This is a genomic window from Streptomyces griseus (assembly GCF_900460065.1).
In the GTDB taxonomy this organism is placed as follows: Bacteria; Actinomycetota; Actinomycetes; order Streptomycetales; family Streptomycetaceae; genus Streptomyces; species Streptomyces griseus.
In genome coordinates, this window is record NZ_UAVD01000043.1 from 1 (window position 1) to 83917 (window position 83917).

An 83917-nucleotide genomic window follows, 5' to 3' on the forward strand; every position below is an offset into this window, starting at 1 on the left:
TCCGGAGCAGCGCCGCGTCCAGGCCGAGCAGCTCCAGCAGCTCGGGATCGTAGGCGCCGGTGGCGGTGGAGTACCAGCCGCTGCCCGAGGCGTCCCCGGGGTCGGTGACGGCGACGCCCGCGAGGCGCTCGGTGAGGAAGTCGTGGGGGAGGCGGACGCCCGCCGCGTCCGCCGCGCTCGCCGGGTCGTTCTCGCGCAGCCACTGCCACTTGGAGGCGGTGATCGAGGCGACCGGCACGGACCCGGTCCGCTCCGTCCAGGCCCCGGGCCCGCCGAGCGCGTCGGTGAGAGCGGCGGCCTGCGGCGCGGAGCGGGTGTCGTTCCACAGCAGCGCGGGGCGCAGCGGCCGGCCCGCGCCGTCCAGCACGACGAGCCCGTGCTGCTGCCCGGCGACCGCGATGCCGGTGACCGCGCGAGCGGGGAGGCCGGACGCCTTCAGTCCGTCGGCCACGGCCTCGCACAGGGCCCGCCACCAGATCTCCGGATCGCTCTCCCGGGCCCCGGCCTCGCCGGTGACCACATGGGGCGCGCGGCCCACGGCGAGCTGTTCGCCGGTCGCCGCGTCGATGAAGGCGGCCTTGGTGGACTGCGTCGAGCTGTCCACGCCGATGACGACGGCGGGTGACGGCATGGGGAGCCTCTTTCGCACGGGACGGCCTGATCATTTGGCTGGGGCACGAACAAATTACGGGATGGCCGCCGCCCTGCACAGGGGGCGGGGGAGGCTTCGCGCGTCAGGGGGGTTCCCTGGTCGAGCTGTGGTGTGCTTGATTAGTCATGACACTGAACAAATAGGGGTGCCGGGCCGGCGGCCGGGAGCCCCGACGGTAGGCGAAGGCGGTCGGACGACGATGACGGAACGCTTCACCCCCACTCCCGAGGACAAGTTCAGCTTCGGCCTGTGGACCGTGGGCTGGCAGGGCCGGGATCCCTTCGGGGACGCCACCCGCGCGGCCATCGACCCCGTGGAGTCGGTGCGGCGGCTCGCTGAGCTGGGAGCCTGGGGGGTGACCTTCCACGACGACGACCTGATCCCCTTCGGGGCGCCGGAGGCCGAGCGCGAGAGGATCGTCAAGCGCTTCCGCAAGGCGGTCGACGACAGCGGTCTCGTCGTGCCCATGGTGACGACGAACCTCTTCACCCACCCCGTCTTCAAGGACGGCGGATTCACCGCCAACGACCGGGGGGTGCGCCGGTACGCACTCCGCAAGACCCTGCGCAACATCGACCTCGCCGTCGAGCTGGGGGCGACGACCTTCGTGGCGTGGGGCGGCCGCGAGGGGGCCGAGTCCGGCGGGGCGAAGGACGTCCGCCTCGCCCTCCACCGGATGAAGGAGGCCTTCGACCTGCTGGGCGAGTACGTCGTCGAGCAGGGCTACGACCTCCGTTTCGCCGTCGAGCCCAAGCCGAACGAGCCGCGCGGCGACATCCTGCTGCCGACCATCGGCCACGCCCTGGCCTTCATCGAGCGCCTGGAGCGTCCCGAGCTGGTCGGCGTCAACCCGGAGACCGGCCACGAGCAGATGGCCGGGCTCAACTTCCCGCACGGCATCGCCCAGGCCATGTGGGCGGACAAGCTCTTCCACATCGACCTCAACGGCCAGTCCGGCATCAAGTACGACCAGGACCTGCGCTTCGGCGCGGGCGATCTGCGGCAGGCGTTCTGGCTCGTCGACCTGTTGGAGAGCGGCTACGAAGGCCCCCGCCACTTCGACTTCAAGCCCCCGCGCACCGAGGACCACGACGGTGTCTGGGCCTCGGCGGCGGGCTGCATGCGCAACTACCTCATCCTCAAGGAGCGCGCCGCAGCCTTCCGCGCCGACCCCGAGGTGCGGGCTGCCCTTCGCGCGTCCCGCCTGGACGAACTGGCCCGCCCCACCGCAGGCGACGGGCTGGCGGGCCTGCTCGCCGACCGCAACGCCTACGAGGACTTCGACGTGGACGCCGCCGCGGAACGCGGCATGGCCTTCGAGGCGCTGGACCAGCTCGCCATGGACCACCTGCTCGCCGTGCGCTGACCCGTACCGGGCCGGACCCGCACCGGGTCCGGCCCACCGGCTCCGGGCCGCTCGTTCCGCCGGGCCCCGCCCGCCCAGGTCGTTCCACCGGCTCAGGCCTGCCCGGCTGCCATCGGGCAGGCCCACCGGGCTCGTTCCGATGGTTCGGCCACCGTGCCGGGCCCGCCGGGTCCGGCCGACCCACTCGTTCCGCCCGGTCCGGAGCACCGGGCCCGCCCGCCGGCTGAGCCGACCCCGGCCGGGCGGCCCCGCTCAGCCGCCGGACGGCTCCGCGTACGCCACCGGATCGTCCAGCACGTCCTGCACCACGAGCGCCGCCGCGCCCCGCGCCGCGTCGCCCGCCACCGAGGACGCCCTGAGCCGCCCGCCGCCCGGGGACCAGAGCCCCGACACGACCCGGCCGGTCAGCTCCGCGTCGGCGGGCGGCGCCAGCCACGGCATCAGCCCCCGGTAGATCCCGCCGAGCACCACCGCGTCCGGGTCGATCAGGTTCACCGCGCCCGACAGCACCCGGCCCAGCATCCGGCCCGCCTCACCGACCGCGGCCACCGCGCGCGGGTCCCCGGCGTCCGCGCGCCGCTCCAGCTCCAGCACCCCCGAGGCGCCGCCGATCCCCTCGATCCCGGCCGCCCGCAGCAGCGCCGCCTGGCCGGCGTACTGCTCCAGGCACCCCCGCGAACCGCACCGGCACTCCGGTCCCTCGGGATCCACCACCACATGCCCGATCTCCCCGGCGAAACCGTGCGCACCGCGCAGCAGTTCGCCGCCCAGGACGAGCGCGCCGCCGACCCCGATCTCCCCGGTCAGATAGAGGAAGCTGCGCACATCCCCCAGACCGCCGAACCACAGCTCGGCCAGCGCCGCGAGATTCGCCTCGTTCTCCGAGGCGACCGGCAGCACCGGGTGGCCGGGGCGCAGGGCGGCCAGCGCCTCGGCGAACAGCCGCTGCGCCGGGACCTCGTTCCAGCCGAGGTTGGGGGCCTGCCGCACCGACCCGCCGGAGACGAGACCCGGCAGCGCCAGGGCCGCGCCCACCGGACGCAACTCCTGCTCGTACGCCGACTCCAGGGTCCGCGCGGCGATCCGGGCCGCCCGGGCCAGGGCCTCCCCGGCGGGCGTGCCCCGGTTGTCGAGGTGCTCGGTCTGCCGGACCCGGCCGGTGCCCGCCAGGTCGACCACGCACACCGAGACGTAATCGATGTTGATCTCCACGCCGAGCCCGGCCGGTCCGGTCCTGGCCACCTTGAGCGCGGTGCCGGGGCGGCCGGCCTGACCGCTGAACGTCTTGCCCGACTCGGTGAGGAATCCGCTGTCCATCAGCTGCTCGACGAGCGAGGACACCGCGGCCCGGGTCAGCCCGACCCGGGCGGCGACTCCGGCCCGGGTCGCCTCGCCCCGCTCGCCCTCGTCCCGTACGGCGCGGAGTACCAGGCTCAGATTGTGCCGTCGCACGGTGTCCTTGTCGGCCTTGGGCCCCAGCGGAGTGAGGATGCTCTTCATATCGTCGCCGAGCCTATGCGATGCGGGGCTCCCGGTGGGGCGGCGGGAACGCGTCGTAGCGCGGAAGAGGCGGGGACCGTCACGGAGGGGCGGTCCGGGCCGTCCGGCCCGGACCACCCCCTCGGTCGTGCTCGGCTCAGGGCTTCGCGCCCCGGTCCTTCAGCATGCCGGCCATCAGGCCGATCTCCGACTCCTGGCCGAGGACCATGCCCGCCGCCAGATCCCGGATGGCGTCCGTCTTCGCCGCGCCGGCCGCCGCCTGCGCCATGTCCGCGCCGGCGCGGTGGTGCACGGTCATCAGCCGCAGGAACAGCACCTCGGCCTTCTCGCCCTTCGCGGCCGAGAGGGCCGCCAGCTCCGCGTCGGTGGCCATGCCCGGCATCAGCGAACCGTCGTAGGTCGGGGTGAGGGCGTGCCCCATCCACTCCATCGGCGGTCCGGCGGCGCTCTTGGGCAGCCCCCACAGCTCCAGCCAGCCCAGCATCATGCCGCGCTGGTTGGCCTGGGTGTTGATGATGTCGTACGCGAGGCGGCGCACGTCCTCGTCGTCGGTGCGGTCCCGCACGATGAACGACATCTCGACCGCCTGCTGGTGGTGGATCGCCATGTCCCGGGCGAAGCCCGCGTCCACCGAGTCCTCCGCGGGGGCGGACCGCGCCGCCGCGGACGCCCCGGACGGGGAGGCCGCGGAGGGGCGTACGACCATCAGCGCCACCAGCCCCAGCGCCAGGAGCAGTACGGCGGCCCCCGCGAGGACCATCCGGCGGGTGGAGCCGGAGGACGTCAGGGCGGTCACTTGTCCAGCCCACCGGTGCAGGCGGCCCCCGGCTCAGGGGTCTGCGGGCCCTGCACGTACTTGGTGAAGAACTGGGCCACCCGGTCGTCGGTGGCGCTCTTGACCGTCACCTGCTTGCCCCACGCGCTGAGCACCAACGGGTCCTTCTGGTCCTTGACCGGGCTCATCAGGGAGTACGGAGTCGACTTGACCTTCTTGGTCAGCGCCTCGACGTCGGCGTCCGAGGCCTTGTCGTTGTACGTCACCCAGACCGCGCCGTGCTCCAGCGAGTGCACGGCGTTCTCCTTCGCTATCTCGTCGGTGTAGACGTCCGCGTTGCAGTTCATCCAGACCTGGTTGTGGTCGCCGCCGACGGGCGGGTTCATCGGGTAGTCGACCTTGGTCGTCACGTGCTCCCGCCCCAGGTCGTCCCAACTGCGCTCGCCGGTGACCGGCGAGGTTCGGGCCTGGTTCTCCTTCTCTTCCTTCTCGTTCGCCTGCGACATCAGATAGCCGCCCCCGGCGACCAGGGCGGCGACCACGGCCACCGACGCGCTGATGGTGATGATGCGGACCCGCCGCTCACGGGCGCGCTCCTTGCGGCGCGCCTCCTCGAGCTTGGCGCGACGCGCCGAGGCCGGGTTGTTCTGGTTCTTGGCGGAAGCCATGGGATGTCCTCGTCGTTCAACCGGTGCATTCAGGCGATGCACGGTGGGGGAAGGGGTGCGGGCAGGCGGAAAACCGCTCCCGGTGAACCGGCGCCGGGGCGCGGCGGGAGAGCGGGACCGGCCTCTAGATCCGCTGGACCTGAAGGCGTAGTTGATCGACGGAACGCACCCCGTCGTGCGCGGGACCCCGGATGGCCGCCGCGCCGGTGAGCGGAGCGGCGGGGACGAAGGTCACGGGCGAGGGAACGGCGACGGGGGCGGACGGCGCCGGAAGCACGACGGCCGCCGTGTGCGTCGAGCCGCCGTGGCACGACGTCCCGAGCCCGCGGTCCGCGGGGGAGGCCAGGACGACCGGTTCGAACGCGGCGTCGGGCGTCGGGGTGAAGGCACGGACGGTGCTCCCCCCTGCCGGGCCCACCGGACCCGCCGCGACGGCGGGCGAGGTGGTGACCGAGCAGCAGAAGAGCATGGCGAGGAGGAAGAACACCCAGCCCAGGGCGACGGGCGTGCGGGAGCGGTGCCGCTGCCGGTCCGTCCGCGTGCTCACCCTGGTCATCGCCCGTCATCGTAGTGGGTGCATGAAGATTCAAAGAATATGGGTCGCGCTGTCCGCGGCACAGTGTGCCCGAGTCGCCGCCGCTCGAACAGAGTCCAAATGATTTACAGGTGTAATACCTGTTAACGTATATGGGTGACCGATACACCTATTCGCTCGGGGCGACGCCCGGCCCGGGCCCTCCCGCTGGCCCCGGCCCTCCGGCTCGCACAACCGTCGGACACCTGGTTCAAGCCCGCCCTCAGCGTGGTCGCCGCCTCCGCCGCGCCCCAGCTGACGCTTCTGGCCCTCGGCAGGCTGGACCTCGTGATGTACACGATGGCCGGTTCGCTCTGCGCGCTCTACGGTCACGGTCTCCCGTACGCCCGACGGGCCGGGGCCGTCGCGGGCGTCGTCCTCGGCATGACGGCCTCGCTCGCCGTCTCCCTGGTCGCCGCGTCGCTCACCGCGTCGACCGCCGTGCTCATCGCCGTCGGGGCGCTGCTCGCCGCCGCCCAGAAGGTGCTGTGCGACGCCACCCGGATCGGGCCGCCCGGTCATGTGATCTTCACCTTCGTCAGCTCCGCCGCCCTCTTCGCCCCGCAGCGCCCGGAGCAGATCCCCGGCCACCTCGCGCTGACCCTCTGCGCGGGCGGGTTCGCCTGGCTGGTCGCCGTCGCCCCCGCCCTGGTCCGTCGCGAGGGGCCCGAACGCCGGGCCGTCGCCCGCGCCCTGGAAGCCGCGGCCGCGTGCGCCGCCGACCCCGGCCCCCGGACCCGCAACGCCGCGGCCGCCGCCGTCCACGCCGCCTGGCAGTGCCTGCTCGCCTCCGGCCGCCCCACCCCCGTGCGCCGGGCGTTGGAGCGCCTGGTGGTGCACGCCGAAGCGGCCTTCGCGACTCCGCGCCCCGGGGGCGGAACCGTGGATCCGGACCGGCTGCGCGCCTGGGCCGTCCAGGCCCGGGCCCGGGGGCCCGTGCCCACGCCGCCGCCGGCCCCCGGCACCGCCGACGAGCTCTACGGCATCGACGCGGAACGCGCCGCCCTGCGGGCCCCCGAAGGCCGCCGCGCGGCCCGTCGCGCCCTGCTCCACCGCCTCGGCCCCGGATCCCCGCTGCTGCCGGTCGCCGTCCGCACCCTGATCGGCTGCGCGCTCGCCGGATACCTCTGCGCCGCGCTCGGCGTCGGCCGCCCCTACTGGGCGATCGTCACGGCCGCCTCCCTCTACCAGGCCAACATCACCCTGTCGTGGAACCGCACCCTCCAGCGCACCCTCGGCAACCTCCTGGGCGTACTCGTCTTCGCCGCCGCTCTCCCCGTGTCCCGGATCAGCCCGCTCGCCCTCGTCTGCTGCTGCCTCTTCTTCGGCTTCGCCGCCGAAGCCCTCATCACCCGCAACTACTGGCTCGGCTCCGTCGCGGTGACCCCGATGGCCCTGCTGATCCTGGAGTTCGGCGGCGCCCATCCGGCCGGGGAACTCATCGGCGACCGGGTCCTGGACACCGTCCTCGGGGCGGTCGTCGGCTTCCTGGCCGCGACGCTGGTCACCAACCGGCGGGCGGCGGGGCGCGTCGAGCGGGCGCTCGACGCCCTCGGCCGGGCCGTCGCCGACGCCGAACGGGCCGGGGCCGACCCCGGGGCGGCGCCCGCGGCACGGGACCGGGCGCGCCGGGCCCTCACCGCGAGCCTGGTCGAACTGCGCGAGGCCGGGGACACCGCCGCGGGCGAATGGTGGCAGCGTGCCCTGCCCGAGCAGCGCCTTCTCGCGGCCGAGCAGGCCGGACACCGTACGCTCGCCGCGACAGCAGAACGGCGGGGGCCCGGGCGCGAAGCGCCTCCCGCGGCCCACGCCCCTTCGATCGGAGCGGAGTGACCGACGACATCGTTGCCTCGGTGGTCCGGCAGTGGCAGACCGTCAACCCCGGGCTCGACACCGGACCGATGGAGATCATCGGCCGGATCAACCGCTGCGCCGCCCTGCTCCAGCAGGCGGAGGACGCCCCGTTGCGTTCCGCCGGACTGACCCGCGCGGAATTCGACCTCCTCGGCGCCGTACGCAGGACGGACCGGGAACTGACCCCCGGTGAACTGGCCCGCGAGACCTTCTCCTCCGGGGCCGCCGTCACCAAGCGGCTCCGCTCCCTCCAGGACCGCGCCCTGGTCGAGCGCCGGGGCGACGCCCGGGACCGTCGGGTCGCCCATGTCCGGCTCACCGACGAGGGCCGGGCCCTGGTCGACCGGCTGCTGCCCGAACAGCTCGCCTACGAACGCGCGGTGCTCGCCGGTCTGGACGGCGACGCGCGAGACGAACTGGGCTCCAGACTGGGCGAGTTGCTCGTGCAGCTGGAGGGGCGGCTCGGCGGAGCCCGGCGCTGACCGGGCGGCCCGGCCCGGGCCGCGGCAGTCACGTCAGTGCGGCGTTTTCGCGTGTCACTCGCCCGCCGGTCACGAATCTGCACCTTTCGATCCGGTTCGCTCACCTGTGCCGTTGTCCTGTTGTGCTCGGTGAAGGGCGCCCGTGCGAGGCCGATTTGCCCGCATGAGGGACGTTTGCCGACCTCGACTGCTTCTCCTTTCGGGCCGTGTGGCGCTCCTGGTGAATCAATTTCAGCCATGCTTACTCACCGCGCACGCTCCGCAGCGCAGCGTGCAAAAACTGGCGAGTGTATTCCTCTCGGAGGGCTTCCGCAGGGGGTTGGGTGAATATGCCGAAGCACTGTTCTGATCTGGCTAAGCTCACGCGCAGTGAAGTCGAGTTGAGATGAATTCGAGCACTTGTTCCTGAGTCTCCGCTCACGTGCGCATACATCCCGGAATCAACCGCCAGAGGGTTTTAGATGGTCCGTGCTGAATCACCGCCGACCGACAGAGAAATTCCCGTCGTCCGCGTAGTCCTGCCGCCCGTGGCCCTGCTCCTCGGCGCCACCGGCGCCGGCTCGGCCCTGGTCGCACCGGCCGCGCGGATACCAGTCGCCGTGTGCGGCGCGATCGCCACGCTCGTGGTCGCCGTACTCTCCGTGGCGCTGCACCGCCGTCGGCGCGCCATGCGCGCCCAGCGCGCGGAGTACGAACAGCGCATCGCCTACCTGGAGCACCGGATCCTCTCGCACGACGCCGAGACGGTGCGGCTCACCAAGGAAGTCATGCCCGCCGCCATCCGACGGCTGCGCGTGGGCAATTCGCCCGAAGAGGTGATGCGCGACATCGTCGACGCGGACGCGGCCAACCGCCACCTGCCGAAAGCGCTGCGCGAGCAGATCCACCAGGTCCTCGAAGTCATCGACAACGAGGAGGCGCGGCGTGACTCCGCTCAGCGCGCCTTCGTCAGCGTCGCCCGCCGCGTCCAGGCGATCGTGAACCGCCAGGCCAGCGAACTGCGGGAGATGGAGGACCACTACGGGCGCAACCCCGACGTCTTCGACGACCTGCTGCGCATCGACCACGGCACCGCGCTGATCGGCCGCCTCGCCGACTCCATCGCCGTGCTCGGCGGCGCCCGCCCGAGCCGCCAGTGGCCCAAGCCCGTACCGCTGTTCAGCGTGCTGCGCGGCGCGATGTCCCGCATCCTGGAGTACCAGCGCGTCGATCTGCACTCGATCGCCAAGGTCGCCATCGTCGGCACCTCGGTCGAACCGCTCATCCACGCGTGCGCCGAACTCCTCGACAACGCGACCCGCTACTCACCGCCCCAGACCCGGGTGCACGTCACCGCGGTCGAGGTGCAGACCGGCATCGCCATCGAGATCGAGGACGGCGGCGTCAGCCTCAGCGAGGAGGCCCGCGCCCGCGCCGAGGACATGCTCGCCCAGGCACAGGCCGGCATCAACATGAACGACCTCGGGGAGTCCCCGCGCCTCGGCATGGCCGTCGTCGGCCGGCTCTCCCGGATGTACCAGCTCCAGGTGTCGCTGCGTCAGTCGGCGTACGGCGGCGTTCGCGCCGTCCTCATCGTGCCGCGCGACATGATCACCACCGGGCCCGCCCCGGGCATCGCCCACGGCATCGGCGCCACCTCGCGGCCCACCAGCTCGCTGGACATGTCGCAGCTCCAGCACGTGGTGCCGCCGCCCGGCAAGCGCAAGCCCAAGCCCGCCGCCACCGGCCCCGTGCCGTCCGTGGCCGCACCGGCCGCCACCGGAGCCGCCGCGGCCACCTCGCACGCGGCCCCTTCCGCAGCGGCCATGGAGGACGACCTTCCCGTGGTCACCGAGTGGACCGAGAACGGGCTGCCGCAGCGCCGCAGCCGGGGCCGCGCCCCGCTCGGCTCGCACAACCTCCCGCAGCAGCCCCCACCAACCCCCGCCCCCGCCAACGGGTTCCGGCCCGGCGCGGACGAGGGCGCGGACGACGGACGCGGCGAGGAGAAGCCCCCCGGCCTGTGGCTGGAGGCCTTCACCAAGGCCGTCAACGGCGTACCGCAGGAACGAAAGCACGGCGAAGACTCCGATGACGCGTGGGACAAGGGAGACCTGAAGTGATCCAGCAGCGGGGAAACATGGACTGGATGCTCAAGGAACTGGCCGAGGACGTACCGAGCATTCACCAGATCGTGGTGCTCTCGTCGGACGGCCTGCGCATCGCGATGCACGGCGGCGACCCCGACGTCGCCGACCGGCTCGCGGCCGCCTGCGCCGGACTGCAGAGCCTGGCCGCCGCGGTGGCCACCGAGATCCCGTACAGCGACGGCCTGATGAAACTCGTGGTCATCGAGGTGACGGGCGGGTTCTTCTACCTGATGGCGGCCGGAACGGGCGCCTATCTCGCGGTCCTGGCCGGCGAGACCGTCGACGCCGGACTCGTCGGGGCCCGGATGCGGGACATGGTCGTGCGGATCGGAGCCCATCTGACCAGCCCGCCCCGCCACGGCGGGCAGTCCGGATGAGTGGTCCTCGACGAGAACGCCGCAAGGCCGATCCGGACCTGCACGACCCGGAGCGGCTGTACGTGATCACCGGCGACCTCGACGACAGTGAACGGTCCGCGCTCGACCTGGTCACCATGGTCGTCGCGCAGGCGGAGCCCTCGCCGACCTTCCAGCCCGAGCAGGCGGCCATCCTGCGGCTCTGCCAGGCCCCGTTGTCCGTCGCGGAGATCTCGGCCTACCTCAGCCTGCCGTTCAGCGTGGTCACCTCGCTCCTCAGCGATCTCCTCGCGACCGAACTCATCGAGTCGCGCGCGCCGATCGTCCGCGCCACGCTCCCCGACAGGTCCCTTCTCGAAGCGGTGATGCATGGACTTCAGAAGCTCTGACACGATCACCGGACCCCGCAGCGAGGACGTCCTTCCCACCACGGCCACCGCCGCGGTGAAGGTCGTGATCGTCGGAGGGTTCGGCGTCGGCAAGACCACCATGGTCGGCTCGGTGAGCGAGATCCGGCCGCTGACGACCGAAGAGACCATGACCCAGGCCGGCGTCGGCGTGGACGACAACGCCGGGGTGGAGACGAAGACCGCCACCACCGTCGCCATGGACTTCGGACGGATCAGCCTCAGCGAGGAACTGATCCTCTACCTCTTCGGCACCCCCGGTCAGGAACGCTTCTGGTTCCTGTGGAACGGCCTCTTCGAGGGCGCCCTCGGCGCGGTCGTCCTCATCGACACGAGGCGGCTCGAAGTGAGCTTCGACGTCATCGGCCGTCTGGAGGAGCGCGGAGTGCCCTTCGTGGTGGCCGTGAACACCTTCCCCGACGCTCCGCACCACCCGGTCGAGGCCCTGCGCAGAGCCCTCGACCTGCCGGACGAGGTCCCGATGATCGACTGCGACGCCCGGCTGCGGGCCTCCAGCCGCGATGTGCTGATGACCCTGATGCGCTATCTGCACAGCCTGGCCGTCCCCCTCGCCTGACGGCGAACCTCCTGCGGGCCCGCCCGGTCCGCCCGGATCCGTGACCGGATCCCTGACCGGATCCACGACCGGGGGCGCGCGCCATCCCGCGGCGCCTGCCCCCGGCCCGGCCCGCGGGCCCGTCCCGCCCGCCCGTGCACCAGCCCTGGAATCCTGATCCCTGGAGCCCCTGTGACAACCCCCTTCCACCACGAACCCGGCACCGTGCCCCCGCCCCAGTGCCCGGCCCACAACCTCGACATCGGCCCCGGCGGACTGCGCCGGCTCCACGGTCCCGAGGCGGAGAACAACCCGGCGGGCCTCTACGACAAGCTCCGCGCCGAACACGGCACGGTGGCCCCGATCCTGCTCCACGGCGACGTCCCCGCCTGGCTCGTGCTCGGCCACAGCGAGAACCTCCACGTCACCCGTACGCCCTCCCAGTTCTCCCGGGACTCACGGCGCTGGCGGGCCCTCCAGGACGGCAGCGTCGCCCCGGACCACCCGCTCGCCCCGATCTTCACCTGGCAGCCCATCTGCGTGTTCGCCGACGGCGCCAAGCACGAACGGCAGCGCGGCGCGGTCACCGACAGCATGGAGCGCATCGACACCCGCGGGGTGCGCCGCCACATCAACCGCTTCAGCAACCGGCTCGTCAACGACTTCTGCGAGAAGGGCACCGCCGACCTGGTCGGCCAGTTCGCGGAGCATCTGCCGATGATGGTGGTGTGCGCGATCTTCGGCATGCCGGAGGAGTACGACGAGCGGCTCGTCCAGGCCGCCCGGGACATGACCCGCGGCACCGAGACCGCCGTGGCCAGCAACGCCCACATCGTGTCCGTGCTCACGCGCCTGGTCGAGCGGCGCCGCGCCGAACCCTCGCCGGACCTGGCCTCCTGGCTCGTCGAGCACCCCGCGACGATGACCGACACCGAGGTCATCGAGCATCTGCGCCTGATCATGATCGCCGCCTACGAGTCCACCGCCAACCTCATCGCCAACGTGCTGCGCATGGTCCTGATCGACCCGCGCTTCCGCGCCCGGCTCAGCGGCGGGCACATGACCGTCCCCGAGGCGGTCGAGCAGACCCTGTGGGACGAGCCGCCGTTCACCGCCGTCTTCGGCCGCTGGGCGGTCGGCGACACCGAACTGGGCGGCCAGCAGATCAAGGCGGGCGACGCCCTCCTCGTCGGGATCGCCCCGGCCAACACCGACCCCACCGTCCGCCCGGACCTGGGCGCCGACATGGGCGGCAACCGCGCCCACCTGGCCTTCAGCGGCGGCCCCCACGAGTGCCCGGGACAGGACATCGGCCGGGCCATCGCCGACGTCGGGGTCGACGCCCTCCTGATGCGCCTGCCGGACCTGGAGCTCGGTGTCGGGGAGAGCGAGCTGCACTGGGTCGGCAACATCATGTCCCGCCACTTGGTCGAGCTGCCGGTGAAGTTCGCCCCCGGCCCCCAGCAGAAGCTGGACGCCGACCCGCTCACGGTGATGGCCCGGGCTCCTCGCCCCGCCGACGCCTGGGAGATCTCCTCCCCGGCCAGGCAGGTCCCCGAGCCCCGCCACGAGGCGGTCGTGGCGCAGCCCGCCCATGCCCCCGGCGCCGCACCCACGGCCGAGCCCGACCCCGCCCCGGCGGCGCCCCCCGCGCCGGAACCGGCCGCCGCCCCCGAGCCCGCTCCGGTGGCGACGATCCCGCAGCAGCGCCGGCCGGCCGCCCCCGCCCGGTTCTGGCAGGCGGTCACGCGCTGGTGGAGCGGCTACTGACACGCCGCCGACCCCGTCCGGCCGCGGCGGCCCCGGACCACGCCCACGGGCCCGGGGCCGCCGCGCCCCGACCCGGGGCGGGGCGCGGGCAGCGCCGGACAGCCCGGACCTGCCCGTACCATCGAGCAGCGTGAAGCTCACCATTCTTGGCGGCGGCGGATTCCGGGTGCCCCTCGTGTACGGGGCCCTGCTCGGCGATCACGCCCAGGGCCGCGTCTCCCGGGTCACGCTCTACGACACCGACGCCGACCGGCTCACGGCCGTCGCCCGCGTCCTCGCGGAACAGGGGCGGGACGTCGCCGACGCCCCCGCCGTCGTCGCCACCACGGAGCTCGACGAGGCACTGCGCGGCGCCGACTTCGTGTTCTCCGCCATCCGGGTCGGCGGGCTTGCCGGACGCGCCGCCGACGAACGGGTGGCCCTCGACGAGGGCGTCCTCGGCCAGGAGACCGTGGGCGCCGGCGGCATCGCGTACGGGCTGCGCACCGTTCCCGTCGCCCTCGACCTCGCCCGCCGCATCGCCCGGCTCGCCCCGCACGCCTGGGTCATCAACTTCACCAACCCGGCGGGCCTCGTCACCGAGGCCATGTCCCGGCACCTGGGCGACCGGGTCATCGGGATCTGCGACTCGCCGGTCGGCCTGGGGCGGCGCGTCGCGCGCGTCCTGGGCGCCGATCCGGACCGGGCCTGGATCGACTACGCCGGACTCAACCACCTCGGGTGGGTACGCGGGCTGTACGTGGACGGGCGGGACGAACTGCCGCGGCTGCTCGCCGATCCGCGGCTCCTCGCATCCTTCGAGGAGGGCCGCCTCTTCGGCGCGGACCTGCTCAGGTCGCTGGGCGCGATCCCCAACGAATACCTGCACTACTACTACTTCAACCGGGAAGCGGTGCGCGCCTACCAGGAGGCCGAACGGACCCGGGGCGCCTTCCTCCAGGACCAGCAGGAGGGCTTCTACGCCCGTATGCGGGAGCCCGGCACCCCGCCCCTGGCCACCTGGGAGCGCACCCGCGCCGAACGCGAGGCGACGTACATGGCGGAGAACCGCGACGTCGCCGGGGCGGGGGAGCGGGAGGAGAGCGACCTGGAGTCCGGGGGCTACGAACAGGTCGCGCTCGCCCTGATGCGAGCCGTCGCCCGCAACGAACGCACCTCCCTGATCCTCAACGTCCGCAACCGCACCGCCCTGTCGGCCCTGGACGCGGACGCCGTCGTCGAGGTGCCCTGCCTCGTCGACGCCAACGGGGCCCACCCGGTGGCCGTCTCCCCCCTCCCGGACCACGCGGTCGGCCTCGTCACCGCGGTGAAGGCCGTGGAGCGGGCGGTGCTGGAGGCGGCGGAGAGCGGATCGGGCGCGGCGGCCGTCCAGGCGTTCGCGCTGCACCCGCTGGTCGACTCCGTGGCCGTGGCCCGGCGGCTGCTCGACCGGTACGCCGAGGTCCACCCGGGGCTCGCCTACCTCGGCCGGCCCTGACCCCGTGGGGCCCGCGTCGGAACGATACGGGCCCGACCTGACCGGGCCCGGCTCGTTCCGACGCGGGCCCCGCCCGGTCGCCGGGGGGCTATGGCGCGGACACGACGCTCGCCCTGCCGGTCGTGGCCCAACTGGGCGCCACCCCGGTCACCTGGCAGACCATCAGGAAAAGCGGAATGGGCGGGGTGTACGGGGTGAGACCGTCCGGCGAGTGGATCAGCCGGGGCCGCCCGGCGGGCACCTCCGCGTCACGCGCGTACGTCACCTGCTCGGGCCAGTCGAGATCCAGGTCGGAGCCGGCCGGAACGATCCACCACCAGCGGTCCGCGTCGGCGAAGACGCATCCGGTACGCGGCAGATGGGACATCAGGCGGAAGCCGTGCCGGGCGGGCACCCCGACCGCGTCACAGCCCAGGGTGGCCGACATCGAGGCCGGCAGGACCAGTCGCATCCCGCCGCCGCGGGCCTGCTCGGGCGTCCGGGCCCCCCGCGCCGCGCGCAGCCGGGCCAGCGCGTTCCTCAGCATGGCCGCTCCGCGCCGGGCGGCTGCTCCGCGTCGGCCGCCAGCTCCGCCCAGACGATGCGTCCGGAGGCGTAACCGGCGTCGTGCGAACCCCAGGCGCTGCTCATCGCGTCGACCAGGAGCAGACCGCGGCCGTGCTCGTCGTCGGAGGAGCGGCGCAGCCTTGGGCCGCCGGGCTGGTGTCCCTGGTCCTGCACGGCTATCCGCAACCGTCCGGCGAGCCGGCTCAGCTCGCACACCACCCGGGTGCTCGCGGTGTGCACGACGGCGTTGGTCACCAGCTCGGAGACGATGAGGACGGCCGCGTCACGGGTGTCACGGTCCAGCTTCCAGGCGTCCGTCCGGGCTCGCGTCAGCTCGCGCGCACCGGCCACCGACTCGGGGTGCGCCGGGAGCGCGAAGCAGTAACGGAGCGCCTCCGTCCCGGGGCTGAGGTCCATGAGCCGGGGGATGAGCGCACTGCCAGGTGCCACGACCGATTCCTCACAGTGGGGGCTGCGTCACGCTTCGTTCCCCGGCTGGCCGGGGGCGGGCGCGACTGAGCGAACTGGTTCGGGAGTCAACTCTCCCCCTGACGATGACACTTGGCAAGGGGCACTCTGAAATTTCCAGAGTGACTGTGTCGTTGGGGGCGCACGCATGACACACTGCTCGCAAAACAGCGCATGGGGAGGTCTGAAGTGAGCGAACCGCGGTCCGCCCCGACCGTGGGCCAGGTCGTTCTCGGTAAGCGCCTGCAGGATCTGCGCGAGCGCGTCGGCCTGACCCGTGACCAGGCGGCGAAGGTGCTCCGGGTCGCCCCGGCGACGATACGCAGAATGGAGACGGCCGAGGTCGGGCTGAAGATCCCCTATGTCCAGCTGCTGCTGAAGGCCTACGGCGTCGCCGACCAGGAGGCCGACGCCTTCGTCGACCTGGCCGAGGAGGCGAACAAGCCGGGCTGGTGGCAGCGTTTCCACGACGTCCTGCCCGACTGGTTCAGCATGTACGTCAGCCTCGAGGGCGCGGCGAGCCTGCTGCGCATGTACGAGCCGCACTTCGTGCCCGGACTCCTCCAGACCGAGGACTACGCCCGTTCCGTGATGCGGACCGGCGCGGTCGGCCAGACCCGGCCCGAGGACATCGAGCGCCATGTGGCGCTGCGGATGGAGCGCCAGTCCCTGCTGGCCAGGGACGACGCCCCCAGGCTGTGGGTGATCATGGACGAGACCGTCCTGCGGCGTCCCGTCGGCAGCGCGCAGGCGATGCGCGGCCAGATCGACAAGCTGCTCGAAGCCACGGAGCTTCCCCACGTCACGCTTCAGATCGCGGAGTTCGCCACCGGCCACCACCCGGGAACCTACGGGCCGTTCGTCCTCTTCCGCTTCGCCGTCCCCGAACTCCCCGACATGGTCTACAGCGAGTACCTGACCGGAGCCGTCTACTTCGACGCCCGACCCGAGGTGGCCTCCTATCTCGAAGTCATGGACCGCATGGCGGCTCAGGCCGCGACTGCACAACGCACGAAGGAAATCCTCCGGGACTTCCGCAAGGAGCTGTGATGGACCACATATACAACGGCATGCCCGCCGGTGACCTCGGCTCCGAAGGCTGGTACAAGCCTTGGAGCGGCGGGAACGGCGGCAACTGCGTCGAGGCCATGAAGCTCTCCGACGGGCGGGTCGCCGTACGCCAGTCCGCCGACCCCGACGGCCCCGCGCTCATCTACTCCAACGGCGAGATCGCCGCGTTCATCCAGGGAGCCAAGGCCGGCCAGGCCGACTTCCTCCTCACCTGACCCGCACCCCTCCTCTGCAGGGGCATCCGACCACGGAGCGCGCCATGACCGGGCAAGAACCCCACTCCATCGAGATCGACACCAGCACGCCGCATCCGGCCCGGATGTACGACTGGTTCCTCGGCGGCAAGGACAACTACCCGGTCGACGAGCAGATGGCGCGCCAGCTGCTCTCCCTGGACACGCGGGGCCGCGACATGGCACGAGTCAACCGGGCGTTCATGCACCGGGCCACCCGCTGGCTCGCGGAGAGCGGGGTGCGCCAGTTCCTGGACATCGGCACCGGCATACCCACGGAGCCGAACCTCCACCAGATCGCCCAGCGGGCCGCCCGGGACGCACGCGTCGTCTACTGCGACAACGACCCGATCGTGCTCGCCCACGCGGCGGCGCTGCTCCGCTCGACGCCCGAGGGCGCCACCGAGTACATCCAGGCCGACGCCCGCAGACCGGAGACCATCCTGGCGGAGGCCGGAAAGGTCCTGGACTTCGACGAGCCGATCGCCCTGTCGATGCTGGCCCTGCTGCACTTCATCGACGACGAGGACGGCGCGGGCGAGCTGGTGGGGAAGCTGGTCGAGCAGCTTCCCTCCGGCAGCTACCTGGTGCTCTCGCACACCACCGGCGACTTCAACCCGGAGGGCGCCGCGCAGGCCCGGGCCATGTACAAGGCGCGCGGGATGACCCTGCGGCCCCGCAGCCGCGCCGAGCTCACGGCGTTCTTCGACGGCCTCGAACTGGTCGAGCCGGGTGTCACGCTCTCCGCCGACTGGCATCCGGAGCTCGGGGAGGTCATCGACGTCCCGGGCGACGAGCCGATCCCCGGATACGCGGGAGTGGCCCGCAAACCCTGAGCCCGGTCCCACGCGTCACAATGGAGCCATGTCACGACGCACCTCCCGGCCGCGCGGGCCCGCCGCCGCGCGGATCACCCCCGCCTCCCCGTGCCCCTGCGGCCTGCCCGCCGCCTACGGGGAGTGCTGCGGCCGCTTCCACTCCGGCAGCGCCGCCGCGCCGACCTGCGAGGCCCTGATGCGCTCCCGGTACGCGGCCTTCGCCGCCCGGGACGCGGCGTACCTGCTGCGCACCTGGCACCCCGGGACCCGGCCGCCCGGCGTCGACTTCGACCCCGGGACGCGCTGGACGGGACTGGACATCCTGGACACCACCGAGGGCAGTGCCTTCCACTCCACCGGAACGGTCACCTTCCGCGCCCACTACACCGACGACGGGCGCCCCGACTCCCTCCACGAGCAGAGCCGCTTCGTACGGCACGAGGGCGCCTGGGTCTACACGACGGCGGTCTTCGCCGACTGAGTCCGCCGGTACGGCGGTGGCCGGGGCCACACCCCGGGCCACGGCCACCGCCGGCTGCCTCAGACCGGGGCCCCCACCCGTCTCGACCCCCCGGGACCGGCCGCCGGGGACAGCTCCTGGGCCAGGTCCTCCGCGAGCAGCCGCTTGGCGATCACGTCAACGGTGGCCCGGAGCTGACGGTCGTCGGGACGGGCGCCGTCCTCGGCCAGGCGGTCGTTGAGCCAGCGGCCCCAGGCGTCGGAGATCACCGCCGCCTCGCGCCGGCCCGCCGCCGTGTGCGAGAAGATCCGGCCGTCGCCCGTGAGATAGCCCTCCTCGATCATCCGGTCGAAGACGGGCACCAGCACTTCCGGCGGGATACGGTGCCGGGCCGCGATCAGCCCGAGGCCCGCGTGGCCGACCATCCGGGTGAACAGGTCCACCTGCATCACCGCCCAGGCGCCCGCCATGTCGAGCCGGGTGTCGGACTCGGCGGTGATCCGCCGCGCGGTCTCCGGACCCGCGCCGTGCAGGATCGTGGCGACGGAGTACTCCAGGACCTTCGCCGAGTCCCCGCTGCCCGGCTGGGCGAAGCCCTCGCCCATGTCCGTCGACCCGAGCCGGGCCGAGTCCCGCAGCTTCACCTCCTTCAGGAACAGCGCGACCACGAAGCCGATCAGCGCGACGGGCACCGTCCACAGGAACACGGTGTGCAGGGTGTCCGCATAGGCCTGGGCCAGCGGTTCCGACTGGGCGGCGGGCAGCGCGTGCAACGCCTGCGGGCTCTGCGAGGCGCGGGCCAGGACCGCCGGGTCACCGCCCGCCGCCACCGCCCGCGCGACGCCGTCGCCGAGGTTCGGCTTCAACGCGTTGGCGTAGATCGTGCCGAACACCGCGGTGCCGAAGGCGCTGCCCAGGGTGCGGAAGAACGTCACGCCCGAGGTGGCCGTGCCCAGGTCCTCGTAGTCGACGGTGTTCTGCACGGCGATCGTCAGCACCTGCATGGCCAGGCCGATGCCGATGCCCAGCACCACCATGTACAGCGACTCCAGCCAGACGCCGGTCCCCGGCCCCATCCGGGACAGCAGGAACAGCCCGGCCGCCATGACCAGCGTCCCCACGATCGGGAAGACCCGGTAGCGGCCCGTCTTGCTCACCACGTTGCCGCTGAAGATCGAGGCGGCCAGCAGACCGGCGACCAGGGGCAGCGTCCGCACCCCCGAGAGCGTCGCCGAGTCCCCGTCCACGTACTGGAGGTAGGTCGGCAGGAAGATCATCGAGCCGAGCATCGCGAAGCCCACGATGAAGCTGAGGATCGAGCAGACGGTGAACACCGGATTGCGGAACAGCCGCATCGGCAGCATCGGTTCCTGCGCCCGCGTCTCCACCACGCAGAACAGGGCGAGCGCGATCAGACCGCCGACGAAGAGGCCGATGATCACCGCCGAGCCCCAGGCGTACTCGTTCCCGCCCCAGCTCGTCGCCAGGATCAGCGCGCTCGCCCCGACGGTGACCAGCGCGATGCCCCGGTAGTCGATGACCGGCCGCCCCGCGGCCTTCACCGACGGGATGTTCCGGGCGGCGGCGATGACCACCGCGATCGCGATCGGCACATTGACGTAGAACGCCCAGCGCCAGGTCAGATGGTCGGTGAACAGCCCGCCGAGCAGCGGCCCGATCACGGTGGAGATGCCGAAGACCGCCCCGATCGCGCCCTGGTACTTGCCCCGTTCGCGCAGCGGGATCACATCCGCGATCAGCGCCATCGACGTGACCATGAGACCGCCCGCGCCGATGCCCTGCATACCGCGCCAGATGATCAGCAGCAGCATGTCCGACGCGAGGCCGCACAGGAACGACCCGGTGATGAAGATGATCGCCGAGACCTGGAAGACCAGCTTCCGCCCGAACAGGTCGCCGAACTTGCCGACCAGCACGGTGGCCACCGTCTCGGCCAGCAGATAGGCGGTGACCACCCACGACATGTGCGCGGCCCCGCCCAGATCCGAGACGATCGTCGGCAGTGCCGTGCCCACGATCGTCTGGTCCAGCGCCGCGAGCAGCATGCCCAGCACGATCGTCGCGAAGACGATGTTCCGCCGCCGCCGGTCGAGGACGGGCGGCGGCGCGGCGGCACTCTGCGCGGCGGGAGCTTGCTCGCGGGCAGTGGTCACCCCTGCACCCTCACACCGGCCCCACGCCCCCGCATGCGGGGGCGGGCCGGACGGGGGTCGCACGGAGCCCCGGCACGGTCCGAGGGCGAGGGCCGAGGGCTGTCCCACGATCCGCGGCCCGCGGGGAGCGGCGCGAGGGGCTCAGCGGGGCAGCGAGGCGATCGAGGTCCTCAGCCGCGCCACGAACGCCTCACGGGTGCTGTCGTCGACCCGGTCGAGCGAGAGATACGGATTGAGGTCCTCCAGTTCGACGAGCAGCAGCGCGCCGTCCGCCGTCCGGCAGGCGTCGACCCGCTGGATCCCGTGGTCGAGGGAGTTCCAGGCGATGAAGCGCCGGGCGAACTCCCGGTCCTCGGCGCTCGCCGCGTACGGCTCCAGCTCCCAGCGCCGCTCCGGGTCCGGCGCGTACAGCGCGTACTGGAAGTCGTCGTCGACGAAGTAGAAGGACACCTCGTGGCGGAAGTCGACGCGCGGCTGGACGAGGAGCGACCCCTCGGCAGCCCGCTCCAGCTCGGTGGCCGCCTCCGCCGCCGTGACGAAGCGCAGCCCGACCGAGTCGGCCCCCAGCTTCGGCTTGACCACATAGGCGGAGGCGTCGGGCAGCTCCGGCAGATCCGCCGCCCGGTCCACCGTGGGGATGACCGGCAGACCGGCCCGGCCCATCTCGACCAGGTACTCCTTGCCCGCCATGTCGCCGCGCCCGCCCAGCGGGTTGTAGACCGGCGTCCCCAGCTCCCCGGCCCGGGCGCGGAACGCGTCGTACGCCTCCCGGTAGTGCAGCACCGGCCCGCTGTTGCGTACGAGGGCGAGGTCGAAGCGGTCCAGCAGCGCGGCCGCGTCCCGTGGAGGGCACAGCGCCACGTCGAACGACTCGCGCAGCCGGGAGCCGAGGTAGATGTCCTCGTCGCAGTAGCGGCGGCCACGGGCCTCGTAGGTGAGATCGGTGACGAGCAGGAGGGACGGGCGGCGTGCGCCGGCGGGTGACACGGTGGTCATGGGGTACTCCCGGGGTCGGGGCGCGGACGGACGATCACTATCGCCGACGCCCGGCCGACCCCGCGGAGCGGGTGGCTCTCCCGTGCTCGGAGTCCCTCCGCGCCCGGATCTCGCGCGCCCGGATCCCCCACCGCTCGCGGCGGCGGTCCGCGGCCCCGCGGTCGGTCAGCCGGCTTCCGTGGATCCGCCCCGTACGGCAGCCACCCACTCGACGAGCAGCCGCTCGTACTCCCGGCGGCCCTCGGGCGACACCACACCGCCATCGGCGACCAGGGCGCGGATCTCCGCGTTCAGCTCAACCATCGGGCGGGCAGGCGTCGGCTGGGTCGAAGTGGAGGTCATGTGAAGAGGCTAGTGGCAGGGAGGCCGAAGGGGCACCGGTCAAACATGTGGGGCCCACCACGGGCGGCGTTCGCCGTCGCCCCGGACGCGGCGCCGGCACGCTGTCGTTCCGTGTCGCGACGCTCTCCACGCCGTCGTCACCGATGGTCACGAACGAGCGCTCGGAACCCCGTTGCCGCACGTCGGCGGTGTGGGGCGGGGCCTCGGCGCGGTCGCGTACACGCCCCGACGCGCTCGGTGACGACCTCCGCCCGGCCCGGCCCGACGGACATTTCCGCGGCTCCGTTCCCTGCCGGCCCGTGCGTTCGGGGCGACGAGGATCACACGGATTCGAGGCGGATCAGGGCCGGATCGGGCCAGCGGCGGGGCCGGATCCGGTCGGATGCGGCGGCGTGGGCGGACGCGTCGGCGGGTGGCGGACCGCCCGGTGGGGCGGCCCGGTCCCTCCGCCGACCGGCCGCCGCGACGGCGCCCCCGACCCTCCGCCGCCCACGGCCCGAGGCCCGACCCGCGCAACGTGTCGAGCACGCCGGACACCTGGGCGTCGGGCATCGCGCGGACGGCTCTGGCGGGGGTCCTCTCCCTCGACACCCGGGGTCGTGGCCCGAGCCGCCGCGCCGGCACGGGACGACTCGGAGCCCCGGATCCAGGAACCCGCCGGCACCGCCTCAGCGGATGTGCCGGCCCGAGATGGCCCGCGCGATGACGAGGCGCTGGATCTCGCTGGTGCCCTCGAAGATGGTGTAGATCTTGGCGTCGCGGTACATCCGTTCCACCGGATGCTCCCGGCTGTAGCCCGCGCCGCCGAGGATCTGGACCGCCTTCTCCGTTGCCGCGACCGCGAGTTCACCGGCCCGCAGTTTCGACATGGAGCCCTGGCCCGCGTCGAAGGTCCGGTCGTTCCGGGCCATCCAGGCGGCCTGCCAGATCAGCAGGCGTACGGCTTCGATCTCGGTGCGGATATCGGCCAGGGCGAAGGCGATCGACTGGTTCTCGATGATGGGCCTGCCGAACGCCTCGCGCTCACCGGCGTATTCCAGGGCGTACTCGTAGGCCGCCCGGGCGATGCCGAGCGCCTGCGCCGCCACGGTCGGGCGGCTGACCTCGAACGTGGCCATCGCCGCCTGGCCCTTGGCGGTGGAGCCCTCGCGGGCCCTGGCGAGGCGGGCGTCCAGCTTCTCCTTTCCGCCCAGCAGGCAGTGCCCCGGCACGGTCACCTCGTCGAGGAAGAGGTCCGCGGTGTGCGAGGCTCGCAGCCCCAGTTTCTTGACCGTACGGCCGGCCGTGAGGCCCTTCGTGCCGGGCGGGACGATGAACGCGGCCTGTCCGCGGGCCCCGAGCGCCGGATCGACCGAGGCGACGACGACGTGCACCTCGGCGATGCCGCCGTTGGTGATCCACGCCTTCTGACCGGAGATCACCCAGGAGTCGCTCGCCTCGATGTAGCGGGCCTTGGTCGTCATCGCCGAGACGTCGGAGCCGGCCCCCGGTTCGGACACGCAGAACGCGGCGACCTTCGGGTCGTCCTCGTCCCCGTAGCACTGCGGGACCCACTCGGCGAGTTGGTCCGGGGTGCCGGAGGCGAAGATCCCGGCGACCGCGAGCGAGGTGCCGAACAGAGCCATCCCGATGCCCGCGTCGCCCCAGAACAGCTCCTCGTTGGCGATCTGGAGGGAGAGCCCCGTGGGGTCCCCGTACAGGTCGGCGAGTGACTCGAAGCCGTACAGGCCGATCCGGGCGGCCTCCTGGATGACGGGCCAGGGGGTTTCCTCCCGGGCGTCCCACTCGGCGGCGGCCGGGCGGACCACCCGGGCGGCGAAGCCGTGCACCCAGGTGCGCAGGTCCTGCTGTTCCTCGGTCAGGGCGAGGGAGAAGAAGCTCACGCGCTCACGCCTTCGGGATGTCGAAGTAGCGGGTCAGGCCGGAGGCGAGGCCGACGTCACCGGCGACCTTGAGCTTGCGCGTCATGAACATGGTGACGGGATTGCCGTTGCCGGAGACGAGCTTGAGGAACTCCGCGTCGCCCATCACCAGCGTGGTGCGGGGCTCGGCGTCCGAGCGGCCGGGAGTGACCCGGCAGGCTCCGGCGGCTATCGCCGTCTCGTAGACGGCGTCGCTCTCACCGGTGATCTTCCAGCGGATCAGCGCGGTGAGGCCGCCGGCCGCCTCGGGCCGGAACTGCTGCTTCATCCGGCCGAAGACCTCGCCGAGTATCCGGGTGCGCAGCTCGCCCCGCATGACCTCGGTGAGCTGCTTGGCGGACAGGCTCTTGACGATGCGGGCGAACTCCTCGGGCGCGACCGCCGCGAAGTCGAGCCCGGCCAGGTCGTCGGTGAGGTTGCCGCTGCTGGTTCCGTCCACGCCAGTTCCTTACTCCAAAGTAAACTTACTTTTGAGTAAGGTAAAGGGAGCGGCGACGCCCCGCAAGGCCGGTCCGCGGCCGATGGTGGTGAGGGGGTGCGGGCGCCGGCCGAGGGGTGGGGGCGGTCAGAAGGGCGAGCCGGGCAGCACCGCGAGTCCGGGGTGGTGCGCGGCCAGTGTCTTGTTGGCGCGGGCCAGTTCGGACAGGGCCTGTTCGCGGTCCGCCTGGTCCTCGACGCCGAGCCGGGGGCCGCGGAACCTGCGTACCTCGCGGGCCGCGCAGTCGGCGTCGAACTCCGCCTGGAGGATGTGCGGCGGAATGCACGAGCCGATCAGCGCGGCGACCCGGTCCGGGATCGGCACGGGGACGAGGAGGTGCGAGGCGGTCATGGGGCTTTCCCTCTCGGATGGTTGGCCAGGAGGCGGTGCACGGGGCCTGTCGCCTGATGGGCGGCAGGTTCCTTCCTGTGTACGGGACGCGGTTCCGGGTTTCTCGTCGGATACGTCTCCGTGTCGCAACCGTTTGGGACTGACCGTCTATTTCGCCTTACGCGCCGGTAAGTTGACCCGCCGGGCCGAACGTGATCCGGATCCGGTGGCAGGTGATCCGGATCAGGGGGACGTGCCCGTGGCGCGCGAGCGCAGCCGCAGTGCGCGCAGTACCGCCTCGGTGGCGAAACGGCTCTCGGGGTCGACGAGTTGGTCACCGAAGATGGTCTCCAGGCTCCGCATGCGGTAGCGCACGGTCTGCGGGTGGACGTCCAGCAGCGCGCCCATCTGCGCCGCGGTGCCCCGGGTGTCGAGCCAGATCCGCAGCGTCTCGACCAGCCGGTCGCGGCGGGTGGGGCTGATCCCCGCCACGGCGGCCAGCTCCCGCCGGGCGAGCTGGTCCAGCAGTGCGGGGTCCGACAGCAGCCACAGGGTGGTGAGGTGGTCCTCGCAGCGGATCAGCGGCGCGTCGTCGATCACACCGGAGTCGACGAGCTCCAGGACCCGGCGGGCCCAGCGGATCGACTCGCAGGCCAGCGCGGTGGGCACGGTCAGTCCGATCGCCGCGCGGCCGGCCGGAAGGGCCTGCGCCAGCATGGATCTTCGCGCGTCGTCCAGTGCTCCGGGGATGAGCAGATGGGGCTGCGGGGCGCTGAGGTCGACGAGGAGGTCGCGGTCCGCGCTGAGCCGGTCCAGCTCCGCCGGGGCGCGGACGGCGATCAGCGTGACCTCCTCCGGCAGCGTCCACCCGACCTGCTCGCACAGATCGGCGATGGCGCTGCCGGGGGCCGGGCGCCCGGCGAGGATCAGGTGGAGCAGGCGGCGGCGCAGGGCCTCGTTGTGCTCGCCCGACTGGGACTGCACCTCCTGGAACCCCTCCCGGGAAAGCGATTCCAGTTCGTCGACGTAGGCGAACAGCGCGTCGGCGAAGCTCAGCATCAGGGTGGGGGACAGGTGGTAGCTCTGCCCGACCTTCTTCGCCCGCCGCAGGGCCACCCGTGCGCCCAGTCGATAGGCCCCCTGGAGGGTGTCCATGCTCCGGCCCTCGTACGCCTCGAACCGTCCGAAGCGCCGGCACATGTCGTCGCGGAGCGTGGTGGGCGAGGAGGGCTCGGCCACCAGGTCGACGAAGGAGGCGAGGCTCTGCTCGACGCCCACCCGGATGGCCTGTCCGTTCGGCCCGTCGAGCAGCCGGGCGTATTCCGGATAGGCCCGGGTGACCTCGACACCGATTTCCTTGATGAGGCTGGGCAGTTCGGGCCGCATGATCGCGGCGAATTCCTGGGGGAGCGGCCCCAGCGGGTCTTCCGTATCCAGCGGCTGTATGAGATGTGCCATGACAAGTCCCCTTGCTCTCGGCGCCCGGTGGTGGGGTGAGACGGTGGGGGGAAAGCGCTCCCACGAACCGACAGGTGCGTACCAAGTTCGCGACGAAGATAGACCAACGAACAGGCAGTGCACACCACTTGGACAAGATCGAAGTGCAGGGGGCACACATCCCGGCCGCACTGTGCGACTTCCGTGCAGGTCGGGCGGTACTGCGCGCTTTCGGACAATGAATTTCGGCCGCGTGCTCCGGAGGTGACAACAAAGCCGTTCCGCTCTCCTGGGGCGTTCCCGCGGCGTTGCGCGCGGCCCCGGTCGCCCCTCGGGAGAAACGGGCGCACGGGCGGCTCACCACGGCGAATGCGGAGGGGCGGTCGCTCCCCTCTGGGCATTTTCGGCCGAGTGGCTGATTCTCGCGCTATCGGCGGCGGAGTGGAGGCCCCGCTTCCGCGGCCCCCGCCCCCCCGGGGGCCGTGTACGCACGGCACACGGGGTTCCGGTCGCCGGCGGGCAATTCCCCGCCCCCGGGTGCGCATTCCTTGACAAGGGAGCGGTGCCCCGATGCTCATTTCCGGATCAAAAAGCGTGCGGTGCAAAGAATCTTAGACGGACGGATTGTGTCGCCCGGTTTCCCGCGAGTAACATCACGCCTCGATCAATTCGGTCACGAAATCTGCCCGAAATTTGATGCTCCGATCCTCCGCCCCCGGGCCCCCGAGGCTCCAACACCGCCGAGAAGTCGTCGCGGTGCGGGCTCGCATTGCAGAACCGCTCAACTTCGTGCAGGAGGCCGCGCCACGGCGGCCGACAGAGGGGACGACATGAGATCCGTTTCCAATCGAACCCGCGTAGGTCTGCTCGCGGCGTTCACGGCATTCAGTGCTCTGCTCTCCACCGGCTCGGCCACCGCAGCCACCCAGCTCAACGGCGACTGGGCGCCCTTCGACCGCTGCCCGGTCGACGCGCCCGCCATGCTGGCCGCGGACGGCATCAACACCATCGCGACCTGCATAGCGTCGAGCTCGGCCACCGGAACCATCACGCTGGGCAAGACGAAGGTCTCCACCGGCGACACCGACCTGCAGCTCGGAGTCATCCAGCGCCCCGACGGCACCGCCTCCCTGGTGGCCCCGCCGGAGGGGGCGCTGACCGCGGACCCGGCGGAGATCCCCGGCGGGCTGATCGGGCTCATGTGTCCCAGCGGAATTCCGCTCGTATCAGGAATCTGCCGCCAGTTGACGGACAACAATCTCAACCGGGTGACGGCCACCATCGAACCGGCCGGAGCGCCGCGCGACTTCCATATGAGTGCGGCATTCTCCACCGGTGAGCCCATTCTCACCATTCCGGTCCGCATCCACCTCAAGAATCCGTTCCTCGGTGACAAGTGCTACATCGGGACCACGTCCGACCCGGTGCTCCTGAAGCCGCAGAACGTGACGGCGCCGAGCCTCTCACTGCAAAGGTTCTCGGCCGACGGGACTCCGAACGACGACGAGGGCGAGATGGGGCGCTACACCTTCGACGGCGCCGACCAGGGTGACGCCACCTTCGCCGTTCCCGGGGCCAGCGGCTGCGGTGCCGGGCTCCTGGACTGGGCGGTGAACCTCAAGACCGGTCTCCCGTCCGCCGCCGGAAAGAACAGCGTGACGCTCGACGCCACCACGACGTACTTCGGCAGCCCCTACGACCCCGTCGGCCTCGCGCCGAACGAGGGCAGGAAGCTGTCCGAGTTCTGGCACTCCGCGAAGCGGTAGGCCCCGGTCGGGTCCGCCGGACCCGCCCCTGGCCCCGCAAGCGAGGAGGTGATGCGCGACCCGCCCCCGACCCCCTCGTCCGCACACCTCGATACGAGCCGGTGTCGTGGACCCGCCGAGTGCCGCACCGTCCGGCACGGCGAACAACCGAGCAAGCGCCTCTCCAGTCACGTTCAGCCGAATCCCCAACGGAACGAGAAAAGGGAGTACCCCCATGTTCAAGCGAACCGGTGTCCTGACCGCGATCGGTGCCGCCGCGGCATCCGTCGTCCTGGCCGCCCCGTCGGCCGTCGCCGCGCCGACCAGCTGGACGATCAGCCCCACCGGCGCCTTCAACGGCAGCGCCGGGGTGACCGTCCTCACCGACAACAACGGCAACAAGATCCAGTGCGCCACCTCCGCCGCCTCGGGCTCGGCGCCGACCTCCCCGGTCGCGGGGAGCCCGGCCAAGCTCGCGTCCATCTCGGCGATCTCGTTCAACTCGCCGTGCACCGGGCCGTTCAGCTCGACGTGGACGGTGACCACCACGCCGCCGTGGGAGATCTGGGGCCTGGACTACGCGGCGGGCGCCGGCACCAACTCCACGGGCCAGGTGACCGGTGAGATCAGAGCGATCAAGGCGAAGGTGTCCGGGAGCAGCGTCCTCGGCCCGTGCACCTTCGACGTGACCGGCAAGGTCGCGGCCAAGTACAACAACCCGACCCTGAACGGGAGCAACGGCACGCTGAACACCGCGGGCGGCGGCCTCACCCTCTCCATCGCCAACAAGGTCGGCGGCGGTTGCGGCATCGTCGGCACCACCGCCAGCTTCCAGGGGCTGTACACCATCGTGAACGCGGCGTCGGGCAAGTCCCCGGTCATCAGCGGGTGACCCACCGCCGATGACGTCCCGCACCTGAGCGTCGTGCCCGGCCGTGCGCACCCGGCGGCCGGGCACGACGACGAGCGGGGCGCTCCACCGGCGCCGGCCGGAGCCGCGCGAGCCGCTCCACCGCACCGGCCGGAAGCGCCCCGTTTTCGCGCACCCGCCGACAAGGGCGCGGCAGCGGATTGTCACCGGCTGCCAAAGTCCGGGCACCCGTGATCCGAACGGAAACCCGGCCCTTCCCAGGCCCCGTCGGCGTGCGTACCGTACCCGTCGGTAGGGGCCGTGCTCCCGTCCCGGCCGACCTTCGGCCGAGGCCGGCCGACGTACCGCCGCAGCCCGCCCGACGTCCGTTCGAAGTCCGCTCGACGTCCGCCCGCAGGGGCCGTCGCCGAGAAGTGGACCCGCTTTCCGCAGCCATCCCTGGGCCCACGCGCGCCGGAAGGACCCATCCGTATGACCGTCGATGCACGCGCCGCAGCGAGACGACCGATCCACTGGGCCGTGGGCGGGGCGCTCGTCGTCGCCACCGCGCTCGTCCCCAGCGCCGAGTCGGCCGCCGCCGAGCAGACCTCGGAGGTCGCCCTCCGCTACGCCTGCCCGTTCCCCTCCGGGCCCGAGGAAGTGGACGTCGTCGTCTCGGCGGTCCTCCCCACCTCGGTGCGTACGGGCGAGGAGGTCCGCCCGTCGCAGGTCGCCGTCGAGGTCGACCTGGAGCCCACCGCGCTCGCCCGGTTCGCGGAGCTGGACGCCGCCACCCTGTCGGCCGTCGCCCGGCTCACCGTCCGCAACACCGTCGGCGACAAGTCCGCCGACGCCTCCTGGCAGGACCTGACCGCACCCCCCGTCGCCCTGCCCGGCCCCGAAGGGGGCTCCCTGACCCTGACCGCGACCGGTGACGTGCCGACGGTCTCCTTCGGGAGCCCCGGACGTGCGACGCTGGCCCCCGCCGAGCTCGCCCTCTCGCTGTCCTCGCTCACCGGAGCCGGCGAGCCGACCACGCCCCCCGGGCTCGACGTCGTCTGCGAACCGGCCCCGGGCCAGGAGCCCGAACTCGCCGCGATCACCGTCCGCGGCGACGGCGACCCCACGGCCCCGGCTCCACAACCGTCAACGAGCGACCCGGCACCGGACCCGGCGCCCACCCGCCCGGCCGAGGGCCTGTCGCCCGGCGCCCGGGAGAAGATCGAGGCCCTCACCGACGAGCGGCTCGAAGCCCTCGAAGGCGAGGACCCCGGCAGCTGCCCGATCGAGATCCCGCCCGAGTGGGTGATGACCACCGCCGAGACGTACGCGGCCGGCTACGCCAACGCCGCCAAGCTGGACGGCGCGGCGGCGCTGGGGCCCGCGTTCATGAAGGTGGTGCTCAACAAGCGCTACATCAACGACTCCTGCGCCTCGACCGTCGACGTCAGCTCGGAGGTGAACTTCGACTACCGGGGACGCCGGCAACTCCCCCCGACGAAGGCCACGTTCCTCAGCTACGGATTCATGCCGACGACCGCGACCATGACGCTGGAGCAGGTCGGCCCCCCGGCCGCGATCCACACCCACACGGTCACCAACACGCCCACCTACCCGGAGGAGACGACGGTCACGGCCCAGCTCGTGATGCGGCTCTCCGACGTCGAGGTGAACGGCGTCCCCCTGGACGTGGGCCCCGACTGCCGCACGGAACGCCCCTTCGAGCAGGTGCTGAGGGGGTACGGCCAGAGTTATCCGCCGGCCGGCTACCTCGTGGCGTACGGCGGCACCCTGACCGGCTACGCCCACATCCCGCCGTTCGAGGGCTGCGGTGTGGGGGAGGACCTCGACCCGATCTTCACCTCGGCCATCTCCAGCCCCGGCAAGAAGGCCGACAACTACACCAAGATGACCCAGGCGCCCCTGTGCGTGGCCACGAACCCGGAAGGGCCGGACTGCCCGCCGCGGGTGCCCGACCCCGAGCGCTGACCCGGCCGCCGCCCGAGCACCGACCCGCACGCCTCCGAACTCCGCCCCGGACACTCCCGAGCGGTTCTCCCGTACCTCCCCGAGCGGCCGTCCCGAACGTCCCCGAGCCCTTCCGGTCCCGTACCGGAAGGGCTCTTTCCTGCCCGCCCGCCGTCCTGTGATTCCTCATCATCCGACAGGTTTGGCTCGCGGATTACTCACCCGTGAACAATCCTCCGCCCCGCGTGAATTCTCGCCGAGGAAAGTCTGTACCCAGTATTGCGAAGTCAGGTTACCGGCCCGTAGCGTCCCAGACGTGCCGAGGAAAATCGCCTGCGTGCCTGCTCGGCGGGCACGCCCGGGTCCGGTTCGCTCCGCCCCGGTCCAGCGGCGCCCGGAGAGAACGCCCACTGCTTGCGCAGATTCGGACAAGGACGGGGGCCGGCCTTGTCACCGAATGACAAGTGATCCATTCCCGGTCCCGCGTTCGTCGATCTCCGCTGTTCAACGGCTTGCCCTGGCGGTTTCGGCGGACATAACGTGCGCCCCCTGGTGCATGTGTGACGAGCCGCCATCGCTTTTCTCAGAGCCGGAGCGCCCAACGATGAACACGTTCACCGCCACTTCGAGGGAGGGCCGATGGGAATCGAAGTAGTCGTCGAGGGCCTGACGAAGTCCTTCGGCAAGCAGAACATCTGGCAGGACGTCAGCCTCACCCTGCCCGCCGGTGAAGTGAGCGTCATGCTCGGTCCTTCCGGAACCGGAAAAACCGTTTTCCTCAAGTCCATCATCGGGCTGCTCAAGCCCGAACAGGGGCGCGTCCTCATCAACGGCGTCGACATGGTGAACAGCTCCGAGCGCGACATCATGGAGACCCGGAAGCTTTTCGGCCTCATGTTCCAGGACGGGGCCCTTTTCGGCTCGATGTCACTCTTCGACAACATCGCCTTCCCGCTGCGCGAGCACACCCGCAAGAAGGAATCCGAGATCCGGCGCATCGTCATGGAGCGCATCGACATCGTCGGGCTCCTCGGCTCCGAGGGAAAGCTGCCGGGCGAGATATCCGGCGGCATGCGCAAACGCGCCGGCCTCGCCCGCGCCCTGGTCCTGGACCCGCAGATCATCCTCTGCGACGAACCGGACTCCGGACTCGACCCGGTCCGCACCGCCTATCTGTCGCAGCTCCTCATCGACCTCAACGCGCAGATCGACGCGACGATGCTCATCGTCACCCACAACCTCGACATCGCGGCGACCGTCCCCGACAACATGGGCATGCTGTTCTGCCGCAACCTCGTCACCTTCGGCCCGCGCGAGGTGCTGCTCACCAGCGACACCCCGGTGGTCTCCCAGTTCCTCGCCGGCCGCCGCGAAGGCCCCATCGGCATGTCCGAGGAGAAGGACGCCGCCACCCTCGCCGCCGAGCAGCTGGCCGACACCGTTCCGCCGCGCACCGGACCGCGCACCGTCGTCCCGCAGCTGGAGCCCTCGCCCGGGATGCCCGTACGCCAGGGTGCGCTGCGCCGCCGGGAGCGGGTCATGGCGATGATGGGCCAGCTGCCGGAGGCCGCCCGTACGGCGATCCTGGACAGCTACGCCCCGGCCGCGGGAGGTGCGCGCACGTGACCGCCCCGATGCCGGTGCGGCCGCCCGAGCCGCCCGAGAAGCTCCCGCCGCCCCCCGGGCCCGGGGCGACCACCCCGTCCGCGCCCGAGCAGCGCCGGCCCTCCCGGTTGCTCGCCCCGCTCCGCGAGACCGGGAAGCTGTTCGCGCTCGCCGTCGCGGTGGCCCGGGCGATCTTCCGCAGGCCCTTCCAGGTGCGCGAGTTCATCGAGCAGTTCTGGTTCGTCGCGAGCGTCACGATCCTGCCCGCCGCCCTCGTCTCCATCCCCTTCGGCGCGGTCATCGCCCTCCAGGTCGGCTCCCTCACCCAGCAGCTCGGCGCCCAGTCCTTCACCGGCGGCGCCAGCGTGCTGGCGGTGATCCAGCAGGCCAGCCCGATCATCGTGGCGCTCCTGATCTCCGGAGCCGCCGGATCCGCGATCTGCGCGGACCTCGGCTCCCGCAAGATCCGTGAGGAACTCGACGCGATGGAGGTCATGGGCGTCTCGCCCATCCAGCGCCTCGTCGTCCCCCGAGTGCTCGCCACCATGCTCGTCGCCGTCCTGCTCAACGGCCTGATCTCGGTGGTCGGCACCCTCGGCGGCTACTTCTTCAACGTGATCATGCAGGACGGCACCCCGGGCGCGTACCTCGCGAGCTTCTCCGCCCTCGCCCAGCTGCCCGACCTCTACATCAGCGAGTTCAAGGCCCTGATCTTCGGCTTCATCGCGGGCATCGTCGCCGCCTACCGGGGCCTCAACCCGCGCGGCGGCCCCAAGGGCGTCGGCGACGCGGTCAACCAGTCCGTCGTCATCACCTTCATGCTGCTGTTCTTCGTGAACATGGTCCTCACGGCGATCTACCTCCAGATCGTCCCCGCGAAGGGGAGCTGACCCATGGCGATGCTCAGCTGGCTCGACCGATCGGGCGACCAACTCACCTTCTACGTCAAGGCACTCGTCTGGATCCCGCGCACACTGCGCCGCTATCTGCGCGAGGTGCAACGACTGCTGGCCGAGGTCGCCTTCGGCAGCGGCGGACTCGGCGTCATCGGCGGCACCATCGGCGTGATGGTCGCCATGACCCTGTTCACCGGCACGGTCGTCGGACTCCAGGGGTACGCGGCCCTCAACCAGATCGGCACCTCGGCGTTCACCGGGTTCATCTCCGCCTACTTCAACACCCGGGAGATCGCCCCGCTGGTCGCCGGCCTCGCCCTCTCCGCCACCGTCGGCGCGGGCTTCACCGCCCAGCTCGGCGCGATGCGGATCAACGAGGAGGTCGACGCCCTGGAGGCGATGGGCATCCGCTCCATGCCCTACCTCGTCACCACCAGGATCATCGCCGGAGTCGTCGCGATCATCCCGCTGTACGCGATCGGGCTGCTCTCCTCGTACGTCGCCTCCCGCTGGATCACCATCTTCTTCAACGGGCAGTCGGCGGGCACCTACGACCACTACTTCAACCTCTTCCTCTCCCCGCAGGACGTGCTGCTGTCGGTCCTCAAGGTGCTGATCTTCAGCGTGCTGGTGATCCTCGCCCACTGCTACTACGGCTTCCACGCCACCGGGGGACCGGCCGGCGTGGGCGTGGCGGTCGGCCGCTCGGTGCGCAACGCCATCGTCCTCATCAGCGTCACCGACTTCTTCCTCTCGCTCGCCATCTGGGGCGCCACGACGACGGTGAAGGTGGCCGGCTGATGCGCACCTCCAGCACCCGCACGGTCCGCCGACGGCTGGCCGGAGTCACCTTCCTGGTGGTGCCCGCCGTCCTGGTGTGGGTCTCGGTCTCCGTGTACGAGAAGGACTTCACCGACGACGCCACCGTCACGGTCCGCACCGGAGCGGTCGGCAACGAGATGCACGACAACGCCGACGTGAAGCTGCGCGGCGTCGTCATCGGACAGGTCCGCTCCATCGCCACCGACGGCGACGGAGCCCGCCTCACGCTGGCCATCGACCGGGACAAGCTCGACCAGGTCCCCGCCGACGTCACCGCCCAGATGCTGCCCACCACCCTCTTCGGCGCGAGGTTCGTCGCGCTCGTCCCGCCCCGCATCCCCACGGGCACCACCCTGCGGGCCGGGGCCGTCATCCCGCAGGACCGCTCCAGCAACGCCATCGAGCTGGAACAGGTCCTGGACAACCTCCTGCCGCTGCTGACCGCCGTGAAGCCCGAGAAGCTCTCCGCCACCCTCAACGCCGTCTCCCAGGCGCTGGCAGGACGCGGTGAACGCCTCGGCGAGACGCTGACCACGCTGGACGGCCACCTGAAGAAGTTCAACCCCCAACTTCCCACCCTCAACGCCGACATCAAGGAACTCGTCAAGGTGAGCACGCTGTACGCGGACGCCGCGCCGGACGTCCTCGACGCGCTGACCGACGCCACGGTCACCAGCTCCACCCTCGCCGACCAGGAAGCGCGGCTCGCCGGGCTCTACGGCACCACCACGGCCGCCGCGCAGGACGTCACCTCCTTCCTGCGGGAGAACAAGGACAACCTCATCCGGCTCTCCGCCGCCGGCCGCCCCTCCCTCGAACTCCTCGCCCAATACTCCGATGCGTTCCCGTGCACCCTGCGCACCATGGCCGGCTTCGTACCCGCCATGGACAAGGCGCTGGGCAAGGGAACCGACCAACCGGGGCTGCACGTGTCGGTCACATCCGTTCCCTCCAAGGGCAGATACGTCCCCGGCAAGGACACCCCGGTCTACAGCGCGCGCGGCGGACCCGCCTGCTACTCGGTGCCGTACGTCGGCAAGCACGCCCCGACCGCCGACACCCGCCGGGCCACCGACGTCACCGCGCCCCCGGGCGACGGCGCCGACGGCGGGCTCGGGCTGCCCAACTCGCCGCAGGAGTCCCGGCTCGTCAACGAACTGGTCGCGCCCTCGCTGAAGGCCCGGCCCGGAGACCTCGCCGACTGGAGCAGCGTGCTCATCGGCCCGGCCTTCCGCGGTGCGGAGGTGAAGCTCAAGTGAAACGCCGCTCACTGGCGGGACCGGTCACCAAGTCCCTCGTCTTCATCGTCGTCACCGTGCTGGCCACCACCGTGCTCGGGCTGTCCATCGCCAACACGGGCGTCGGCGACACCACCACGTACAAGGCCCGCTTCACCGACGCCACCGGCCTCATCCCCGGCGACAGCGTCCGGATCGCCGGGGTCAAGGTCGGCCAGGTCGAATCCGTGAAGGTCGCCGACCGGCGGGTCGCCGAGGTCGCCTTCGCCGTACGCAAGGGGCGCAGCCTCCCCGCCTCGGTGACGGCGTCCATCAAGTACCTCAACATGGTCGGTCAGCGGTACGTCGACCTCGACCGGGGCCCCGGACCCGTCGGCCGGGCCTTCGCGCCCGGCGACACCATCCCGCTCTCCCGCACCACCCCGGCACTCGACCTCACCGAGCTGTTCAACGGCTTCCAGCCCCTCTTCGAAGGGTTGTCGCCGCCCGACGTCAACCAGCTCGCCGGCTCCATCGTCCAGGTCCTCCAGGGCGAGGGCGGCACCGTCGACAGCATCCTGCGACACGTCGGCTCGCTCACCACCACCGTCGCCGCGAAGGACAAGGTGATCGGCGAGGTGATCAAGAACCTCAACACGGTCCTCAAGACGGTCAACGACCGGGAGGCCGGCTTCGACGACCTCGTCGTCACCCTGCAGAAGCTCGTCACCGGCTTCTCCGGCGACCGCGAACCGCTCGGCGAGGCCATCACCGCGATGGGCGCGCTCACCACCGTCACCGCCGACCTCTTCCAGGACGGCAGGAAGCCGCTCAAGGACGACATCCGTCAACTCGGACGACTCAGCGGTCAGTTGGAGAAGGGCACCCCGCAGATCGAGAACTTCCTCCAGAAGACCCCGGCCAAGATGTCGGCCATCAGCCGGCTGACGTCGTACGGATCGTGGCTCAACCTCTACCTCTGCGAAGCGAAGGTCAGCGGCGTCACCCACGACGACGGCAGCAAGCCGCCCACCGGCATCGCGATCACCCAACCGAGGTGCCTGGCATGAGAATGACCCCCATCCGGGAACGCAACCCGGTCGCCGTCGCCGTCGTCGGACTCCTCGTCCTGACCCTGCTCGGGCTCGCCGCCTGGCGCGCCGACTCCCTGCCCTTCGTCGGGGGCGGCACCTCCTACAGCGCCGACTTCACGGAATCCGCCGGACTCACCGACGGCGACGAGGTGAGGATCGCCGGAGTGAAGGTCGGCGAGGTCACCGGCGTCTCTCTCGACGGCGCGAAGGTCCGCGTCGACTTCCGGGTCGAGAACGCCTGGATCGGCGACTCCTCCACCGTCGGCATCGCCGTCAAGACCCTGCTCGGCGAGAAGTACCTCGCCGTCGACCCCCTCGGCGACGCCCCGCAGGACCCCGGCTCCCGCATCACCGCGAGCCGCACCACCTCCCCGTACGACGTCACCCAGGCGTTCAACGGCCTCGGCGAGACCATCGGGGAGATCGACACCGCGCAGCTCGCCAAGAGCTTCGAGGCGATCTCCACCACCTTCAAGGACTCCCCGCCGCACGTCCGCAGCGCCGCGGACGGGCTCTCCGCCCTCTCCCGTACGGTCTCCGAACGCGACGCCCAACTCGCCACGCTGCTCCGCGACAGCAAGAAGCTCACCAAGACCCTCGCCGGGAAGAACAGCAGCTTCGAGACGCTCCTGAAGGACGGGAACCTGCTGCTCGGCGAGATCCGGGCCCGCCGCGACTCCATCCACCTGCTGCTCACCGGCACCCGTGACCTCGGCACCCAGCTCACCGGACTCGTCCGGGACAACGACAAGCAGCTCGGGCCGACCCTGGCGTCCCTCGGCCGGGTCACCGCCGTCCTGGTCAAGAACCGCAAGAGCCTCGACAAGGTCCTCGCCATGACCGGCTCCTACAGCAGGCTCGTCGGCAACACCCTCGGCAACGGGCGCTGGTTCGACAACTACGTCTGCGGGGTCGTGCCCAAGAACTACCTCCCCGCCGGCACACCCCCGGCGACCGGCTGCATGCCACCCCGGCAGCAAGGGGGCCGCTGACATGAGACGCACCCGCATCACCGGCATCACCGCCGGACTCGCCCTCGTGGCCGTCGCCGCGGCCACCGGGGTGAGTGCCCTGGAAGAGGACGGGAAGACCACCGTCACCGCCTACTTCGAACGCGCCACCGGCGTCTACGCCGGATCCGACCTGCGGATCCTCGGCGTCAAGGTCGGCACCGTCGCCTCCGTCGAGCCCCGGGGCGAGGAGGTGAAGGTCGTGCTGCGCCTCGACCGCGGCATCGACGTCCCCCGGGACGCCCACGCCGTCGTCGTCGCCCCCAGCCTCGTCGCCGACCGCTACGTCCAACTCGCCCCCGCCTACGACGGCGGCCCCCGGCTCGCCGCCGGCGCCGTCCTGCCCGCCGCCCGCAACGCCACCCCCGTCGAGGTCGACGAGCTGTACGCCTCCATCACCGAACTCTCCACCGCCCTCGGCCCCGACGGCGCCAACGCCGACGGGGCGCTCGCCCGGCTCCTGGACACCGGGGCGAAGAACCTCGACGGCAACGGCAAGGCCATCGGCGACTCCATCGAGCAGTTCGGCAAGGCCACCAAGACGCTCGACGAGTCCAGCGGCGACCTCTTCGACACCCTGGCCCACCTCCAGTCCTTCACCACCATGCTCAAGGAGAACGACGGCGACGTCCGCAGCGCCGAGCAGCAGCTGAACACGGTCACCACCTTCCTCGCCGACGACAAGAAGAACCTCAGCGCCGCCCTCAAGGAACTCGGCACCGCCCTCGGCCAGGTCAAGGCCTTCATCGCCAAGAACCGCGGCGCGCTCAAGAAGAACGTCGAGGCCCTGGTGCCCGTCACCCAGGCGCTCGTCGACCAGCGCGCCTCGCTCGCCGAGGCGATGGACACCCTCCCGCTCGCCGCCGGCAACGTCCTCAACGCCTACGACCCCGCCAACCGCACCCTCAACGGGCGCACCAACCTCAACGAACTGTCCATGGGGGGACCCCTCGTCGATCCCGGGGCCGCCTCCGCCGCCGGCCGGCTCACCGGCCTCGCCCCCGTCGACGCGACCCGCCGCAAGGCCCTGCCCGCCCTGCCGCTCCCGGAGGTCGGCACGGTCTACGGCACCCCCGAGAAACAACCGGGACAACAGCCCGGCAAGCAGAAGGGGGCGCGACGATGAACGACGACGACCGGCGCAGACCCGTCGTACGGGCCGCCGTCGGAGCCGTGGCCCTCCTCGCCACCGGCGCGCTGATCGCCCTGGTCGTGGTCCGCCCCGAGAGCCCCTCCTTCACCGGCATCGAACAGATCCCGCTGCCCGGCGGCGCGGACCTCGGCGACCGGCCGTACGAGGTCACCGCCGAGTTCGGCGACGTCCTCAGCCTCGCGCCGCAGTCCTCGGTCAAGGTCAACGACGTCGCCGTGGGACGCGTCACGAGGATCGCGCTGGCCCCGGACGGCTGGCGGGCCCGGGTCACCATGCGGGTCAACGGGAAGATCAAGCTCCCCGCCAACTCCTACGCCCGCCTCGAACAGTCCAGCCTGCTCGGCGAGAAGTACATCCAGCTCGCCCCGCCCCCCGAGGGAACCGCACGCGGGTCGCTGGCCTCCGGCGGCCGCATCCCGCACTCCCGCACCAACCGGAACCCGGAGGTGGAAGAGGTCTTCGGGGCGCTGTCCCTGCTGCTCAACGGGGGTGGCGTCAACCAGCTCAAGACCATCACCACCGAACTCAACAAGGCGCTCGCCGGGCAGGAACCGCAGATCCGCTCCCTGCTCAACCGGGTCGACACCCTCGTGACCAACCTGGACGAGAACAAGGGCGACATCACCAGGGCCCTGGACGGCGTCAACCGCCTCGCCGCCACCCTCGCCACCCGGAAACAGGACGTCGGCACGGTCCTCACCGGGCTCAGCCCCGGACTCAAGGTCCTGGAGAAGCAGCGCGGTTCACTGCTGACCATGCTGCGCTCCCTCGACACCCTCTCCACCGTGGCCGTCGACACGATCAACCGGAGCAAAGCCGACATGATCGCCGACCTCAAGGCGCTCGCCCCGACCCTCAAGGCGCTCGCCGACTCCGGCCAGGACCTTCCCGACTCCCTCCAGGTGCTGCTGACCTACCCCTTCACGGACGAGGTGCTGCGCGGTGTGAAGGGCGACTACCTCAACGTCTACCTGGACGTGACGGCCGTGCCCGGTACGCAGATCATCCCGGCGCTCACCCCGGATCCCCCCGGAATCCCGCCGCTGCCCCCGGCCGAGGGCGAGGGCGCGGCGGCCCGGGGCGCGCTGCCCCTGCCGCTCCCCGTCGTGTCGGGAACACCGAGGACCGGCGCGTCCGGAACGCCGGAGCCCGGCTCCTCCGGATCCTTCGAACCGGCCGGGCCCGGGGCCTCGAACCCCGCGAAGGGGGCGACCCCGTGATCACCCTCGCCATCCGGCTGAAGAACCTCGCCTTCCTCGTCATCGCCGCGCTGGCCCTCGGCTACCTCGGGGTGCGGTACGCCGATCTCGGCCACTACGTCGGACTGCGCAGCTACTACACCGTCACGGTCCAACTCCCGCAGACGGGCGGTCTGTACACCCACTCCAACGTCTCCTACCGGGGCGTCTCCGTGGGCCGCGTCGGCCCCATCGAGCTGACCGAGAACGGTGTCGAGGCCCAGTTGAGGATCGAGAAGGACGCGCCGCCGATCCCGGACAGCCTCACCGCCGTCGTCGCGAACCTGTCGGCGGTCGGCGAGCAGTACGTCGATCTGCGGCCCACCCGCGAGGAAGGGCCCTTCCTGGGCAACGGCTCCGTCATCGACGAGGCCGACACCACCATCCCCGCGCCCCCCACCTCCGTCCTCACCAGCGTCGACGACCTGGCGAGCTCCGTCGACCTGGAGAGCCTGCGCACCGTCGTCGAGGAGTTCGGGGCCGCCTTCGAGGGGCGCGGCGACGACCTCCAGGTCCTGCTGGACACCAGCGGCGACTTCATCGAGGCCGCCGATCGGTCCCTGCCGGTCACCACCCGGCTGATGACCGACGGCGAGCGCGTCCTGCGCACCCAGGCCGAACAGGGCCGGGCGCTCAAGGGATTCGCCTCGGGGGCCAAGGAACTGGCCGCCGAGCTGAAGGGATCCGACGCGGACCTGCGCCGGCTCATCGCGACCACCCCGGACGCCGCCGTCCAGATCAGCGGCCTGCTGCGCGACCTCGACCCCGCCTTCGGCGTCGTCGTCGCCAACCTGCTCACCACCTCGGAGGTCGCCGTCACCCGCCAACGAGGCCTGGAGGAGCTCCTCGTGAAGCTGCCCGCCGTGGCCGCCGCCGGGGCGAGCGCCGTCGACGACGACGGCGCCCGGTTCGGGATGTCCGTCACCTTCTTCGAGCCGCTGCCCTGCACCGCCGGCTACGGCGGCACGGTCTACCGCAACGGACTCGACACCTCGGACGGGCCCGCCGTGAACACCGCCGCCCGCTGCACGTCCTCACCCGGCACCGGCGTCAACGTCCGGGGCAGCGCCAACGCCCCCCAGGGCGGACCGGTGCCGAAACCGGCGGTTCCGGGCTCGATGAAGCTGCCCGGAACGGCGAAGGGCGGGTCCGCGACCGCACAGCCGCCGGCCGGGGGCATGGCCGGACTGCTGGGTCTGGGAGACGGCTCGTGAGCCCCCGCGCCGGACGTCGGGCCGGCTGGGCCGTCCTGCTCGTCGCCGCCCTGCTCTGCGGACTGGGGGCCTGGTCGTACGGCCAGGCGCGCGGCGACCGCTCCCTGTCCTACGCGAAGGCCCGCGACACGGCCCTGGCCGAGGGCAGACGGCATCTGGCGACGCTGAACAGCCTGGACGGCGGGGACGCGAAGCGGGTCGACGACGGGTTGCGCGCCTGGCTCGACTCCTCCACGGGGCCGCTGCACGACCAGCTGGAACGGACCCGGAAAGCCGACGCGAAGTCCCTGACGGCCGCGGGCGACACCGCCCGGGGCAAGGTCACCTCGGCGGCGCTGACCGCGCTGGACGAGCGGACGGGTACGGCGGAGCTGATCGCCACCGTGGACGTCGACGTCACCCCGCGCTCCGGCGCGGCCGGCACCCAGCGCAAGCGGTTCGGAGCGACCCTCGCCCGGACGGCCGACGGCTGGAAGGTCAAAGCGCTCACGGCGATCGGAACGGGCGGCGGCCGATGAGACCGCGAGGAGGAACGGCCACGGTGAACAGCACGGGCACGGACACGACGGACACGACGGACGCGGAGGACGTGGCGGCCCCGACGGACACACCGACGGACACCACGGCGGTGACGGCCGCGACGGACGGAACGGGTCAGGCGGACAACGCGGGCACGGCGGGCACGGCGGACGGAACCGGCCGGACAGGCACGGTGGACGCGGCGGACGCGGTGGACGCGTCCCGTCGCCGGTGGCCGCGCGTCCTCGGCGCCCTTCTCGCCGTGGCGCTGATCGCCGCGGGCGGCGCCCTGTACGCCGAGGGACGCCAGCTGCGGGACACCCCGGCCACGGCGAACCTCGCGCTCACCGACGCCGAGGCGACCGCCCGCGTCACCGGCGACGTCAGCAGCGCGCTCGGGAAGATCTTCTCGTACGGTCCCGGGTCCACCGCGGCGACCCGGGCGGCGGCGAAAGAGGTCCTGGCGGGCAAGGCGCTCCAGCAGTACGCGGCGCTGTTCGGCCAGGTGGAACGGCAGTCCGCCGACCAGAAGCTGACGCTCACCACCGAGGTCGTCCGGGCCGGGGTCACCCGGCTGACCGGCCGCGGCGCCCACCTCCTGGTCTTCCTCGACCAGGTCTACGAGCGGCGGGGGCGCGCCCCCACCACCGCGTCCGCGCAGCTCACCGTGACCGCGGAACTGCGCGACGGACGCTGGTGGATCGTCGAGATCGGCACCACATGACGGCGGGCCGGAGGCGAGGGCACACCGGTCCGGTTCGGCAGGCAGCGGAGAGGCAGCACATGGCACGGCAGCGGACGGCAGAGCAGGACCCGGCAGAGCAGGACCCGGCGGGGCCGGAAACGGCAGAACGGGAGACGGCAGGGCCGGAAACGGCAGAACGGGAGACGGCGCGGGCGGGCACCGCGCCGGCCGGGACCGTACGGGCGAGGAGGAGGAACCCGCTGGTCATCGCCGCGCTGGCGCTGGCGGTCTGCGCGGCCGGAGCGGCGGGCTGGGGCGGCTGGCTGCGCTACGAGGCCTCCCACGACGACGCGGCGTCCTTCGCGCGGGCGCGGGACGACGCGCTGGCCGCCGGTGAGCAGGCGGTGCAGAACATGAACACCCTGGACCACCGCTCCCTGGAGAAGGGGCTCGACAGCTGGGAGCAGTCCACCACCGGGGAGCTGCACAGCCAACTCGTCGACGGGCGGGACGCGTTCGCCGATCAGATCGCCGCCGCCAAGACGGTGAGCACCGCGAAGGTGCTCTCCGGTGCGGTGACCGAGCTGGACCAACGCGCGGGCCGGGCGGGGGTGATGGTGGCACTGCGGGTCACCGTGACCGCTCCGAAGGGTGAACCTGCGGTGAAGGAGAGCCGGTTGCTCGGGAGCCTCACCCGGACCGCCGAGGGGTGGAAGCTCAGCGCGCTCGGCCAGGCGCCCGTCGGCGGCACGGGCGGCTGACCCCGGTCGCCGCCCCCCGCCCGCCCCCGTCTGCCCAGCACGCCCCGAGAGGACCCCGCCCATGTCGACGACCCGCCACCTCGTGAACCGCCGCCGCCGGCTGGCCACCACGCCACCGCGCACCCCGGGGGCCGAGACCGGTCCGGCCTTCGAGCAGGCCACGGCCCCCGCCACCGACGCCGAACCGCGGTCAGCGGGAGACACCGCGGCCACCGCCGGTCCCGACGCCGCCCCCGACACCCCGGCGGACGCCGCCCCCCGGGCCGGGGCGTCCCGCCCGCGCGTCGGACTCCCCGCCGTGCTGTGCGCCCTCACCGTTCTCCTCGGGGCCTTCGCCGTCTGGGCGTTCGCCTCGGCCGACACCCTCCGCGAGGAGCCGGCCCGGCAGAACACCGCGCTCACCGACATCGGCCGGACCAGCGAGGTGAAGGGCCGGATCAGTGAGGCGGTCGGCGCGGTGTTCAGTTACGACTACGCCTCGCCCGCCCGGTCCGACCGCGCAGCCCGCACCTATCTGACCGGCCGGGCCGTGCGGCAGCACCAGGACATGCTCGCCGACGTACGGGCACAGGCCCCGAAGCAGAAGCTCGTCCTGACCACCACCGTGACCGAGAGCGGCGTCGAGTTCCTCGACGGGGACCGCGCCCGGCTGCTGATCTTCGCCGACCAGAGCAACACCCGTACCGGCAAGGACGAGGAGACGACGTACGCGGCGGCCATGTTCGCCGTGGACGCCGTCCGCCGCGGGGACACCTGGCTGATCGCCGCCATCGACACGTTCACCCGCTGAGCCCCGGAGAGGGGAGAGGAGTCCAGATGAGCTTCAACCGCACGGTGCGCCGCCGACTCGGCACCACGGCCACCGCCGTCGCCGCGATGACCGCCCTCACCGCCTCCCAGGCCCCGGGGATCACGCTGCCCGCTCCCCGGCAGGCGAAGACGGCAGCCTCGGACGACGTGGTGTGGAGCGAGGTGCCGGGGGACGACGTCTACCACACCGAACTGCCTCCGCTGCGGTCCCCGAAGCCGCCCGCACCCCCGAAGCCCGGGGCGAAGGCCGATCCGGTCGCGGCCCGCGCCTGGTCCGAGGCCGGCATCCCGGCGACCGTGCTGGCCGCCTACCGCAAGGCGGAGGGCACGGTGCGCCGGGGCGACCCGGGCTGCGGGCTGCCGTGGCAACTGCTGGCGGCGATCGGCAAGGTGGAGTCGGGCCAGGCCTCCGGCGGGCGGGTCGACGCCCGTGGGACGACGCTCACCCCGATCCTCGGTCCCGCGCTCGACGGCAACGGCTTCGCCCTGATCCGGGACACCGACGGCGGGGCGTACGACGGCGACCGCGCCTACGACCGGGCCGTCGGGCCGATGCAGTTCATCCCCTCGACCTGGGCGGCCTGGGGCGCGGACGGCAACGGCGACGGACGCCGGGACCCGAACAACATCTTTGACGCGGCGCTCGCCGCCGGGCGCTACCTCTGTGCGGGAAGCCGCGATCTGACCCGCCGCGCCGACCTGGACCGGGCGATCCTCAGCTACAACCGGTCCGAGACGTACCTGGCGACCGTGCTGTCCTGGCTGGAGTTCTACCGCAGTGGAAGCCATCCGGTCGCCGACGGCCGGGGAGTCCTGCCGGCCAGCCCCGGCCCGGGAGGGAAGACCCCGCCCAAGGCGCCGGTGGGCGGACCCGGTGCGCCGGGACGTCCCGGCAAGGGCGACGGAGGCGTCGTCGTCGGCCCGCAGCCCACCCGGCCGCCGAGCCCGACGCCCACACCCCGTCCCACGGGCCCCGGCTCACCGAGCCCGAGCCCCGACCCGACGGACCCCGGCCCCACTGACCCGGGCCCGAGCCCCGACCCGACCGGGCCGACCGATCCGGGTCCCACCGATCCGGGCCCGAGCCCCAGCCCCGACCCGACGGACCCCGGCCCCACCCCGTCGCCCGATCCCGGCGAGACCGGCCCGGGCTGCCCCGACCCCGGCGACAGCCCGACCTCCTCGCCGTCGGCGACGGAACCGGCCGAGGCGGCGACGGGCGTCCAGGACGAGCCCGGCGACCCCTGCGTCCCGGGCGAGGGAACCACGGGCTGAGACCGACGCGCCGGCCGCCCCCGGGCGGCCGGTGTCCCCGGTGGGCGGCCGGTCAGAACAGTGCCACGACGACCACGACGCGCTTGCCCTCCCCGTGCGCGGTGACGGACACCTCGGAGGCCAACCGGCGGACGAGCTGCCAGCCGTAGCCGCCCTCGCCGAGCTGGGCCCCGGTCTGTTCCCGCAGCACGGGGAAGTCCGGCACGGAGTCGTCGACCGTGATGCGGAGCCCCTCCTCGGTGATCCGCGCCGAGAAGCCGGCGACACCGCCGCCGTGCCGGATGGCGTTGGTCACCAGCTCCGAGGTGATCAGCAGGGCGTCCGCCACCACCACGTCCGACCGGGACTCCTCGTCGAACGAGCAGAACTCGGTTGCCAGCAGGTGCGCGACGGCGTCTCGTGCCTCGGCCGCGCTGGCGGGCGTCGGCGCTCCCGCACCGGGGGGGACCGACGCGGACGCGGTGCGACGCACGGGAGTCGCGTTGCTCATGCCCGTACCTCCTTTCGCACAGTGATCATTTGTCCGACCCGCCGATCCTGCTGGGAACGCCGTCCGCGCGAAGCGTGCCGCAGGGTCCGACCGCGGGGCTGTCAGCGTGCCCGGAACTCCCGGGTTCATGTCCGGAGAAAACTCCCCGAAGCCGTCGGATCCGTTTCGGCAGCCGCCGAAAAGTAAGTGAGTGATATTCCGCTTTTGCCGGGTAGCCGGGCTCCAGAGGGCCCGGAGAGGGACCTTCTCGTTTCAGGGAGGAAAAGCGATGAAGAAGGTCGTGCTGGTCGCGGTGTCGGTTTCTTTGGGTGCGGTGGCTCTGGCGGGGTGCGGTGGTAATGGGGGCTCCGATGATGCGTTCGATGGAAAGAGTGCGGACACTATTGCGGCGGACGCGGTGAAGGCGACGCGGGACGCCGAGTCCGTGCGGATCGCGGGCACCGCGCGTCAGCCGGGTGGAAATGAGATCGGTCTCGACTTCCATGTCGATGAGCAGGACCGGTGCAAGGGGACGATGACCGGCCAGGGGGCGAAAGCGGATGTCCTCCAGGTCGAACAGAGCGTCTATGTGCGGGGTGACGAGAAGTTCTGGCAGAACAGCCTGAAGGGCAAGCCCGGCACGGATGCCGTGGTCAAGCAGGTGCAGGGCAAGTGGGTGCAGTCCGAGCAGGGGAAGTCGGGGATGGAGGGGATGTGCGACAAGCAGGCCTTCCTGGCCGCGATGGACAGTGACAAGTCCGAGCGAAAGGGAATGAAGAAGGGGGACACGACGGAGGTGGACGGGCAGCCTGCGCTGATTCTTGAGAAGAAGCAGGCCAACGGTGAGAAGATCACCATGTACGTTGCCACCGAGGGCAAGCCCTATGTCCTCAAGACGGTGACGGAGGGCGGGGATGCGCCGGGCGAGGTCGTGCTGAGCGATTTCAACAAGAAGGTCGACGCTCGGAAGCCCGCCGCCGACGAGGTGGTCGACCCGAAGGAGATCACCGTGTGACGCCTGGTCCGCACCGCGGCGCGGGATTTTCTTACGTGCGATTCTTCTTTTCCAGCGGCTCCTGCTTTCTCCGCCTGACCGGTGGAGAAAGCAGGAGCCGTCGCCGGGAAATGCCGCCCTCACGCCTCGTCGGGATGGTTGCCCGGCCCGTGGGCCCGGCCGGTGAGCACAGTGGGTGAGAGATCCGCCTGCTCCTCGCCCGGCTCCAGCAAGGTGTCCGCGGGGCCCACGATCAGCGGATCGGGTCTTCCGACGGCCTTCTCGTCCTTGCTGTCGTAGTCGAAACGCCACAGGAGGCTGCGCATCGCCTCCAGCCGGCCGCGCTTCTTGTCGTTGTTCTTGACCACCGTCCAGGGCGCGTGCTCGGTGTCCGTGGCCCGGAACATCGCGACCTTCGCGGCCGTGTACTCGTCCCACAGGTCCAGCGAGGCCAGGTCGGTCGGCGACAGCTTCCACTGGCGGACCGGGTCGACCTGCCGGATGGCGAACCGGGTCCGCTGCTCGCCGCGCGAGACCGAGAACCACAACTTCACCAGCAGCACACCGTCCTCGACGAGCATCCGCTCGAACTGCGGGGCCTGTCGGAGGAAGTGCTCGTACTGCTCGGTGGTGCAGAAGTCCATCACCCGCTCCACCCCGGCCCGGTTGTACCAGGAGCGGTCGAAGAAGACGATCTCCCCGGCGGTGGGCAGCTCGGCCACGTAGCGCTGGAAGTACCACTGCCCGCTCTCGCGCTCGGTGGGCTTCTCCAGGGCGACCACCCGCGCTCCGCGGGGGTTGAGCCGCTCGGTGAACCGCTGAATCGTTCCGCCCTTGCCCGCCGCGTCACGGCCCTCGCACAGGACCACCAGCCGCTGTCCGCTCTCGCGGACCCACCGCTGGAGCTTCAGCAGCTCTATCTGGAGGAATCGTTTCTCCCGCTCGTACTCCTTACGGCGCACCCGCCGGTCGTACGGATGGTTCTCCCGCCAGGTTTCGAGCGGACGCCCCAGCTCGTCGAGCAGCACGGGCTGCTCAGGACGCCGGCCGTCCACGGTCAGCCCCTTCAGCAGTTTTGCCGGGCCGGTGCTCGGGCCGTCGTCGGTCATGGTCGTGTCCCCGTTCGCTTCGCCTGGTCCTGTGTGCGGCGGGAGAGGACCCACCCGCCGCGGATGAGTCCTCTCCCGCACGACCATGTTCCCCGAGAGCCGCCGGGCATGTCCGGGAGGGGGCGGCGAGCCGGGGTCAGCCGCCCGACAGCACCTCGGACAGGTCGTAGGAGACGACCTCCTCCAGCTGCGCGTACGTACAGCCGGCGGGGGACCGGTCCGGCCGCCACCGACGGAACTGGGTGGTGTGCCGGAACCGGTCGCCCTCCATGTGGTCGTAGGCCACCTCGCACACCCGCTCCGGGCGCAGCGGCACCCACGACTGGTCCTTCTTGCCCGACCAGCGGTTCTGCGTCCCCGGCAGCCGGGACCGCTCGTGCGCCGCCGCCTCGGCCCAGGCGGCCCAGGGGTGCTCGGCGAACTCGATGCGCAGCGGCGCCAGTTCCTCGGCCAGCTCGGCGCGCCGCTTCATCGGGAAGGCCGCGCAGACCCCGACGTGCTGGAGCACGCCGTCGGAGTCGTACAGGCCGAGCAGGAGCGAGCCGACGACCGGGCCGCTCTTGTGCTCGCGGTACCCCGCCACCACGACGTCGGCGGTCCGCTCGTGCTTGATCTTGTACATCGCCCGGGCGTCCGGCCGGTAGGGGAGATCGAGCGGTTTGGCGACGATCCCGTCGAGCCCGGCCCCCTCGTACCGGTCGAACCACTCCCGGGCGACCTCGATGTCCGTGGTGGCCGGGGCGAGGAACACGGGCGCGGACGCGTCCGCGAGCGCGGCCCGCAGCACCTCCCGCCGGTCCGCCTGCCGGGTGGAGAGCAGGGAGGTGTCGTCGACGGCGAGGACGTCGAAGGCGATCAGGCTCGCCGGGGTCTGCTCGGCGAGCAGCCGCACCCGGGAGTCCGCCGGATGGATGCGCTCCCCGAGCCGCTCGAAGTCGAGCCGCCCCTCGTGGGCGATGACGATCTCCCCGTCGATCACACAGCGCGGCGGGAGTCTGTCGCGGACGACGTCGACCAGGTCGGGGAAGTAGCGCGTCAGCGACTTGCCCGTGCGGCTGCCGATCTCCACCTCGTCGCCGTCCCGGTACACGATCGCCCGGAAACCGTCCCACTTCGCCTCGTAGCTCATGCCCGGCGGGATCCTGGACACCGACTTGGCGAGCATCGGCTTCACGGGCGGCATCACCGGCAGGTCCATGGCCCGATTCTGGACCCCGCCCCCACGTATGTCGCCCGATGTGCGGCATATGTGCGACCGGCCTACGGTGGCCGACATGGGAGCAGCGGTGGAGCTGGACGCGGGCGGACGGGCCGTGAGGCTGTCCAACCCGGACAAGGTGTACTTTCCGCAGAAGGGCTACACCAAGAGGGATGTGGCCGAGTACTTCCTGGCGGTGGGGCCGGGGATCACCCGGGCCCTGAACCACCGGCCGACCACGCTCCAGCGCTTCGTGGACGGGGTCGAGGGCGACTTCTTCTACCAGAAGCGCGCTCCGAAGAACCTCCCCGAGTGGATCCCCACCGCCCGGATCGCCTTCCCCAGCGGCCGCCCGGCCGACGAGATCTGCCCGACCGAACTCGCCGCCGTGATCTGGGCCGCCAACCTCGGCACCCTCACGTTCCACCCCTGGCCGGTGCGGGCCGGGGACACCGACCACCCGGACGAACTGCGCATCGACCTGGATCCGCAGCCCGGCACCGACTATGCCGACGCCGTCACCGCCGCCCACGAGCTGCGCTCCGTCCTGGAGGACCACGGCGTACGCGGCTGGCCCAAGACCTCCGGCGGGCGCGGGATGCACGTCTTCGTGCCCATCGAGCCCGCCTGGACCTTCGTCGAGGTGCGGCGCGCGGCCATCGCCGCCGGGCGCGAGCTGGAGCGGCGGATGCCCGAGCGGGTGACGACCGCCTGGTGGAAGGAGGAGCGTGGCGAGCGGATCTTCGTGGACTTCAACCAGACCGCCCGCGACCGCACCATCGCCTCCGCCTACTCCGTACGCCCCTTCCCGCACGCCCCGGTCTCCGCGCCGCTGCGCTGGGAGGAGATCGACGACGCCGAACCGCGCGACTTCGACATCCGGACCCTCCCGGTGCGTTACGCCGAACTCGGCGACGTGCACGCCGACATGGACCAGGAGGCGTTCCGGCTCGACGCCCTGCTGGAGTCGGCCGACCGGGACGAGCGGGAGCGCGGGCTCGGCGACATGCCCTATCCGCCGGAGTATCCGAAGATGCCCGGTGAGCCCAAGCGCGTCCAGCCCAGCCGGGCCCGCCACGACGAGAACGACGACGGTGACGGCGGAGCGGCGTGAGCGGGAGCGGTGAACAGCACGGTGCGCACCGCCGGACCCCTGCCTTCCGCGAGCGCTGGGAGGCGTTCAAGCACAGCCCGTTCCTGCCCGCGACCGTCCTCGTCCTGATCGTCTCCGCGGCGGCCGGCCTCTTCGCCGGCTCCTACACGTACGCGATGGCCGACCCCACTCCGCACCGCATCCCGGCTGCGCTGGTCACCCGGCCGGAGGCGGCGCGGGGCGAGGTGTTCCTCGCCGGCCTGGAGAAGGCGCTCGACGCCTCCCTCGAACTCCACGACTACCCCGACGTCGCCGATGCCCGCCGCGCCCTGGAGGAACAGAAGGTCTTCGCCGTCCTGCGGGCCTCCGGCGGCGGCATGGAACTCGACGTCGCCGCCGCGTCGGGGGCGACGGTCGCCGAACTGCTCGGCGAGGCGGCGCTCAAGGTGGGCGACGCCACCGGGGTCGAGGTCACCGTCCGGGACGTCAAACCGCTCCAGCGGGGCGACCCCCGGGGCCTGGCGCTGTTCTACATCTCCCTGGCCGCCGTGATCATCGGCTTCCTCGGCGCGATCCAGCTCAGCGTGCACGCCGCCGGGCTGAATCCGGCCGAGCGCATCGCCTTCACCGTCGCCTACGCCCTGCTCGGCGGCTTCGCCATCGCGGCGACCGTGGACTGGTGGCTCGGGGCGGTGGACCTGCCGTTCGTCCAGTCCTGGCTGATCCTGGCGTTCACGATGTTCACCTCCGGCATGGTCTTCACCATGTTCAACACGCTGATGGGACGCTGGGCGATGATCCCCACCTGGGGCGTCATGGTGCTGCTCGGCAACCCGTCGTCCGGTGGGGCCGTCTCCTGGCCGCTGCTGCCCTCGGCGCTCGGGCACATCGGCCGCTGGCTGCCGCCCGGCGCGTCCGTCAACGCCCAGCACACCGCCGTGTACTACCAGGGGCACCAGTTCCTCTTCCCGTATCTGGTGCTCGCGGCCTGGGCGCTGGTCTCCTGCACGGTGTTCTGGGTGTGGCGCCACCGGCACCCCGGTGGCCGCGCCCGCACGCCGGAGCATGCGGACGCGGCCACCTGAGACCTTCCCCTCACGGGTCACAGCACGGCTTACAGCTCCTTGATGCGGATGTCGCGGTAGGAGATGACGTCGGTGACGCCGTGCACCTGGAGCCCGATGTGGCCGGAGGCGAACCGCCGGCCGTCGGTGCCCGGGTCGTCGCCCCGGGGCGGCTCGAAGAGCTGACCACCGGTGTTGTCGAACTCGTTGATCAGGACACCGTTGCGGTAGATCTCGTAGTGCTGGTCGACGACCTTGATCTCGTAGTCGTTCCAGGTGCCCTTGGGCGTGACCCCGGCGCCGCCGAGCCCCACCCGGTCGAAGCCGTACACCGAACCGGTCTTGTACATGTCGCCGTCCGGCCGGTCGTTGACCTGGATCTCATGGCCGTACTTGATGGCGACCCACTCCGGACGCGATTCCTCCGGGTGGTCGTGGACCTTCGGGAAGCGGACGAAGACCCCGCCGTTGGCATGGCCCGAGCCCGGGGCGTCGTCCCGCCACTGGAGCTTGAGCGAGTAGTCGCCGAAGGCCCGGTTCGGCAGCCACAGCATGCCCATCCCGTCCACCGTGGTGGAGCTGGTGATGGAGCCCTCCTCCTCGTTCAGCTCGAACTTGCCGCCGCCCACGTGCTCCCACTTGGCGAGCGAGGCCGCCGTGCCGTCGAACAGCTTGGTGTAGCCCTCGGACTGGCCCGGCTTGCCGATGCCGGACTGCTTGGCGGCCTGGTTGATCGCCCTGCGCTCGCGCTGGTCGATGACGCCGTCGGTCTTCAGCCTGTCGAGGACCGCCGTCACGTGCTTGAGGAACAGCGCGTGGGAGGACCAGTCCTTCTCGTCCTCGATCAGCTCGTTGATCGTGCAGCGGTTACGGGTGATCCGGTTCGGGACGCCCGTGTCGACCGTGCCGACGAAGACGGTGTGCCGCTCGTCGAACTCCGCGCAGTTCGGCGCGGGAACGCCGCCGCCCCGGGCGATGGTGAACGACGCCTTCTTCGCCTCGGAGGTGTTGCCCGCCTTGTCCGTCGCCCGGTGGGCGATCGTGTGGTGGCCGACCCGGTCGACGATCACCGGAGCGGTGTACGCGAGGTACGGTCCGCCGTCGAGGCTGTACTCGACCTTGTCCACGCCCGAGTCGTCGTCGGTCGCGGTGACCGTCGCCCTGGCGCTGGTGATGAACGCGCCGTCGCTGTTCTTGTCGCCCTCGACCTTCACCGAGGTCTCCGGAGCCGTCCCGTCCTGCGACGGCGGCTCCACCACGATGAACTCGACGGACTTCGCGTCCGCGACATTCCCCGACCGGTCGGTGGCCCGGTAGCGGACGGTGTGCTCGCCCAGATCGTGGACCATCACCGGTGCGGTGTACGGCTTCCACTCGCCGTCCGCACCGAGCGCGTACTCGATGGTGTTGACGCCGGACCCGGTGTCGGACGCGGTCACGGTGACCGTGGCCATTCCCAGGTACGCGCCCGCTTCGTCCTTCTCGCCCGAGACGGTCGCCGAGGTCTCCGGCGGCGTCTCGTCGTCGGTCGGCGGCGCGGCGACCGAGAAGTCGACGGACTTCTCCGCCGCCACGTTGCCGGCCTTGTCGGTGGCCCGGTAGCGGACCGTGTGGTCGCCGACCTCGTTCACCACGACGGGCGCGGTGTAGGGCTGCCACTCGCCGTCCGCGCCGAGGGCGAACTCGACGGTGTCGACGCCGGAGCCCTCGTCGGTGGCCTCGATGCCGACCGTGGCCTGGCCGATGTACGCGCCGTCGCCGTTCTGGTCGCCGTCGACCTTCGCCGAGGTCGCGGGGGCCTCGGTGTCCTCGCCGCCGCCCTCGGTGACGGTCAGGATGCCCTGCATCATGCCGTGGCCGGGGATCGTGCAGTGGTAGAAGTACCGGCCGGGCGACAGCGTGACCTCCACGCTGTGCTTGCCGCCCTCGGAGTCGCCCGGGTTGGCCAGGATGTTCAGCTGGACGTCGTTGTTGAACTCCGGGTCCGACACGCTGAACGTCAGCGTGTGCGGCATGCTCGTCGTGTTCCCGGTGGCCGCGCTGTTCTCGAAGACGATGGTCGCCTTGCCGGCCACCGCCGTCTTCGGAGCGGACAGATAGCGGTCGATCGGATCGCCCGCGGTCCAGGTCAGCACCTGGTCGGCGGCCCGGGCCCCGGGGGTGTCGCCGCCCTTGCCGTACGCGGCGGTCGAGGTCAGTCCGAGGACCATCAGGAGGGAGGCCAGCAGGGCCACCCAGAAACTCGGCGGACGGTGCCGCCCGCGCGTGGGGAGCGAGTGGTGTCTCACTTCGCCGCCGCCTTTCCGACGAGATCCGCGGCGGCCGGCGTCGCGCCGCCGCCCTTGTACGACACGCGCCACAGCGCCGACTTGGAGTCGGAGGTGAAGAACCCGCGCCCGTAGTCCAGGACGTACAGCGAACCGTCCGGCGCGAACTTCCAGTCCATCAGGTTGCGGATGCCGTCCGCCCCGACCGGGATGATCTTCTTCAACGACTCGGCGTGCGTGGGCAGTCCGCCCTTGCCGACCGTCTTCGGGTCGGTGAGCACGGCGTGCCGGGGCTGGGTGTCGTCGTAGAAGTCACCGACGAACCACTTGCCGTCCCAGTAGGCCGGCCACTTGGCGGTGGACTCGCTCTGCGCGTCGTAACGGTAGACCGGGCCGTTCATCGTGGCCTGTCCGCCGCCCTTGAGCCAGGGGAGCAGCTGCTTGCCCTCCTCCGGCTTGTAGCTCGGTACGCCGTTGGCGTCGCGCGGGTAGTCGACCCCGCCGCCCTGCGGGGAGTACCAGATGGTGTTCGGGGTCACCGGCGGCAGCTTGACCAGGCCGTCGTTGTTCGGCGACTCGTTCTTCGGGGCCTTGCAGTCGTACCAGCCCAGCGGCTTGGTCGGGTCGGGCAGATTGCGGTCCCGGTAGGGCTGGTTGTTGCCCATGCAGTACGGCCAGCCGTGGTTGCCCGCCGTGGTGATCGCGGCGAACGTGTCGTACTTCGCCGGACCCCAGGTGGTCGACGGGGAGCCCGCGTCGGGTCCGACCCAGCCCGCGTACAGGGTGTCCGTCGACGGGTCGATCGAGATGCGCGCCGGGTTGCGCACGCCCATCACGTAGATCTCGCCGCGGGTCTTGCCGCCGCCCTCGTCCGGCTCCTTGCCGGTGAAGAGGTTGCCGGAGGGCAGGGTGTACGTGCCGTCGTCCTCCGGGTGGATCCGCAGGATCTTCCCGTTGAGGTTGTTGGTGTTGCCCGCGGTGCGCCGGGCGTCGGCGAAGGAGACGCCCTTGTAGTTCGGCTGCGGGTTGTTGCCGGAGTAACCGTCGCTGAAACCGGAGGAGTTGTTGTCACCGGTCGCGATGTACAGGTTGTCCTTCGAGTCCCACGCCATGCCGCCGCCCGCGTGGCAGCAGCTGTTGATCTGCACCGGCCAGCCCAGCAGCACCTTCTCCGACGCCGTGTCCAGCTTGTTGGTCGCGGAGTCGAAGGTGAAGCGCGAGACCTGACGGGTCGCCATGCGTTTGTCGCGGTCGATCTTCGCGTGCGGCGTGTAGTGCAGGTAGACCCAGCCGTTGGACGCGAAGTCGGGGTCCAGCTCGATGCCGAGCAACCCCTCCTCGTTCTTGACCAGTTCGTCGCCGCCGCCCTTGTTGCCAAAGACGTCCAGCGCACCCGCGAGGGTGACCTTCTCGGTCTTCGGGTCGTAGACGTGGATCTCGCCCTTGCCCTTGCCGATGTTCGGGTCGTTCCAGTCGATGACGACCGGCCGGGAGCTGTCGGCCCCGCCGCGCCCGATGTAGAAGACCCGCCCGTCCGGCGCGGTCACCATGCCGTGCGGCTCGCCGATCTGGTCGTTCTGGCCCGGCTGGTTGGGCTGGGTGACCCGCTCGGCGGTGTAGTTCGAGGTGATCGTCGCCTTGCAGTCGGCCTGCGAGGTCCGGTTCGTCCAGGCGAGGGCGCCCCGCAGATGGTCGCGGAAGTCGGTCTCCGCGAAGCTGTCCGCCGTACCGCCCATGGCCGTGTAGAAGGACCGGCCGCCGTCGTAGTCGCGGCACCAGGAGACCGGGTGGTCCCAGCCGTTGGCGCTCGCGCCCGGCTTGTACGTCAACTCCCGCACGCGCGCCACCGTGTGCACCTCACCGGACGGGTTCTTCGTCCAGTTCAGCCACTTGTCGGGTCGCTTCCACTCCAACGGCAGGTTCTTGGTGGCCGGGTGGACCCGGTCACCGATCTCCACGGTCGCCCGCTGCGTGGAAGCGGGGCTGTTCGCCGCGGGACGGGCTCCGACCAGCCCGGTGAACCAATCGGAGTACGGCTCGGTGCGCGCCGCGTCATGGATGCCGAGGAATCCGCCGCCCGCCTCCATGTAGGCCTCCAGCCCCGCTTCCTGCTCCGGGTCGAGGACGTCGCCCCCGCCGGTCAGGAAGACGACGGCGTGGAACGAGCCCAGCCGCTTGCCGTTGGTGAAGACCTTCGGGTCGGCCGTGGCCACCGTGGTGAACCGGCCGGCCTCCGGGCCGCTCAGCCCGATCTTCTCGATCGCCGCGATCCCGGCGTCCGTGTACGGCGCCTCGTCGCCGGCCGACGCGTGGAAGACCAGGACCTTGACCTGGTTCCTCGCCCCCGGCGGCGACGGCAGGGACAACGTTGTCGCCATCTTCTCCACCAGAGCCCGGTCCGGCGAAGGATCCGCGCTGGCCGGGCCGCCGCCGCCCAGCAGGGACACGGTCAGTGCGCCGGCCGCCACGGCCGCCGCGAGGCCGCGTCGTGATCTGGACCGGTGATGTGATGCGCGCTGCATGTGGTCACCCACCCCTCTGTGGTCACTGCACCTCTCGGTGACTGTGGCTTGCTCACTCTTCGTCAGTAGCTGTTGATCCACTACCTCTTGGTCCACTGCCTCGTGGTCCGCAGCCTCTTGATTCACTGCGACAGCGCACGAAGCTAGACCTCTTTTCGCGGTCCGCCAATAGGTATGGCAGCAATCGTGTGAACTTTGTCCTGGGTGTGGATAAACGGGGGTGCCCCGGCTACGGTGTGGCCCGTTCCGGGATCCCGTGAGCGCCGTCCCGTCGCGGCGGCATCGTCAGTCTCTGTATCGCAGATGGGAGTTCGACATGGACCGAAGGACCTTCAGCCGGCGGATGCTGGTCGGTGGCGCAGCCGCGGCCGCGACCGGGGTGACATCGTTGTCGCTCGGGGCGGTGGAGGCGAGCTCGGCCGAGAATCCGCCGCGTACGGCCCCGGCCGGCGGGGTGGTGCGCCGACTGAAGATGTACGCCGAGAAGCTGCCGAACGGCGAGCTGGGCTACGGCTTCGAGAAGGGCAAGGCCTCGATCCCCGGCCCCCTCATCGAGCTGAACGAGGGCGACACGGTCCACATCGAGTTCGAGAACCTCACCGACGTCGACGCCAGCCTCCACGTCCACGGGGTCGACTACGACATCGCCAACGACGGCACCCGGATGAACAAGAGCCACGTCGAGCCCGGCGGCACCCGGACGTACACCTGGCGCACCCACGCCCCGGGCCGCCGCAAGGACGGCACCTACGAGCCGGGCAGCGCGGGCTACTGGCACTACCACGACCACGTCGTCGGCACGGACCACGGCACCGGCGGCATCCGCAAGGGGCTGTACGGGCCGGTCGTCGTGCGCCGCAAGGGCGACATCCTGCCCGACCAGACCTGCACGGTCGTCTTCAACGACATGATGATCAACAACAAGACGGCCCACAACAGCGTCAACTTCGAGGCCACGGTGGGTGATCGGCTCGAATTCGTCATGATCACGCACGGTGAGTTCTACCACACCTTCCACATCCACGGTCACCGCTGGGCGGACAACCGGACGGGCATCCTCACCGGCCCCGACGACCCGAGCCGGGTCATCGACAACAAGATCTGCGGCCCCGCGGACTCCTTCGGCCTCCAGATCATCGCGGGCGAACGCGTGGGCGCGGGCGCCTGGATGTACCACTGTCACGTGCAGAGCCACTCCGACATGGGGATGGCCGGGCTGCTGCTGATCAAGAAGGCCGACGGCACCATCCCGGGCTACGAACCGCATCACGCGGCGGGCGGCACGGAGAAGAAGGCCGGGGCGAAGGGCGCCGGCGCGAACGCGGACAAGGCCGCGAAGGGCGCCGCGGAGCACCAGCACTGACCCCGGCCGTGTCCCCGTCCGTCACGGGGCCCGCGGAGGGGGCGGGCCCGGTCACGGGCGAAAGCCCGCCCGGTCGAGGACGTCGCTCGTCACGGGCCACGGGCCACGGGCCACGGACCACGGGCGAAGGGCCACCCGCCCCGGCCACGGGCTTGCCCCGGCCGAGGACGGCCCCGGCCCGGCCCGGCGCGGCCCCGGTCACGGGCGGCCGGCGTCGTCCGCGAGTCGCCGTTGCTCCTCCTCGACGATCGCCCGGGCCAGCTCGGCGTCGGAGACGTCCACCGCGTCCGGGGTGGTCTCCGCGAGATCGCTGCGCCGGGCGTACGCGTCGAACAGCCGGTCCTTGCGGGCCAGCAGTTCCACCAGCCGCTGGTCGACGCTGTCCGTGGCCAGCAGCCGGTGCACCTGGACCGGGCGCACCTGCCCCATCCGGTGCGCCCGGGCGACGGCCTGGTGCTCCAGCGTCGGCTTGATCTGCGGTTCGCACAGGATGACCACGGAGGCGGCCTGCATGTTCAGCCCGGTGCCCCCGGCCTGGATCTGGCTCAGCAGCACCGCGTGCCCGTCCACGGCGGAGAAGGCGTCGACGAGCTCCTGCCGCCGGGCCGGCGCGACGCTCCCGGAGAGCGGTCCGAAGGCGTCCGGGCCCAGGGCTTCGCCGACCGTCGCGAGGACCTCGCGGAAGTAGGAGAAGACGACCACCTTCAGGCCGGACTCGCTCGCCTCGTCGACCAGTTCGCGCAGCCGCCCCAGCTTGGCGGACGCCTCCGGCACGGCGTACGCGGCCCGGCGCATCCGCTGGAACCGCCCCGAGGCGACCGCCTCGCGGTAGGCCTCCCGGTCCTCGGCGCCCAGCTCCTCCCACTCGTCCACCTGTACCAGCGCCGGGAGCTCGGCCAGCACGTCGGCCTGGTTGCGGCGCAGATAGGCCGGGGCGACGGCCCGGCGGAAGGCCCGTGAACCGGCCGCGCCATGGGTGCCGCTGACCGACGGCGCGAGCTCCGGGCGGAGCTGGCGCACCAGGCTGCGGAACTCCTCGACCCGGTTCTCCATCGGGGTGCCCGTGAGGAACAGCACCCGCTCCACCCGCTCGGCCCAGCCGGCCACCGCCCGCGAACGGCGGGCCGCGGGGTTCTTCACGAAGTGGGCCTCGTCCACGACCAGCATCCCGGGCCGCACCGAGTCCGCCGCCCCGGGCAGCAGGTGCAGCGCGTCGAACGTGGTCACCGCGACCCCGCCGTTCTCCCGCCAGTCCGCGAACGCCCCGGTCCGCTCCGCACCGTGCACCGGCACCGCGCGCAGGGTGGAGCGGGCCCGGATCTCGCGGGTCCAGTTGATCAGCACGCTCGCCGGGCAGACCACGAGGAAGTGGCTTTCGCCGTGTGCGGCGAGATGGGCGAGCGCCGCGATGGCCTGCACGGTCTTGCCGAGCCCCATCTCGTCCCCGATGACCACCCGCTTCTGCGCCAGCGCGAAGCGCGCCCCGAACGCCTGGTAGCCGCGCAGGGACACCCGCAGACACGTGTCGTCCAGGCGCAGCGCGCGCACCCGGTCCGCGATCCCGGCGGGCAGGAACCCCTCGGCGGCGTCCCGGTCCGGACCGCTGCCGGACAACTCGGCGAGCAGGCTGTAGTACTCGGCGGACCGCAGCTCGAAGTCCACCCAGGCCTCGGCGGACGACGCCGGCGCCCGCAGCAGGTCTGCCGACACCTGGGCGAAAAGCACCGGCAGCTCCCGTTCCACGGCCTCCGCCACGGCCGCCCGCACCCCGTCGACGGCCTCCCGCGCCCGCGCCCGCGCCTCCCGCCCCGTGAACAGCATCCGCAGCCGGCTCCCGGCCGGTCCGGCCGCCGCCACCAGGGGGTCGAGCCGCTCGCTGAGCCGCCGCGCCGCGTCCACCGCACGCCGCACGTCCGCACCGGCCTCCACCAGCCGGTGCAGCGCGACGACCAGCGCGGTGCTCGTGTCGTCGGGAGCGTCCACGTCGATCCGCACCGATACGGTGTCCCGCACGGCGTGGGCGATCTGCCCGGCTGCCGCCAGCGCCTGATCGGCCGTGTGCGCGCCGACGCCGGGAATCTGCCGGAGTTCGTAACGGCCGGTGCCGTGGACCTGCCCGACGGTGCCGAACCCGGCCTGCTCCAACGCCCCGAGCCGCAGCCGCCCCTCGGTGACGTCCTTGAGCCGGGACACGGGGATGGCGGCCAGCTCCCGGTTCACCAGGGAGTCGAGCACCGGATCGAGCACGGAGCGCACGGCGTCCACGGCGTTCCCCCGGTCCGCCGGCACGGCACGGGCGCTCTCCAGGAGCCGCTCCGCCCGTGCGAGGAGTTCCCGGACCGCGCCGCCCGTCGGGACCCGGCTCGCGGCGGCCCCGTGCGCGCGTGTCCCGACGGCCGTGCTGCCGCCCGCCGCCCCGCTCTGCCTCATGTACGTCCCTCTGTTCCCGGAGCGGGTGTCCCACCGCCCCGGTGCCGGTGTGTCACCGCCCGGGGACCCGCTCCGCCGGCTCTCCCGCCATCGTGCCACGCACCGGCGACAGGCCCGCGCCCCGCGACGCAGCCCCCGGTCCCCGCCGGGCGTCGGGGCGCTACGGTCCCGCGGGCGGGCGGCGTTCGGCGGGGGAGAGCAGCAGCACCTCCAGGGCCCGGGCGCAGGAGCGGGCCTCGGCCAGCAGCCACTCGGTACGTTCCGCAGTGATCACCTCCGGCGTGGCCCGGACCGCGAGGGCGAAGCGGGCGTGCCCCGCGCCGTCGAGCACCGGCACGGCGAGGGTGCGCACCCCGAGCGCCGACTCACCGTCGTTCAGGGCGTACGCGTCGGCGCGCACGCGTGCCAGCTCCCGCTCCAGCGCGACGGGGTCGACGATGGTGCGGTCGGTGAACGCGGGCAGCGGCGGCAGCGAGCCGGGGCCGCCCTCGCCCGGCCGGGCCCAGGCCAGCAGCACCTTGCCCAGCGCGGTGGAGTGCAGCGGCCTGCGCAGCCCCACCTTCGGGGTCACGGAACCGCCGGCCACGATCACCGCGTGCGGCCCGCCGCGCAGCGCGAGGTCGGCCGTCGCGCCGGTCCGCTCCGCCAGGTCGGCCAGCTCGGGCGCGGCCAGATGCAGCCCGCGCTGGTGGTACGACAGCCGGCCCAGCTCGGTCACGGAGGGGCCGAGCCGGTAGCGCGACGTGCGCGGATCCTGCTCCAGGAAGCCGGCGGCGAGCAGCGTGCGGGCGAGCCGGTGGGCGGTGGACACCGGGAGTCCGAGGCGACGGGCCAGGTCCGACGCGCTGAGGTCGGGCCCGTTGTCGTGGAAACAGTGCAGGACGTCGAGGGCCCTCCGGACCGCCTGGGCGCCGCCCGGGGCGCGTACTGCCGCGGTCTCGGTCATCTCGGTTCACTCTCCGCTCGTGACGGGGGAAGGATGCTCCATCGTTGCCACATTGCGGGAGCGGAGGAGGGGCTCATCCCTGATGAGAAACACGCTGTTCACATGGAATCCCACATCATGGGAAGCGAGTTGTCGGCCCGTCCGGATCCGTGGCAGGCTTCGGCCGTCCCCACCGACGAGCGGAAAGGAGCCGTGGACCATGTCCGGACGCACCCTCGTACCGTCAGCCTCCGCACCCGGCTTCCCGGTGCCGCTCGCTCTCACCGCGCGCCGCCACATCGATCTGGCCCGCGTCTCCAGCGCCGCCTGTCGCTGACCGCCGCCGTACACCGCGCGTCGCGCACCCGGCCTCCGGCCCGGTTCGGCCGGACGGCCCGGCCCCTGCTCCGGCCCCGTTCCACGGTCCGGTTCCGTCCCAGGGGCCGTTAGTCCGGCCGAGCCGCGGCAGGCTCCGCCCGCCGCGCCCACGCGCCCCGTCCCTCGCCGCGCGGCACCCCGCGTCCCGTCTCCCCGGCGTGCCGGGGCGCACGGGGCCGAACACGGTCCGTACGGCAGCCGCGCACCGCATCACCCTCCTCGCCGTCCGCCGGCCTCCGCCCGCTCAGCCGAGCCTCCCGGAAAGACACCTCCATGACGCATGCCGCCGCCGTCCTGCCCCGCACCCTCTGGTTCACCCGCTGTCCCGTGCCCACGGCCACCGGCATCGCCGCCGACCGGCGGTGGCTCACCGAGGAGTTCGCCCGGGACGGCATCGAGGTCCGCTCCCTCCAGGACGCCGAACCCGACGCCGATCCCGCCGCGCACTACACCCACGCCCTGCCCGGCCTCTTCCGCGAAGGGGGCAACGTCCCCGCCCTCTGGGCCCGTTCGCGCGGCGAGCGGACCCGGCTCGTCGGTCTCACCTGGATCGAGGAGCGCCAGAGCATCCTGGTCGCCCCCGGCTCCGGCCTGCGCGGAGCCGCCGCGCTGCGCGGATCGAGGATCGCCCTCCCGGTCCACTCCATCGCCATCGACTTCTGGCGGGCCATGGCCCTGCGCGGCTTCGAGGGGGCCCTCGCCTCCGCGGGCCTCGGCCTCGCGGACGCCGTCCCGGTCGACGTACCGGCCGACGGTTCCCGTGGGCAGTGGTCGGCCGAGCTGGCCGCTCTGCGCCGGGGCGACGTCGACGCGGTGTACGTCAAGGGCGCCCTCGCCGTCGAAGCGGCCCGCCGGACCGGCGCGGAGGTGGCCGTCGACCTCGACGGCCTGCCCGACCCCGCCTTCCGGGTCAACAACGGCACCCCCCGGCCCATCACCGTCCACCAGGACCTCCTGGACGAACACCCCGGGCTCGTCGACCGCTTCCTGGCCGTCCTGCTCCGGGCCGCCGACTGGGCCGCAGGCCGGCCGGACGAGGTCGACCGGATCCTCGGCGCCGAGACCGGGGCCGGGGCCGAGGGGGTCGCCGGCGCCTACCTCCCCGGCACCCACCGCACCCTGCACCCCGACCTCTCGGCGCACCGCCTCACCCTGCTCGCCGCCCAGGAGAAGGCCCTGCGCGCCCACGGCTTCCTCCCCGAGGCCGTCGACATCGACTCCTGGGCCGACCCCGCACCGCTCCGCCGGGCCGCCGCGCTGAACGGCACGCCCGCACTCCCGCCACCCGTCACCCCCTGACCCCGAGGACCTCCGTCATGCATGTCACGCGACCACTCCGTACCACCGCTCCCGCCGCCCTGCTCACGGCCACCGCACTCCTCGCGCTGTCCGCCTGCGGCACCTCCGAGGCGGACAGCACCGGCTCCCGAGGTTCCGGTTCCGGACAGACCGTCGAGGTGCGCATCCCGGACCCCGGCAACTCCGGCGTCCTCGCCCTCGGCAAGAAGGACGGCAGCCTGGACAAGGCGCTGGGCAAGGTCGGCGCGAAGGTGAAGTGGACCGGCAGCGCGGGGCCCTTCGCCCCCGCGGCCCAGGCGATGAACGCCGACCAGCTGGACATCGCCACCGGCTCCATCACCTCCGGCATCACCTCTCTCGCGCAGCGCCCCGGCTTCCGCTTCTTCACCGCCGTCGACCCGGACGCCGCGGGCGAGGGCATCCTCGTCCGCGACGGCTCCGGCATCGAGTCCGTCGCCGACCTCGTGGGGAAGAAGGTCGCCGTCAACCAGGGCGGCACCGGCGAGTACCTGCTGCTCAAGGCGTTGGCCAAGGCGAAGATCCCGGCCGGGAAGGTGGAACGGGTCTACCTCCGGCCCGACCAGACCGCCGCCGTCCTCAACGCCGGACAGGTCGACGCCTGGGCCGTCTGGGCCACCTACGCGGTCGCCGAGATCGGCAGCGGCAAGGCGCACTTCGTCGCCGACGGCGCGGCCATCGGCTCCGACAACTACAGCCTCAACGCCGTGCGTACGGGCTTCGCCGAGGAGCATCCCGAGGTCGTCCGGGCGCTCTACGACTACCTCCACGAAGCCAGCGCCAAGGAGAGGAAGGACCCGGCCGCCTACCTCAACGTCTTCACGGACGTCGGTCCGACCGCCGTCACCGGCAGGGCCAAGCAGGTCCAGACCGAGATCACCGCCCAGGGCGGCACCGTCGACCCGATCGGCCCCGAGGACATCGCCCGCTTCGAGGCGGTCGCCGCCTTCTACGCCGAGCAGAAGGTCACCCGGCAGAAGGTCGACGTGGCGGCCCACCTCCTCGACGTGGAGAAGCTGACATGAGCGAGTCCCCCGCCGCCGGGACGAAGGTTCCTCCAGCTGCGGAGACCTCCGAGAACCCGCCGCCCTCCGGGCTCGTCACCCCGCGCCCGCACCTGCGCAGCCCCCGCAGCCGTCCCTACGCCCTCACGGTCCGGGCGCTCGGCCCGGTGGTCCTGCTCGCCCTGTGGTGGGCGGCCTCCGCGACCGGGCTGCTGACCGCCGACGTCCTCGCCTCACCGGCGGAGGTGTTCCGCGCCGTGGGGGAGCTCTGGGGCAACGGACAACTGCCCGACGCCCTGACCACCTCGCTGACCCGGTCCGGCCTCGGCCTGGTCATCGGCCTCGCCGCCGGACTCGCCCTCGGCATCGTCACGGGATTCACCCGGCTCGGGGACGAACTCCTCGACTCCTCCCTCCAGACCCTGCGCACCATCCCCTTCCTCTCCCTCGTCCCGCTGTTCATGGTCTGGTTCGGCATCAACGAGACCGCGAAGATCCTCCTCATCGCCGTCGCCACCACCTTCCCCATGTACGTCTCCACCTCCAGCGGGGTCCGCACCACCGACCCGAAGCTGATCGAGGCGATGCGCGCCTTCGGGATGAGCCGGCTCGGCATCGTCCGCCAAGTCGTCCTGCCCGGCGCGCTGCCCTCGCTCCTCGCCGGACTGCGGCTCTCCATGACGCTCAGCGTCATCGCCCTCATCGCCGCCGAGGAGATCAACGCCACCGCGGGCATCGGCTATCTGATGTCCCAGGCACAGAGCTACGCCCGCACCGACATCCTCGCCGTCTGCATCCTCGTGTACGGACTCCTCGGCCTCACCGCCGACGTCCTCGTCCGGCTCCTGGAACGCGTCCTGATGCCGTGGCGCACCCCGCAGGGAGCCCGCCGATGACCGGAACCGGAGAACGGACCACCGCCGTACGGGTGCGGGGGCTGCGCCGGGCCTTCGGCACCCGCGCCGTACTCGACGGTCTCGAACTCGACATCGCCCGGGGGGAGTTCGTCGCCCTCCTCGGTGCCAGCGGCAGCGGCAAGACGACGCTCCTGCGCATCCTCGGAGCGCTGGACGGGGCCGACGGGGGAGAGGTGCTGGTGCCCGAGAGCCGCACGATCGTCTTCCAGGAACCCCGCCTCGTACCGTCCAAGAAGGTCCTCGCCAACGTGACCGTCGCCCTGCCCGGGTCCCGGACGCCGGACGGGCTGAGGGCGCTCGCCGAAGTGGGCCTGGAAGATCACGCCGAGGCCTGGCCGGCCACCCTCTCCGGGGGCGAGGCCCAGCGGGTCGCCCTCGCCCGCGCCCTGGTGAGGGAGCCGGAACTGCTGCTGCTGGACGAGCCGTTCGCCGCCCTGGACGCGCTCACCCGGCTGAAGATGCACCACCTGGTCGATGAGCTGTGCCGCAGGCACCGCCCCGCCGTGCTCCTGGTCACCCATGACGTCGACGAGGCCGTGCGGCTCGCGGACCGGGTGGCCGTCCTGCGCGACGGGCGGCTCGTCACCGACGAGCCCGTCGCCGTCGACCGCCCCCGCGACCCCGGAGACCCGGCCTTCGCCGCACTGCGCCGACGCCTCCTGGACGATCTCGGTGTCCCCGCCGCGCCGGGAGCCGCCCCCACGCCCGCCACCGGGCCCGCCCCCACGCCCGCCCCACTCTCCGTAGGAGTGATCTGAATGACCATCACCATCGGTGTCCACGCCAGCAATCCGTCCCTCTACCACCTCTACCACCTGACCCGGCACGGCTTCGCCCAGCGGGAACTGGAGCCGCTCGGCGAGAGCGTCGCCTTCCACCCGTACAGCAACGGCGTCCGCACGGGCGAGCTGCTCAGCCGGGGGGTCATCGACTTCGGCGGCACCGGCTCCACCCCGCCCGTGACCGCCCAGGCGGCGGGCCACGACCTCGTCTACACGGCGGTCTCCGCCCCGCGCCCCGAACACGGCGCCCTGCTGGTCCCCGAGGACAGCCCCCTGCGGACGGCCGCCGACCTCAAGGGCGCCACCGTCCACCTGGCGATCGGCTCCTGGCAGACCCACCTGGTCGCCAAGGCGCTCGACGACGCGGGACTCTCCTACGCCGACGACATCACCGCCGAACGCTCCACCGCCGACAGCGAACAGCTCCTGCGCACCGGAGCCGTCGCCGCCTGGGTCGCGCAGGGACCGCAGCTCGCCGCGGCCCGACGCACCGGCGGGCTGCGCACCCTGATCCGTACCGGCGACGTCATCACCGACCGCTCGGTGTTCTTCACCCGGCGCGCGCTCGCCGAGGAACGGCCCGAGATCATCGAGGCCCTCACCCGCGCGCTCCGGCGGGCCGACGACTGGGCGGCAGCCCACCCACGCGACGCCGCGCGGATCGCCTCCGCCGACCTCGGCGGCACGGTCGACGACTGGGAGAGCGCCCTGACCGCACTGCCGTGGCGGATCGAGGCGGTCGGCGACGCGTTCCTGGCCGAACAGCAGGAGGCCGCCGACATCTTCCACCGCACCGGCTTCATCGAGCGCCCGGTCACCGTGGCGGACGCCGTCGCCCGTACGGCCGGCCGCCCGGCGAAGGCGAGTTGAGGGAGATGGCCACCGAAGTCCTCTGGTACATCATCCCCCGCGAGGGCGCCTATCCGTGGGAACCGTCGGGGCGGCGCCCCGTCGACCTCGGCTATCTCAGCAGGCTCGCCGGAACGGTCGAACAGCTCGGCTACAGCGGTGCGTTGCTCGCCACCGACCTCTACGACGTCTGGCCGCTCGGCAGTGCGCTGGCCGCCTCCACCAGCACCCGGTTCAAGCCGCTGCTCGCCGTCCACCCGGGGCTGATCTCACCGACCCTGCTCGCCAAGATGGCCCTCAGCTTCGACACCCTCTTCGGCGGCCGGCTGCGCTTCAACGTCGTCAACGGCTCCACCAAGTCCCTCCAGGAGTACGGGCTCCACGTGGAGCACGACGAACGGTACGAGCTGAGCGCCGAGTACTGGTCGATCGTGAAGCGGCTCACCGCCGGCGAGGTGTTCGACCACCGGGGCCGCTTCTACGACCTGAGGGACGCGGGCGCGTCCTTCCGCGAGCTGAAGCCCGTCCAGGACCCGCACATCCCGCTCTGGTTCGGCGGCTCCTCCGACCCCGGCATCGAGATGGCCGCCGAACACGTCGACGTCTTCCTCACCTGGGGCGAGCCCCCGCACCTGCTGAAGGAGAAGCTGGAGCGGGTCAGGGCCCGGGCCGCCGCCCACGGGCGCACCCTGCGCATCGGTCTGCGGCTGCACCTCATCGTCCGGGACACCGAGGACGCGGCCTGGGCGGCGGCCGACCGGCTGCTGGACGTCACCAGCGAGGCCACGTACGCCCGGCAGCTCGGCGACCGGGCGGGCGAGGACGGCGTCGGCTGGCAGCGGCAGTTCCGCCAGCACGGCGGCAGGGTCCCCGCCCGCGCACGGGAGCTGGAGGTCCACCCCAACATGTGGCCGGGCATGAGCCTCTTCCGGCCCGGTCCCGGCACGGCGGTCGTCGGCTCCACGGCGCAGGTCGTCGAACGCCTGCGGGAGTTCCAGGACCTGGGCGTCGACACCTTCATCCTGTCCGGCAACCCCCTGCTGGAGGAGGCCTACCGCGTCGCCGAGACCGTGCTCCCCTCCCTCGGCGTACGGCGCTGAACGACCACCGCCCGACGGCCGGGGCCGACGCGCCGGTCCAACGCTTCGCCCCGGCCACCGGAGCTGTCTACGCTGAGCCGCGTGACAGCAGCGACCACCGCCGGCCCCGGCCCCCACCGGACCGCCCGGAGCCGGGAGCCCCACGGCCCCTTCGGTGCGTCGCACCCCGGTCGGCCCCGCGCGGACTGCGCTCGTCGGCGCCCGGTGCGAGACTCGGAACGAGAGGTACCACGCGGCGGCACACGACGAGCAGGACCGCCCGGACCGACTGAGGAGCGCGCCATGATCAGCCCCACCTTCTTCGACGGAGCGCCCAACTGGGTCGATCTGGGCACCCCCGACCTCGACGGGGCCGCCGCCTTCTACCGGGGACTGTTCGGCTGGGGCCTGGTCCCCGGCGGCCCCGAGGTCGGCGGCTACGGGATGCTCACCCTGGACGGCCGGTACGTCGGCGGGGTGATGACGGTGTCGCAGGAGGATGCGCCGAGCGCCTGGTCGGTCTCCTTCCAGTCGCCCGACATCGCCGCCACCGCCGCGGCGGTGGAGCGGGCCGGGGGCGCCGCCGCGTTCGAGCCGATGGACGTCCTGGACTTCGGCAGCATGGGCGGATTCACGGATCCGGCCGGTGCGTACTTCGGCGCCTGGCAGCCGAAGGAGCACCCCGGCTTCGGCGTCGTCCAGGAGCCCGGCTCGTTCCTCTGGGCCGAGCTGTACACCTCCGACGTCCCGGCGGCGGCCGCGTTCTTCGGCACCGTCTTCGGCTGGGGGACCGACCGGATGAAGGTGGAGGGCACCGACTACACCTACACCACGGTCCACCCCGCCGGCGCCGGCCCGGACGCCTCGTTCGGCGGCCTGGTCAGGATGGGCGACGTCCCGTCCGAGGCCGCCCGTGGCCCGCACTGGCTGCCCTACTTCGCCGTGGCGGACGTCGACGCCACGGTGGCGGAGGCGAAGCGGCTCGGCGGCACGGAGACCCTCGCCGCCACGGACGTGCCCGGCGTCGGCAAGATGGCCAACGTGGCCGACCCGTACGGGGCGGTCTTCGCGGTGATGCGGCCCGAGCCGAGGCAGTAGCCGCGGGCGGGGCCGCCGCCGGCTCCGGCGAGCACCCCCGTGACCGTCCTCGCCCCCTATTGATGAATCGTTGATCAGTCGTTTATCGCCACCGGGCACCGTGTGCACCATGCTGATCAACACCGTGACCGACGACGCGCTCGCCTGGCAGGAGTCCGCGTTGTGCGCGCAGGCCGGGCCCGAGTTCTTCTTCCCGGCCCCGGGCAGTTCGACCCGCGAGGCCAAGCAGTTGTGCAACGCCTGCGAAGGCCGCGTGGCCTGCCTGGAGTACGCCCTCGCCAACGACGAGCGGTTCGGCGTCTGGGGCGGGCTGTCGGAGAAGGAGCGCGAGCGGCTGCGCAGAGAAGGCCGCGACCGGGGCTGAACGCGCCCGCTCACAGCTGCCACCCAGCACGTCTCCGGGTGTTCGGACCGGGCCCGCCGCCATCGGGCGACGACCGACGCGCACCGCCCCTCGTCCTCGACGGCCCCGCACCGGCCGCCCCGCACGCGCCGCCGGGACCGCGGCGGACCGCCCACGGGTGGGACGGGCCGCGGCGCACCCGGCCGCGATGCTCCGCCGGCCCCCGGACGAGATGCGGGAGGCGGCGTACGCCGGGGCCACCGCCGAGGAGGGGTGACGTCCCGGACCCGGTGGGGCCGGGACGGTGGACGGAACGGGGCGGGGACGGGGATCAGGCGCGCCCGCGCGCCGCCATCCGCGCCTTGCGCGCGGCGAGCTTCTCGTCGAACTTCGACGCCTCGCTGTCCAGCCCGCCCATGTAGAGACCGAGCTCCTCCTGGGCCTTCGCGCCCTCCGGGCCGAGCCCGTCGATGTCCATGACCTTCAGGAAGCGCAGCACCGGCTGGATCACGTCGTCGTGGTGGATGCGCATGTTGTAGATCTCGCCGATCGCCATCTGCGCGGCGGCCCGCTCGAAGCCGGGCATCCCGTGTCCGGGCATCCGGAAGTTGACGACGACGTCGCGCACGGCCTGCATGGTCAGGTCCGGGGCCAGCTCGAAGGCGGCGCCCAGGAGGTTGCGGTAGAAGACCATGTGGAGGTTCTCGTCGGTCGCGATCCGGGCCAGCATCCGGTCGCAGACCGGGTCGCCGGACTGGTGGCCGGTGTTGCGGTGCGAGACGCGGGTGGCCAGCTCCTGGAAGGCGACGTACGCGACGGAGTGCAGCATCGAGTGCCGGTTGTCCGACTCGAAGCCCTCCGCCATGTGCGCCATCCGGAACTGCTCCAGCTTGTCCGGGTCCACGGCGCGCGAGGTGAGGAGGTAGTCGCGCATCACGATGCCGTGGCGGCCCTCCTCGGCGGTCCACCGGTGCACCCAGGTGCCCCACGCGCCGTCGCGGCCGAAGAGGGAGGCGATCTCGTGGTGGTAGCTGGGGAGGTTGTCCTCGGTGAGGAGGTTCACCACGAGCGCGACCTTGCCGATGTCGGTGACCTTGGACTGGTCGGCCGCCCACGCCTCGCCGTCCTCGAAGATGCCGGGGAAGTTCCGGCCGTCGGAGAACGGGACGTACTCGTGGGGCATCCAGTCCTTGGCGACCTTGAGATGGCGGTTGAGTTCCTTCTCCACCACCTCTTCCAGCGCGTACAGCAGTTGGGCGTCGGTCCACGCCTTCGAACTGCCGAGGTGGGGAGAGGTGATCGTCACGGGGAGCTCCTGGGGACGGGAGAATTACCTACGGCTTCGTAGGTTACGTGACCGTAGGTTAAGGCGGCGGTAAGGCCAAAGCCAAGCCCGTCCCCGGGAACGGGCGGACACGGAGAGTCATCCGCCCAGGTGAGGGTGCATGCGAAGGACCCTCCCGGGGCCTCTCGGGGACACCTTGGCCCTTCGCGGACCCTTCGCCGGCCCGGCCTCACCGCTCCGGCAGCGGTCGCTCCACCCCCGGGTCCCGGCGCAGATAGTGGCCGGTGACCGACGTCGGATGGGCCAGCAGCTCGGCGGGCGTCCCCTCGAAGACCACCTCGCCGCCGCCCTTGCCGCCGTCCGGACCGAGGTCGATCACCCAGTCCGCCCGCTTGACGACATCCAGGTTGTGCTCCACACAGATCACCGTGTTCCCCGCGTCGACCAGCCGGTCCAGCAGGTCCACCAAGGTGCCCGTGTCCGCCAGGTGCAGCCCGGTCGTCGGCTCGTCCAGCACGTACACGCTGGAGGTGCGGTGCAGTTGTGTGGCGAGCTTGATCCGCTGACGCTCGCCGCCCGACAGGGAGGAGAGCGGCTGCCCCAGGGCGAGATAGGTCAGGCCGACCGCGTCGAGGGTCCGCAGCTTCCGCAGCAGCACCGGGTCCTCGAACAGTCCGGCCGCCCGCGCCGCCGTCATGCCCAGGACGTCCACGATCGACCGCCCGGAGACCCGGTGCTTCAGCACGTCGTCGTGGAACCGGCGGCCCTCGCACTCCGGGCAGGTCGTGGTGACCGGATCCATGAACGCCAGGTCGGTCGAGATCTCTCCGCGCCCCGCGCAACCAGCGCAGGCCCCGGCCGAGTTGAAACTGAACAGGCCCGCGTCCACGCCGTTCTCCCGGGCGAACACCCTGCGGATGGCGTCCAGCGCGCCGATGTACGAGGCGGGGGTGGAGCGGGACGAGGCCGTGATCGCGCTCTGGTCGATCACCACCGCCTCCGGGTACGCCGCCGTGAACACCCGCGACACCAGGGTCGACTTACCGGAACCCGCCACCCCCGTCACCGCGGTCAGCACCCCGGTGGGGAACGACACGTCCAGGCCCTTGAGGTTGTGCAGGTCGGCCCCGTACACCGGGAGCCGGCCGGTGGGGGAGCGGACCGTCTCCTTGAGCGGGGTACGGGCGCGCAACGACCGGCCGGTGAGCGTGTCGGCATCGCGCAGCCGCTCGAAGGGCCCCTCGAAGACGACGTGACCCCCGTCCGCCCCGGCCCGCGGCCCCATGTCGACGACGTGGTCGGCCACGGCCATCACATCGGGGTCGTGCTCGACGACCAGCACCGTGTTGCCCTTGTCGCGCAGCCGCACCAGCAGGTCGCCCAGCCGTCCGACGTCGCGCGGATGCAGGCCGACGCTGGGCTCGTCGAAGACGAACGTCAGCCCGGTGAGCGAACTGCCCAGGTGACGCACCATCTTGAGGCGCTGCCCCTCGCCCCCCGACAGGGTCGTGGTCTCCCGGTCCAGACTCAGATATCCGAGCCCGATGCCGACCAGCCGCTCCAGCCGCTCCCGGGCCGCGGCGGCGATCGGCCCGCCCACCGGATCGTCGATCCGCGCCAGGACGCCGACGAGATCGGAGACTTCCATCCGGCCGTAGTCGGCGGGCGAGAGCCCGCCGATCCGGGTGGCGAGCGCCGCCGCGTTCAGCCGTGCCCCGCCGCAGGCCCCGCAGACCCGCTCCACGGTGAACCGGGCCGCCGCCTCGCGCCGCTTCTCCGAGAGCGAGGCGGTGTCACGCTTGAGGTACAGGCGCTCGAAGCGGGTCACGACCCCTTCGAACTTCATGTCGGCCGACCCCGTGCGCAGGTCGAGGCGGACGGAGAACCCCGAACCGCGCAGCAGGAGCCGGCGCTCCTCCTCGCCGAACTCGGCCAGCGGCAGGTCGTTGTCGAACCGCCCCGACCCGCCGTACAGGTTCCACTCCCAACTGCCCACCGACAGACCGGGCAGCAGCAGCGCACCCTCGTTCAGCGACTTCGACCAGTCGATCGCCCGGTCGATATCCAGCTGGACCGTGCGTCCCACCCCGTCGCACTCCGGGCACATCCCGGCGGGATCGTTGAACGAGTACGCCGTCGCCCCGCCCGCGCTCGGGGTACCGCACCGGGAGAACAGCACGCGGAGCACCGACCAGATGTCGGTCGCCGTGCCCACGGTGGAGCGGACATTCCCGCCCAGCGGCTTCTGGTCGATCACGATGGCCACCGAGAGGTCCTCGACGGTTTCGACCTGCGGCCGCTCGTACTTCGGCAGCCGGTTGCGCAGGAACGAGGTGAAGGTCTCGTTCAGCTGCCGCTGCGACTCCACGGCGATCGTGTCGAAGACGACCGACGACTTGCCCGAACCGGACACGCCGGTGAAGACGGTGATCCGGCCCTTGGGGATCCTGAGGGAGACGTCGCGCAGATTGTTCTCGCGCGCGCCGGTGATGACGATGTCGCGGTGTGCGGAGCCAGGGGTGCACGGCTCCGCGCCGCGCTCGGGGAAGCGATCCATGAGCGCGACGCTAGGCGGGATACCCGACAGCTTCTGTCCCCTTTTCCCGGGGGATCAGGGGAAGCGCCCGGACGGTGTCCGAGCACGCGTACCGGGTACCGGCGCCGGGCCGAAGGCGCCACTCGTCCAAGGAGGTGCCATGCGTGTCCGAGGAGGTGCCCATTCGTACAAGACGCAGGAGCGCCGGCCCCGCCATCCTCGCCCGCATGGATCTCCACGACAGCACTGACGCGCACGGACCGCACGTGGTCCACGACGGCCCGCGGGACGCGCCACCGCTCCTGCTCATCCACGGATCGGGCGCCTCCGGCAGCTCCTGGGGCCCGGTGGTGCCGGCCCTGGCCCGCCGGTACCACGTCGTCCGCGTCGACCTGCCGGGCCACGGCCAGTCGCCGCCCGCGGCCTCCTACGACGTGCCCGAGCAGGCGGCGGGCCTGGCCGCGACGCTCGACGGACTCGGGCTGCGCCCCGTGACCGTGGCCGGACACTCCAGCGGCGGATACATCGCGACCGCCCTCGCCGAGCAGCGCCCGGACCTGGCGCCGTCCCTCGCGCTGATCAGCAGCGGCCCGAGCCCCGACGCGCTCCTCCCGCAGCCCGCCCCCCTCCGGGCCCTCATCGCCCCGCCGCTCGGCCCGCTGCTGTGGCGCGTCCGGTCCGACGCGATGCTCCGCCGGGGGGTGACCGCGGTGTGCCGGCGCCCGGTGAGCGTCCCGGACGACCTGATCGCCGACGTACGGAACATCGGCTACCGCACCTTCAGGACGGTGCTGCGCCGCAACAGCGCGTACATCGCCGACCGGAGCGTGCCCACGCGTCTGCGCGCACTCGGCGTCCCGGCCCTCGTGGTCTTCGGCGCCGAGGACCCCCGCTGGGATCCGGACGCGGCCCACCGCTACGAAGCGGCACCCGACACGCGGGTCGAGCGACTGCCCGGGGTCGGGCACTTCCCCATGCTCGAAGCACCGCGGGAGACCGCCGACGTGCTGCTGCGCTTCATGGCGACGGTCCGCTGACCCTGCGGGCGGCCACCCCGGCCGGGCCCGTCCGGGGCCCGGGCCCGGCCGGGCCGCACACCGTCTCAGCGGCCCTCGCGCACCGCCCGGGCCGTGGTCTCCGACAGTCCGCCGTCGAGCCGGAGCCAGCGGGTGATCCCGATCGACTCCAGGAACGGCACGTCGTGGCTCACCACGATCAGCGCCCCCTCGTAGGCCTCCAGCGCCTCGGTCAGCCGCCGCACGCTCGCCAGATCGAGGCTGTTCGTCGGCTCGTCGAGCAGGAGCAGCCGGGGCGGCGGATCGGCCAGGAGCACCATCGCCAGCGCCGCCCGGAACCTCTCCCCGCCCGACAGGGTCCCCGCCGGGCGGTCCGCCGCGGCTCCCTTGAGCAGGAAGCGGGCCAGCCGCGCCCGTACGGCGTTGTCCGTGCGGTCGGGGGCCGACCGTGCCACGTTCAGCACCACCGACGAGGCGTCGTCCAGCACGTCCAGCCGCTGCGGCAGGAACCCGGTCGCGACCAACGGGGTGGCCTCGCCCGAGACGGGCGCCAACTGCCCGGCGATCAACCGGAGCAGGGCGGTCTTGCCCGCCCCGTTGCGACCGGTCAGCGCGATCCGCTCGGGACCCCGCACCATCAACGCGCCCCGCAGCGGCGGGCCGTAGGGCGGCACCGGATCACGCAGCAGCAGCACCTCGCTGCCCGGACGGACCCGGGTCCCCGGCAGCTCGACCCGGATCTCCTCGTCCTCCCGCACCGCCAGTTCCGCCTCGTCGAGCCGCTCCCTGGCCGCGGCCAGCCGCTCCGTGTGCAGGACGCGGTGCTTGCCCGCGGACACCTGGGCGGCGCGCTTGCGCTGCCCCATGATGACCTTGGGCTCCCGCTTGGTGTCCCACATCTTCTGCCCGTACCGTTGACGGCGGGCCAACGTGACGTGTGCAGCGGACAGTTCGCGTTTCCGCCGCTGTACGTCGGACTCGGCGGCCCGCACCGTGCGCCGTGCCGCCTCCTGCTCGACGGCGAGCGCCTCCTCGTACGCCGACAGGTTCCCGCCGTACCAGGTGACCGAACCCTCGCGCAGGTCCGCGATCCGGTCCACCCGCTCCAGCAGCTCCCGGTCGTGGCTGACGACGAGCAGCGCGCCGGTCCAGGCGTCGACCGCGTCGTAGAGCCGCCGCCGGGCGTACGCGTCCAGGTCGTTCGTCGGCTCGTCCAGCAGCAGCACCCCGGGCCGTTCCAGCAGCAGCGCGGCCAGGCGCAGCAGCACGCACTCGCCGCCGGACACCTCCCCGACGGTGCGGTCGAGGCCGATGTGCCCGAGGCCGAGGCCGTCCAGGGTGGCGAGGGAGCGTTCCTCGATGTCCCAGTCGTCGCCGATCACCGCGAAGTGCTCGGGCCGGGCGTCGCCCGACTCGACCGCGTCGAGTGCCGTGCGGCGGCCGGCGACGCCGAGCACCTCGTCGACCCGCAGCGCGGTGTCCAGGGTGAGGTTCTGGGGCAGGTGGCCGAGTCCGCCACGGGTCCTGACCGCACCCGCCTGCGGGGTGAGATCACCGGCGATGAGGCGCAACAGGGTGGATTTGCCACAGCCGTTGAGGCCGACGAGACCGGTGCGGCCGGGTCCCACGGTCAGATCGAGACCGGTGAAGACCTCTTCTCCGTCGGGCCAGGAGAAGGCGAGGGAAGTACAGCTGATGTGGGTGTCGGCAGCGGACACGAGGATCTCCCGTTGTACGTCGGGAACGACAGGGACGGCGGGCGGAAGCTGAGATCGCACACGGGCGCTCCGGGCCGCGGCGAGGCGCGGCGGGCGCTGCACGGTGTGCACAGGACCTCAGATCAGCAACGTCCCACTCCGATCGACGACAACAGGAACCGTCACGAAGGTAGGGCCGGGGCGCGGGCCCGGCAACCGGATTTTCTCCGCGGTCAGCGAGGACCGCCGAGGAGATCGGTCAGACCCCGGTCCAGGTCCAGATACCGGTGCTCGTCGCCCATCGGAACGAGCTCCTGCGCCCGCTGGAGGAAACGCCGCAGCTCGTCGGTGCGCACGTGGACCATGGCGATGCCCTCGGGGGCGTGGAACTCCAGCACGGTCCTCTCGTATCCGAACGGCCGTACGCGCACATCGCCCTGCCCTGCGGGGGAGTCCACCCCGGTGGTCAGCAGCTCGCGGGAGAACTCCCAGGACACCTCGGTGCCTTCCAGGGTCGCCGGGGCCGGGAACGCCATGCGTACGGCGAAGGGGTACTGGCGGTCGTACTGAAGGGTGGCTGGCAGGGTCTCCATCCGGGGTGCGGACGCGACCATGCGGGCCTGCACGGACTGCTCGATAACGCTGGACAAGACCTGCTCCCTCTCGCGCGGCCGGGTGAACGGTTCCCGGCATTGGAGTAGACGACGGAACTCCTCGTTTCGTGCACCGGCGCGCGGCGTGAGCTGCGTCACCGCCCCCGGAGGTCCGGCCCGGACCCCGCACACCCCGGCTCTCCTGCCCGTTCGGCGGCGACACACCCCGGACGGGCCGGACCCGTGGTCCGGGCCCGCCCGTGATCACCTCGGCGGACGGCCCATACCGCGGAGCCGGTCCGGGGGAGGTCAGGACGTCGCGGCGATGCGCTCCGCCGGTGCCCGGACCTGTTCCACGAACGTCCACCCGCCGTCCGGCGCGGAGTGCGGGGTTCCCGGAGGGACCGTCGTCCACACGGAACCGTCGTCGGCGACGAGGATCATGCCGCGGGCGTGCAGCGAGTGCACCGAGTCCCGGGCGTCGTCGGAGCTGACGTCGACGCCGGGGGAGAGCCGCGACAGCAGACCGGTCCCGGCCGGCAGGAGTTCCAGCTGCCCGATCGCGCCCAGCGGGAGGTTCGGACCGTAGACGCCGCGGAAGTGCGGCAGGACCCGCATGATGGCGGCCTCGGTGGAGCCGGCCCCGAACCGGGCGGTCACCCGGGCCATGACCCCGGTGTCCGTGCCGACGGGGCTGTCCCAGTCGGTGGAGAACGCCCCGGGCGGTTCGAGGTCGAACAGGGGCTTCCGCCGACGCGGGCGCGGTGTTCCGGTCGGGCGGGGTCCGATGCGCTGGGCGGCCGTCGCGCGGCGGGCCACCTCATGTGCCCGTCGGGCAGCCGGGTCTGCTTGTCTGCGTGCCATACCCGCGCAACGAGGGGACTCCCGCCGGGTTGCGGGTCCCGCCGCACTGTCCCGGAGCCGGAGCCGGAGCTGTGGAGCGGGAGCCGGAGCTGTGGAGCGGGAGCCGACGTCCGTTCTCAGCCGTGGGGGCGGGGCACCGCGCAGGCCGCTGTACCGCCCGGCATGCGCTGGCGGTTCCTGGCGACCCAGCGGTAGACCAGATTCGCCGCCGGGCGGACCAGGGGCAGCCGGAGGAACCGTCCGAGGCCCCGGTAGGGGCGTGCCGGGGAGGATTCGAGGAGACCGGCCAGGGCGGCGACCCCGCCGGCGCGTACCCGGTCTCCGTCGAAGAGGAGAATCTCCCGGTCCAGACGCTCCAGGTGAGGTTCGGTGAGCTCCGGCGGGAGGGTCTGCCAGGCCACGGCCTCGGTGCGGGGATGGGCCCGCCGCTGGATCTGCCGGACGGCGGTCTGGCAGAAGCCGCAGTCACCGTCGAAGGCGAGCACGGTGCGTCTTCCTGTGTTACCGGTCACGGTGTCGTCCATGACGTTCCCTCCATCGCTGTGCCGTTCCCAGAGGTGCGGAAGCCCCAGCCTAGGGGCGGCCGGCGCAGCGGGGGTGATATCCGGCCCGGAGCCACCGACGCTTCGGCGGCACCGGCGGAGGCCGGGGCTGCCGCGGATCCCCCGGCCGCGGGCGCGTTTCCGGCCCGGGGTCACCTTCGCGGCGGGGCGGGGGACTCCGGGCCGGCCGGAGCGTTCGGCGCCAGGGCGGCCGGCCCGGCCCCGGGCGCCAGGTCGTCGCAGACCCGGGCGTCGCACGCCGGGGCGCCGGCGGCGGCGCGGGGACGGAGCGGGACGCCGTTGGCGCGCAGCACGTCGCGGACGTCCAGGATCAGCGGGAAGACCTCGTGGTTGCGGTCCTCGCCCTGCTCGTCCCAGGCCCGCTGCTCGGCCTCGACGGCCATCCGGTCCTCCGCGAAGACCCGTTCGGTGAAACGCCGGATGAACGGCCAGGCCACGTGCAGCGCGGCGGACAGCCTGGGCTTCTCGATCATGAGGAGTCCGTAGGCGTGGCACCTGCGCTGCTCCGCGTCCTCGGGCACGTACACGGCCCAGAGCCGCAGGACCGGGCGGTCGGCCTTCTCGGGGACCAGATCGAGGGTCTGGTACGGGTACTCGGTGCGGATGGTCATGACGTCGCTGGTGGCCTGGCCGCCGATGCCCTCGGCGGCGAGCAGGCCGGCGCTCCGGTTGCGTTTGCCCCCGGTGTGGGTGAACAGGTAGCGGGCCTCCACCGAGGCCGGGCCGCTCTCGTACCCCAGCAGTTCCGGCTGGAGCCTGCCGACGACGCCCCGGTGGAGGAACTGGTGGTTCATGTCGAGCAGGTTCTCGTGCATGAACGAGTAGTGGCAGCGCACGGTCCGGGAGAACGTCATGGTCCGGTACGTCGGGGAGGCGTAGCCGGGGACCTCGGGCAGCGGGGTGGCCGCCGCCTTCTCCGGGTCGCCCGGGAAGACGAACACCAGGCCGTACGCCTCGCGGACCGGGTAGCCGCGCACGCCGCGCGGCGGCCGGCGGTCGCCCTTGGACAGGTACGGGATCTGCGAGATGCGGCCGTCGCCGCGGTAGGCCCAGGCGTGGTAGCAGCAGCGCAGCGTCTCGCCGTCCACGACACCCATGCTCAGGGGCACCTGCCGGTGGGCGCACCGGTCCTCCAGGGCGTGCACGGCACCGCTCCGGGCGCGGAAGACCGCGATGCGCTCCCCGGCGAAGGCGGCCGCGGCCACCCGCCCGGCGCGCACGCTCCGGGACAGTGCCACGGGGTACCAGAAGTCCGGATTCGCCCCTACCCGCCGCAGGTCGGGGAGGCCGGCGTGCTGATCGCGACGCTCCGGGGGCCGGCCGTGCCGGATGTCGTCCGAGCCGTTCTCGGTCATGCCTCTCCCTCGTCCGTGGGAAACGCTCTCCATCCTGGCCGCCGACCACGGACGAGCGCTTGCCCGGGGCGTCCGGACGGGTGCTTTCCCGCGAAGCGGGGGCGCCGGGGGTCCGACTCCGGTCCGGCCGCCTCGTGGCCCCCGGCGGGGCCACCGGCCGGTGCCGGGGGGAGCGCCCCGGAGGTGGGCGGACGCCGCCGCCGCCACCGGGCCCGCCCGCCGCCCCGGCCGTGGCGGCGGGCGGGCCCGGCCGGGCGCCCGGCCCGAGTCCCCGGCGGTCCCCAGGGCTGTCCCGCAGTTCCCGGCGGGCGCACGGCGACAGCCACGGCGCCTCGCCGCGGGACAGCCCTCAGGAGGCGCCGTCGAGCACCTCCCGCAGCCGCTGCCCGAACTCGTCCGGCTTCCCCGGATAGCCGAACTCCCCGTCGAGGAAGCCGCCGTGATGGCTCGGGAAGACGGCCACCGGATGCCCGAGCAGTTCGGCGGTCGCGGCGGACGTCCGCCCGGTCTGCACGGCTCGGGACTCCTCGCCCACGGCGATCACCACACGGGTGGCAGCCGCGGCGAGGGCGTCGACGTCCGGCCGGTAGTCGCTGATCGCCCAGGACCGGTCGGACAGCAGCGGGTCGTCACGTGACCCGTCGTCCTCGGCGGGCATGCCGAACGCGGCGGGATCGGGCGCGGGCCGCGCGAAGTACGCGTCGGTGAACTCGCCCTCCCACGAGGTCATCGCCACGAACGCGGCCATCCCGGCCCCCCACCCGCGCTGCTCGTAGGCCTCCCGGACCTCGGCCCGCGCCCGGACCGCCGCCGGACCGTCGGGGGTGAGCGTGATGAGCGGCGGCTCGTGCGCCACGAGGGTGGTCACGTCACCGGGGTGACGGGCCACGAGGGCGAGAGCGGTGACCGCCCCGCCGCTGCTGGCGAACATCTCGACCGGCCCGGCCCCGAGCGCCTCGATGACGGCGTGCACGTCGTCGGCCTGGACCTCCGGCGTGTGGTCGGTCCGCCCGTCCCTGCGGACGCTGCGGCCGAGCCCCCGGGGGTCGTAGGTGACCACGGTCCGCTCGGGGAAGCGGGCCGCGAGCGCGACGAATCCGGAGGCGTCCATGGGCTGGCCGATCATGAACAGCGGCGGGCGGCCGTCAGCCGTGGGCAGGGGTCCGCGAACGTCGTGGACGAGATCGGCGCCGACGGTTTCGCGTGTGTACGTTTCCATACCCGTGCAGACCGGCCCCGCCCCGGAAACTCATCGGCCGCGCCCGGACCGGAAACCGGCCGGCCCCGGCCGTCCGCTACGGCAACCGCTGCTGGTACGCGGCGAGTCCGGGCGCCGTCCTGGTGGCGATGAACTCGGTGATCCGGTACGCGCACACACCGTGCTCGGCGAACGGGTCGCCCGCCGCGATCCTCTCGATCTCCGCCCGGTCCTCCCCGACGGCCAGCACCACTCCGCCGTCCCGGGGGTTCTTGCGGCCCGAGGCGATGAAGACGCCCGCCGCGTACTGCTCGTCGATCCAGGCCAGGTGCTCCCGCATCAGGGCGTCGGCGCGTTCGACCGGGGCCGTGTAGGTCAATTCGAGTACGAACATGATCGTCAGGCTACGGGATTCCGGCCGCCCGCCCCGGGGCCCGCCGCACACCGCGCAACGGGCGCCCGCACAGCACCGCATAAGCTTCCGGACATGACGACCTCCCCCCTCCCCGCCCACGAGACCCCCGCCGACGAAGCCGAGGGCCGGGCCGTCCAGGACCGGCTGCGCGGCCGGGTGATCCTGGACGAGGCGGGACCGGAGGCCGGAACCGGGCTGGTCACCGGGGTGGACGTGGCCTACGACGATGTGAAGGACGTCGTCGTCGCGGCAGCCGTGGTCCTGGACGCCGTGACCCTGGAGACGGTCGACGAGGCCACGGCCGTCGGCCGGATCACCTTCCCGTACGTCCCCGGGCTGCTGGCCTTCCGGGAGATCCCGACGGCGCTGGAGGCGCTGGAAGGACTGAGCGTCGACCCGGGCCTCGTCATCTGCGACGGCTACGGTCTGGCCCACCCGCGCCGCTTCGGACTCGCCAGCCACCTGGGGGTGCTGACCGGTCTCCCGGTGATCGGCGTCGGCAAGAACCCGTTCACGTTCACCTACGAGGCCCCCGGCCCCCGGCGCGGCGACTTCTCGCCCCTGCTGGACGGCGAGGAGGTGGTCGGCCGGGCGCTGCGCACCCAGGAGAACACCAACCCGGTGTTCGTCTCGGTGGGCCACCGCATCAGCCTGGACAACGCCTGCGCCCACACGCTGCGCCTCGCCGGCCGGTTCCGCCAGCCGGAGAGCACCCGCCGGGCGGACGCCCTGTGCCGGCAGACCCTGCGGGAGGCGACCGCCTGACGCGGGCCCCGCGGCCCCGGGCGGGCGGCCCGCCGCGTTCGCCGACGGCGGCGCGGGCGGCCGGCGGCGAGACCGTGCCGACCGCCTGCGCGGCGGGCCGGCCGCACACCGACCCGGACCCTTCGTGGATACGCGAACGGCGGCCACCGACCACGTGACGGTCCCGGGCGTGGAACAGTCCCGCAACTGAGTACCCGTACGGATGGCGTAGATCTGTACAGCTGGGCAGGCTAGAACGCATGAACGCCTCTCGCGCAGCCGTCCGCACCGCGCCCTTCGACCCCGCTCAGCGCCGCATGGCCCTCGGCATGCTCCTCGGGAGCGCCGCCGGGCTCGTCTGGCTGGGCGCGATGCTCTACACGCTGGCGGGCTGGATCTTCTAGGCTCCCGCCCGCCCGGCTCCCGGGGCCGGCTACCGCACCGCCGCCACCCGGAACCGCAGGCCCGCGGCCGTCAGCCGGTGAAGGAGCGCGTCGCCCATGGCCACCGCCGTGGTGACCTGCCCGGAGGTCTCCGGCAGCTCGTCCACTGCCAGGCACACCGCCGACTCGGCGAGGATCTTCGCCGTCTCGCCGTAACCCGGGTCGCCGCCGGACACCTCGGTGAAGACGCGCCGCCCGCCGCCCTCGCCGACGAAGCGGATGGTGAACCAGCTCCGCTCGCGGCGTGCCTCGTCCGGTCCCCGCCCCGGCTCGTAACGCCCCATCAGCCACTCCCGGGCACCCTCCACCTGCGCGGCGGCCACCAGCGCGCCGATCGCCACCGGGGCGCCGAGGGCCATCGGCAGGGTCTTGACCGAGGCGAAGTGCCGGTAGCGGAAGTCGGGACCATACCGCTCCAGGGCCCGTGCGGAGCGGCCCACGATCGTCGGGTCCACCGTCGGCAGCGGCAGCGCCCAGGTGCCGACGGAGCCGTTGAAGTGCGGGGAGCCCGCCGGGGTGCGGACCCGTCGGCCCACCAGGCGCGGCTCGTGGAGCCGGCGCTCCCGGGCGGCGGCCAGCAGCTGCGGGCCCCGGCCCATCGCCGTCAGCGCCGAGGCGAACGTCCCGCCGGAGAACACCGCGTCGGTGCGGACGAAGCCGTCGACGGTCAGGGGGACGTCCTCGGGCAGCTGCTTGACGGTGAAGTACGCCCCCAGGTCGTGGGGGACGGAGTCGAAGCCGCAGGCGTGCACGATGCGCGCCCCCGTCTCCCGGGCCCGCGCGTCGTGCTCCAGATACATCCGGTCGATGAACTCCGCCTCCCCCGTGAGGTCCGCGTAGTCCGTCCCGGCCTCCGCGCAGGCGGCGACGAGCTTCTCGCCGTAACGGATGTACGGGCCCACCGTCGTGGCCACCACCCGGGTGGAGGCGGCCATCTCGGCCAGGGCCTCCGCGTCGTCCGCGTCGGTCTCCAGCAGCGGCAGTTCCGCGCAGCCGGGCGCGATCGCGGTGAGCCGCTCGCGCAACCCCTCCAGCTTGGCCCGGCTGCGGCCGGCCAGTGCCCAGCGCAGGCCGGCCGGGGCGTGGGCCGCGAGGTACTCGGCCGTGAGCGTACCCACGAAGCCGGTGGCTCCGAAGAGGACGACGTCCAAGGGGCGGGTCGCGTCGTGCTGCCTGTTCACGAGTACCTCCGTTGCGAGCCGGTGCCGACGTGGCAGGCAGAGGGTAGCGGAGAGCGACGGGGCGGCGCCCCGCAGGGCGGGCCGGACGCGGGACTCTCGCAGCACGCCCTAAGCGCTTGCTCGGCCCGAGGGGTTGTGCGGAGCGGGGCACGTTCTTAGCATCACTGATGTTACATCGGTTGTGTCACACCTCTGGGGGCTCACAGATGGCGAACGGCCCAAGGCCCGTGCACGGTCCGCTGACCGGTGTCAGGGTCGTCGAGCTCGCGGGCATCGGACCCGGACCGTTCGCGGCGATGCTGCTGGCGGACCTCGGGGCCGACGTCGTGCGCGTCGACCGTCCCGGCGGCGCGGGGATCGGCATCGCTCCCGCGTCCGACCTCACCAACCGCAACAAGCGCTCCGTCCTCCTGGACCTCAAGGGCGACGAAGGGCCGGCCCGCGTCCTGGACCTCGTCGAACGCGCCGACATCCTCATCGAGGGCTACCGCCCCGGCGTGGCCGAACGCCTCGGCGTCGGACCCGACGCCTGCCTCGCCCGCAACCCGCGGCTCGTCTACGGCCGGATGACCGGCTGGGGCCAGGACGGGCCGCTCGCCGAGCGCGCCGGACACGACATCGCCTACCTCGCGCTCAGCGGCACCCTGTCCATGATCGGCAAGCCGGACGAGCCGCCCGTGGTCCCCGCCAACCTGGTCGGCGACTACGCGGGCGGCTCGCTCTACCTCGTCGTCGGCGTCCTCGCCGCCCTCCAGCACGCCCGCGGCCACGGTGAGGGGCAGGTCGTCGACGCCGCCATCGTGGACGGCGCCGCCCACCTCGCCACGATGATCCACGGCATGCTGGCCGCCGGGAGCTGGCAGGACCGGCGCGGGGCGAACCTCCTCGACGGCGGCTGCCCCTTCTACGGCACCTACGCCACGTCCGACGGCGGCCACATGGCGGTCGGTCCGCTGGAGGAGAAGTTCTACGCGGAGTTCGCCGCTCTCCTCGGCATCGCGGACGCCTTCCCCGACCGGTGGGACGTCGCCCGCTGGGACGAACTGCGCGCCGCCGTCGCCGAGCGCTTCTCGACCCGTACGCGCGCCGAGTGGACCGAGGTGTTCGACGGCACCGACGCCTGCGTGGCCCCCGTGCTCTCGCTCACCGAGGCGCCGCACCACCCGCACCTCGCCGCCCGCTCCACCTTCGTCGAGCACGGCGGCCTCACCCAGCCCGCCCCCGCCCCGCGCTTCTCGGCCACCCCCGTCTCCGTGCGCGGCGGGCCCGCCCTGCCCGGCGCGGACACGGCCGCCGTCGCCGCCGACTGGGACGTACCGGGGCTCCGGCCCACGCCTCACGACTAGGAGAACCCGTGCAACGGCAGATCTTCACCGAGGAACACGACGCGTTCCGCGAGACCGTCCGGGCCTTCCTGGCCAAGGAGGTCCTCCCGCACTACGAGCAGTGGGAGCAGGACGGCATCGTCTCCCGCGACGCCTGGCTCGCCGCCGGCCGCGCGGGACTGCTGGGCCTCGCGGTCCCGCAGGAGTACGGAGGCGGCGGCAGCGACGACTTCCGTTACAGCGCCGTCCTCGCCGAGGAGTTCACCCGGGCCGGGGCCCCCGGCCTCGCCATCGGCCTGCACAACGACATCATCGGCCCCTACCTCACCGGGCTGGCCACCGACGAGCAGAAGCGGCGCTGGCTCCCCGGCTTCTGCTCCGGCGAGACCGTCACCGCCATCGCCATGACCGAGCCGGGCGCGGGCTCCGACCTCCAGGGCATCCGCACCACCGCCGAGGACAGGGGCGACCACTGGCTGCTGAACGGCTCCAAGACCTTCATCTCCAACGGCATCATCGCCGACCTGGTCGTCGTGGTCGCGAAGACCACCGCGGAGGGCGGGGCCAAGGGACTCTCCCTCATCGTCGTCGAGCGCGGCGCCGAGGGCTTCGAGCGGGGCCGCAACCTCGACAAGATCGGCCAGAAGGCCCAGGACACCGCGGAACTCTTCTTCAACGACGTCCGCGTCCCCAAGGAGAACCTCCTCGGGACGCGCGACGGCGCGTTCCTCCACCTGATGACCAACCTGGCCCAGGAGCGCATGGGCATAGCGGTCGCCGGCATCGCCGCCGCCGAAC

Annotated in this window: 79 protein-coding genes; 48 read left to right on the plus strand and 31 right to left on the minus strand. The window is 72.3% G+C overall.

Annotated elements, in window-relative coordinates; all coding sequences use genetic code 11:
* Positions 1 to 631: FGGY family carbohydrate kinase (locus tag DTB53_RS30285; protein ID WP_256656857.1), on the minus strand; the 631-nt coding region annotated here is incomplete at its 3' end.
* A gap of 220 nt (positions 632 to 851) precedes the next feature.
* On the opposite strand from DTB53_RS30285, the gene xylA reads away from it, so the two are divergent.
* Entirely contained in the window at positions 852 to 2018 is a 1167-nt protein-coding gene (xylA, locus tag DTB53_RS30290) for a xylose isomerase (protein ID WP_003964962.1), read from the plus strand.
* 252 nt (positions 2019 to 2270) lie between these two features.
* Here xylA and DTB53_RS30295 read toward each other — a convergent pair whose 3' ends face one another.
* The 4 genes from DTB53_RS30295 to DTB53_RS30310 all read right to left on the minus strand — a co-directional run bounded on the left by DTB53_RS30295 (position 2271) and on the right by DTB53_RS30310 (position 5517).
* Positions 2271 to 3518: an ROK family protein gene (locus DTB53_RS30295; protein WP_003964961.1), complete on the minus strand. Its 1248-nt coding sequence runs from the start codon at positions 3516 to 3518 to the stop codon at positions 2271 to 2273.
* A 136-nt stretch (positions 3519 to 3654) separates the two neighbouring features.
* Positions 3655 to 4314 carry a DUF305 domain-containing protein gene (locus DTB53_RS30300; protein WP_012378276.1) on the minus strand — a complete coding sequence of 220 codons (660 nt, stop codon included), beginning with the start codon at positions 4312 to 4314 and terminating at the stop codon, positions 3655 to 3657.
* Positions 4311 to 4961, minus strand: coding sequence for a thioredoxin-like domain-containing protein (locus tag DTB53_RS30305; RefSeq protein WP_003964959.1), 651 nt, complete (start codon positions 4959 to 4961; stop codon positions 4311 to 4313). The genes DTB53_RS30300 and DTB53_RS30305 overlap by 4 nt, the downstream gene beginning before the upstream one ends.
* Positions 4962 to 5085: 124 nt before the next feature.
* The gene (locus DTB53_RS30310) at positions 5086 to 5517 is read right to left on the minus strand and encodes a hypothetical protein (RefSeq protein ID WP_012378275.1); all 432 of its coding nucleotides are present in this window, start codon (positions 5515 to 5517) and stop codon (positions 5086 to 5088) included.
* A 135-nt stretch (positions 5518 to 5652) separates the two neighbouring features.
* On the opposite strand from DTB53_RS30310, the gene DTB53_RS30315 reads away from it, so the two are divergent.
* The 8 genes from DTB53_RS30315 to DTB53_RS30350 all read left to right on the plus strand — a co-directional run bounded on the left by DTB53_RS30315 (position 5653) and on the right by DTB53_RS30350 (position 14566).
* Complete coding sequence (locus DTB53_RS30315) at positions 5653 to 7368, plus strand: FUSC family protein (RefSeq protein WP_012378274.1); 1716 nt, start codon at positions 5653 to 5655, stop codon at positions 7366 to 7368.
* Complete coding sequence (locus DTB53_RS30320) at positions 7365 to 7871, plus strand: MarR family winged helix-turn-helix transcriptional regulator (RefSeq protein WP_012378273.1); 507 nt, start codon at positions 7365 to 7367, stop codon at positions 7869 to 7871. Before DTB53_RS30315 ends, DTB53_RS30320 begins: the two co-directional genes overlap by 4 nt.
* Before the next feature lie 461 nt (positions 7872 to 8332).
* Positions 8333 to 9973 (plus strand): sensor histidine kinase, encoded by a 1641-nt coding sequence (locus DTB53_RS30325; RefSeq protein WP_012378272.1) that lies wholly within the window; start codon positions 8333 to 8335, stop codon positions 9971 to 9973.
* Complete coding sequence (locus tag DTB53_RS30330) at positions 9970 to 10377, plus strand: roadblock/LC7 domain-containing protein (RefSeq protein ID WP_003964954.1); 408 nt, start codon at positions 9970 to 9972, stop codon at positions 10375 to 10377. Before DTB53_RS30325 ends, DTB53_RS30330 begins: the two co-directional genes overlap by 4 nt.
* Positions 10374 to 10745 (plus strand): DUF742 domain-containing protein, encoded by a 372-nt coding sequence (locus tag DTB53_RS30335; protein WP_003964953.1) that lies wholly within the window; start codon positions 10374 to 10376, stop codon positions 10743 to 10745. Before DTB53_RS30330 ends, DTB53_RS30335 begins: the two co-directional genes overlap by 4 nt.
* The gene (locus DTB53_RS30340; protein ID WP_003964952.1) at positions 10726 to 11340 is read left to right on the plus strand and encodes a GTP-binding protein; all 615 of its coding nucleotides are present in this window, start codon (positions 10726 to 10728) and stop codon (positions 11338 to 11340) included. Before DTB53_RS30335 ends, DTB53_RS30340 begins: the two co-directional genes overlap by 20 nt.
* Before the next feature lie 171 nt (positions 11341 to 11511).
* Positions 11512 to 13089, plus strand: coding sequence for a cytochrome P450 (locus DTB53_RS30345; protein WP_012378271.1), 1578 nt, complete (start codon positions 11512 to 11514; stop codon positions 13087 to 13089).
* 130 nt (positions 13090 to 13219) lie between these two features.
* Positions 13220 to 14566: a 6-phospho-beta-glucosidase gene (locus DTB53_RS30350; protein WP_003964950.1), complete on the plus strand. Its 1347-nt coding sequence runs from the start codon at positions 13220 to 13222 to the stop codon at positions 14564 to 14566.
* 88 nt (positions 14567 to 14654) lie between these two features.
* On the opposite strand, the gene DTB53_RS30355 is transcribed toward DTB53_RS30350, so the two are convergent.
* Complete coding sequence (locus DTB53_RS30355; protein WP_003964949.1) at positions 14655 to 15092, minus strand: hypothetical protein; 438 nt, start codon at positions 15090 to 15092, stop codon at positions 14655 to 14657.
* Positions 15086 to 15562: an ATP-binding protein gene (locus tag DTB53_RS30360; protein ID WP_012378270.1), complete on the minus strand. Its 477-nt coding sequence runs from the start codon at positions 15560 to 15562 to the stop codon at positions 15086 to 15088. The genes DTB53_RS30355 and DTB53_RS30360 overlap by 7 nt, the downstream gene beginning before the upstream one ends.
* A gap of 207 nt (positions 15563 to 15769) precedes the next feature.
* Here DTB53_RS30360 and DTB53_RS30365 point away from each other — a divergent pair, with 207 nt between their 5' ends.
* From DTB53_RS30365 to DTB53_RS30380, 4 genes are read left to right on the plus strand one after another with little or no spacing between them, the layout of a single operon-like run.
* On the plus strand, positions 15770 to 16630 hold the full coding sequence (locus DTB53_RS30365; RefSeq protein ID WP_012378269.1) for a Sco1979 family transcriptional regulator: 861 nt from the start codon (positions 15770 to 15772) through the stop codon (positions 16628 to 16630).
* On the plus strand, positions 16630 to 16866 hold the full coding sequence (locus DTB53_RS30370; RefSeq protein ID WP_003964946.1) for a DUF397 domain-containing protein: 237 nt from the start codon (positions 16630 to 16632) through the stop codon (positions 16864 to 16866). Before DTB53_RS30365 ends, DTB53_RS30370 begins: the two co-directional genes overlap by 1 nt.
* Before the next feature lie 44 nt (positions 16867 to 16910).
* On the plus strand, positions 16911 to 17720 hold the full coding sequence (locus tag DTB53_RS30375; RefSeq protein ID WP_003964945.1) for an SAM-dependent methyltransferase: 810 nt from the start codon (positions 16911 to 16913) through the stop codon (positions 17718 to 17720).
* A 28-nt stretch (positions 17721 to 17748) separates the two neighbouring features.
* Positions 17749 to 18183, plus strand: a complete 435-nt coding sequence (locus DTB53_RS30380) for a YchJ family protein (protein WP_003964944.1) — start codon at positions 17749 to 17751, stop codon at positions 18181 to 18183.
* 59 nt (positions 18184 to 18242) lie between these two features.
* Here DTB53_RS30380 and DTB53_RS30385 read toward each other — a convergent pair whose 3' ends face one another.
* The 7 genes from DTB53_RS30385 to DTB53_RS30410 form a co-directional block, all read right to left on the minus strand.
* Positions 18243 to 20336 carry an MDR family MFS transporter gene (locus DTB53_RS30385; protein WP_012378268.1) on the minus strand — a complete coding sequence of 698 codons (2094 nt, stop codon included), beginning with the start codon at positions 20334 to 20336 and terminating at the stop codon, positions 18243 to 18245.
* 141 nt (positions 20337 to 20477) lie between these two features.
* Positions 20478 to 21332, minus strand: a complete 855-nt coding sequence (locus DTB53_RS30390) for an ATP-grasp domain-containing protein (protein WP_012378267.1) — start codon at positions 21330 to 21332, stop codon at positions 20478 to 20480.
* Between the two features lie 165 nt (positions 21333 to 21497).
* Positions 21498 to 21674 carry a hypothetical protein gene (locus DTB53_RS37005; protein ID WP_003964941.1) on the minus strand — a complete coding sequence of 59 codons (177 nt, stop codon included), beginning with the start codon at positions 21672 to 21674 and terminating at the stop codon, positions 21498 to 21500.
* 668 nt (positions 21675 to 22342) lie between these two features.
* Positions 22343 to 23557 carry an acyl-CoA dehydrogenase family protein gene (locus DTB53_RS30395; RefSeq protein WP_003964940.1) on the minus strand — a complete coding sequence of 405 codons (1215 nt, stop codon included), beginning with the start codon at positions 23555 to 23557 and terminating at the stop codon, positions 22343 to 22345.
* 4 nt (positions 23558 to 23561) lie between these two features.
* Positions 23562 to 24035 (minus strand): SCP2 sterol-binding domain-containing protein, encoded by a 474-nt coding sequence (locus DTB53_RS30400; protein ID WP_012378266.1) that lies wholly within the window; start codon positions 24033 to 24035, stop codon positions 23562 to 23564.
* Positions 24036 to 24161: 126 nt separating this feature from the next.
* Positions 24162 to 24425 carry a hypothetical protein gene (locus tag DTB53_RS30405; protein ID WP_003964938.1) on the minus strand — a complete coding sequence of 88 codons (264 nt, stop codon included), beginning with the start codon at positions 24423 to 24425 and terminating at the stop codon, positions 24162 to 24164.
* 222 nt (positions 24426 to 24647) lie between these two features.
* Positions 24648 to 25862, minus strand: coding sequence for a PucR family transcriptional regulator (locus DTB53_RS30410; protein ID WP_003964937.1), 1215 nt, complete (start codon positions 25860 to 25862; stop codon positions 24648 to 24650).
* Between the two features lie 809 nt (positions 25863 to 26671).
* Here DTB53_RS30410 and DTB53_RS30415 point away from each other — a divergent pair.
* The 17 genes from DTB53_RS30415 to DTB53_RS30495 all read left to right on the plus strand — a co-directional run bounded on the left by DTB53_RS30415 (position 26672) and on the right by DTB53_RS30495 (position 44703).
* Positions 26672 to 27607: a hypothetical protein gene (locus tag DTB53_RS30415; RefSeq protein ID WP_012378265.1), complete on the plus strand. Its 936-nt coding sequence runs from the start codon at positions 26672 to 26674 to the stop codon at positions 27605 to 27607.
* 214 nt (positions 27608 to 27821) lie between these two features.
* The gene (locus tag DTB53_RS30420) at positions 27822 to 28478 is read left to right on the plus strand and encodes a hypothetical protein (protein ID WP_003964935.1); all 657 of its coding nucleotides are present in this window, start codon (positions 27822 to 27824) and stop codon (positions 28476 to 28478) included.
* Between the two features lie 450 nt (positions 28479 to 28928).
* The gene (locus DTB53_RS30425) at positions 28929 to 30425 is read left to right on the plus strand and encodes a DUF6801 domain-containing protein (RefSeq protein WP_012378264.1); all 1497 of its coding nucleotides are present in this window, start codon (positions 28929 to 28931) and stop codon (positions 30423 to 30425) included.
* Between the two features lie 618 nt (positions 30426 to 31043).
* On the plus strand, positions 31044 to 32030 hold the full coding sequence (locus tag DTB53_RS30430; RefSeq protein ID WP_003964933.1) for an ABC transporter ATP-binding protein: 987 nt from the start codon (positions 31044 to 31046) through the stop codon (positions 32028 to 32030).
* Positions 32027 to 32899, plus strand: coding sequence for an MlaE family ABC transporter permease (locus DTB53_RS30435; RefSeq protein ID WP_012378263.1), 873 nt, complete (start codon positions 32027 to 32029; stop codon positions 32897 to 32899). The genes DTB53_RS30430 and DTB53_RS30435 overlap by 4 nt, the downstream gene beginning before the upstream one ends.
* A 3-nt stretch (positions 32900 to 32902) precedes the next feature.
* Positions 32903 to 33706 (plus strand): MlaE family ABC transporter permease, encoded by an 804-nt coding sequence (locus tag DTB53_RS30440; protein ID WP_003964931.1) that lies wholly within the window; start codon positions 32903 to 32905, stop codon positions 33704 to 33706.
* The gene (locus DTB53_RS30445; RefSeq protein ID WP_012378262.1) at positions 33706 to 34986 is read left to right on the plus strand and encodes an MCE family protein; all 1281 of its coding nucleotides are present in this window, start codon (positions 33706 to 33708) and stop codon (positions 34984 to 34986) included. Before DTB53_RS30440 ends, DTB53_RS30445 begins: the two co-directional genes overlap by 1 nt.
* Positions 34983 to 36014, plus strand: coding sequence for an MCE family protein (locus DTB53_RS30450; RefSeq protein WP_012378261.1), 1032 nt, complete (start codon positions 34983 to 34985; stop codon positions 36012 to 36014). The genes DTB53_RS30445 and DTB53_RS30450 overlap by 4 nt, the downstream gene beginning before the upstream one ends.
* Positions 36011 to 37030, plus strand: a complete 1020-nt coding sequence (locus DTB53_RS30455; RefSeq protein ID WP_012378260.1) for an MCE family protein — start codon at positions 36011 to 36013, stop codon at positions 37028 to 37030. Before DTB53_RS30450 ends, DTB53_RS30455 begins: the two co-directional genes overlap by 4 nt.
* Before the next feature lies 1 nt (position 37031).
* A complete protein-coding gene (locus DTB53_RS30460) occupies positions 37032 to 38174 on the plus strand; it encodes an MCE family protein (RefSeq protein ID WP_003964927.1) in 1143 nt (380 codons plus the stop codon).
* Positions 38171 to 39421 carry an MCE family protein gene (locus DTB53_RS30465; RefSeq protein ID WP_012378259.1) on the plus strand — a complete coding sequence of 417 codons (1251 nt, stop codon included), beginning with the start codon at positions 38171 to 38173 and terminating at the stop codon, positions 39419 to 39421. Before DTB53_RS30460 ends, DTB53_RS30465 begins: the two co-directional genes overlap by 4 nt.
* The gene (locus DTB53_RS30470; protein ID WP_003964925.1) at positions 39418 to 40653 is read left to right on the plus strand and encodes an MCE family protein; all 1236 of its coding nucleotides are present in this window, start codon (positions 39418 to 39420) and stop codon (positions 40651 to 40653) included. Before DTB53_RS30465 ends, DTB53_RS30470 begins: the two co-directional genes overlap by 4 nt.
* Positions 40650 to 41171 (plus strand): hypothetical protein, encoded by a 522-nt coding sequence (locus tag DTB53_RS30475; RefSeq protein WP_003964924.1) that lies wholly within the window; start codon positions 40650 to 40652, stop codon positions 41169 to 41171. The genes DTB53_RS30470 and DTB53_RS30475 overlap by 4 nt, the downstream gene beginning before the upstream one ends.
* Positions 41168 to 41896, plus strand: coding sequence for a hypothetical protein (locus tag DTB53_RS30480; protein WP_012378258.1), 729 nt, complete (start codon positions 41168 to 41170; stop codon positions 41894 to 41896). The genes DTB53_RS30475 and DTB53_RS30480 overlap by 4 nt, the downstream gene beginning before the upstream one ends.
* A 59-nt stretch (positions 41897 to 41955) precedes the next feature.
* The gene (locus DTB53_RS30485) at positions 41956 to 42618 is read left to right on the plus strand and encodes an Rv1363c family protein (protein ID WP_012378257.1); all 663 of its coding nucleotides are present in this window, start codon (positions 41956 to 41958) and stop codon (positions 42616 to 42618) included.
* A gap of 61 nt (positions 42619 to 42679) precedes the next feature.
* Positions 42680 to 43408: a hypothetical protein gene (locus DTB53_RS30490; protein ID WP_012378256.1), complete on the plus strand. Its 729-nt coding sequence runs from the start codon at positions 42680 to 42682 to the stop codon at positions 43406 to 43408.
* Positions 43409 to 43434: 26 nt separating this feature from the next.
* On the plus strand, positions 43435 to 44703 hold the full coding sequence (locus tag DTB53_RS30495; RefSeq protein WP_012378255.1) for a lytic transglycosylase domain-containing protein: 1269 nt from the start codon (positions 43435 to 43437) through the stop codon (positions 44701 to 44703).
* Positions 44704 to 44755: 52 nt separating this feature from the next.
* On the opposite strand, the gene DTB53_RS30500 is transcribed toward DTB53_RS30495, so the two are convergent.
* Positions 44756 to 45193 carry an ATP-binding protein gene (locus DTB53_RS30500; RefSeq protein ID WP_003964919.1) on the minus strand — a complete coding sequence of 146 codons (438 nt, stop codon included), beginning with the start codon at positions 45191 to 45193 and terminating at the stop codon, positions 44756 to 44758.
* 268 nt (positions 45194 to 45461) lie between these two features.
* On the opposite strand from DTB53_RS30500, the gene DTB53_RS30505 reads away from it, so the two are divergent.
* On the plus strand, positions 45462 to 46187 hold the full coding sequence (locus DTB53_RS30505) for a hypothetical protein (RefSeq protein WP_003964918.1): 726 nt from the start codon (positions 45462 to 45464) through the stop codon (positions 46185 to 46187).
* Between the two features lie 119 nt (positions 46188 to 46306).
* Here the strand turns inward: DTB53_RS30505 and ppk2 are convergent, their stop codons facing one another.
* Both ppk2 and DTB53_RS30515 read right to left on the minus strand, forming a co-directional pair.
* Positions 46307 to 47275, minus strand: a complete 969-nt coding sequence (gene ppk2 / locus DTB53_RS30510; RefSeq protein WP_030700499.1) for a polyphosphate kinase 2 — start codon at positions 47273 to 47275, stop codon at positions 46307 to 46309.
* 136 nt (positions 47276 to 47411) lie between these two features.
* A complete protein-coding gene (locus DTB53_RS30515; protein ID WP_012378253.1) occupies positions 47412 to 48473 on the minus strand; it encodes an ATP-dependent DNA ligase in 1062 nt (353 codons plus the stop codon).
* 76 nt (positions 48474 to 48549) lie between these two features.
* Here DTB53_RS30515 and ligD point away from each other — a divergent pair, with 76 nt between their 5' ends.
* Positions 48550 to 49587, plus strand: coding sequence for a non-homologous end-joining DNA ligase (gene ligD / locus DTB53_RS30520; protein WP_012378252.1), 1038 nt, complete (start codon positions 48550 to 48552; stop codon positions 49585 to 49587).
* Positions 49584 to 50651, plus strand: coding sequence for a membrane protein (locus tag DTB53_RS30525; RefSeq protein WP_012378251.1), 1068 nt, complete (start codon positions 49584 to 49586; stop codon positions 50649 to 50651). The genes ligD and DTB53_RS30525 overlap by 4 nt, the downstream gene beginning before the upstream one ends.
* A 29-nt stretch (positions 50652 to 50680) precedes the next feature.
* Here the strand turns inward: DTB53_RS30525 and DTB53_RS30530 are convergent, their stop codons facing one another.
* Both DTB53_RS30530 and DTB53_RS30535 read right to left on the minus strand, forming a co-directional pair.
* Positions 50681 to 52918, minus strand: a complete 2238-nt coding sequence (locus tag DTB53_RS30530; protein WP_012378250.1) for an OmpL47-type beta-barrel domain-containing protein — start codon at positions 52916 to 52918, stop codon at positions 50681 to 50683.
* A complete protein-coding gene (locus DTB53_RS30535) occupies positions 52915 to 55419 on the minus strand; it encodes a ThuA domain-containing protein (RefSeq protein ID WP_202465638.1) in 2505 nt (834 codons plus the stop codon). Before DTB53_RS30535 ends, DTB53_RS30530 begins: the two co-directional genes overlap by 4 nt.
* A 316-nt stretch (positions 55420 to 55735) precedes the next feature.
* Here DTB53_RS30535 and DTB53_RS30540 point away from each other — a divergent pair, with 316 nt between their 5' ends.
* Complete coding sequence (locus DTB53_RS30540; protein ID WP_012378248.1) at positions 55736 to 56782, plus strand: multicopper oxidase domain-containing protein; 1047 nt, start codon at positions 55736 to 55738, stop codon at positions 56780 to 56782.
* 198 nt (positions 56783 to 56980) lie between these two features.
* Here the strand turns inward: DTB53_RS30540 and DTB53_RS30545 are convergent, their stop codons facing one another.
* Together DTB53_RS30545 and DTB53_RS30550 are read right to left on the minus strand one after the other, a co-directional pair.
* Positions 56981 to 59212, minus strand: coding sequence for a DEAD/DEAH box helicase (locus DTB53_RS30545; RefSeq protein WP_012378247.1), 2232 nt, complete (start codon positions 59210 to 59212; stop codon positions 56981 to 56983).
* A 160-nt stretch (positions 59213 to 59372) separates the two neighbouring features.
* Entirely contained in the window at positions 59373 to 60158 is a 786-nt protein-coding gene (locus DTB53_RS30550; RefSeq protein ID WP_003964908.1) for an IclR family transcriptional regulator, read from the minus strand.
* Positions 60159 to 60357: 199 nt separating this feature from the next.
* Here DTB53_RS30550 and DTB53_RS38055 point away from each other — a divergent pair, with 199 nt between their 5' ends.
* From DTB53_RS38055 to DTB53_RS30590, 9 genes are all read left to right on the plus strand, one after another.
* Positions 60358 to 60474: a putative leader peptide gene (locus DTB53_RS38055; RefSeq protein WP_003964907.1), complete on the plus strand. Its 117-nt coding sequence runs from the start codon at positions 60358 to 60360 to the stop codon at positions 60472 to 60474.
* A gap of 314 nt (positions 60475 to 60788) precedes the next feature.
* Positions 60789 to 61814, plus strand: coding sequence for an ABC transporter substrate-binding protein (locus DTB53_RS30555; RefSeq protein WP_012378246.1), 1026 nt, complete (start codon positions 60789 to 60791; stop codon positions 61812 to 61814).
* A gap of 17 nt (positions 61815 to 61831) precedes the next feature.
* A complete protein-coding gene (locus DTB53_RS30560) occupies positions 61832 to 62857 on the plus strand; it encodes an NrtA/SsuA/CpmA family ABC transporter substrate-binding protein (RefSeq protein WP_003964905.1) in 1026 nt (341 codons plus the stop codon).
* The gene (locus tag DTB53_RS30565) at positions 62854 to 63732 is read left to right on the plus strand and encodes an ABC transporter permease (protein ID WP_012378245.1); all 879 of its coding nucleotides are present in this window, start codon (positions 62854 to 62856) and stop codon (positions 63730 to 63732) included. Before DTB53_RS30560 ends, DTB53_RS30565 begins: the two co-directional genes overlap by 4 nt.
* A complete protein-coding gene (locus DTB53_RS30570; RefSeq protein ID WP_012378244.1) occupies positions 63729 to 64511 on the plus strand; it encodes an ABC transporter ATP-binding protein in 783 nt (260 codons plus the stop codon). The genes DTB53_RS30565 and DTB53_RS30570 overlap by 4 nt, the downstream gene beginning before the upstream one ends.
* Complete coding sequence (locus tag DTB53_RS30575) at positions 64512 to 65405, plus strand: ABC transporter substrate-binding protein (RefSeq protein WP_012378243.1); 894 nt, start codon at positions 64512 to 64514, stop codon at positions 65403 to 65405. It abuts the gene before it with no gap.
* A gap of 5 nt (positions 65406 to 65410) precedes the next feature.
* On the plus strand, positions 65411 to 66484 hold the full coding sequence (locus DTB53_RS30580; protein WP_042495659.1) for an LLM class flavin-dependent oxidoreductase: 1074 nt from the start codon (positions 65411 to 65413) through the stop codon (positions 66482 to 66484).
* A gap of 282 nt (positions 66485 to 66766) precedes the next feature.
* A complete protein-coding gene (locus tag DTB53_RS30585) occupies positions 66767 to 67561 on the plus strand; it encodes a VOC family protein (RefSeq protein ID WP_012378241.1) in 795 nt (264 codons plus the stop codon).
* A gap of 109 nt (positions 67562 to 67670) precedes the next feature.
* On the plus strand, positions 67671 to 67925 hold the full coding sequence (locus DTB53_RS30590; protein ID WP_003964899.1) for a WhiB family transcriptional regulator: 255 nt from the start codon (positions 67671 to 67673) through the stop codon (positions 67923 to 67925).
* 310 nt (positions 67926 to 68235) lie between these two features.
* Here the strand turns inward: DTB53_RS30590 and DTB53_RS30595 are convergent, their stop codons facing one another.
* Both DTB53_RS30595 and DTB53_RS30600 read right to left on the minus strand, forming a co-directional pair.
* A complete protein-coding gene (locus DTB53_RS30595; protein WP_003964898.1) occupies positions 68236 to 69210 on the minus strand; it encodes an acyl-ACP desaturase in 975 nt (324 codons plus the stop codon).
* A gap of 208 nt (positions 69211 to 69418) precedes the next feature.
* Positions 69419 to 71746, minus strand: coding sequence for an ATP-binding cassette domain-containing protein (locus DTB53_RS30600; protein WP_012378240.1), 2328 nt, complete (start codon positions 71744 to 71746; stop codon positions 69419 to 69421).
* A gap of 206 nt (positions 71747 to 71952) precedes the next feature.
* Here DTB53_RS30600 and DTB53_RS30605 point away from each other — a divergent pair, with 206 nt between their 5' ends.
* Positions 71953 to 72762, plus strand: coding sequence for an alpha/beta fold hydrolase (locus tag DTB53_RS30605; RefSeq protein ID WP_042495655.1), 810 nt, complete (start codon positions 71953 to 71955; stop codon positions 72760 to 72762).
* 65 nt (positions 72763 to 72827) lie between these two features.
* Here DTB53_RS30605 and DTB53_RS30610 read toward each other — a convergent pair whose 3' ends face one another.
* The 7 genes from DTB53_RS30610 to DTB53_RS30640 form a co-directional block, all read right to left on the minus strand.
* Positions 72828 to 74459: an ABC-F family ATP-binding cassette domain-containing protein gene (locus tag DTB53_RS30610; RefSeq protein ID WP_012378238.1), complete on the minus strand. Its 1632-nt coding sequence runs from the start codon at positions 74457 to 74459 to the stop codon at positions 72828 to 72830.
* 212 nt (positions 74460 to 74671) lie between these two features.
* A complete protein-coding gene (gene ssgD / locus DTB53_RS30615) occupies positions 74672 to 75088 on the minus strand; it encodes a spore wall synthesis regulator SsgD (RefSeq protein WP_012378237.1) in 417 nt (138 codons plus the stop codon).
* A gap of 252 nt (positions 75089 to 75340) precedes the next feature.
* Positions 75341 to 75850, minus strand: coding sequence for a hypothetical protein (locus DTB53_RS30620; RefSeq protein WP_012378236.1), 510 nt, complete (start codon positions 75848 to 75850; stop codon positions 75341 to 75343).
* Between the two features lie 161 nt (positions 75851 to 76011).
* Positions 76012 to 76419, minus strand: a complete 408-nt coding sequence (locus DTB53_RS30625) for a thiol-disulfide oxidoreductase DCC family protein (RefSeq protein WP_012378235.1) — start codon at positions 76417 to 76419, stop codon at positions 76012 to 76014.
* A gap of 170 nt (positions 76420 to 76589) precedes the next feature.
* Entirely contained in the window at positions 76590 to 77813 is a 1224-nt protein-coding gene (locus DTB53_RS30630; protein WP_012378234.1) for a Rieske 2Fe-2S domain-containing protein, read from the minus strand.
* Positions 77814 to 78162: 349 nt separating this feature from the next.
* Positions 78163 to 79032, minus strand: a complete 870-nt coding sequence (locus tag DTB53_RS30635) for an alpha/beta fold hydrolase (protein WP_012378233.1) — start codon at positions 79030 to 79032, stop codon at positions 78163 to 78165.
* Positions 79033 to 79108: 76 nt separating this feature from the next.
* Positions 79109 to 79405, minus strand: coding sequence for a YciI family protein (locus DTB53_RS30640; RefSeq protein ID WP_003964889.1), 297 nt, complete (start codon positions 79403 to 79405; stop codon positions 79109 to 79111).
* A 93-nt stretch (positions 79406 to 79498) separates the two neighbouring features.
* Between DTB53_RS30640 and DTB53_RS30645 the strand changes: the two genes are divergently transcribed.
* Positions 79499 to 80191 carry an endonuclease V gene (locus DTB53_RS30645; RefSeq protein WP_012378232.1) on the plus strand — a complete coding sequence of 231 codons (693 nt, stop codon included), beginning with the start codon at positions 79499 to 79501 and terminating at the stop codon, positions 80189 to 80191.
* Positions 80192 to 80430: 239 nt separating this feature from the next.
* A complete protein-coding gene (gene mmpA, locus DTB53_RS37010) occupies positions 80431 to 80574 on the plus strand; it encodes a morphogenic membrane protein MmpA (RefSeq protein WP_003964887.1) in 144 nt (47 codons plus the stop codon).
* A 29-nt stretch (positions 80575 to 80603) separates the two neighbouring features.
* Here the strand turns inward: mmpA and DTB53_RS30650 are convergent, their stop codons facing one another.
* Complete coding sequence (locus DTB53_RS30650; RefSeq protein ID WP_012378231.1) at positions 80604 to 81794, minus strand: saccharopine dehydrogenase family protein; 1191 nt, start codon at positions 81792 to 81794, stop codon at positions 80604 to 80606.
* A 206-nt stretch (positions 81795 to 82000) separates the two neighbouring features.
* On the opposite strand from DTB53_RS30650, the gene DTB53_RS30655 reads away from it, so the two are divergent.
* Complete coding sequence (locus tag DTB53_RS30655) at positions 82001 to 83140, plus strand: CaiB/BaiF CoA transferase family protein (protein WP_042495649.1); 1140 nt, start codon at positions 82001 to 82003, stop codon at positions 83138 to 83140.
* An 8-nt stretch (positions 83141 to 83148) separates the two neighbouring features.
* Positions 83149 to 83917: acyl-CoA dehydrogenase family protein (locus DTB53_RS30660; protein WP_112416017.1), on the plus strand; the 769-nt coding region annotated here is incomplete at its 3' end.

What these genes read in the sequence shown, in the direction of transcription:
- xylA (WP_003964962.1), top strand. Translation starts at nt 852, where the DNA reads ATGACGGAACGCTTCACCCCCACTCCCGAGGACAAGTTCAGCTTCGGC.
- DTB53_RS30295 (WP_003964961.1), bottom strand. Translation starts at nt 3,518, where the DNA reads ATGAAGAGCATCCTCACTCCGCTGGGGCCCAAGGCCGACAAGGACACC.
- DTB53_RS30305 (WP_003964959.1), bottom strand. Translation starts at nt 4,961, where the DNA reads ATGGCTTCCGCCAAGAACCAGAACAACCCGGCCTCGGCGCGTCGCGCC.
- DTB53_RS30310 (WP_012378275.1), bottom strand. Translation starts at nt 5,517, where the DNA reads ATGACCAGGGTGAGCACGCGGACGGACCGGCAGCGGCACCGCTCCCGC.
- DTB53_RS30325 (WP_012378272.1), top strand. Translation starts at nt 8,333, where the DNA reads ATGGTCCGTGCTGAATCACCGCCGACCGACAGAGAAATTCCCGTCGTC.
- DTB53_RS30335 (WP_003964953.1), top strand. Translation starts at nt 10,374, where the DNA reads ATGAGTGGTCCTCGACGAGAACGCCGCAAGGCCGATCCGGACCTGCAC.
- DTB53_RS30340 (WP_003964952.1), top strand. Translation starts at nt 10,726, where the DNA reads ATGGACTTCAGAAGCTCTGACACGATCACCGGACCCCGCAGCGAGGAC.
- DTB53_RS30355 (WP_003964949.1), bottom strand. Translation starts at nt 15,092, where the DNA reads ATGCTGAGGAACGCGCTGGCCCGGCTGCGCGCGGCGCGGGGGGCCCGG.
- DTB53_RS30370 (WP_003964946.1), top strand. Translation starts at nt 16,630, where the DNA reads ATGGACCACATATACAACGGCATGCCCGCCGGTGACCTCGGCTCCGAA.
- DTB53_RS30375 (WP_003964945.1), top strand. Translation starts at nt 16,911, where the DNA reads ATGACCGGGCAAGAACCCCACTCCATCGAGATCGACACCAGCACGCCG.
- DTB53_RS30380 (WP_003964944.1), top strand. Translation starts at nt 17,749, where the DNA reads ATGTCACGACGCACCTCCCGGCCGCGCGGGCCCGCCGCCGCGCGGATC.
- DTB53_RS30390 (WP_012378267.1), bottom strand. Translation starts at nt 21,332, where the DNA reads ATGACCACCGTGTCACCCGCCGGCGCACGCCGCCCGTCCCTCCTGCTC.
- DTB53_RS37005 (WP_003964941.1), bottom strand. Translation starts at nt 21,674, where the DNA reads ATGACCTCCACTTCGACCCAGCCGACGCCTGCCCGCCCGATGGTTGAG.
- DTB53_RS30405 (WP_003964938.1), bottom strand. Translation starts at nt 24,425, where the DNA reads ATGACCGCCTCGCACCTCCTCGTCCCCGTGCCGATCCCGGACCGGGTC.
- DTB53_RS30410 (WP_003964937.1), bottom strand. Translation starts at nt 25,862, where the DNA reads ATGGCACATCTCATACAGCCGCTGGATACGGAAGACCCGCTGGGGCCG.
- DTB53_RS30415 (WP_012378265.1), top strand. Translation starts at nt 26,672, where the DNA reads ATGAGATCCGTTTCCAATCGAACCCGCGTAGGTCTGCTCGCGGCGTTC.
- DTB53_RS30420 (WP_003964935.1), top strand. Translation starts at nt 27,822, where the DNA reads ATGTTCAAGCGAACCGGTGTCCTGACCGCGATCGGTGCCGCCGCGGCA.
- DTB53_RS30425 (WP_012378264.1), top strand. Translation starts at nt 28,929, where the DNA reads ATGACCGTCGATGCACGCGCCGCAGCGAGACGACCGATCCACTGGGCC.
- DTB53_RS30430 (WP_003964933.1), top strand. Translation starts at nt 31,044, where the DNA reads ATGGGAATCGAAGTAGTCGTCGAGGGCCTGACGAAGTCCTTCGGCAAG.
- DTB53_RS30440 (WP_003964931.1), top strand. Translation starts at nt 32,903, where the DNA reads ATGGCGATGCTCAGCTGGCTCGACCGATCGGGCGACCAACTCACCTTC.
- DTB53_RS30445 (WP_012378262.1), top strand. Translation starts at nt 33,706, where the DNA reads ATGCGCACCTCCAGCACCCGCACGGTCCGCCGACGGCTGGCCGGAGTC.
- DTB53_RS30455 (WP_012378260.1), top strand. Translation starts at nt 36,011, where the DNA reads ATGAGAATGACCCCCATCCGGGAACGCAACCCGGTCGCCGTCGCCGTC.
- DTB53_RS30460 (WP_003964927.1), top strand. Translation starts at nt 37,032, where the DNA reads ATGAGACGCACCCGCATCACCGGCATCACCGCCGGACTCGCCCTCGTG.
- DTB53_RS30465 (WP_012378259.1), top strand. Translation starts at nt 38,171, where the DNA reads ATGAACGACGACGACCGGCGCAGACCCGTCGTACGGGCCGCCGTCGGA.
- DTB53_RS30480 (WP_012378258.1), top strand. Translation starts at nt 41,168, where the DNA reads ATGAGACCGCGAGGAGGAACGGCCACGGTGAACAGCACGGGCACGGAC.
- DTB53_RS30485 (WP_012378257.1), top strand. Translation starts at nt 41,956, where the DNA reads ATGGCACGGCAGCGGACGGCAGAGCAGGACCCGGCAGAGCAGGACCCG.
- DTB53_RS30490 (WP_012378256.1), top strand. Translation starts at nt 42,680, where the DNA reads ATGTCGACGACCCGCCACCTCGTGAACCGCCGCCGCCGGCTGGCCACC.
- DTB53_RS30495 (WP_012378255.1), top strand. Translation starts at nt 43,435, where the DNA reads ATGAGCTTCAACCGCACGGTGCGCCGCCGACTCGGCACCACGGCCACC.
- DTB53_RS30500 (WP_003964919.1), bottom strand. Translation starts at nt 45,193, where the DNA reads ATGAGCAACGCGACTCCCGTGCGTCGCACCGCGTCCGCGTCGGTCCCC.
- DTB53_RS30505 (WP_003964918.1), top strand. Translation starts at nt 45,462, where the DNA reads ATGAAGAAGGTCGTGCTGGTCGCGGTGTCGGTTTCTTTGGGTGCGGTG.
- ppk2 (WP_030700499.1), bottom strand. Translation starts at nt 47,275, where the DNA reads ATGACCGACGACGGCCCGAGCACCGGCCCGGCAAAACTGCTGAAGGGG.
- DTB53_RS30515 (WP_012378253.1), bottom strand. Translation starts at nt 48,473, where the DNA reads ATGGACCTGCCGGTGATGCCGCCCGTGAAGCCGATGCTCGCCAAGTCG.
- ligD (WP_012378252.1), top strand. Translation starts at nt 48,550, where the DNA reads ATGGGAGCAGCGGTGGAGCTGGACGCGGGCGGACGGGCCGTGAGGCTG.
- DTB53_RS30535 (WP_202465638.1), bottom strand. Translation starts at nt 55,419, where the DNA reads ATGCAGCGCGCATCACATCACCGGTCCAGATCACGACGCGGCCTCGCG.
- DTB53_RS30540 (WP_012378248.1), top strand. Translation starts at nt 55,736, where the DNA reads ATGGACCGAAGGACCTTCAGCCGGCGGATGCTGGTCGGTGGCGCAGCC.
- DTB53_RS30545 (WP_012378247.1), bottom strand. Translation starts at nt 59,212, where the DNA reads ATGAGGCAGAGCGGGGCGGCGGGCGGCAGCACGGCCGTCGGGACACGC.
- DTB53_RS30550 (WP_003964908.1), bottom strand. Translation starts at nt 60,158, where the DNA reads ATGACCGAGACCGCGGCAGTACGCGCCCCGGGCGGCGCCCAGGCGGTC.
- DTB53_RS38055 (WP_003964907.1), top strand. Translation starts at nt 60,358, where the DNA reads ATGTCCGGACGCACCCTCGTACCGTCAGCCTCCGCACCCGGCTTCCCG.
- DTB53_RS30555 (WP_012378246.1), top strand. Translation starts at nt 60,789, where the DNA reads ATGACGCATGCCGCCGCCGTCCTGCCCCGCACCCTCTGGTTCACCCGC.
- DTB53_RS30560 (WP_003964905.1), top strand. Translation starts at nt 61,832, where the DNA reads ATGCATGTCACGCGACCACTCCGTACCACCGCTCCCGCCGCCCTGCTC.
- DTB53_RS30565 (WP_012378245.1), top strand. Translation starts at nt 62,854, where the DNA reads ATGAGCGAGTCCCCCGCCGCCGGGACGAAGGTTCCTCCAGCTGCGGAG.
- DTB53_RS30570 (WP_012378244.1), top strand. Translation starts at nt 63,729, where the DNA reads ATGACCGGAACCGGAGAACGGACCACCGCCGTACGGGTGCGGGGGCTG.
- DTB53_RS30575 (WP_012378243.1), top strand. Translation starts at nt 64,512, where the DNA reads ATGACCATCACCATCGGTGTCCACGCCAGCAATCCGTCCCTCTACCAC.
- DTB53_RS30580 (WP_042495659.1), top strand. Translation starts at nt 65,411, where the DNA reads ATGGCCACCGAAGTCCTCTGGTACATCATCCCCCGCGAGGGCGCCTAT.
- DTB53_RS30585 (WP_012378241.1), top strand. Translation starts at nt 66,767, where the DNA reads ATGATCAGCCCCACCTTCTTCGACGGAGCGCCCAACTGGGTCGATCTG.
- DTB53_RS30590 (WP_003964899.1), top strand. Translation starts at nt 67,671, where the DNA reads ATGCTGATCAACACCGTGACCGACGACGCGCTCGCCTGGCAGGAGTCC.
- DTB53_RS30600 (WP_012378240.1), bottom strand. Translation starts at nt 71,746, where the DNA reads ATGGATCGCTTCCCCGAGCGCGGCGCGGAGCCGTGCACCCCTGGCTCC.
- DTB53_RS30605 (WP_042495655.1), top strand. Translation starts at nt 71,953, where the DNA reads ATGGATCTCCACGACAGCACTGACGCGCACGGACCGCACGTGGTCCAC.
- DTB53_RS30625 (WP_012378235.1), bottom strand. Translation starts at nt 76,419, where the DNA reads ATGGACGACACCGTGACCGGTAACACAGGAAGACGCACCGTGCTCGCC.
- DTB53_RS30630 (WP_012378234.1), bottom strand. Translation starts at nt 77,813, where the DNA reads ATGACCGAGAACGGCTCGGACGACATCCGGCACGGCCGGCCCCCGGAG.
- DTB53_RS30635 (WP_012378233.1), bottom strand. Translation starts at nt 79,032, where the DNA reads ATGGAAACGTACACACGCGAAACCGTCGGCGCCGATCTCGTCCACGAC.
- DTB53_RS30640 (WP_003964889.1), bottom strand. Translation starts at nt 79,405, where the DNA reads ATGTTCGTACTCGAATTGACCTACACGGCCCCGGTCGAACGCGCCGAC.
- DTB53_RS30645 (WP_012378232.1), top strand. Translation starts at nt 79,499, where the DNA reads ATGACGACCTCCCCCCTCCCCGCCCACGAGACCCCCGCCGACGAAGCC.
- mmpA (WP_003964887.1), top strand. Translation starts at nt 80,431, where the DNA reads ATGAACGCCTCTCGCGCAGCCGTCCGCACCGCGCCCTTCGACCCCGCT.
- DTB53_RS30655 (WP_042495649.1), top strand. Translation starts at nt 82,001, where the DNA reads ATGGCGAACGGCCCAAGGCCCGTGCACGGTCCGCTGACCGGTGTCAGG.